Genomic DNA, 115,343 nt, shown 5'->3' with positions numbered 1-115,343 from the left:
TAATATTCACAACCGTTCTAATGGTTGCACCGGCTCCTGGAATTCCACCAAACACAGCGGCAATACTATTGCCAATACCTTGACCAACCAATTCTTTATTGGGTTTATGTTTGGTTTTGGTCATGTTATCTGCCACTACACTAGTCAGTAAAGAATCTATCGCTCCCAAAAGTGCCAAGGTAAGCGCTGTAAACACATAAGGCGTTACACTACTTAGTTTAAAACTTGTGAAGATTTCTAAATTCGGAACTGGCAATCCGCTAGGGATTTCTTCGATTGGTCGGTATTCCAAACCAAACCCCACAGCTATTCCAGACATCACCACCAGTGCCACCAAAGTGCTGGGTACGGCCTTGGTTATTCGTTTAAACCCATAAATAATAAAGATAGTACCAAGTGCCAAAATAAGTTCTAGCCAATTAACATTTTGTAATGCTCTTGGCAATGCTTTTATAGCTCCCAACGCCCCTGAAGCCTCTTTTGCTGCTAATGTTTGCGATTCTTTTAAAACATCGGTCTGTGTGATTTCATCTGCCCGCCGAATAGTTTCTTTAAAATCCTCTAAAACCAAAATACCTTCTTCGGCTTCTTCTTTTAAAATATTCTCTAAAATAACCTCCTCGGCTTGTGGCTTAAAAGTATTTACAAATTCCTTATCTTCTTTAGGATAATAACCTAATGAAGGCAATATTTGAGTAAGCAAAATAATAACGCCAATGGCCGTCATAAAACCAGAAACAACAGGATAAGGAATGTACCTGATGTACTTTCCCAGACCTAAAACCCCTAACCCAACTTGCATCAATCCAGCCAATAAAAATACGGTTAAGATAACTGGTAAAGCTTTCGAAATATCGCCATCGTTTGTAGCAATAATTCCAGCAATAACCACCATACTCACGGCCGTCATGGGTGCTGTTGGACCAGAAATTTGCGTATTTGTTCCACCAAAAAGTGCAGCAAAGAAACTTATAAAAATCGCCCCATATAGACCAGCTGTCGGGCCTAAACCCGAAGACACACCAAACGCCAAGGCCAATGGCAGTGCAACAATACCTGCGGTTATACCTCCAAAGGCATCGCCTTTTATATTTGAGAATAGATTTTTCATGATTTGAATATATAAATAATTCTTAAGTTAAAGCAAAATTATACTCAAAAAAAATGAACGAAAAGAGACCGTTAAAGGGCTTCTTATTCCTTAGAAATTCACAAAAGCTATCAGGTTGAGTTGGTCTCTACCTGACATTTCAAAAAATTGATTCATGTAGCCGGCTTCAAACCTTATATTTTCATTTACCCTAAAACCAATACCACTGTAAACCCTATTTCTATCAAAAATTGAAGACTCGGTATTTAGGAATATTTCGTTATAGGCAGATAGGTAAAATTTACCGGGTTCATCAGGTTTATTACAAAACGGAACATTTATACCCAAAAAGTACCTAAAACGCATTTTAAAATCGGTTTCAACAAATCGTTGTTCAAACCGATATCTATGACTTAATTTTACAGAGCCAATATTTTGCTTTGAAATAAACTGCTGAAAAATTCTGTGTTCATTTACTGAAAACTTGTCTTCAGTATTCCCTATATAATTTTCAGATAGAATATAACCATAACCTAAAAGCACATTGCTCTTTCCTTCGTTAAAGGTGTATCCAAGGCCAGTCCTTAAAAGTAATTGTTCTAAATCCCCAATGGCATTGTAATTTCGATATTGAACTTCGTGGTGTATGTTCCATTTTTGATTTAGTTTTTTGTTTCCAAAATAAATCATCCAATTTCCTAAATCACCATCTTGACCTTGACCAAAAAAAGGCAGCATCAACCCAAAGACCAATGCTGCCAACCTTATTTTCTTTTTCATATAATTTCTCCCCCTAAAAATTCTTATTCATAAAAGGTTACTGCTCCCGTATTGATATCGTACATAGCCCCTACGATAGCAATCTCTTTATTGTCTTCCATTTCTTTTAAAACAGGACTGTGCTTTCTTATGTTGTCTATGGTTTGATACACATTCTTTTCGGCAACATTGTTAACAAAATCAAGGTTTGATGAGTTTCTTTGGCTTGCATCTGCAGGTTCTTTAACGGCTTCAACAGCTGGTTTTATTTTGCCCAACATGGCGGTTAAGTTTCCTAGTTTGGCATCATCGCAAGCGCCTTTAATGGCACCGCAACTTGTGTGGCCCAATACCACAATAACTTTGGTTCCTGCTAGTTTGCATCCAAATTCCATACTTCCTAAAATATCTTCGTTCACAAAGTTTCCTGCTATTCTTACGCTAAAAATATCGCCTAAACCTTGATCGAAAACCAATTCTGCCGATACTCGGGAATCAATACAACTTAAAATAGTAGCAAACGGAAATTGCCCTTCGCTAGTATCGTTAACCTGCTCCAAAAGGTTTCTATTGGCCTTTAAGTTTTGCTGAAATCTTTGGTTTCCTTCTTTTAAAAACTGCACCGATTTCTCGGGTGTCATCGTTGCTTGTGTTTCTTTCGTGTGTGCTTTCATAATCTTATACTTTATTTTTTTGTTTAGAGGGTTTGTTCACTAGATAGGAGCATCGATACATCTACCTTTGCTAAGATATCTTTAATATCTGATTTCCTAAGACCACCATTTTTATTTTTATTTTCCTTTCTATTTAAATACAGTAAATTAATATTACTCTTTAGTAAATAGTTTGACAGGTTCTTTATTGTATTATCGTTACGTTCAAAAACATATTCAATCGTTTTATTGTCTGAATTGGTTTTGGAACTTTCTTGCTTCTTTGATTTATCAATAAACCGGAATGCCTTCGATGGCTTTTGAGATTTTTTCAGCAAACTATTTGTAAGCGCATCGTCTTGGCTGGTGCTGTGGTTATTTAAAAACCCTATTGACAAATCCTCATCGGGCTCTAGGTTGTTCTGGTTCCCAACAACTAAAATGGTTCCTTTATGCGTTTTTAAAACAAAATTCACAATCTTATCACCAGTAAGTCCAATTTTAGATTTTCGCTTGCCCAAAACCACAATGTCTGGCTGATGTTTATCCAAATAATCCTGTATTTCGGTTTTTACATTACCAAAGGCGTAACCGTAATCTATAGGAACACCATAGGTTTTGGAAACAGATTTTACTAAATCATCAATACTGTTTTTGGTTAAACTGTGTTGCTCGTTAATAGTTCTGAAAGTTGATAATTGACTATCTCTATCAACAACATCGGTTGGTTTTTTTACATGAAAAAACTTAATGTCTGCTCCTATGGTTTTAGCCAAACTAATACTGCTTTTAAGTGTCTTTTCTGATGAATCCTTCAAATCTGAAAGCACCACAATTTTATATTTATTTTTCATAATTTCTAGCTTAAACTTAAATTAGACTTTGGTCTTTCGTTAAAAAACCTAATAAAACTTTCCGGGTTTTCTTCAATTCCTCTTTTAGACACCAATTTAATATCAATATTTCGCTCTTCGGCTTTGAATAAAAAGTCCTCAAGAATTTCAATAATATCGTTATCTAAATATCGGGTATTTAAAAGGTTTAGCTCTAAATAAGTATCTCTGGGAAGACTGTCTAATTCTTTTAAAATAGCGCCCTTATTAAAGAAGGTTACCTCTTCGGCAAGTGTCATTTTTATTTTATGTTTACCATTACTCTTGTCCTCAATATGAAGGAAGTGTGAGTTTTGGTAGCTTTTTAATAGGATAACTACAATACCAACTAATAGCCCAAGTCCAATACCATATAACAAATCTATGAACACGATTCCCAAAACAGTTGTCACAAACGGTACCCACTGTTTCCAACCCAATTTGTACATGGTTTTGAACAGTGAAGGTTTCGCCAATTTATAACCTACAACTAAAAGAATAGCAGCTAAAACCGACAACGGAATCATGTTTAACAACCTTGGAATCAGTATGACTGAAATCAATAAGAAGAAGCCGTGAATAATCGCCGACATTTTTGAAACGCCTCCAGACTGAATATTTGCAGAACTACGAACAATAACCTGAGTGATTGGCAAACCTCCAACCAATCCAGAAATAATGTTTCCTGTTCCTTGTGCCAGTAACTCTCTGTTTGTTGGTGTTACGTTCTTGTGTGGGTCTAATTTATCGGTTGCTTCAACACACAATAAAGTTTCCAAACTGGCTACTAAGGCAATAGTAAATGCAACAATCCAAATTTCTGGATTTGTAATAGCGTTAAAGTTAGGAAAACTAAACTGCGCTAAAAATGAAGATGCATCTTCTGGCACAGGTACACTAACCAAATGCGAGGATGCAATGCCCAAAGTATCGTGAGACTTTGTTAAAACATAAAATACGATCCCCAAAACCACAGCCACCAATGGACCTTGGATTAACTGGAAAATCTTAGCTTTTTTTGTTAACACCTTATCCCATAATATTAAGATTGCTAAACCTAAAGCTCCTATTAAAAATGAACCTAGTGTTATGTGGTTTATAGAATTTATAATTTCTGAAAAGGTATTTTGGCCATCAACCTGGAAGAAAGCAAAATCACCTTCAGGATCTGAATCATAACCAAAAAAATGGGGTATTTGCTTAAGTATAATAATAATTCCAATACCCGTTAACATACCTTTAATCACGGAAGAAGGAAAATAATATCCAATAATACCTGCTCTTAAAACTCCAAAGAGCAATTGAATGGCACCGCCAAGAACCACGGCTACAAGAAAGTTTTGGTACCCGCCTAAAGCACCAATGGCAGTTAACACAATAGCAGCCAATCCTGCCGCGGGACCACTAACCCCGACTTTGGAGCCACTTAAGGCCCCTACAATAACTCCACCAATAATACCTGCAATTAATCCTGAAAATAATGGCGCTCCACTGGCAAGAGCAATTCCTAAACATAATGGTAAGGCAACGAAAAATACGACTATACTCGCTGGCAAGTCCTTTTTAATAGTTTTAAACATATTATAATAAAATTTCTGTCTGATTTTAATAAAAACCAAACATGGTAAACAATAAAGATTGATAAAGACTTACTTAAAAGCCTTTAAACTAAAAAATTATAATATGTGAACTTTGGGAGGTGGAGATGTAAGTTTTAAGTGAGGATTAGGGTACTTTTTTTGGTAATATTCTACATTGTGTTCGTTATCACCAAAGGCAAAATCTAAATCTGTTGTATCCATCTCATAGCACAACAATTCCTTTTCGGTATTTTTTTTGCCGCCTTTTTCTTCCTCTTCAGAAGTTGTAAAAAAAACAGAAACATCAACAGAATCATCCAACATGGCAACGACTGTTGGTGCCATTAAAAATAGCACAAACACGCCCGTAAAAAACATTGAAAGTATCTGTCTCAGCATAGGTCTCATTTTACTGGAAGCACAAATATACAATTCTAAATGTTAACTTTTTATTAAAAATTGTTCAACATTTTTATGTCTTCAGCATTAACCCAACCTGTTTTACCATCAGAAAGTTTTATTTTTTGCCAATCGTTATAGGATTCTTCAACCTGAACTTTGGTTCCTTCATGTAACCTAAATGCCTCTTCCCCCGTATTGTTAGGTGTATTTCTAACTTTAGCTTCCTGAACAAATACAATAGCCGGGTTATCCTTCTTATCTAAATTATACTTATGAAACGCAAAAGCTAAGGTTACAAAAACAAGCGCCAAACAAACAAAACTTCCGATAAAGGATAGACGTTTTCTTCCAGTAGAATAGGCAAAATAGTATGTTAAAAACATTATGACAAAACAAAACACCAAACCTACTGCTGTTTTTGCCCAAGCATCAAAAGTCAACTTATTGGTTGTGTTTTTTAAAAGTTTGGAAACTCCCGTTTCGGGCACCACATCTATAGCGTCAATGGTCATGTTTTTGGCAAAAGCCATATTGTTTTTTATATCTTGATCGTTTGGTGCCAATTGCAAGGCTTTTTCGTAGTAGTATATGCTTGGTGCTATATGGCTTAGTTTATAATGGGCATTGGCTAGATTAAAGTATAAGTCAGCCGAATGCTGTCCGGTTTCCAAAATAGCCGTGTAATTATCAATAGCTTCAGCATACTTTCCATCGTTGTAAAAGGCATTAGCCTTTTCAAACAAGTCTTGATTCTGTGCAAAAGCAACAAAACCTGTCAACATCAAAATTGTATAAAATAAATGCTTCATTTTAACGTGCTTGTTTATCAATTAATGAAATGGTTTTGGCTGCCTTATCATAATCTTCTTGCATGGTTACATTATCAATTGGGGTGTAACGTGCCAAATCGCAATTTTCTATAATTCCAATAAAATCCTTAATTACGGGATCTTCAACTTGTTTCTGTTTCAGCAAGGTTTCTATTTTATCTTTACTGAAATCGCTAGTTTCAATGTGTAACTTCGCTTTTAAATAATTGTGTAAAGCTTTTTCCAAAGCAATATAGAATGCTTCTTTTTTTCCTAATGATTTTTTGGCACTGCTCAAATATTTTCGGGCTAGTTTGTCGGCCTTTCTAATTTTGTTTCCAAATACATCAGCATCCCTACTGGCCTTTTTGTTCCTAATTACAATAGCCAACGGAATAGCCAAAAATGGTAGCAGAAGCAAGCTCCAAAACAATCTCGTTTTGAAGAAATAATTGGGTTTAACGCTAGAAAAATCTGTTTGGGTTTTTATAAAAGCAAACTGGTCGTTATTTAACACCACAGCTTGCTTTGTATTCCCCACAATCGCAGAATTATTATTACTTGACTGATTATTTGATGGTCCGCCTAAAACATTAATAACAATTTCATCAGAAGACAAACGCTTATAGCTTTTAGTTTTTAAGTCAAAATACGAAAAAGACACACTTGGTATGGGGTACTTACCTTTGAATTGTGGTACCACGGTATAACTATCTGAAATATTTCCTTGCATTCCAGATAAATTTGTCCTAACGTTTTCTTTATGCTCGGGCTCGTAAACCTCAAGCGAACTTGGCAATGATATTTTAGGCAGCTTGAACAGCTTTAAATTACCATTTCCGCTTACATCAACTTTTACTTGAAGCGACTCAGATGCATCCAGTTCGGTTTTTGAAGTGGTTACGTTCAAATTAAAATCACCAACAGCACCCGTAAAATCTAAAGGTTTTCCGGCTTCCGGTAAAGGTTTTACATTTATGGTTTTGTTTCCAGCCGAAACCGTTCTACTGGTTCGCTGCATTAAAACACTTCCAAAAATATCGCGTCGGTTTGTAGGAACGCGCAATGCCATATCGAGCGTTAACGGTTCAATATTTAATTTTCCTGTTTTCTGCGGATACAATACCATTTTCCGAAGAATCAAAAATCTGTAATCTTCGCCATTATATTTTCCGTTTTGCACCTTTTGGCCTTGTGTGTCAATCGTCTGACTCCAAAAATCATTGTATCTCGGGGTGTCGATTTCATTATAATTATCAACAGCAATTTTAGGCGACACGTAAAGCTTGTAAACCACTGTAATGGCTTCGTTTATATACGGATTGGTTTTTGAAACTTCAGCCACCAAATGGACATTTTCTGAAGCTAAATATTGTGGGTTGTTGGGATCTTTAGGAATATCTACGGCAGCGGTAACTTCGACTTTTACTGGGGTGGTTTTATAAACAGTGCCTTCAATTACAATGGTAGCTTGCTTAATTGTGAAGTTTCCACGTTTTTTTGGTGCCAGAAAATAACTGTAGGTTTTTTTAAAAGTGCGCTTACCGTTAATCCATGAATTACTTACCGATTGATTGGGACCGCCAACCACCGTGAAATTAACGAAATCTGGCGGATTGAAATTATCGCCGTCTTGGTTCATTTCAAAATCGACGCGTAAACGCTCATTAATACCCAACTTTTGCTTGCTTACCTTAGCATCAAATTGTACCTGAGCAGAAGCAACACTTGTTGTTAATACTAATAATATGAATATATGTTTTAAGAATTTCATGAATTAACGAAAAGCGATTAACGATTAACGATTTTTGAATTGTTGTTCTTAGATGTTTTTATGCTGGCAACAAAAATTGAAATGAATTGGTTATTTTCATCTAGAATTTTATCCAAATCCAATAAGTTTCCCGTATATAAATGAGCGCTTTTAATAATTTTTAAACAATTATAACTTTCTCTAAGCTCCTTTAAGCAAATTCCCATCTTATGAACAAAATCTTTGTGAGATTCGGCACTTCTTGCTTCACCATAGTTTAGCGCGGGCGAACCAGATGAACGTATTAATTGGCTGCCATAATAAATACCTGCGTAGTTCTTATTAACGCCATTAATTATACTTATTATAGAAACGGCAAAATTAATAACTCTATCTTCTAAATCATTTGTTTTCATCATATTCAGATTTCAACAATCGTTAATCAGCAATCAAAAAATCATTTCTACCAATCTTTATCCGTTTGGATAATAACACCTTTTTGTTTTTCGGCATTCATCTTTTCTTGAACCTCTTGTTCTTGATTATTCATTGCTTCTAGCAAGTTTTTAACTTGCTGTGGTGATAATTGACCTTGTTGAGGCCGTGGTTTAGGCTGTTCCTTTTTTTCATCACCTTCATTCCCCTTGTCTTTTTTGTCATCTTTAGGCTTGCCTTCATCATCTTTTTCATCCTCACCTTCCTTTTTATCTTGGTCGCCTTCGTCTTTTTTATCCTCGTTATCCTCGCCTTCTTGGTCTTTGTTATCTTTATTTTCCTGGTTGTCTTTGCTTTGGTCGTCTTCCTTTTGATCCTTGTTATCTTTATTCTCGTCTTGACCGTCCTGATCCTTATCTTGATTTTGGTCTTTTTGCTGCTCGGCGCAGACTTTTGCCAAACCTAAATTGTATCTGGTTTCGTCGTCTGTTGGATCATTCCTTAACGCATTTTTGTAAGCTTCGACCGCGTCTTTGCATTTTTTGCCCTGCATTAAAACGTTGCCGATGTTATGATAAGCTTTATGCTTTTCTGTTTTTGAAGAAGCTGCTTTTGCCGCTGCCTGAAGTCTGTAAATGGCCTCGTCAAGATTACCATTTTTTACGTAAGATGTTCCTAAATTATAACTGCCAACAACCGAATTTGGTTGTTCTGAAATGGCTTTTCTATATTCCATTTCGGCTGAAACCGCATCATCGTCTTCAAGCAAGCTATTACCTTCATAAACAAAATTATTAGCTTTTTTTAATGCCAATAACTGGGCTTTATCTTCTTCTTCTTGAGAAAAAGACAGAAACGCTGTAAACATTAATAAAATTGTAAGTACTCTTTTCATCTTTATAAATTCACAAATCATTTGATTGCTTTCTATTATTCATTTCTAAAATAGAAAATATCGTACATTTTGTTCGTTAAAGATTTTATAAAATATCCAACTTCAAATGGTTTATAAATTTTCGTTGAACAGATTCAATTTCTTTAACCATTCGGTTTTTCGTTCCAAAAGGAAAATATCTAGAAGTAAAAAGAAAATTCCAAAACCTAAAAACCATTGAAACTGATCTTTAAAATCGGCAAACTGTTTCGCTTCAAACTCAGTTTTATCCATCGCATTTAAAATCTCCCTAATATTTTCAACCACTTCATTAGTATTTCTTCCATTGATGTAAGCACCATTAGCCTCATCGGCAATATTTTTTAAGGTTTCCTCATTCAGTTTGGTAATAACCGTTTCGCCTTGACTATCCTTTTTGTAATTTAAAACCACGCCATTTTTCTTGATTGGAATGGGACCTCCTTTTACATCGCCAACGCCAACGGTAAAAATCCTGATGCCTTCCTCACTAGCTTCTTCGGCCACTGCTGCGGCTTGTTCGCTGTGGTCTTCCCCATCTGAAATGATAATAAGCACCCTATTGGTTTGTTCTTCATCATCGAAATAGGTTTTTGCTAGATTAATGGCTTCGTTGATCGCCGTACCTTGTGATGACAGCATATCGGTATTCATGCTTTGCAGAAACATTTTAGCTGAGGCATAATCGGTTGTGATGGGCAACTGTGGAAATGCCTTTCCCGCATACGCAATAATACCAATACGATCGCTTGCCAAATTATTAATAATCTGCGTTACCAGTTGTTTGGATTTTTCCAAACGATTGGGGGCAATGTCTTCGGCCAACATACTTTTCGAAACGTCGATAGCGAAAACAATATCAACACCTTCACGTTTAACTGTTTCTAATTTCGTGCCAATTTTTGGATTGACCATTGCCAAAGCCAAACAAGCAAATGCCAAACAAAGCACTACAATTTTTAAAACACTTTTGAAAAGCGAGGTGTTCGGGCTTAGTTTTTTCAGCAATGCTTTATCAGCAAAATTACGCTGTGCCCTATATTTCCATAATTGAAGCACCAAAAAGAGTAGCACAATTACTGGAATAATTGCTAATGCCCAAAACCATATTTTCTCGTCTAATTGATACATTTTTTAGTTTTTAAACAAAGCTTCTAAAAATTGTGAACCTCAACAAAAGTTCTATTAACAATAACAAACCAGCTAAAATCACTAACAGACGGTACTTTTCGTCGTAATTATAAAACTTAAATTCTTCAATTTCTGTTTTTTCCAGCTTGTTTATTTCATCATAAATTTCTGCTAACTTTTTATTGTTGGTAGCTCTAAAATATCTACCACCGGTCACTTCTGCAATCTCTTTTAACAACGTTTCGTCAATTTCCACTTGAATACGCCCGTATTGAAAGCTGCCGTTAGGTCGAATTGCAACAGGCGACAAAGCCATTCCATTGGTCCCCAAGCCTATGGTATATACTTTAATACCAAATTCCACAGCCAATTCGCTCGCTATTTTTGGGTCGATAAAACCCGAATTATTAACACCGTCGGTCAATAAAATAATGACTTTGCTTTTTGCCTTACTGTCCTTTAGTCGGTTTACCGATGTGGCCAAGCCCATACCAATAGCTGTCCCACCTTCAATTATAGTGTTGTATTTTATACTTTTAAGCGAACGTAACACAATGGCTTTATCGCTAGTTATAGGTGTTTTGGTGTAGCTTTCTCCAGCATATTCTACCAAACCAATACGGTCGTTGGGGCGACCTTGAATAAATTCTCCAGCTACCTTCTTTAAGGCTTCCAAGCGGTTAGGCGATAAATCTTTGGCCAACATACTCGCCGAAACATCAATGGACATAACAATATCAATACCGCGTGTTGTTTTTGTTTTTGTGGAAACATCGACCGATTGTGGTCGTGCCAATGCCGTAATTAGGAAAGCCAAAGCCAATAAACGTAAAGCAAACAACAAATGCCTTAGTTTTGGCAACCACGAATTGGTGACCTTAAAACCTTTTAAACTTGAAATTTTGAGTTCGGCCGTTTGCCTTTTATTCTTAAAAATATACCAAAGCACAGCCAACGGAAGCGCTAACAGCAACCAGAAAAACTCTTTATTTGCAAATTCTATGCCTTCAAACATTAATTTTCTGCTTTTTTAAGTTCTACTGAATTTAAAATGCGTTCTACCATTTTCTCGGCGTAAACGTCCTGTTCTTTATAGAATAACATGACTTGTTGAATCACATTTTCGGCGGAAAACCCAAGGATAACGTATTTCCCTTTTTCAAGTTTATCTGTACCCATAACAGGAGCATCCATAGTGCCATATACCTTTAAACCTTCAGCACCGTTTGGCGTTACAAATTTTTCATTTTTAGTTATAATGTTTTGGGCTCCTGCATTTTCGAACAACTTCAAACCGCCATCTATGGCTTTTTGAAGGTCAATTTTATTTTCACCTAAATTCTTGATTTTTGTTGTAGCTACCTGTATTTGAAACCTATCAATTAAGCTACCATAGCTAAATTGAGTCAATTCCATTTGTTGGGCCATCTGTTCTGGCAACTCAGGCGTAGTACGCTTCAAAACCTTAGGCGTGCTCATGGTTATTGGCGGAAAACCGTACTCGCTAGTTATCCAATCGCCTTCTAAAAGTTCTTTACTGTCGTGACCAATTATGGTGTCTTTTACATAATCAAAACCAAATTTTACAGAAAGTCCTGTTAATGTTACTAAAAGCAAAAACACACTAATACCAACGGTTAACCACACTTTTTTGCGTTTCTTTCTAAGCTCTTGTTCTTCGCGGTATTTTTGGTCTAATAGTTTTTCCTCTTCAGTGGGCTCGGGCAGGGCTTCTTTTACGTGGTCTATCTCCAAATCGATAGTATCGCGGTCTATTTTTGCCAATTCAATATCTGGAGCAGACTTGGCAAATTTCACTAAATCTGCACGTTTTAAAATGCTTTCCAGTTTTTTTATGTCTTCTTTGCTTAAATCTACTTGGCTACCTTCTCTTAAAAGGGTAAGCCTGTTTATCAGTTCATCGGTTGTGCTTTCTAGAGCATGGTCGTACACTTTTTCATCTAAATATTTACGGATGATAAAAGTTAACTCCGAATAATAATCTTTTAAGTTTTCTTCCTGTAAATAAGGGCTTTCATCCAAATTTTTCAAAGCTAATTTTGCCCGGTCGTATGGCGGTAGCAAAGCTATTTGCTCTTCTTCCGTTAACGGTTTCTTTCGCCAAATAAACCAAAACAGCAAAAAGGCTACAGCGCCAATTATCAAAAAAGTTAACAGCAAATATTTCCACCAATTGCTGCCTTCTTTTTCTACTCCGATAATGGGTTTTATATCGTAAAGTCCTTTGGTTGTATCAATTACTATATTTCTGACCTCAACTTGAAGCGAGTCAGTAAAAAAGGTTTTATCGCCAACAATTATTTTTTGTCTTGGAATCGTGTATTTACCAGAATCGAACTGGGTGAGCCCATATTTTTTTATGAGGTTAAATTTATAGTTGTTTTTTAGAGTATCAACATCATAAGATTCAATCATTTCCATGGGTGAAAAAGTTTGCCCTTCAGGAAATACCACCAATTTGGTTGAATCGGTTTCTACTTGAATGTGATAGGTAATTTGCTCACCGATTTTTATGGAAGTAGAATCGATGGTTGATTTAACCTGGGCGTTGGAAAACAACGACAATATAATGAAACCAAACACCAAGAAATAGTGTCTTGCATGTTTCGTTTCAAAATTCCAAAGTCGAATATTGTTAATCATAAATCGCTTATCCTCTTCTTTTAAAATACCCTAATAACTTTTTTACATAACTTTCATCAACACGGCAATCAATGGCTCCAGCCCCAGATTTTGTAAAGCTTTCTTTATAGTAACTAACCTTTTCGTTATAAAACTTACCGTAGTTGATACGTACTTTCTTTGATGATGTATTTACCAACATCAGTTCGCCAGTTTCCTCATCCTGCATTTGCACCATACCCAAATTTGGAATTTCCTCCTCGCGTTTATCGTAAACTCGAATACCCGTAACATCATGTTTACCTGAAACGATTTTCATGGTTTGATGGTAATCGTCTGCAATAAAATCAGACAATACAAACACAATAGCTTTTTTCTTCATTACGTTTTGCATGAATTTTAAAGCTTCGGCAATGTTCGTCTGTTTACTTTCGGGTTTAAACTCTATTAATTCTCTAATAATACGAAGTACATGCGAACGTCCTTTTTTTGGCGGAATGTACAATTCTACTTGGTCTGAAAATAGAATCAAGCCAATTTTGTCGTTGTTTTGCGTTGCCGAAAACGCCAAAGTAGCTGCTATTTCAGTAACTACTTCATTTTTAAACTGCTGTTCTGTACCGAACAATTCAGACCCCGAAACATCAACCATGAGCATCATGGTCAGCTCACGCTCTTCCTCAAAAACTTTTACAAACGGCTCGTTGTAGCGTGCGGTAACGTTCCAATCGATATTACGAACATCATCACCAAATTGATAGCTCCGTACTTCACTAAAAGTCATACCACGGCCTTTGAAGGTAGAATGATATTCGCCTCCAAAAATATGATCAGACAACCGGCGTGTCTTAATCTCTATTTTCCGTACTTTTTTTAGTAATTCTTTAGTATCCATCTATTCAGTAAACAGTTTTCAGTCGCAGTATTCAGTTATCAATAAACCGTTAAATTTTCCAGTATTCAGAATTCGTGTAAGCTACTGCTAACTGGTACTGAATACTGAGAACTTTCTTAAGGTACTTCTATTTCGTTTACTATTTTATTAATGATGTCTTCTGAAGTCACATTTTCTGCCTCTGCCTCATAAGTGATGCCTATTCTGTGTCTTAGCACATCGTAAACTACAGCACGTACATCTTCTGGAATCACATAACCACGACGTTTGATAAACGCGTAACATTTTGCTGCTGTGGCCAAATTGATACTACCGCGTGGCGATGCTCCAAAGGATATTAATGGCTTCAAACTGGTAAGTCTGTATTTTTCTGGATAACGTGTTGCGAAAATAATATCCAGTATATACTTTTCAATTTTTTCATCCATGTAAACCGCTCTAACCGCTTTTTGAGCATTTAAAATTTGCTCTAAAGACACCACTGGATTTACTTTATCCCAAGCCCCTTTTAAGTTGGCACGCATGATGAGCTGTTCTTCGTCAATCTTTGGATAATCAATGACCGTTTTAAGCATAAAACGGTCCACCTGTGCTTCTGGCAACGGGTAAGTTCCCTCTTGCTCTACCGGGTTTTGGGTGGCCATAACCAAAAACGGTTTATCTAATTTAAAAGTATCGTCGCCAATGGTGACTTGTTTTTCCTGCATAGCCTCTAGTAAAGCCGACTGTACTTTGGCCGGTGCCCTGTTTATCTCATCAGCCAAAACAAAGTTGGCAAAGATAGGCCCTTTTTTGATGGAAAAATCATTGACCTTCATGTTGTAAATCAAAGTACCGGTAACATCGGCAGGCAACAAATCTGGGGTAAACTGAATTCTGCTAAAACTACCATGAACCGCTTGTGAAAGCGTGTTAATCGCTAAGGTTTTTGCCAATCCGGGAACACCTTCTAAGAGTATATGTCCCTGACCCAACAAACCAATTAGCAATCGTTCGACCATATGCTTTTGACCTACGATGACTTTATTCATCTCTAACATCAGTAAATCAACAAAAGCACTTTCTTTTTCAATTTTCTCATTAATCGACTTAATATCAATTGTACCTGTTTCTTCCATCATTTTTTATTTATTAAAAGCTCGAATATACTGCCCTTATTTGAGCACTGCAAATTGTTAAAATTTTTATTGTATCGATGTTAAAAATTGGTTAAAAAAAAAGCAATGCGAATTGCATTGCTTTTTTAAGTCTATGTGTTTTAAAGGTTATGCCTCTACTAGAACCAATGTTACGTCTGCTATTGGAGTATCATCACCTGGTGTAACGGTCACATCAACTGTTTGAGACACGTAACCTTCAGCATCAATTGACAATGAATAATCTCCTGCCGGAACAGCTTCTAGCATAAAAGCACCTGTTTCATTAGTAGTTGTAGAAATTACAACGTCGTCTTCTGTTTCTGGTGTTCCCATATCATCAACTACTATTGAAATTGTAGCCACAATTCCTTCTGCTAAACCTAGCACATTACCAGAAACAGAGCCAGGCTTTATTTCCAATATAATAGGCTCTGCAATAGTAGTTATTGCTCCGTTTGTAACTAAAACATCCGAAGCACTGGCACTACCATAATCTGACTCTTCATCTAATGGCATTACCATAACTTCATAAGTACCGGCAGGCACGCCCCAAAGAGCAAAATTCCCAGATTCATCAGTATTTGCTGAAATAACAAAATCATCTTCTGTTTCTGGTGTTCCCATATCATTAACCAATACAGATGCTACTGCTGGAAGTGCTTCTGCTGGTCCTACTACACCTTCAATAATACCAGAAGATACTTCGGCACTTGCATGAAGCACAGGTTTTAAAATAGTATTTTCTGAATTACCCGCCATTACAATAGATTTGTCAACATCAAAATCTAATACATAATCGTAAGTAAAGCCTTCTTCAACAACGGCATCAATTTTAACTTTCAATCCAGATTGTTGTGCACTTGGTGTTTTTAAATCGTAAAGCACCTCATCGCCTTCAAATTTAATAGTATTTCCATCTCCTAAAACTAAGCGCATTTGGCTTAAAGTACCAGCCGGAATTGGAAAACGGTCTACAAGCACTTTACTGAAACCTCCGGTAAAATCTAATAGGTTTACCTCTCCGCCTTCGGCTTCAAGGGACATCCAACCTTCATCACTATCACTGTCGTCGTCCATTTTAATCATAACGTCAACAATCTCAACATTAACGGCCTCAAAATCTCCAGGAGCATCAACCAATTTAACAGAAATTCTTGGCGCTTCTGCACTCATAGGGATAGATTCAGAATCTTTACACCCAAAAACAAAAGTTAGTAATAACAGTGGTAAAATAAATTTTAGCTTCTTCATTGCTTTCATAGTTATTTATATTTTTATGATTTGTATAAGTATTTACGGTTCTTTTAGCACTTTGGATTATATAAAAAACAACCAATTCTATAATCAACTGTCTGCCAAACAGTAACAATTTTATTATTTTAAATCTGTTTTAAGTACTTTTAGGGTTGAACAACATACCTATTCGATGGATTACATGCCACTGCCCAGATAATTATGATTAATAAACGCCTACTTATAAAGCACCTTTTGGCCCACAACGACGAAAATAGCTTTTACGACAAAAAGCGTAAAGTTGATATTAGCTATAAAGAAGGAAAAGGCAAATTTTTAAAACATATTTGCGCGCTTTCCAATAGCAACCCAAAAAACAACTCGTACATTGTTATTGGCGTTGAAGATGAGGACAATAAAATAGTGGGTGTCGATTTTTTTGATGATAGCAAAATACAGAACCTAATTAACGCCTACCTAACCAACCCGCCGATTGTCCAATATGAAAACATCCCATTTCCACATTTACCGGAAGATAAGGTTGTTGGTTTGGTGACCATTCGACCTACTGGGCAAATCACTTCACTACGAAAAAACATTTGGAAGTACTACGGTGGCTCAGTATTTTTTAGGGATGGTAGCATGAGCATGCCCAAGGTATTCGATATTGAAATTAAAGATGTAAACTCAAAAATTGTTGAAGCCATAGAAATAAATGCGCAAAATAATATTGAGCACACACTTAATGGCGTATTTCATTTTATGGATGCCCGAAAAGACTATGACCCGCAATACAAAGTTTTTAAGGAATATTTTGTGGTATGTTGGGCCGGCCAAAAAAAAATGGTTAAGGACGAGGTGTTTTTTTCCAGAGTTGATATTGAACTTGTTAACGAACAAGTACGTTTGTTCTTCTCTGCTCTTGATGAAGTGGCCATCAATTTCAACGAGAAGCGTTTTAAAATTATTGAGTACGTTAATTTAGGGCTTCAAGACGCTAAAAAATATTATCCTTTGGAAGAAACACTCATTAAATTTGGAGACAACGCCCAATACCATATTGAAACCAAACTACTATTTGAGCCTCCTCAATTTGATAAAAAAGTACTTCATCATATTTATAACACAAACAATGCTATTTTAGAAAAGCTCAAAAAAGGGCTTGTACTTAATGAAAGAGAAGTTTCAGATTTAAAAAATTTGCCATCAACCTATTTAATCTGTTATTTGAACTTATTTCATGAAGCTTTAAACAAACTTAACGAGGCCAAACCTTACCTAAAATCCTTTAGTGATGAGGTGTACCAACTTTACAAAGAAGCTTTACGCATATTAAGAAAGGTAAAATACAATTAACAATTGTTAATAAATTTAACTTTCTCTTAACCTAACTAGTTGTACTTTTTCGGACAAAAGTTGTAAATTTGCCTTGCTATTAATCTTTTTAACTAAACCTTGTGCTCCAAATCAAAACAGAGTCAAGGTTTTTTTATTTAGAGGAAATTTAGCTGATTGAAAGATTTATTGAGTACCTTCTCATCGTTAACTTGAAGCCACTTTCCTAAAACTGTAGCGTAAATGGTTCTAAAATCAATTTCAAACTTTAAATCGCCATTATCATCCAAATTATCCAAACTAGCTACGTTATTGTAAAGGCCTTGTTTTTTTAAGCTTTTTCCAATAATAAATACATTATTTGCCGTACCATGATCGGTACCGACACTCGCGTTTTGTTTTACCCGACGGCCAAATTCCGAAAAAGTCAAAATAAGCGTATCTTTAAATGTATTGTTTGCTTTTAAATCTTCTACAAACACCTCAATACCATTGGCATAAATACTCAATAATCGCTTTTGAGTGTTTAGTTGATTAACATGGGTATCGAAACCGCCCAAAGAGGTATAATATACCTTCGTATCCAAATGCGAATTGATAAATTGCGCAGTAGTTTTAAGCTGTTTTCCGAAGCTATTTTTTGGGTATTCTCTATTTGAACTTACCGTTTTACTAGTTTCGAAAATATATTTAGCTGAAGATTCGGCAGCAATCATCGATTTGTACAAATAGCCCAAATTATGTTCACTTAAATGCACATCGTTTTTATGAATGTTATCGAAAAATGGATCTTTAGACATATTGTATAAAGCCTTCGCATCTTGTGTGGCAATGGCATTTAAACGATTGCCTTTCATGGCTAGAGACAAACTTTCGTCAATTTCTATGGCCAAATGGGGTTGTTTTCCGTATTCATCCAAAAATCTTCCAATCCAACCACTTTGCAGGTACTCGTTAGAATCACTGGCTGTTTGCCAAATATCCATAGATCTAAAATGCGACCGATTGGGATTAGGGTAACCTACATTATTTATTATAGACAAATAGCCTTTATCGTATAAACGCTTCAATGGTGTTAAACTGCTATGCAAACCTACATCATCATTTAGTTTTATAATATCTTTTTGAGAAATACCCAAAGTTGGGCGCTCCTTGTAATATAAATCGTTTCTAAAGGGCACCACTGTATTTAAACCATCGTTACCACCTGAAAGTTGCACAATAACCAAACGTTTATAACCCAACTTACTACTGGCCAATTCTTCAAAGGCCCGAACAAAACTCGGTACAAAAAATAAGCTACTACCTAGCGAGGAGTGTTTTAAAAATTTTCTTCTGTCCATAGTTAACACATTTGATATTCGGGTAAAGACATAAGCTGTATACAGTATTCTTGTTTCGATACTTTTTCCAAACTACCTAAATACTTTTTAGCCACAGGGCTTATTTGGCACGCCAAAATATGATATTCTAAATCCTGAATGTTAACATTTTTGAAATGCCTATTGAAATACGCCCAATCACTATCGGCTTTAATTCGCCTAAATGCTTTTTTAAAGGACTCTTTTTTCATAGCCATTCTTGCATCTTCACGGCCTTCTTTGGTCTTGGAAATATAAGCACTATTCAGTAATAAGGAAGGTAGTTTTAAGCGAAGTGCGATGGTGTTACTATCTATCCAATTTTTACCACCTTTCCAACCTGCTACATTGGGCGGTCTCAGCAAAATTTGTCCTAATACTTTTTGAAGATACAACAGCTGCTTGGGATTATTAAATTCAATAGGAACGAGTTTTTTTAACCCCACTAAAAACTCAATGGGTGATTTAATTTTTGTACCGATATTGGCTTTGTTATAAAACCAGTCGGACATAAAAACGTGGCGCATCAAATTTTCAATATTATAGTCTTTATATAAGACCTCAGCCATTTCGGTAACATAATATTCGTTCAATTCATCATTAACAAAGTAGGAGTATATTTTTTTGCAGACATACTTGGCACATTGTTTTTGCTTTAAAATAATATCGACAATATCATCACCTGAAAAATGTCCTGTTTCACCCAAAAACGTTTTTGCACCGTCATCGTGCTGGCGTTTTCTGAAAGCAAAGTCGCCGACAAAATTATGACCGTAACCTGTGAATGCTCTAGCACTTTCCTTGATATCTACCTCTGTATAATTCCCAACTCCTATGGTAAAGAGTTCCATAAGTTCTCGAGCAAAATTTTCATTAGGTTTTTGCTTTTTATTTTGTTTGGTGTTAAGGTATTTGGTCATGGCTGCTTCCTTAGAAATGGCCTTTACAAAGTCGCCAAAATGACCAAGTGCATGTTTCCGTAAGGTATTATTGAAGTTTTGAATGAAAACAATACTATTATCTTCGCAAACAAAATGATTGGCCCAGAACAGTGTCATTTTTTCACGTAAAAGCTCGGTAGGATTTGTAAGTCTATCAACCCACACCATATTTAAGTCTACTTGTTTTTGTCTACTTAATTTTTGAAGTTTCTGACGGGTTTCCTTATCTGGTCTTCCCTCCATCATCATGCCGCCGAAAACATCCTTAAGTATAGAAATATCAACTTCTAACGGTGTTGTTTTATTAGAACTTCTCAAAAGATTGTCTACAACTTTTTTTCTAGATTTCTTGGACAATTCTTTAAGTGTTATAGGTAAAATTCCGAAACCAGCCCGACGATATAAATGTTGAATATGAGAAGTTTCCATAGGCTAAAGTTTCAAAAAACCGACAACCGATTTTATAACTATTTAGACTACAATATATTAAAATGGTTTAAAAAAATAGACCTTTTGTTTGTTACAAATCAAACTTTATTCCCTGTGCCAAAGGCAATTCGGTAGTATAATTAATAGTATTGGTCTGTCTGCGCATATAAATTTTCCATGCATCACTTCCACTTTCGCGTCCACCGCCAGTTTCCTTTTCGCCGCCAAAGGCCCCACCAATTTCAGCACCAGACGTACCGATATTGACGTTAGCAATGCCGCAGTCGGAACCAGCAACTGACAAAAACTGTTCTGCTTCACGAAGATTATTGGTCATAATTGCTGAAGATAATCCTTGAGCCACATTATTTTGAATAGCGATAGCGTTTTCAACATCACCAGAGTATTTCAACAAATACAAAATAGGCGCAAACGTTTCATGTTGAACAATCTTAAAATCAGGTTTTGCCTCAGCAATAGCTGGTTTTACATAGCAGCCACTTTCATAACCTTCTCCAGAAAGTACTCCGCCTTCAACCACAATATTTCCACCCTCGTCAACCACTTTTTCTAATGCATTTTGATACATTTTTACGGCATCGGCATCAATTAAAGGCCCCACATGATTGTGTTCATCTAACGGATTTCCAATTTTCAATTGTTTATATGCATCCGCAACGGCATTTTTTACTTTATCATAAATACTTTCATGGATAATCAATCGTCGGGTTGAAGTGCAACGTTGCCCACAAGTGCCAACTGCACCAAAAACAGCACCAATAACGGTCATTTTTATATCGGCATCTGGTGTTACAATGATGGCGTTGTTTCCACCTAATTCCAAAAGGCTCCTACCCAATCGTGCAGCCACTTCTTGTGCTACAATCTTTCCCATTCTAGTCGAACCTGTTGCTGAAATTAACGGTATTCGCGCATCCTTGGTCATAAATTCACCTACTTTATAATCGCCATTAATTAAACACGAAATGCCTTCGGGTAAATTATTAGCTGCAAAAACTTCGGCTGCCATATTTTGACAAGCGATACCACAAAGCGGTACTTTATCACTGGGTTTCCAAACGGTAACATCACCACAAACCCAAGCTAAAGCCGTATTCCACGACCAAACAGCCACTGGAAAATTAAATGCCGAAATAATGCCCACCACACCAAGCGGATGATATTGCTCATACATTCGATGCCCCGGACGTTCACTATGCATCGTTAACCCATGAAGTTGCCGCGACAACCCAACAGCAAAATCACAGATATCAATCATTTCCTGTACTTCACCCAAACCTTCTTGGTAACTTTTTCCCATTTCGTAAGACACCAACTTCCCTAAAGCTTCCTTATTTTCTCGAAGTTTATCACCAAACTGACGCACTATTTCGCCTCGTTGTGGTGATGGCATTTTTCTCCAGATTTTAAAAGCTTTTGTTGCAGTCTGTATTGCGGTTTCAAAATCTTCTTTTGTTGTCGTTTTTACCTTAGCAATTAAGTTTCCATCAACAGGAGAGATGGAATCAATAATTTCACCATTCGAAAAATGATTCGATCCCGTTGATGTGCCTTCATTCATTGCCTTTATGCCTAAAGTTTGTAATGCTTTATCCATACCAAAATCAGTTGCTACTGCCTTCATTAATTATTGATTTATCATTAATTTCTAAATTCGTTACGAATATAACAATAAAAAGTTGATTTTTCTGAAATTCATAAATAAATCAATTAACTTTAGAGGCGTTAAATTGTAATTCATTTATGAAAACAATCTTTAGACTCTTACTTGTTGTCTTAATTCTAACATCATGCAAAAAGAAGGCTGAACAAATTCCTGAAAACCCGGTACAAAAAGCTGGATTTTCGATTGTAATTCACGGTGGTGCCGGAACCATTTTAAGAGAAAACATGTCGCCCGAAAACAAGGCTCTTTATAAATCAAAACTGGAAGAAGCTATTCGCGTTGGCTATCATATATTGAAGAACGGCGGAACGAGTTTGGATGCCGTTGAAAAAACCATCAATATCTTAGAAGATTCTCCCCTATTTAATGCTGGCAAAGGCGCTGTTTTTACCAATGAAGGCACTAACGAACACGACGCCTCCATCATGGATGGCAAAACTTTAAACGCTGGTGCTTCGGCTGGCACAAAAACGGTAAAAAACCCCATCAGTTTAGCGCGAGCTATTATGGAACATTCGCCACACGTTATGCTTTCCAGAAGTGGTGCCGAACAATTTGCTGAAGAACAAGGTTTAGAGATTGTCGACCCCAAATACTTTTACACTGAAAAAAGTTTCAATGCCCTCCAACGTGTAAAAAATGCTCAAAAAACGGCTTTTTACAATCAAAATATAAACGATAATAAATTCGGAACCGTTGGCTGTGCAGCTTTAGATAAACAAGGTAATTTGGCTGCTGGAACTTCCACTGGCGGCATGACCAATAAACGCTGGGGACGCATAGGCGACTCGCCAATTATTGGCGCAGGAACGTATGCCAATAACAAAACCTGTGCTGTTTCTTCAACAGGATGGGGTGAATATTTTATTCGTGGTATGGTGGCTCACGATATTTCGTCCTTAATGGAATATAAAAATATGTCTTTGGAAGAAGCTGCAAAAGAAGTCATTCATAAAAAATTACCAAGTATAGGAGATGGTCGTGGAGATGGCGGCATAATTGCCATCGATAAGAACGGAAACATGGTTATGGAATTCAACACATCTGGAATGTTTCGGGCAACTATGAATGCGCATGGTGAGCTTTTTATCGGAATGTTTAAAGACTAAACGATTTTTAAGAACAAATTAACAAAACGCTAGCGTCTAAACTTAAAAAATTCAACGTACATTTATTAACGAGAAACTACCTACGCCCTCATTTTAGTTCATTTTCAATTTAATTCATAAATCTATGTCATGTAAAAAGCTATTAACTCTCGTATTACTCATTACGTTAGTAGCATCCTGTAAAAAGAAAGAAGTAGAAACCGACAACATTTTTAAGTTTAAAGAATACATTAGTTACACCACGGCCGGTATGGTTTCGGTTGCAGAACCTATTCGAATTAATTTAGCAAAGGATGTAGATGGATGGAAAACGGGTGATGTTATTACAGACAACATCGTAAAAATCACACCTCATGCTCAAGGAAAACTATCGGTTGCCAATTCGCATACCTTAATTTTTACTCCTAATGAAGATTTAGAACCCGCCACCGAATATACCGTTGATGTAAAACTGGATGATATTTACAAAACCATTGAAAAAGGTTATGAAACCTATACTTTTCAGTTTAAAACCATAACACCAAGCTTTACCATTGTTACGAATAACTTACAATCTTACAGTAAAAATTGGCAGTACTTAACTGCTGTTATGCGCTCTGCCGACATAATGTCTTTAGAACATGCCAAACAATTGGTTGAAGCGTCTCAAGAAAGAAAAAAACTATCGATTATTTTTAATGAATACAACGAAAAAGCGAAGGTTTTTGAGTTTAAAATTGACAGTATCAATCGTAAAATTGAAGATAGTAAAATCACTGTAAAATGGAATGGAAAACCCATTAAAGCAGAAAACGAAGGCGAAAATGAAATTGAAATTCCAGGTATAAATAACTTCACTATTGTTGATGTAGATGTGATTCAAGCACCAGAACAATACTTATCCATCAACTTTTCCGATGCCCTTAAAAAACAGCAGAATTTCGATGGTTTGGTAACGCTTCAAAAAGTGAAAAACCCAAAATATATTGTGGATGGTAATGTTCTAAAAGTGTATCCAGACACCAAATTGGTTGGCAATATTCAGGTGGATGTGTTTCAAGGCATTACCAATTCCGAAGGCTATAAACTTAAAAAACCGTTTTCTGAAACTATTGCTTTTGAATCCATAAAACCGCAGGTTCGCTTGATTAGCAATGGCACGATTTTACCAAATTCGCAAGATTTAAAATTCAATTTTGAAGCCGTAAACCTGAAGGCTGTTGATGTTAGAATCATTAAAATTTTTGAAGACAATATTCTTCAATTTTTACAGGACGGAAACCTAAATAGCAATAACGCCTATAACATCCGAAAAGTTGGCCGACGCATTGCAAAACAGACCATTCAACTACAAACCGAAGCCGAAAACACTGGAAAATGGAAGGCTTATAGCATCGATTTATCCAAGTTTTTTCAGGCGGATTCCGGTGCTATTTATCGTGTAGAGGTGAGTTTCAATAAGAATTATTCACTTTATGATTGTTCTTCAAGTGCATCTAATAACACTTCCGAAGAAGATGAATACTACGAAGCCGATTATGCAGAAACCTCAACAGATGATGAAGACTTAAGAGAAGAAGAATATTGGGATAATTTAACCTATCGCTACAAAAATTACAGTTATAATTGGCGCGAACAGGATAACCCGTGCCACGATGCTTTCTACAACGAACGCAAAATAGTATCTCAAAATTTAATCGCTTCAAACCTAGGGGTTATTGCCAAACAAGGCGCTAACAATTCCTATTATTTTGCAGTCACCGATATTTTAACCACCAACCCAGAATCCAATGCCACGGTTAAACTTTACAATTATCAACAGCAAGAATTGGCAAGCCGAAATACCGATAATGATGGCTTAACCCTTTTCGATTTGGGCAAAAACGCTGCTTTTGCCATCGTTAGAAAAGGCAATAATACAACCTACGTGAAACTCGCCGATGGCAACTCGCTTTCGCTTAGTAAATTTGATGTTTCGGGAAACAAAACGCAACGCGGACTTAAAGGTTACATTTATGGCGAACGCGGTGTTTGGCGCCCTGGAGACACACTTCATTTAACGTTTATGTTGAATGACAAGTCGAACCCGCTTCCAAAAGGCCATCCGGTCAAAATGGAAATTACGGACCCTAATGGCAAGTTGGTTTATAAAAACATCACAGCCAATACCCTTAATAACTTCTATAAATTTACGGTTCCAACGTCGACCGAAGATAAAACTGGAAATTACAACGCCAAAGTATCGGTTGGTGGTGCTACATTTTACAAAGGTTTAAAAATTGAAACGGTTAAACCCAACCGACTAAAAATTAAAGTAAATTTTGAAAATGAAATCCTAACCAACAAAAATCCTTTACAAGGCACTTTAGATATTGCATGGCTTCATGGTGCTCCTGGAAAAAATTTAAAGGCTGAAGTCAAAGCGAAGTTTAGCACATCGTATTCCAGTTTTAAAAACTATAAAGATTACACCTTTATCGACCCAACCCGACAATACAGAGCGGAAGAAATCAATGTTTTTGAAGGCAAAGTCGATGAAAAGGGAACTGTCAACATCAATAGTAAATTATCCGTTGGAAAAAATGCTCCGGGCATGTTGAATGTGCAATTTTTGGTTCGTGCTTTTGAAAATGGTGGTGATTTTTCCATGGATGCCTTCACTAAAACTTATGCCCCTTACGACGCATTTGTCGGGCTGAAATCTCCAAAAGGAAACAACTATGGCTCATTGTACACAGATGAAAACCAAACCTTTGATGTTGTAACCGTTGATGCCTTTGGAATGCCTGTAAAACGAAATAACCTTCAAGTTAAAGTCTATAAAATTGAATGGCGCTGGTGGTGGAATTCATCCTACGACAACCTATCCAGTTACATGTCTAGCACTTATCACCGCCCATATTTAGACACCAAAGTGATTACCGATGCCAACGGAAAAGGAAGCTTTAATTTAAAAATTCCAGAGCATGAACGCGGTAGATATTTAATCAGAATTGTTGACCCAAAAAGTGGTCATGCCACAGGAAAAACGGCCTATTTCTACAAAAATTGGTACACGCCGCCAGATGATAAAGAAGCTGCTAAAATGTTGGTGTTTTCAGCAGACAAAGAACATTATAATGTGGGTGAGACGGCAAAAATAAAATTTCAATCTGGTAGTGAAGGTCGTGCTTTGGTAAGTATTGAAAACGGTTCTGAAGTGTTAGATTACAAATGGATTAAAACCACAAAGGGTGAAACCAAAGTGGATATCCCCATAACCTCTTTAATGGCGCCCAATGTGTTTGTAAATATTTCGCTATTGCAACCCCATGCGGTAACAGAAAACGATTTACCTATCCGGTTATATGGCGTTATTCCCATTATGGTTGAAGACCCCAGCACCAAACTGGAACCCCTTTTAAAAATGCCCGATGTTTTAAAACCAGAACAAACTTTCAAAGTTTCGGTTTCAGAAAAAAATAACAAACCCATGACCTATACCATCGCCATGGTTGAAGAAGGTCTGCTGGATTTAACCCGATTTAAAACTCCAAATGCTTGGAATGAATTTTACAAACGAGAAGCTTTGGGCGTAAAAACATGGGATGTTTTTGATGATGTTATTGGCGCGTATTCGGGAAGTATTGACCAAGTGTTTGCCATTGGTGGCGATGGTAGTGCCCTCGCAGGAAAAAACAAAAAAGCCAACCGGTTTAAACCTGTGGCCACCTATTTAGGGCCTTTCAATTTGGAGGCTGGAAAAAGCGCAACGCATCAACTTAAAATGCCCAATTATATTGGCGCGGTGCGAACCATGGTGGTGGCTGGAAATGCCAAAACCGAAGCTTATGGCAGCACCGATAAGTCGGTTCAAGTTAAAAAACCGCTGATGGTTTTAGCGTCGCTTCCACGGAAATTAAGTCCCGGTGAAAAAGTAACACTACCTGTCACTGTTTTTGCCATGGAACCAAAAGTCAAAAATGTAAATATCAGTTTAAAATTGAGCAGTGGTATTTCGGTTGTAGGTGACGCAAATAAAACCTTAAGTTTTGCAAAACCTGATGAGCAAATGACATATTTTGAACTCGATGTAAGCAAAGCTAAAGGCATCAATACCGTAGAAGTGGTTGCCACCGGAAATGGTGAAAAATCGACTTATAAGGTGGAATTGGATGTTGTTAACCCCAATCCGATAACCTCAAAATCAATAGATAGAGTCCTTACTGAAAATGCATCAGAAACCATTGCGTTTTCAACCTTTGGTGTTTCGGGAACCAATTCGGCTACCATTGAATTCTCTACATTACCTCCAATGGATTTTTCTCGAAGGTTACAATATTTAATTCGGTATCCACATGGCTGTGCAGAACAGACCACATCTGGGGTATTTCCCCAGTTATTCTTAGGTGATATCTTCGATTTAAACTTAGACAAAAAACAGGATATCCAATCCAATATTGAAAACGGTATCAAACGATTAGCACATTTTCAGCAACCTAATGGCGGTATGAGTTATTGGATGGGTGAAAGTTCAACCAATGATTGGGGCACCAGTTATGCCGGTCATTTTATGATTGAAGCCGAAAAGAAAGGTTTCGTTTTACCGCTTACGTTTAAAAACAATTGGTTGCAATACCAAAAGCAAGCTGCTAGAGATTGGCGCCCAAGCTACCGAACGTATAATTCCGATTTAGCCCAGGCTTACAGATTGTACACCTTGGCTTTAGCTGGAAGTCCGGATTTGGCAGCTATGAACCGCTTACGGGAATTTTCAGAAATTTCCAACGAAGCTAAATGGCGTTTGGCAGCTGCCTATGCACTAGCGGGACAAAACGAAGCGAGTGAAACCATTTCAAAATCGGCAAACATTAATTTTCAGCCGTCAAGATATAACTATTACACCTATGGTTCGGTAGACAGAAATCGTGCAATGGCCTTAGAAACTATGGTTTTAACCAAAAATTCTAAAATGCGAGACCTTGCCGAATATATCGCCAAAAATTTATCGAGCAATCGTTGGATGAGCACCCAAACCACGGCTTATAGCTTATTGGCTATGGCAAAAATGGTAAAAGCCAATGGAGGAAAAGCACTCAAAGTAAATTATTCCATCAATGGTAAACAGGAAACTATCGAAACCAACAATGCGATTGCACAACGCTCTTTAAGTGTTGTTGATGGGCAAAATTCCATTTCAATAAAAAATGAAATTAATAATGTGGTCTATGTTCGTGTTTTAAATTCAGGAAAACTGCCTTTAGGCAAGGAAATTTCAGAGCAACGCGGTTTAAGTGTTTCCGTTAATTACACCGATTTAAAAGGCAATAAAATAGATGTTTCCAAATTACAACAAGGACAAGATTTTGTTGCTAAAGTGAGTGTAAGCAATCTGAAAAGCGAGAAAGTAAACGATGTGGCTTTAACGCAAATATTTCCATCGGGTTGGGAAATTGTGAACACCCGTTTTACCGCTTTTGGCGACACTACTTCAAGTCAAGCACGTTATACTGATATTAGGGACGACCGTGTAAATTTTTATTTCGATTTACCACAGAAAAGCAAAAATGGCACCAAAAATTTTAGTGTGATGCTAAATGCATCGTATTTAGGAACCTACTATCTATATGGCATTCAAGCAGAAGCCATGTATGATAATGATTATTTAGTAAGAACAAAAGGACAATGGGTGACTGTTGAGAAATAAAATGAAAAACTTCAAACCATACTACGCCGTTATTTTCACTTCAACCCAAAAAGAAAACATTGAAGGCTATACTGAAATGGCCAACAAAATAGAAGCCTTAGCAAAAGAGCAAACTGGTTTTTTAGGTATGGATACTGCCCGAAATGAAATTGGCATTACGGTAAGCTACTGGAAAACTTTAGAAGCCATAAAAAACTGGAAAGCACAAACAGACCACCAATTGGCCCAACAAAAAGGCCAACAAGATTGGTACAGTTGGTACAACGTGCGAATATGTAAGGTGGAACATGAGTATGAGTTCAGAATTTAACGTCATTAGGAGTTATAATTGATAATAATAGCCTACATAAAGCGCAACAAAATCAAATCAGCAGTAATTGTTGTCTTGCTTTTTGCCTATTATTTTTGTTTACCAAAACAGTTATTCAAAGCCCCAACAGCTACTGTAATTACAAGCACCAATGACGAACTATTAGGAGCCCAAATAGCAAACGACGGCCAATGGCGCTTCCCGAAAAACGATAGTGTCCCTGCTAAATTTAAAACCTGTATCGTCCAATTTGAGGATGCCTATTTTTATAAACATCCTGGTTTTAATCCAGTTTCCATTTTTAAAGCATTACGTGATAATTTAAAATCAGGAACCGTAAAACGTGGTGGCAGCACTTTAACCCAACAGGTCATTCGCTTGTCCAGACAAAATCAAAAACGTACCTATTTTGAAAAACTTATTGAGCTGATTCTAGCCACGCGTTTGGAATTCCGCGAAAGTAAAGAGCAAATTTTAGCCTACTATTCCAGTAATGCGCCTTTCGGTGGAAACGTAGTTGGATTGGATGCCGCATCGTGGCGTTATTTTAATAGAAGTGCCAACCAACTCTCATGGGCAGAAAGCGCCACCTTGGCCGTTTTGCCAAACGCTCCAAGCCTTATCTATCCTGGTAAAAATCAAGAAAAATTACAAAAAAAACGTAATACACTGCTTCAAAAACTACTTGAAAACCACATAATAGACACATTAACTTACAAACTTTCCATTGCAGAAGGTTTACCTCAAAAGCCATATCCTTTACCACAAATTGCTCCGCATTTACTCCAAAAAGTTTCAAAAAAATACAACGGAACATACATCCAAACTACAATTAAAAAACCATTACAACAGCGTGTTAACCATATTGTAAAAACACATTATAATCAATTAAGTCAGAATGAAATTTACAACGCTGCCGTTTTAATATTAGATGTAAAAACCCGTAACGTTTTGGCTTATGTTGGTAATACGCCAACCGATAAATCGCACCAAAAAGACGTAGATATTATTGATAAACCCAGAAGCACCGGTAGTATTTTAAAGCCTTTTTTATACGCCTCGATGTTAGATGCTGGTGATATTTTACCCAATACCTTGGTTGCTGATGTTCCTACTCAATATGGAAGCTATAACCCAGAAAACTTCAACAAAACCTATGATGGTGCCGTGTCCGTAAGTCGGGCGCTGTCTCGGTCTTTGAATGTTCCAGCCGTGCGAATGCTTCAAGATTTTGGCTTGGATCGGTTTTACCATTATTTAAAAACCCTTCAGCTTAAAGATTTAAAATACAACGCCAATCATTATGGTTTGTCGCTTATTTTGGGTGGTGCCGAAAGTAATTTGTGGGATTTGTGCAAAAGTTACGCCGCACTTTCTTCAACTTTAAATCATTTTACCGAAACCTCGAGTGAATATTTTACTAATGAATTTTGTGAGCCTACCTTTTTAGCTTTGGAAAACATTGACTTTGGAAAAAAGACTTCGGATAAAACCCTTTTTGATGCGGCTTCCATTTATTTAACTTATGAAAGTTTAAAGGAAGTCAACAGACCCGAAGGTGATGAAAGTTGGGAGTTTTTCGATGGCTCGAAACAAATCGCATGGAAAACAGGAACTAGTTTCGGTTTTCGTGATGCTTGGGCCATTGGTACCACAAAAGATTACGTAGTTGGTGTTTGGGTAGGCAATGCCGATGGCGAAGGTAGACCCGGCTTGGTTGGTGTACAATCTGCCGCACCGATTTTATTTGATGTTTTCGATATTTTACCCAACAGCGACTGGTTTGACAAACCTTTTGATGAAATGCAGGAAGTCTCAATTTGTAAAAAAAGTGGTCACAGGGCTTCGCCAAATTGTGATGAGGTGGAAGAAAAATTCATCCAGTTAAGTGGTCTGAAAACAAAACCTTGTCCGTATCATGTTTTGGTGCATTTGGATAAAACTGAAAGCTATCAAGTCAACTCTTCTTGTGAAGATATTTCTAACATTACAAATAAATCGTGGTTTGTTCTGCCTCCTGTAACGGCCCATTACTATAAAACTAAAAATCCGTTTTACATACCTTTGCCGAAATTTAGGGATGACTGTTTGGGTGATAATGCCATATCTATGCAGTTTATTTACCCAAACGAAAACAATACTGTTTTTCTACCTAAAGGTTTTGATGGAAACACGAACGATTTAGTTTTAAAAATAGCCCATTCTAAGCCCAAATGTACTCTGTTTTGGTATGTTGATGATACTTACGTTGGAAACACTAAAGACATCCATGAATTGGCTATTGTTCCGGAAATAGGAAAACATTTAATTACCGCAGTTGATGAATTTGGAAATGAAGCGAAAAGATGGATTACAATTTCGGAATAAGCTAATTTTAATAACCTTTTTAATCATACTGTAATCTGATTTAAAAGCCCCTGTTTTTTCAGTTTTTAGAATTTGAAGGTCGTTAGACACCTAAATATGATCTAACGAAATAAAAGAAAATACCCAAAATATTGAAGAGCAGATAAATGCCCTTTGTTATTTATCGTAATGAAAAGCCTTTGGCCGCCCACCATGGGTGCATTTCAATTTCTAAACGACCGGCTTTTACCATGGGATCGGCATTGGCTAAACTATCAGCCATTTTTAAAGTAGGTACATTATAAATAGTAACACCCCGAATATCGCCGTTATCTCCAAAAGGTCCAGATATATCGGCATAACCAAGCTCATACATTTTGCTCAAGTGTGCTAAATGTTCTTTTTGCAGATCGGCTGCTTCTTCTTCGTTCTGCCCCCTAATAGGCCCTGTTTTTAAAAATGCCATAAAATATTGCTGCATCAAAATAGTATCGTTGGTTTTTTCATCAACATAATCAAAGGTTTTAAAGCCCTTTTCCGTCAGTTCTTTTTTGATTTGACTGGTTGATTTTTTAACTACTTTGTTAGTAGGTGCCTCAACCACAGAGCTTATAGAATCGATTGATTTTTCAACAGTTTCTAAACTTTCGTTTTCAGAAGTTTTAGTTTCTGATTGATCTTTGCAACTAAATATTAATACAATAATCAATAAAACAATTAGGTTTCTAATCATAGCTTCCAAGTTTTAAATGGTTTTTTACTTAATTGGGCGTTATAATATTTCGGGTTTCCCGTTACCTCAGCACCAAGCCAATTTGGCCTTTCAAAGATTTCATTTTCGTGGTTTAGCTCCACCTCGGCAACTACCAGCCCTTCATTTTCACCAAAAAACTCGTCTATCTCAAAAGTATGGTTTTTTAGTTTTACTTCATAGCGTATTTTATCTATGATGCCCGATTCACAAAGATTTAACAACTCCTTAGCATCTTTAGCTGTAATTTCCTTTTCCCACTCAAAACGTGACAACCCATCCTTTGATGACAACCCTTTTACCGTTAAGAATCCCAAATCGCCCATTAATCGTACCCTAACCGTTCTTTCTTTATGTGTATTTAAAAACCCTTGAATAAGGGGTACTTTGTTATGGGCTTCTTCCTTAAATGCATCCGAAGACACTAAAAATTTACGTTCTATTTCTATCATAATCATTTCCGAGAAAGCGGTACTTGTCTATTTTTTAACTTCAATTTAAAAAATGAAGATAACCTATTTTTCTTTTAACTAAATATAGATTCCCGCCTCATTAGGAATTTATAAATTTACAGCATGTCTGCCGATTTACCAATTAGAAAAATTATTCATGTGGATATGGATGCCTTTTACGCATCGGTAGAACAAATGGACCAACCCAACCTCCAAGGCAAACCTATAGCCGTTGGTGGTGGAGGGAAGCGCGGGGTGGTTAGCGCTGCCAGTTATGAGGCCAGAAAATTTGGTGTTAAAAGTGCCATGGCTGGTAGTTTAGCCGTTAAATTATGTCCTAATTTGATTTTTGTGAGGCCTCGTTTTGACCGATATACTGAAATTTCAAAAAAGATAAGAGCTATTTTTTACGATTACACCGACTTGGTGGAACCGCTTTCTCTAGATGAAGCTTATTTAGACGTAACGGAAAACAAAAAAGGCAACCCCAGTGCTTCGCTCTTAGCAAAAGAAATCCGAGAACGCATTTTTAATGAGATTGGTTTGACCGCTTCGGCCGGTATTTCTATCAATAAATTTATTGCTAAAGTGGCTAGCGATTACAACAAACCTAACGGACAAAAAACCGTAAACCCAGAGGAGGTTATTCCATTTTTGGAGGAATTGGATATTAGAAAATTTTATGGTGTTGGCAAAGTAACCGCTGAAAAAATGTATCAAAAAGGCATTTTTACTGGATTGGATTTAAAACAGAAATCCATAGACTTTTTAAATGAACATTTTGGTAAATCTGGACAATATTATTTCCACGTTGTTAGAGGTATTCACACAAGTAAAGTAAAACCAAATCGAATTCGAAAAAGTTTGGCTGCCGAACGTACTTTTTCTGAAAATCTATCGAGTGAAGTGTTTATGGTTGAAAAACTGGAGCACATTGCCAAAGAGGTTTCAAGACGACTAGCCAAAGGCCAAGTCTCTGGAAAAACGGTAACATTAAAAATAAAATACAGCGATTTTAGCCAACAAACCAGAAGCAAGACGCTTCCCTATTTTATCAGAGATAACAGTATGATACTGGAAACCGCAAAAGAACTTTTATACCAAGAGCATCTAAAAAACTCTGTGCGTCTGTTGGGTATTAGTTTATCTAACCTTGACACTGAAAAGTCTAATAAGCCCCAACCATCTAAAAGTGTTAGTGTGCAACTCAAGTTTGAGTTTTAACATTTGGAAACTGGTTCGCCTTGTTGAGCAAATTAGGCAAAACCATTTATTAAATATCCTGACGTTTAAAAATACAGCATAAGAAAACAAGCCTAATGGTGCAGCCAAAAAAATAAAATTTTCAATTTATATCTTAAAAAAAATATGTACGTTTGCACCACTAATAAAACAAAGAAAGATGTCGTTTTCAGATTTATTTGACAGTGGGTTTAAAAAGCGTAACGAAAGTCATTTTGCAGCGATTGTTCGTGTGGCTATGGATGATGGAATTATTACTCCTGACGAACAAGCGTTTTTAGATAGACTGGCCCGTAATTTGGATATTAGCCAAGAGGATTATAAATCAATTTTAAAGAATTATAAATCCCACCCTATTAACCCACCAGTATCTTACGACAGGCGTTTAGAACGTTTATATGATTTAGTGCGCATGGTACATGTTGACCAAATTAAAGGTGACCCAGAGCATAAACTTTTAAATAAAATAGGTGTTGGCTTAGGGTTTCATGCCGTAAACGTAAAATACATTGTGGACAAAGCATTAACTTTGGTAAATAACGGTACAGACTTGGATACTTTTGTAGACCAAATAAAAAACATGAACAAATAATATATCCAATAAAACTATATAAATTTAAGCGTCCAAAATTTTGGGCGCTTTTTTTATATAACACCTATTTATGCAACTTTAATTGGATGCGCTTTCGTGAAATGTCGACGTCCAATACCTTTACAATAATCTGTTGGTGTAAATATACATGCTCGTTAACATCTTTCACAAAACCATCGGATAGATTAGATACGTGAATCAATCCACTTTCTTTTATGCCTACATCTACAAAGCATCCAAAATTAGTGATGTTATTTACAATACCAGGCAGAAGTTGGCCTTCATGTAAATCATCAATCGCTTTTATGTTTTGGTTAAATGTAAAAACCTTGGCTTGCTCACGAATATCCAAACCGGGTTTTTCCAGTTCTTTTATAATATCCTGAAGCGTTGGTAACCCGACCAATTCACTACAATACCTTTTTAAATCGATACTTTGAAGGAGTGATTTATTACCAATTAAATCTTGAACAGACTTACCCAAATCTTTAGCCATTTTTTCTACAACTGGATAACTTTCAGGGTGTACGGCTGAATCGTCCAATGGATTTTCAGCATCCTTAATTCTTAAAAAGGCAGCCGCCTGCTCAAACGCTTTATCGCCCAATCGAGGTACTTTTTTAATAGCATTTCTGGTTGAAAATGGCCCGTTTTCATTTCTGTATTTAAACACGTTTTCTGCCAATTTTGTCCCAATTCCCGAAACGTAACTCAACAAACTTTTGCTAGCGGTGTTAATGTTTACACCCACGGCGTTGACGCAATTTTCAACTACCATTCCCAGCGATTTTTGCAACTTGGTTTGGTCAACATCGTGCTGGTATTGCCCCACTCCAATAGATTTAGCATCTATTTTTACCAGTTCGGCCAAGGGGTCTTGAAGTCTTCTGCCAATAGAAACTGCACCGCGCACCGTAACATCGTAATTAGGAAATTCTTCACGGGCAATTTTTGAAGCCGAATATATACTGGCACCGGCCTCGCTAACTACAAACACCTGAATATCGTTTTTAAAACGAATTTTTCTGATTAAAGCTTCCGTCTCTCTTGATGCCGTTCCATTACCAATCGCAATAGCTTCAATTTTATAGGCATCGCAAAGGGAGCTTATCTTTTTTATGGCACCTGTGGAATCGTTTTTTGGTGGATGCGGGTAAATGGTTTCGTTATATTTTAATTGGCCTTGGGCATCGAGACACACTACTTTACAACCCGTTCGGAATCCGGGGTCGATAGCCAAAACCCGTTTTTCTCCCAAGGGCGAACCCAGTAGTAATTGCTTTAAATTTTTTGCAAATACGGAAATGGCCGATTCATCGGCTTTTTCTTTGGCTACTTGTAAGGCCTCATTACTTAACGAAGGCAGTAAAAGACGTTTATAAGCATCTTTTATAGCGGTTTCAATTTGGTCTGAACACGCATTGTTACTTTTTATAATTATGTTTTCTATTTTGTTTAAGACGCGTTCGTTATCTATTTCAATTTTCAAACGAATGAAGCCCTCGTTTTCAGCTCTTAAAATGGCCAGTAACCGATGGGATGGGATTCTGCTTAAATTCTCTTCCCAATCAAAATAATCCTTAAATTTTTGCGCCTTTTCTTCTCCCCTTTTTGTTTTTATCACTTTCGTGGAAATCATAGCGAAACGTTCCAACTGATAGCGGATATTGTTTCTAATATCGGTACGTTCGTTAATCCATTCAGCAATAATATGGCGTGCACCTTCTAAAGCATCTTCTGTTGATTGCACATCACCTTTTATATATTTATATGCAATGGATTCTACATCGTTGGCATTTTGTGCCATGATGATTTTAGCCAATGGCTCCAATCCGTTTTGTCGTGCTTTTTCAGCCTTGGTTTTTCTACTTTTCTTGTATGGTAAGTATAAATCTTCGAGCGTGGTTAAATCTTTGACCGATTCTATATTAAATTTTAAATCAGGCGATAAAACATCTTGTTCTTCTAAAGCCTTTAAAATGGCTTTCTTTCGCTTTTTTAGGGCTTCAAACTGCTCTTTAAATTTTACTATTTCACCTATTTGAACCTCATCTAAATTTCCCGTGGCCTCTTTTCTATAACGGGAAATAAACGGAATGGTGCAATCTTCACTTAATAATTGCAAAGTATTTTTAACCGATTGTAATGGCAGTTGGGTTTGTGTGGTAACGAAATCTATCATGGTTATTTTAAAAAAAACTGTCTAATTTTATAGGCTGACAATACCATCAGCGTATAAAACCAGACAGGTTTACTTTTGCTCTATTACTTAAAATATTAAGCCACTTTTTTAATCAAATCGAAACAAGGGCATTTTTTACAACGCTTGCTCTCATTTTTTTTAAACTTTTTACAGCAACTACTTTTAACTTTTTCAGGAAGTTCTATTCCTAGTTTGCGTAGTTTTTTTATGGCCTTTTTTTTCTTCTTTTTGCCCAAAACAGAATAATCTATTCAAAAATATAGGCGCAAAAATAAACTATTTTTATTCAATCTAAATAAGATTAAATGTTAAAAATTACGCAGGAGTATCTTGAACTGCTGTGGTAACGGTTAAATTTTGAATATCTCTATCGAATAAATACAATCCACCTTTATCATCACCAATCATATTTATTTTATCAAGTATAGTTCTTGCTACGGCTTCTTCTTCTATTTGTTCTGCTACATACCACTGTAAAAAGTTATGGGTTGCATAATCCTTTTCTTGAAGCGAAATATGAACTAATTCATTAATGCTTTGAGATACAAGAACTTCATGATCAAATAATTTTTCAAACATTTCTTTAAACGATTCAAAGGTAACATTTGGCGCTTTTAGTTCAGATATTTTAGCATGTCCACCACGTTCATTTACAAACTTTACTAATTTTAGCATATGTTCGCGTTCTTCATCACTTTGCGCATACATAAAATTAGCCACACCTTCTAGCCCTTTAACCTCAGCCCAACAAGCCATCGCTAAATATATTTGAGATGATTCTGCCTCTACTCTTATTTGACTGTTTAAAGCCTCTTCTATTTTTTTTGATAACATAATTGTCGTTTTTACGTAAAGTTACAGATTTCTTAATTTGTTTTAGAATCTACACGTTGATTTTTTATTGGTTCTCAACCAAATTTACGTCACAAAAAAGCCATTTTTATTCAAAAAAACGGCTTTCTCATAAAAATAAAATGTTTCTTCTTTTTAGTTTCCTGCTTGTGCCTTGGCTTCTTCAATCATTTTTTCATTCGGAAGAATCGCCACATTTACACGACGGTTTTTCGCTCGGCCTTCAGCAGTCGAATTATCATGTAAAGGTTGTGTCTCACCAAACCAATTGGTAGTTAACCTTCCACTACTTATACCATTGTTAGAAAGATAACTGGTTACGGCATAGGCTCTATTTTTTGATAAGGTCATATTGTATTCTTCTGAGCCCTGGCTATCGGTATGGCCAACCACAAGAATATTGGTATCTGGATATTCTTTAAATACACCTATGAGTTTATTTAACGTAGCTTGCGATGCTGAATTAATATTATATTTATCCGTTGCGAAATACACGCCACTACTCTCGTCAAAAGTAACAACAATACCATTATCAACACGTTCTACTTCGGCTCCAGGGATTTCCTCTTCAATTTTTTGGGCTTGCTTATCCATTTTGTTTCCTATCAGGACACCAGCACCGCCACCAACTACACCGCCAATTACGGCTCCTAGTTCACCATTGCCACCTTTGCCTACGTTGTTACCAATAATGGCTCCTAAAATGGCTCCACCAGTGGCTCCAATAACCGCTCCTTTTTGTTTGTTGTTTGCGTTTTGTACGGCTTTGCAATTAGTGAAACTAATGGCCAGCACAGTTGCTAATACTACAATTGATGTTTTCTTTATATATGTTTTCATATGTTTAAATTTTATTTTTTTATTGCTTGATGAAATTCATTGTAATAGTAAACGGTTGCCCTTGAACAGAAAGGGTTTGTTGCCACTGCATCATAGAATCGGATAAGGCTGTTAAACTCAATCTAAACCCTTGGTTGGTTTCTGATTTGTATTTTTCGTTAGTAGGTTTCAGCAAGAAATCGTAAAGTCCAGTTTCCGCATTAACCTCATCAATGGTGAAAACAAAGTAACGTTCACCATCAGAACAACTATTGTCGTTTATACTGTAAATCCCAGTATTATTGTTAGGCACGAATTGCCATGTGCTGCCTTCAAAACAAGCTTTTGAAGCATCGTTTAAAAGGGTAACGTTGTAAGTACCCGCCTCACTGTAATTAATATTGTTTAATACCCAATTACCCTTAATGACCTTTTTGGATGCGCGAACCGTTTTTGAAGTTCCGCAAGACAAGACACTAATTGAAATAAATAATAAAAGTAACTTTTTCATGTGTTAGTTTTTAATTAATATGCTTACCCTAATATACGAATTGGACTGCATTAAAAGATGTGGCGACAAACAAAACATTAACTCAAAAGCCATAAAATCTTATAGACAAAACCATTTTAACACACTCAATAACAAGATATTACACATGATTATATTTGCATGTTTGTAAAAATGGATTTAACAAGGAATTAACAAAGAACCTTGTTTTTTTACCCGGAAAAAAAGGAAAAATAATGTTTAACTCACCTGCAATCCATTAGATACATTTGTATCATCAGGATTAACAAAAACCAATTTACCATCGGCGCTTTCGGTCATTAAAATCATACCTTCACTTTCAACACCACGCAGTTTTCTTGGCGCCAAATTCACTAAAACGGTGACTTTTTTACCCACCACCTCTTCGACCGTAAAACTTTCTGCAATGCCAGAAACGATAGTTCTAACATCAATACCGGTGTCCACTTTTAACACCAATAGCTTTTTTGTTTTCGGCATTTTTTCGGCTTCTAGAATTGTGCCTACACGAATATCTAGTTTAGTGAAATCTTCAAATGTAATCCTTTCCTTTTGTGGCTCAACCACTTTGTTGGCTGCTTCGTTAGCTTTTTTACTAGCTTCTAATTTATCCAATTGTTTTTGAATGGTTTCGTCTTCAATTTTAGAGAATAGCAATTCTGCTTTTCCTATTTGGTGTCCTGCAAGAAGTAAGACTTCTTGGGTGCTTACGTCGTTCCAGGACATCTCAACCCCACTCGATGTGACATTCAAGATTGACTTTAGCTTTTTAGATGTAAAAGGCAAAAACGGTTCGCTTAAAGTGGCCAATGCACTGGATATTTGAAGTGCTATGTACATGATAGTTTGTGTGCGAACCTCATCAGTTTTTATCACTTTCCAAGGTTCGGCATCTGCCAGGTATTTGTTTCCCAAACGGGCTAAATTCATCAATTCTTGTCCGGCTTCCCTAAAACGGTAGCGTTCAATAGAACTGGCAATAACATCAGGATAGGCTTTAACCGCAGCTAAAGTTTCTTCATCAACTTGGGATAATTCCGAAGGTTCTGGCACAATACCGTTGTAATATTTGTTGGTTAAAACCAACACCCGATTTATAAAGTTACCGAAAATGGCCACCAACTCATTGTTATTTCTGGCTTGAAAATCTTTCCAAGTAAAATCGTTATCCTTTGTTTCTGGTGCATTAGCGGTTAACACATAACGCAACACATCTTGCTGGCCAGGAAATTCCTTTAAATATTCGGGCAACCAAACCGCCCAATTTTTTGAGGTTGAAAGTTTATTGCCTTCCAAGTTTAAAAACTCATTAGCTGGCACGTTATCGGGTAAAATGTAACTACCTTCAGCCTTTAGCATCGTTGGGAAAATAATACAGTGAAACACGATATTGTCTTTTCCGATAAAATGCACCAACTTGGTGTCTTTATCTTTCCAATAAGGTTCCCAATCTTTGCCTTCGCGCTCCGCCCATTCTTTGGTTGATGAGATGTAACCAATTGGAGCATCAAACCAAACGTACAACACTTTGCCCTCGCCACCTTCAACAGGCACGGGAATGCCCCAATCTAAATCGCGGGTTACGGCTCGTGGACGCAATCCGTCGTCAATCCATGATTTTACCTGGCCGTAAACATTAGGCTTCCAATCTTTTTTATGGCCTTCTAAAATCCATTCTTTTAAGAAATCTTCGTATTTATCCAAAGGCAAAAACCAGTGTTTTGTTTCTTTTAAAGTCGGTACGTTTCCAGTTAAGGCTGATTTTGGATTGATTAAATCGGTAGCGTTTAAACTAGTTCCGCAGTTTTCACATTGGTCACCATAAGCTTCTTCGTTACCACATTTTGGGCACGTTCCTGTCACAAAACGATCGGCCAAAAACTGGTTGGCCTTTTCGTCGTACAACTGCTCGGTGGTTTCTTCAATAAATTCACCTTTATCGTAAAGGGTTTTAAAAAACTCTGAAGCCGTTTCATGATGAACTTTCGCCGTAGTTCTCGAATAATTATCGTATGTAATACCAAAATCCTCAAACGATTTTTTAATAATAGCATGATATTTATCGACAACATTCTGAGGCGATACACCTTCGGTTTTTGCCTTTATGGTAATAGGCACGCCATGTTCGTCACTTCCACCAATAAATGCTACATCATTACCTGTTAACCGTAAGTAACGCACATAAATATCGGCAGGTACGTAAACTCCCGCCAAATGCCCAATATGAATGGGGCCATTAGTATAGGGTAATGCGGTTGTTACGGTATATCGTTTTGGTTTGTTCATCAATCTAAAAATTTATTAAATCATAATTCCGAAGGAAGTGCTAATTTGACAACCACATGAATTGAAGTTCTAGTTTAAGAGATACTTACGCTTCATTCGGAATGACAGTTTATTTTGAAGGCGTAAAAGTACACATTTTGTAAGCGATTTAGAAAAAAAATGTACATTTACATTATGAGTAAAAACCTAGTAACAACAAGCCTATTTTGTGTTATTTTATTCTTCGGAACAAAACTTGGTTTAGCACAGAATACTACTTTTGAAAAACAAAACAACACCTTGAAACAACCACCATACTTAAAAGCAGGCGATACCGTTGCCATTGTTGCTCCGTCGGGCATCTTAAAAAACAGAATAGGTGAAGTACAGCAAGCCCAAGTACTTTTAAAAAGTTGGGGGCTTAACTCTGTATTGGGCAAGCATGTTTTTAACCGAGACAATCACTTCGCTGGCACAGACGATGAGCGTTGTGAAGATTTCCAACAAGCGCTGGACGACCCTAAAATTAGTGCTATATGGTGTGCACGGGGGGGCTATGGCTCCGTTAGAATAATAGATAAATTGAATTGGACAAAATTTAAAGAAAACCCCAAATGGGTTATTGGGTATTCTGACATTACAGCCATTCACAACCAAATTCATAACGAAGGCGTTCAGAGTATTCACGCCATGATGTGTACTAGTTTACAAGACGATTTAAGCACTATTGAAGAAACCGTTTCGACATTTAAAGATGCTGTTTTCGGAAAACCGCTAGATTATATTTTAAAAGGGTCTAAATACAACAAAACAGGAACTTCTTCAGGCCAATTAGTTGGTGGCAACTTAACCATGTTGCATACCATGTTGGGCTCAAAAACCAGTATTGATATCTCTGGAAAAATATTGTTTATTGAAGAAATTGGAGAATATAAATACCATATCGACCGGATGTTACAAAGCTTAAAACGTGCCGGATATTTTGACAATTGCAAAGGTGTTGTTGTGGGCGATATGACCAAACTGAGAAAAAACACTACGCTTTGGGGAACTTCCATTGAGCAATTGGTTTTGGATGCGTTATCTGAATACAATTTTCCTATTGCATTCAATATGCCTGCTGGTCATGAAAAAGATAATCGAGCCATGATATTGGGAAGAACTATCGATTTGTATGTTGATAAAAACCAATCAACCATCCATTTTAAAGAATAGTCTCATCTAAAAACGACCTTGAATAGGGTTTTAACCCTATATATCTCTTAGTTTTTTATCGTATAAACTACTCACTTCGTAGAACAGGCTGTTTGTTAAACGGTCATAAGGTATCAATCAACTAATATTTTTAAAGTATATAAGAATATGTGATAATCTTGTACTGTTATAACCATTTAAACCCAAATATTATGATGAAAAAATTACAATGCCTAATAGCAGCAGCTGTTATTTTATTTTCTGCTAGTATGAGTGCTGACACAATAAAAAATTCGAACTTAAATTTAAACAATCCTGATATTCGTAAATGTCTATTAGATGCTACAAAATCTGAAGGATGGGAATTATCTTCCGTTTATCTAGATGCTAATGATAAATTAGTTATGATTTTTGATAAAGGTGATGACACAAAAATTTACACAAGTAAAGAAGTGTTTTCTAACTAAGGAATATTTTTAGTAAATACAAAGCCAACTAAACATTGCGTTAGTTGGCTTTTTTTATATCAATTCTTTTTGTAAAATGGTTTTAAACTCCAAACTGACTTAAATGATGGTCTAGATGTTTATAAAACATGTTGTTCCATTCTCGTTTGGTTAATTTTCCAAAAGAATGCGATTCCTTACCGTCAAAATAGTCTGGTCCTAGCTTTTGGGTTTGGATTAAAAAATTAATCAATCTCGTCTTTTCTTCAACAAAATTTTTAGTATCGGTTATCAAAAATTGGGGTGCAGTCCTGCTGTTTCTTTTGTATGGATTATCGCCTACAACTACATTCTTTACAAGTACTTTTAGCATAAATTTTGTAAATGCGTTGGGTTTTGGGTGTTTATCTTCATAAACCATTTCATAGGTCACATTGCAATGCGCCAACATTTGGTCTGCACTCATTTTACCCCATAACGGTTTAGCATCAGGCTTTAGCTGATTTATTCGGTCAATCACTGCATTCATCTGATTAATACTGAAGATATCTCCCATTGTTTGTTTGTTTTAATGGTTGTACTGCAATTTACCATTTTATATACCAAAATCAATGGTTTAAATATGACATCCCAAACGAATATTGTTAATTTAAAACATGATAAAGCTTAGGTTTCATTTGAGTTAAAATCAATTCTTTTTAAATTAATAAAACGAAAGCACGCTTCGTAATTTTATATAAAACAGTAGAAAAATGGATAAAAAAGAAAAGGGAAACTTTGAATTTGTAAAGGAAAGTAAAGATGATAAGCGAAATTATATTTTTCAAAAAGACGGAATCACTAAAAAAACAACCATACTGGTTATTACCTTTTTGGTTATTTTAATTTTAGCCGTGGTCTTCTCTGGTATTTTCTTCGAGTTCAACTAAAACCCACGTTCCTTTTGCAATTGCTCGTAGGCTGTTTGTACTTGTCTAAATTTTTCTTCAGCACCTTCTTGGTGTTCTTCTCCTAAATGCCGTACTTTATCAGGGTGGTATTTCTTGGCCATTTTACGGTATGCTTTTTTAACATCATCATCAGTAGCACTTTTATCAATTTCTAAAACTTTATACGCATTATCACTACTGTTGTAAAACATAGCTTTAATACTCGCGTAATCCCTTGAATTAATCCCCAAATAGCCCGAAATCGTATAAATTTGACGTTCTTCAGATTCGGTTACCATACCATCGGCTCTTGCAATGCCAAATAGAAAATGCATCAATTGTAAACGTGAAGGGTGGTCCATCATTTGTTTTATTTGCAAACACACAGGCCTTACCGAAACGTTTTGCTTGCTGATATTTTTAAAAAGTTTAAAGGCATGGTTGGCGCGCTCTTTTCCATACATGTTTAAAAACTGCTGCCTAACAAAATCCAATTCACGTTGGTCTTGTTTACCGTCAGCTTTTATGATAACTGAAGCTAAAATGAGCAAGCTTACCTCAAAATCGCCCGATTGCGTTTGCGGACGCTGTCGTGGTTGGGTGCGGTAAGTAGTTCTTCCTTCGTGAGGCCTTCCTTGCCCAATTAGCGGCTCGCTGCTTCCATTTGCTACCGAATCAATTAAACTGCCAATAGCCAAACCAATAATGGCACCAATGGGACCTCCAAAAGACCACCCCAGGGCGCCTCCTATCCATTTTGAAAAACTCATGTAAGTAATAGATTTTAATTATGACCAAATATAATATTTGTTAGTTGATTGCCTTAGCAATTTGTTACACAATTGGTATCTTTGCAATCCGAAAAAGTGTTAATTATAAAAATTTAAAAATATGTATCCAGCAGAATTAGTAAAACCTATGCGCGAGGACCTAACGAGCGTTGGTTTTGAAGAATTACATACCGCTGAGGCCGTTGATGCGGCTTTAGCAAAAGAAGGCACTACCCTTGTAGTTGTAAACTCAGTTTGTGGCTGTGCAGCAGCAAATGCACGCCCAGGCGCTAAAATAAGCTTACAGAATGCCAAAAAACCAGATCACATTGTAACGGTTTTTGCTGGTGTTGACAGAGAAGCCGTAGATACGGCACGTGGACATATGGTACCATTTCCACCAAGCTCACCCAGTATGGCTTTGTTTAAAGATGGAGAATTGGTGCACATGCTAGAGCGTCATCATATTGAAGGTCGCCCTGCAGAATTGATAGCAGAAAACCTAGTTGACGCTTACAACGAGCATTGCTAAACAGCAATTTAGTTTAAAAACACAAACCATGATTATTTATCATGGTTTTTTTTATGCCATTTATTGGTATTCCTTTAATTTTACGACATGCAAAAACTATTGTCATATCCGTTATCCGTTTTGTACTCCCTTTGCTTCGGACTAACATTGGTTATTTTTCACCCTATTCAATGGGTATGTTTCAATCTATTTGGTTATCAGGTGCACAAAAAAAGTGTAGACGCTTTGCAGTGGTCTTTAATGCGATGTGGCAATATTTTAGGCACACGATATTCTTTCATTAACAAATTTGAAATACCCACAAACAAACCCTTAATCATTGTAGCCAACCACCAAAGTTTTCATGATATCTATCCCATAACTTGGTTTATGCGGAAACACCACCCTAAGTTTATCAGTAAAATTGAATTAGGAAAAGGCATCCCGAGTGTTTCATACAATTTGCGCCATGGCGGTGCTGCGTTAATAGACAGAAAAAACCCAAGACAATCGTTACCTGCTCTCATGAAATTTGGGGAATATATTGAAAACAACAAGCATGCTGCCGTTATTTTTCCTGAAGGCACAAGAAGCAAAACGGGAAAACCAAAGCCTTTTCAAACAAGAGGTTTAGAAATCTTATTCAAAAAAATACCTTCGGCCACCGTGGTTCCCATAACCATCAATAATTCCTGGAAAATGTTCCGTTATGGGAATTTCCCACTAGGGCTGGGCAATCATTTAACATTTACTGTGCATAAACCCTTAGAATTAGCTACCTTTGTTAACAAGGGCGATTTACTTGAAAGTATTGAAACCACGATAACTGAACACGTAAAACATTAAACAAAAAAAATTAGGATGTCTTTAAAGAATAAGAGGTTAGAAGTCATGCAGTTTTTGGAAAAAGACGTTGATGCTTTAATGGAAAAGTATTTAATTCCCATTGATACTATTTGGCAACCTTCAGATTTTTTGCCAGATTCTGAAGTTACAGACGAGAACTTTTTTGAGGAAATAAAAGAAATAAGAGAACTAGCCAAAGAATTACCCTATGATTTTTGGGTGGTTTTGGTTGGCGATATGATTACAGAAGAAGCTTTACCAACATACGAGTCTTGGCTGATGGATGTTGAAGGAGTTAACCAAGTTGATGGTGGCGGAAACGGATGGTCTAAATGGGTAAAACAATGGACGGCCGAAGAAAACCGCCATGGCGATGTGCTTAACAAATACCTATATCTGTCCGGAAGGGTAAATATGAAAGAAATTGAAAGAACCACGCAACACCTTATTGCCGATGGTTTTGATATTGGTACAGACCGCGATCCATACAAAAACTTTGTTTATACCAGTTTTCAAGAATTAGCTACCTACGTGTCGCACAACCGTGTGGCAAAAATTGCTCGTAAAAAAGGCAATAAGCGTTTGGCTAAAATGTGCCAGATTATTTCGGGCGATGAAATGCGCCACCACCACGCTTACTCCGATTTTGTGGATCGTATTTTTAAAGTAGACCCAAGCCAAATGATGATGGCCTTTCATTACATGATGAAGCAAAAAATAACCATGCCAGCTCATTTCTTAAGAGAATCGGGCGACCAAATAGGTACAGCTTTCGAAGAGTTTTCCAATACAGCCCAGCGTATTGGGGTTTATACCTCAACCGACTATGTTGACATTCTGCAAAAATTAATAGAACGTTGGGAAATTGATAAAATAACAGGATTGGATGACGAAGCTGAAAAAGCCAGAGATTACCTGATGAAACTACCATCTAGAATGTACCGCTTGGCCGACCGTATGAAGATTCCTGAAAATTCATTCCAATTTAAATGGGTAGAACCAGCGGTTAACAAGTAAATATACATTTGAATATGAATCAATTCCTTTCTTAACCGAAAGGAATTTTTATTTTTATACCGTGGATACTCAAGAAAATATTATAAATAAAACCAAAACATTTGTAAAAGAAACACTTTCTAACGCCGAGAGCGGACACGATTGGTTTCATACGCAACGTGTTTTTAACAACGCGCTTCTAATCGCAAAAAACGAAGATGTCAATCAGTTTATTGTATCACTTGGGGCTTTACTTCATGATATTGCAGATAGCAAATTCCACAATGGTGATGAAACGATTGGTCCGAAAGTGGCTCGCGAATTTTTATCTGATTTAAATGTAAATTCAGACGTAGTTGACCACGTTATAAAAATTATCGAAAATATTTCTTTTAAGGGCGGCAATGAAGCCCAAACCTTCCAATCACCAGAATTGGACGTTATTCAAGATGCCGACCGCCTCGATGCCATTGGTGCCATTGGCATTGCTCGATGCTTCAATTACGGCGGATTTAAAAACAGGGCGCTTTACGACCCTGCCATTAAGCCCATTCTTAACATGAGCAAGGTTGAGTATAAAAACTCAACGGCACCAAGCATCAATCATTTTTATGAAAAGTTATTGCTTTTAAAAGATAGGATGAATACCAGAACAGGTAAAACCATTGCTTTTGAAAGACATAACTACATGCTTCAATTTTTAGATCAGTTTTACAAAGAATGGAATGGCGTCTCTTATCTCCAACAAAGTTTTAAATCACCTTCATAGCAACCACCAAACCTTATTTGGTTTGTATCATCAGCTTAATTTCCTTTCTGTAGTTTGAAGCGCTTTTACCTGTAATTTCGTTAAACTGCTTATTGAAATGCGAAAAATTATTGAATCCGCATTCGTAACAAATATCGGCAATACTCATTTGGCTTTCGTTTAAAAGCTTGGTTGCATGCACAACGCGATATTCGTTAACCAACTGTGTAAAGGTCTTTCCAGTCGATTTTTTAAAATAGCGGCAAAATGCGGGTACGGTCATACTTACTTCGGCTGCAATTTCATCTAGCGAAATGTGGTTTTGAAAGTTCTTATTAACGTATTTAAATATCACGTCGATTTTAGAACTATCTTGAGCCTCAGTCTCAAATGCAAAACCATCAGCATTTAATAAACTATAATCGTCTGTCTTAGCCAAATAATTCAGGATCTCTAAAAATTTCAAAACGCGTTTTAATCCATCATACTGTTTCAGTTTCTCAATTTTAGGACCTATCTTCCTTTTAGTTTCTAATTTAAAACGAATTCCTTTTTTGGCACGTTCAAATAGCGATACAATACCAGTCATTTCGGGTACGGTAAGGAAATCGTCGCCTAAAAAGTTAGATTTAAACTGTATGGTTGTTTCTGTTCCGTTAGCGGTTAATCTATCTGTAAAACCATTATGTGGCAAGTTGGAACCTATTAATATCAGTTGACTGTTGTTAAAATAAGACAAATGGTTGCCTATATGGGTCTTTCCTTGACCTTTATTTACATAGATTAACTCTAACTCTGGGTGAAAATGCCAATATGCACTATTTCTGTCTACAGACTCCACGTGCTGCTTTACGAACAACGAACTCCCAAAGCTTGGACTTATTTTTTTTAATGTGGGTTTCTTATTAATCATAACAAGGGGGCTTTTATGCAAATTTAATACTTATTATGCATACACTATATATGTAATTACCCTAATTATATGTTATTTTAACATTAAGGAGTATTAACATTCATTTAACAGTTAATATAGCATATAAATAAGTCAAAATTGATGTTTTTAAGGCTCTATATCCATCATATCTTTGTAACGTTGAACGACATGAAAACCCCAAGTCATAAAAACGTATTACAAAATACAATTCCCGGTTTAAATTTCTTCAGCATAAATAAATAAAAATCACTCTTTTAAAAGAGTTCATGATATTCATTAATAATTAGTTTAATGTCTTATTTAGTTTAGTTTAGTTGGTAAAGCGGGCTGTGGTGGCCCGCTTTTTTTTTCTTCAATTTTAAATAACTAAAACCAAAAATATAACTAAGTACATTTTTTGAAAATAAAATTGTATTGTTTCCTGTATATTAATATATCGATACATACAACAGATTGACAAAACTACTAATGCTAAATCCTTGCATTCATATTTAGTAAAATTTCAGGTCTAAGCTCAGCCAAATAAGCACTAGATATATTCTTTTAACCAAAACATATACCATATTGACCTTACATTTTCTTAACAATAAAATAACAGATAATTTAGCATACAAATACATCAATTTTAGTGTTTTACAAAATCCATTACCACTATAACTTTGCAGTGTTGAACGTTATTAAAAACACAAATTATGAAAAACGTAATCAGAAATACAAAAAAAGGAATCTTGATGGTAACCATGATGGCTGCCATGGCAAGTTTCGCTAGTGAAGGATTTAATTTAGAATTAAAAGGCAACGTAAACAAAACAGCGCTTGTATTAAATAATGTAAAAGTTGGAGACCTATTAACTATTAAGGATTATAACGGACTTATACTTTATAAAGAGTCAATAGCGTCTGCTGGAGTTTACAAAAAAGGATTTGACCTTTCTGCACTTCCGGATGGCAACTATTTCTTTGAAGTAGATAAATTCATAGAAATTAAAATTATACCATTTACGGTAAAGTCGAAAAAAGTTCTTTTCCATAAAGAAAATGAAGCTTCGGTTTTTAAACCCTACATCAGGCACAAAGATGGATCCATCCTGATCACCAAGCTTGCTCCGAAATTAGAGCCTTTAAAAGTTAAAATTTATGCCGACCATAATAGTGAGTACACTTTGTTATATTCTGATGTTGTTGAAAACACCAAAACTATTGAAAAAGCATACAAACTTGAAAAGGGCGGCGATTATAAAATAGAATTAAGTTCTGATAACAGAACCTACACGAAATTCATTAATAATTAGTTTAATGTCTTATTTAGTTTAGTTTAGTTGGTAAAGCGGGCTGTGGTGGCCCGCTTTTTTTTTACAACTTTTAATTTTATTAGCCTTAATTATAACCATTAACTAACTGTCTCTTCATCATTTTAATTTGCTCCCAATAAGTGCCCTATATTCTTTTCATCTCATACCAAACTTGTCTCGGCTCCTTAATAGGAATTAAAAAACAAAATTTTAAGACGAGTCCCTGAAATAAAATCAAAATAACATTCATGCTTTATTGCAAATAAAAAAACAATCCAATTTTAATTTTTAGAAAAACAGATAGTAATTTTAATCACTAAAAAACTTTTCTGCCTTAGTACAACCTATTAATAAATATTAGGTAACCTACACCCTAAATTACACACAATTATCACTTAAATATTCAATATTGATTTAACCTAAACTTGATGTAAAAATAACAGGTAATATAACACATAAATATATCAATATCAATGTTTTACAAACATCATTTATAGCTTACCTTTGAAGTGTTGAACGTTAAAAACCTCAAATTATGAAAAACGTAATCAGAAACACCAAAAAAGGAATCTTAATGGCAATCATGATGACTGCCTTGTTAAGTTTCGGCAAAGAAAAAGCATCATTTTTTAGTATCGTAAATGGCGCTGAACGAACATCGGTAACCTTAATCAATGTTGATCAAGGCGACCTTCTATCTATCAAAGATGAAAATGGTATGGTATTATATAAAGAGTCTATCCAAACGAAAGGCGTATTTACTAAAGGATTTGATTTAACATCGCTTCCTAATGGAGAATATCTTTTCGAATTGAACAAAGACGTAGAAATTTCTACCATTCCATTCAAGGTTGAAGCAAGTAAAGTATCTTTTAAAAAAGAACTTGAAAAAACATTCTTTAAGCCAATGACCAGAATTAAGGGAAATTTGGTATTCATTAACAAGTTATCGCTTGAGAAAGCGCCAATGGCTATTGAAGTTTACTCAGGAATTCATGGAGACTACGAACTTATGTACTCAGAAACCATTAAAAACACTGAGAAGATAGAACGCTTATTCCGATTAACCGGAATGAACATTGTAGACTACAAAATAATTTACAGAACAGAAGGTAGAGTATTTACCGAAATGATTAAAAGTTAAACCTTAACTAACTTGAATTTAACTTTAGGAGCGGGCCATTTGGCCCGCTCCTTTTTTCTTAAGCCTGGCCTAATGATGATATGGCAAACTACCGATCAAAATATGTCTTTTTAAAACAATTTAAGTTGCCCATCTTTATACTGTTCATGCAAACCGGTGTTAAGCTTTGGAAACACCTTATCCTTAAAATATTTTTGTTTAGCCAATTTTACCAAGTTACTTATTTGTTCGGCTATTTTGCCCTCGCCCCGCATTCGGGCACCGTAACGCGAATCGTTTAAACTGCCGCCGTGGCAACTTTCAATTTGGTGTAATACCTTATCGGCACGATCAGGCATTGTTTTATTAATCCAATCGGTAAAAATTTCGCCAATCGCACCGTTTAACCTTACGATAGTATGCCCAATGGAAAGCGCCCCATGTTCATCAGCGGCCTTTGCCAATGGTAAAATCTCGTGACTATTTATGGATGGAATAATAGGCGCCAGCATGACATTAACTGGAATACCGTTTTCGCTTAATATTTTTACAGTTTCCAATCGCTTTTTTATAGTGGCGGTGCGGGGTTCTAAAATACGACGGGTATCTTCACTTAAAGAGGTAATCGAAATATTCACTCCAACCAAATTATCTTTTGCCAATGTTTTAAGCAAGTCTAAATCACGCAAAATCAAAGCATTTTTGGTAATGATGCCCACAGGGTGTTTGTATTTTAAAAACATCTCCAAACATTTTCGGGTTATTTCAAATTGCTTCTCGGCAGGCTGGTAGCAATCGGTGTTGCCGGACATAACTATGGGCTGTGCTTTCCAACTTTTCTTTTTTAGTTGCGCTTCCAACAGTGTAGGTGCATTTTTCTTTACTAAAATGCGGCGTTCAAAATCTAAACCGGCGCCGTAACCCCAATATTCGTGAGTGTTTCTTGCATAACAATAAATGCAACCGTGCTCACAACCTTGATAAGCGTTCATGGAATACATCATACCCACGTCTGGGCTTTCAACTTTGTTGACTATGGTTTTTGGAAAGGTTTCTAAATACAGTGTCTTGTTGTTATCGGCTATTTCGCCTTCTTTTTGGCAGTATTCCAAAAAATCATCGCGGGTTTCGTGGCTATGCTCAAAAAATCGGTTATGCACATTTCTTTGCGCACCTCGGCCTTTTATAACAGATTTATAACTCATTTTCAGTAAATTAAAGGTTTTTGCTCTTAGTGAAGCCCTTTAAAATTACATATTATTTAAACCGAAAACTGTTTAAGCCAAGAGGGGTTATTAACAACTTGATTTTGTAAAAAATTTCAACTACCTTCGTTTAACGACGGATATAAAACATAAAAACGTTTTCATATCCCTAAGTTGGCAATAATTATAATAGAATTCTGCATGGAATTAATAATTATGTTAAATTTTTAATACGTTAATAATCAGATTTTTAACTCTGATTAAGCTTAGAATATATTTATACTATGAAAACAAGACACATTTTTCGATTATTAATTCTAATTCTTCTTCTTTCAAACTGTTCAAAGAATGATGATACAAGAATAACTAATGATGATACAAGAATAACTACTATGCAGGCAAAAGTTGATGGCGAATTAATAGTTTGTGATTCCAGAGTAGATATTATAAGAGGTGGATTAGGAAGTGGAGGAGGTTTCTTTGGGATTGAAGGATACACTGACGATAATATCGGTTTCTACTTGATATTTCCAATTGCTCAAGGAGTTGGAAATTATCAGTTCTTAAGTTTTTCAGGATCAATTCAAAATGAAGGATGGTATAAAACTGGTGATGTCAACATTCAATATAAATCGACCGATGGTTCTGTCATTGTAACAGAAGACACAGGGAGCAGATTTAAAGGTACGTTTGCATTCACAGCTGAACATGACGGAGATTTAAAAATAGTTTCAGAGGGTGTTTTTGAGATAGATTATTAAAAAACTATTGCCAACAATGTAAACCGCAATTACGGCGGTTTAGGCTAAAACTTAGGATGCCAGAACTAAATAGCAATTGGTAACGGCTGAAAAACAGTAATTTTAAAAATTCATAACTGACGGTTATACAAGGCCGTTAAACGAACCACTTTTCCAACCACTCTACTCCCCAGGAAAATCAGCCTTTCGTTTTTCTAAAAACGCGGTGGTGCCTTCGGTAAAATCTTCGGTATCAAAGCAGTTTCCAAAATCGTTAATTTCTACATCAAAACCGTTTACGCCATCTTTATAATTGGCATTTATAGCTTTAATGGCAGCACTAATAGCCACAGAAGAATTATTTAAAATTTTACCTGCTATTTTTTCGCAAAGCGGCAGTAACTCCTCTTGGGTAGCCACATGGTTTACTAAACCAAAAGTCAAGGCTTGTTTGGCGTCTATCATACCGGCAGTCATAATCATTTCCATAGCGCGCCCTTTCCCAATAAGTTGTGGTAACCTTTGCGTACCACCATACCCCGGAATAACACCTAACGATACTTCAGGCAAGCCCAATTTGGCATTATCGCTGGCTACCCTAAAATGGCAAGCCATGGCGAGCTCCAATCCGCCACCCAGAGCAAAACCATTTACGGCCGCTATAACGGGGGTAGACAGGTTTTCTACAAAATCGAATAATATCTTTTGCCCATTGGCAGCCAATTGTTTGCCTTCGCTAACATCGTAATCGGCAAACTCACTGATATCGGCGCCCGCTACAAAAGCTTTTTCTCCACTTCCAGTAACCAATATCACTTTTGTGCCTTTGTCTTCGTTAGCGGTCTTAAACGCCTCGTGGAGCTCCTTTATGGTCTCTTGGTTGAGCGCATTCAATTTTTTAGGTCGGTTTATGGTAATGGTGGCTATCCCATTGTTTTCTTCTAATAAAATGTTATTGTAACTCATAATTTTATTTTTTTATAATGGATTACTGCGCTCGCAGGAATTTATGCTTTGGGAAAACTTACCTTAAAAATAGTGCCTTCTCCTTTTTCTGTTTCAAACGAAATGGTGCCGTTGTAGGTTTCCACAATATTTTTCACCATGGCCAAACCTAAGCCCATACCACTACTTTTTGTAGTAAATTTGGGTTCGAAAACCTTGTCTTTGTTTTCCTCTGCCACCCCCATACCATTGTCGCTTACCGTAATAACGGCATCCGTATCGGTAGCCCCCACATGCACTTCAATTTTTGGGTTTTCTGTATTCGGTAGGGCCTGAATGGCATTTTTAACCAGATTGGTCACCACACGAATAAGTTGCGACCTATCAAACTTGGCAATTACTTCTTCAGCATCGGCCGTAAAAACAATATAGTCCTCGTTAAAAATATCCAATGCCAATTTAACAATTTTCACCACGTTGAGGGTTTCGTTTTGCTGCGCTGGCATTTTAGCAAAGTTTGAAAATGCTGATGCAATGGCGCTCATCGTATCGATTTGCTGAATGAGCGTTTTACTGTACTCGTCTATTTTGGTATGGATATTTTCGTCGTCTGGGTTAAACTTGCGTTGAAAGTTTTGAACGGTGAGGCGCATGGGCGTTAGCGGGTTTTTAATTTCGTGTGCCACTTGTTTGGCCATTTCTCGCCAGGCTTGTTCGCGCTCGCTTCGTGCCAATTGTATAGCACTCTCTTCAAGCTCATCAATCATGCTGTTATACGAGTTTACCAAAGTGGTGATTTCCTCACTAGTATCGTCTACTTCAATTTTTTGGTTGCGCTTTTCAAGTCTGGTAGTATTGATTTTATCGCTTATCGTTTTTAACGATTTGGTAATGTATTTTGACAGTAAAAACGCAATAACTATGGCCATAAGCAATACCAGCGCAAAAGCATAAGCTATTCGGATTAAAAACTCGTAGAGTTCTTTGTCGAGGAAATCATCTTTTTCTAAATACGGGATATTTAAAATGGCCAAAGGTTTTGATTTTTGGTCGGAAATAAACGTATACGAAGATTGAAAAATTTCGCCATTTTCCTTGCGTTTATCAACATAGCGGTGCCTCGCTACCTCGTTTTCGCTATTAAATTCTACATTATTATTTATAGCGTTTAAAATATCGGCATTTATACATTTATCGGCCGCACTGGTTTGCAAGCCAGCTTTTGATGAAATCAACAAACTGCCCTCCAAATCATAAATGTTAATTTGAAGTTTGTGGATATCGGCAATGTTATACACTGCTTCCTTAAAAATAAACGGGATGTTTTCGGTCTTGACTTCCCATGTATTTTGCCTGCCATTCAATACGCGTTTTATGTGGGCTTGAATGCTTCCCTCTTTACGCTCTAATCGTCCAGTGTGGTAATCCTTACTTTGCTCCTTGTACTGGTATATGGCTACTGCCGAAATAAGCACTGACGCCAATAACACCAACAATATCATGGCCAAAAAGATACGGGTACGTAAGGACAGTTTTTTTAGTTTCATAGAGAAATTATGATTCAATAAATATAGCAATAATCAAACCAAAAAGCCTAAGGCTTATTTAAAAGCTTGAAGTTGGCCGATAAGCGCGTTAGGGATTGGAATGGCATCCTTTTTTGAGGCCCGAAAAAAAGATATAATGCAAAGCCCGGCCACTTGCACGGCCTGAAGCGGATGGTGTGGCAACGCCCAAACGATTTTAAGCATCTGGGTTTTTGTCTCGAATATTTTTATAAATTTTAAATCCAAGCATGATAAGAATGCCCAAAACCACAATACCAATAACACCCCAAATCCAGTTTATAGCACTTTTTAATACCACCAAAAATACCACGGCAAAGAGAATAAATGTAGCGCCCTCGTTCCAGATACGCATAAAACTGGACGATTTTTTTACTACATCGTTTTGCAGTTGTTTAAAATATTGATGCGTTTTTAAATGGTAGATAATGAGCAGAACGACAAAGGCTAATTTAACATGCATCCAGGATTGTTCTAACCAGTAGGGTTGCAAAACCAAAAGCCAAACAGCAAAAATAGTAGCCAATATAGCCGATGGCCAGGTAATGATATACCACAAACGCTTGGCCATGAGTTTAAGCTGTTTGCCTAAAATTTCCTTTTCTGGCGATGGTTTATGAAAGGCTTCGATTTGGTAAACAAACAATCGCGGAATATAAAATAAACCTGCAAACCAAGTGATGACAAATATGAGGTGAAATGACTTTATATAGGCGTAATATTCCATACTTAGTTATTTACGGATAACGGATTGTTTTCTGTTTTCAAGTTCTTAATAATTTCCCGATTTAAAAAATAGCCCGTTACTAAAGTGGCCAAAACATCAGAAATGGGAAAGGATATCCAAACACCAAGTTCACCGCAAAACAGCGGTAAAATTAAAATAAGTGGTATAAAGAAAAACCCTTGTCGGCATAGTGTAAGCAATAAAGCGTGTTTAGCCTTACCAATGGCCTGAAAATAGGCCGCTCCAATAAGCTGAAGGGCAATTATAGGCGTGGCCGCAAATACCCAGCGCATGGCAGGTGGCGTTTCTTTTAAAACCTCAACATCGTCCGTAAAAAGTTTGGTAATGGCCTCTGGAAACACCATGAGCAAAATAAATACCACTGTAGCCAAACCTGCGGCATATTTTATGGCCGTATTTATGGTTTCTTTCACTCTGTTGTATTTCAGTGCTCCATAGTTAAAGCCTGCAATGGGCAAAAACCCTTGGGTGATACCATAAACAGGAAAGAGGGCAAACATAAGCATGCGCCCTACAATAGCATAGGCGGTAACCGAAGTTTCACCACCCAATTCGAACAGGATATTGTTCATAAACAAATAAGTAATACTCACAACGGCTTGTCTGGAAAGCGTCACAAAACCCAATGAACTTATTTCGGAAACGATGGGTTTATCTAATCCAAAATGTGAAAAATTGATTTTTAACTCAGAATTTTGAGATAAAAAGAACCACAAAATAAAGGCAAAACACAATAGATATGACCCCGTAGTGGCCCAAGCTGCCCCTTCCATTCCCAAATTCATGACATTGATTAAAAGGTAATCTAGCACCAAATTTGAAACCGATGGAATCATCATGGCATACATAGCGAATTTTGGTTTGCCCTCTGCTCTAATTACGGTGTTTCCCATCATACAAAGCGCTAAAAAAGGCACACCATAAAGTACAATGGTATAGTATATTTTGGCAGGCTCTAAAATAGCGCCCTTGCCTCCAAAAGCCGGCACTATATCGTCAACAAACCACAACCCTACAATAACCATAACTACAGTTAACAGCAGGGTTAATGTAATTTGGTTGCCGAAAGTTTTAAGCGCTTTATTTTGATTATTGGCACCTAGTGCCCGTGAAATTATAGACGCCCCCCCTACACCAATAGACATACCTAAAGCCGCAATAAAAAACGACACTGGCAAAACTACATTAATGGCGGCAATAGCAGTAGAGCCAATCCAGTTACCCACAAAAATAGTATCGACCAATATGTTGAGCGACATGACCAAAATACCAATGGATGCCGGCACTGCCTGTTTTATTAGCAGTTTACCAATGGGTTCGGTTCCTAATTCTTGCGACGATATTTTTTCCATTAAGCTACTTCGATATCAGAAGTTGTCCATTGGGTTATCCAATTCGACAATAAATCTACAAACTCCTTATCGTCGTTTAAACATGGTACGGTGGTAAACCCATTTCCACCTATTTCGTGGAAAATCTCTTGACCTTCCATGGCTATTTCTTCTAAGGTTTCCAGACAGTCACTAACAAAAGCCGGTGTTACTATGGCCATGTTTTTTACGCCTTGTTTTCCTAAACGCTCAATGGTTCTGTCGGTATAAGGTTGCAACCACGGGTCGAAACCTAAACGCGATTGAAACGATGTAGAATATGTACCTTCCTTAAGCTGAAGCGTTTCGGCCACTAATCGAGTGACTTCCAAACATTGGTGGCGGTAGCAAAACTCATGTGCTTTTGATGGTGTCACACAACAGCTCCCGTCTATCTTACAATGTGATTTGGTAACATCACTTTTACGTATATGCCGCTCAGGAACCCCGTGATACGAAAACAATAAATGCTCGTACTTTTTATCTTTTAAATGGGTTTTTATAGAGTTTGAAAGTACTTCAATATAGTCGGGTTTGTTGTAAAATGCAGGAACCGATTCTATTTTCAACTGCGGAAAATGTTCTTGGCGAAGCTCTTCTGCCAAAACCGTAATGGTTTCGGTAGTTGCCATAGCAAACTGAGGATACAAAGGAAATAATAAAACTTCTTCAACTCCTTTGTCAACCAATTCCTGAAGTCCTTTTTTTATGGTCATACTTCCATAGCGCATCGCTAGGGCCACCGGTACATCAACCTGCTTTTGAATTTTCTTTTGAAGTCGTTGTGAAATCACAATTAAAGGCGAACCTTCGTCCCACCATATTTTTTTGTAAGCTGCCGCCGATTGTTTTGGGCGTGTTTTTAAAATAATGCCTTTCACTAGTGCCGTTCTGGCCAGCTGTGGAATATCTATAACACGCTCATCCATTAAAAACTCGCCCAAATACTTTTTCACGTCTTTAGGCGTCGGGCTATCGGGCGAACCCAAATTAACTAATAAAATTCCTTTTTTCATAGCACAAAAATACAATACAAATCGATAAGACTCACCAAAATGGGGCATTCTCTTAACCAAACCTACATTTTACTCATTTGTATTCCTAGTCGTACGTTTAAAATAAATATATTTATACATTCGTTCTAGACAATACAATCACCTTTTCCAATTTTAGGAATTCCGCTTTTATGAAAAAATTACTGTTCTTATTTATCTGTTTTAGCTCGCTTCATTTTTATTCCCAACAGAAATATCAAAGTTTACTTTGGGAAGTTTCCGGAAATGGATTGGAAGAACCTTCATACCTCTATGGCACCATGCACGTTAGTAAGAAGGTTGCTTTTAGATTAGATGACGTTTTTTTTAAAGCGTTGAACAATAGTGAGAGCGTTGCTTTAGAATCGGATCCTTCAACATGGTTGGCCTATAATTATGAAAATAGGCCGCATTATGAAGACTACAATTTTTACCGAAAGGGGTTTTACACCAAACTATTTGAACTTAATCCCCCCGAACAACTCATGATAAGAAACAGCATAAGACTTGACAACAGCCTTATAAGCAACTATTTATACAGAAAAAATTATGGTTCCGACAATTTTGAAGAGGAAACCTATCTAGATATGTTTATATATCAAGCTGGCAAAAAGAAACACAAACCCATTATTGGCTTGGAAGATTTAGCTGAATCCAGATACTTAACTACCAAAGCATTATACAACAGCAATAAGAAAAAACCAGACCCTTGGGTGATTAAACTTTATGAAAAAGAAGGTGGCTTTTTTATTCAGGAAAACACATACAGAGAGCGAAATTTAGACTTACTGGACTCCATCGGTTCTGCCACGAACACCAATTACTTTAGAGAAAACATGCTTTTTAAAAGAAATGAAAACATGGTAAATGTTCTCGATTCCTTAATGAAAAAACAATCGGTATTTTCGGGAGTTGGTGCGGCGCATTTACCGGGTGAACGCGGCATGATTAATATGTTGGTTGAAAAAGGATACAAATTAAAGCCATTGTCTTCAAAACAAACTTCATACGCGAAATCTGAAAAAGAGAAACTTGAAAATTTGTTTTTAAAGCCCAAACTTTCTTTACAAACTACACCCGATAAATTTTTGTCCATTAAAAGTTTTGATACTCTAAGAGAGTTTTCTGGTAACGGTCATAAATATTATATAGCTCCCGATATGACCAACGGAGCGTTTTTGGCCATCAGTAGAATTAGCACCTTCGAATATTTACCTCATAAAGAATCTATTTCTTTAGAAAAAATAGACCATTTGCTATACGAAGATATTCCGGGAACCATTCTCAAAAAAGAACATATAGAATATCCTTTTCCTGGTATTAGTGTTTTGAATCAAACCAAAAAAGGCGATTACCAAAAATATCATATTTACCAAACGCCATTGGAGATTATCATTGTTAAATTCGGCGGAAAAAAGGACTTTGTTAAACAGTATGAAGAAGCTATTTTCAACTCCATAACATTTAAAGTGCCCACCGATAAATTCGTCACCTATACCGATCCGTTTAAAAAGTATAGCGTTTCACTGCCAGAAAACCACATTACCCAAAATATTGAACGCGCAGGTAAAAAATTAATTCAGGCCAAACAAGGTGACGATTATTATTTCGTTCAGGAATCGCCCTATAACGATATTGAATACATAGAGGAAGATGCTTTTGAAGCCCAATACATTCACACTAGTTTTTACAAAAATCTAGACATGAAAGAATTGTCGGGGCACTTTAAAAATTCTGATTACAAAAGCTATGTGTCTCAAGCAACAGATTCTTTACATAATAAAAATCTTTATTTAAAATCTTTGGTTAAGGATGGCAGCTATTATCTTTTGGGGTATTCTGGCAAAAGTGAACAAAAAGCCAAGCAATTTTTTAATTCATTAAAACTTAAAACTCCTGTTTACGAACAGTTCAAAAAAGAAATAGATACGTGTTTACATTTTACAGTAAAATCGCCCGTAAAACCTCCTTTGTCCATAAATAATTTTGGTTTTCACAATAGAAAAAAAGATTATGAGGAACATAGTAAAACCACAACTTACACATCAGACTCAAATGAGGAAATAACGGTTGCAAGAACCAAGTTTCACGATTTAAAGATGTATACCAACACAGACAGTTTATGGAACAGCGTGAGCAAAATTAAAAAACCCCCAGGCCCTATTTCTGAAAATCAAGAAAAGCTGAATATTTTTAATGAAAAACGGTTTAGCGAAAACGGAATTAACTATTATACGCACAAACTAAAAGATTCAACCAGTAATAAAATAATATTGGTCAAGTATGTTCAAAAGGCAGGCGTACTTTACAAATTAGCCGCTCTGCAAGATTCCATAAGCCAGCCATCGACCTTTATTACTAATTTTTATGAATCGTTCAGTCCTATGGACACCCTTTTGGGCGTTGATATTTTTGAAGATAAAACTACACACTTTTTCGATGCCCTAAAACAAAACGACAGCATTGTCTTAACAGGTTACAATGAGATTGAATTCTCAAAAAAGCATTCGCCAATAATTATTGATGCTCTCGAAAACCATAAGTTTCCGGAAGACAAGGACAAGATAAAATATCACTTACTTAAAGAGCTTATTAAAAACGATAAAAGCCAGAGGGTCACCAATTACGTTGAAAACCTCTATGTTAATTCGTATGCAGACCCTAGCATACAGAGCATCATTATTGAAGGTTTATTTCGAAGAAACGACAAATCATCACATAAACTAGTGCTGAATTTAATGAGCCGCGACCTGCCATTAGGGTTTAAAACACCTAGTTTAAATGTTTCGCACTTAAAGGCCGATTCATTGCAGCAAGTAAAAGTTTTGTTCCCAGGTTTACTGAAATTCACATCAGTTGAAGAATATAAATCACCGGTTTACCAATTGTTGTCTAAGTTAGTGGACAGCAATGTTGTTAAGTCCAAGCTTTATAAACCCTACAAAGACCAAATTATTAATGATGCTAAGGTGGAAATAAAGCGCAGTTTGGGCAACAATCGTCAATTTCATTATAAGTCCATGGGTAATTTTACTTTAAACTGTTACACCAAACTTCTATTCCCTTACAGAAATGAAAAATCGGTAAGAGCGTTTTATTCGAGAATGCTTAAAAGTGAGGATTGGGAAGCCCTAAGTACCTATTATGTACTATTGAAAAAGAACGACGAACAAATTCCTGCAGAGCTTAGAAGCAAAACCCTCCTCAAAAGGCCTGCGCAACATCTACTTTACACCAAATTGAAAAAGTTAAATCTTTTGACCGATGAAGAAACGCGTGTTATTGATTTAAAAACATTGGCAAAATCAAAATTAATGGATGGCATGGCTATAAGAATAGCGAAAGATTCCATTAACTTATTAGCAGAAAAAAATATAACAACCGATAATGGTAATTATATAAAGGTGTTCATCTTTAAACGCTTAAACAAGGAAAGCAATACAGAAAACAATTATTTGCATTTTATAGCTTTTGATGGCGACAAAACCGAAAAACCATATTACACGAGTAAAAGAAACGGTATCTCTATAAATGGTTTAAAAACTGAAGAAGAGGTTATTGAAGAAACCATGCTCTTAATAAAATACAAAGACCGTAAGCGCATAAAGATAAACCAACACTATTATTGAAACATGTGGTAAGTTTGAATAATCAATTTGAAGTTACCGCTTTAAACAATACAAAATTCCACCCAGTAAATGTTGCCTAAACTCTGGCTCTGAATACGACGCCTCAGTATGCCCCATGGCCGTGTAGAACGAGCGTCCACCATCATATTCGTGAAACCATGCTATGGGGTGATATTCACCGTTTGTTCCACCTTCATAGGTCGTTTCGTCTATATTCAGCAAGACATGGGTATCTTCATTGGTCCATTTAAAATTATACCATTCATCATAACGAGTCCATTGTTTTTGAAGGTGTTTGGTTGACGGATGGTTGCCATCTACCACGTCAATAGTCGCATCACTTTTTTTAGGATGGTTTACAAAATAAGCTCCAACCAATTCTCCAAACCAAGACCATTCAAACTCAGTGTCGGAAGCTGCGTGAATTCCCATAAAACTACCACCATTGTTGATATAAGCCTTAAACGCCTGCTCTTGGTCTTTATTTAAAACATCTCCCGAGGTGTTAAGAAAAACAACCAGATTGAATTTGTCTAAGTTTTGATTTGAAAACAGATTGGCATCTTCGGTATGCACAACCTTAAAACGGTTGGCACCTCCTAGTTCCTTAAGTGTTTCAACACCTTTTTCAATAGATTTATGCCTAAACCCTTCGGTTTTGGTGAACACCAACACCTGATTAGGAGCTTTGCAGGCACTTAACGATAAGGCAAGAAATATTCCCAAAAAAACTTTCATATACCTATGGCTTTTCTATCTTCCGAAATTTGTTGGTGATACAATTTTGGGCGTTCTTCACTATAATCGCAATCTTGAAAAATACCACAAGACACGTTAGAACGCACTAAAGATTTACCAGTTTCAAAGGTTTTTGACAAGGCTTCTATTTCTGTTGTTAAGTATTTCATGGGGGTTAATTTAAATCAATTCAACGACATAATATATTTTTTAGGTGTAGTGCCATACTTCTTTTTAAAAGCTGAAATAAAGTGGCTTGATGCACTGTAGCCTACTTTGTGGCCTACTTCATTAACGTTGTTTTCACCAGACTCTAAAAGTTTGCGCGCCACTTCCATTTTATAATCAAACAAAAAACTAAATACCGAATCGCCATAAATTTGCTTAAAGCCTTCTTTTAGTTTTTTCAGGCTAAGCCCAATTTCATCTGCCAGTTCCTGTAAAGTGGGTGGTTCGGCCATTCTCGAAACAATAATATCTTTAGCTTTTCTAATTTTAATAACGTTGGTTTCATCTACCAAAAATGGGCACTGCTCTATATCTGCATCTTCACTTTTGTTAAAATATAGACTTAATAATTCATACGCCTTCCCTTTAAAATACAAGGGTTTTATAGAGGCATTCAAGTTATAGTTTATCAATTGATTGAGCACAATAGCCATAGATGGCGAAATGACTCCGTCTTTATAATATTTTTTATCACGGTTATCTTCACTTAAAAAAGTAATGTAATCGGCCTCTTGCGAAAATAAACCATGAAACTTTTTAATGGAAATCAATATGGAAACCATCCAAGAATGCGGATTAATTTCTAAATTAATAGGAAGTTCTCGCTGCGGGTTGTAAAGCAATAATGAATTTTCTTCAAGAATATTAAGTCGATAGCGTCCTTCATTAAATACAAAGTGGCTAGACCCTTTTACACAAAAATGAAATTGGATATAATCACTATCTATTTCTTTTGCAACAGATTGCACATGGGTTTCTTCGTTTTTAAAGGTTAAAATTAATAGACCGTCCTCTACTTTAGTTTCTTCAAACGGACTTTTAGCGACACTTTTTTCTTTGTGAAATTCTGTATTCATACCTATTTATTTAGATTGATTCTAGTTAATCGAGTTAAAACCATCCTAATACCATACAAAAATATGATATTTATCATGTTTTACGAAAAATCAAGGCTAAAAAACCACAAACGATATTAAAAGTTCTTTCAGCGTTATTTTTTTCAACCACATCCCTATATTTTTGCTTCACAATTTCAGGTATACGCATGCAGAAGTACAACATTTCACGTAGTAACTACTTTTACGCCATTGGCTTAAGTTACAAAAAAGCCGATGCCGATACACGTGGGCGCTTTAGTTTGGATGACGAATCCAAATTGGCATTACTTACCCAAGCCAAAGAAAACGACATTGAAAGTTTGGTAGTAACCTCAACCTGCAATCGTACTGAAATTTATGGTTTTGCCCAGCACCCTTTCCAACTTATACAATTGCTTTGTGAAAACACTAGAGGTACCGTTGAAGAGTTTCAAAAAGTAGCCTACGTTTATAAAAACAAAGAGGCCATAGCACACATGTTTCGTGTGGGTTCTGGATTAGACAGCCAAATTTTAGGAGATTTCGAAATCATTAGCCAGTTAAAAACCAGCGCTAAACTATCTCGTAAGCATGGGTTGTTAAACCATTTTACAGAACGTTTGGTAAATGCAGTAATTCAGGCCAGTAAACGTATAAAAACCGAAACCGATATTTCGTCTGGTGCCACCTCGGTATCTTTTGCTTCAGTGCAATATATTTTGAATTCAGTTGAAGATGTGGCCAACAAAAACATTTTGCTTTTCGGAACAGGAAAAATTGGTCGCAATACCTGTGAAAATTTGGTTAAACATACCAAAAATGAGCATATTACTTTAATTAATAGAACCAAAGACAAAGCCGAAAGAATTGGTGGCAAGTTTAATTTGGTGGTTAAAGATTATGCCAATTTACAGGAGGAAATTAACCAATCGGATATTTTGATTGTAGCCACAGGAGCGCAACGCCCAACCATCGACAAGCAAATCATTCAATCTAAAAAACCATTATTGATTTTAGATTTATCCATTCCTAAAAACGTGGATGCCAATGTTGAAGAATTGAACCTTGTTCAATTGATTCATTTAGACCATCTTTCAAAGATTACGGATGAAACCTTAGAAGCCAGAAAACAGCATATCCCCTCGGCAGAAGCAATAATTGAAGAAGTAAAAACCGAATTTAACAGTTGGTTGGAAACCAGGAAATTTGCACCGACCATAAAGGCTCTAAAACAAAAGCTTGCGGATTTTGCTGCGTCAGAATTGGATTCCCAACGGCGAAAAAATGCGGAATTTAATGAAGCGCAAGCCGAATTAATCAGTAACAACATCATTCAAAAAATAACCAATCACTTTGCGCATCATTTAAAAGAAGATGACGTTTCTACAGACGAAAGTTTGGAACTTATTAAAAAAGTGTTTCAATTAGAAGAACCTCAAAAAACGAATGTCTAAAACCATTAGAATTGGCACGCGCGATAGTGAACTCGCACTATGGCAAGCCAACATAGTTCAACAACAACTTGAAAATTTAGGCCACAAAACAGAACTTGTTCCAGTAAAATCTACTGGTGATTTAGTTCTGGACAAACCACTTTACGAATTGGGTATTACCGGCATTTTTACACGAACGCTGGATATTGCCATGTTAAACCACGATATTGATATTGCCGTACACTCCTTAAAAGATGTGCCCACCATACTTCCAAAAGGAATTGTACAGGCCGCAGTTTTAAAACGAGGTAATGTTAACGACACCCTAGTTTATAAAAACAATGAGGAATTTTTGGGTGCTCGAGAAGGTATTGTCGCCACCGGAAGTTTGCGGAGACGTGCTCAATGGTTAAACCGATTTCCAACACATACTATTGTAGATTTACGCGGAAATGTAAACTCGCGACTTCAAAAATTACATGATAATGAAGACTGGAACGGTGCTATTTTTGCTGCCGCCGGTATTGGACGCATTGGCATTAGGCCAGAAGAATCCATTAATTTAGATTGGATGATTCCTGCACCAGCCCAAGGTGCTATTATGATAACCGCTTTGGATGAAGATGAGTTTGTCAAGAGTACTTGCGCAGAACTAAACCATGAAGAAACAGAAATTTGTACAACCATTGAACGCCAATTTTTAAATAAACTAGAAGGTGGATGTACGGCTCCCATTGGAGCATTGGCTTATATTAAAGACGAAGAAATTCACTTTAAAGGTGTATTGCTTAGCGAAGATGGCACGAAAAGAATTGATGTTACCCGAGTTAAAAAATTGGGTGAACACAACGATATGGCCCAATTTTGCGCAGACTTTGTGATAGAACGTGGTGGCAAACGATTAATGGACACCATTAAAAATTCGTCTAAAAAAACGAATATCTATTCCACCAAATCGCTAACTGAAGATCAACGTTTACTATTTAATGAAAAAGTGGTTGCAGAAAGCACGGATTTTATAAAAATCAGTTTAAATCGTATACCTCAGCGTATTTTAAATAACGAAATTAAAAACGTTATTATCACCAGTAAAAATGCAGTTGAATCGTTAACCACCAACTATTCGGCAAACGAACTGCAGTTTAAAAATATTTACTGCGTAGGCCGACGAACAAAACGCTTAATAGAGCGAAAAATAGGTGAAGTAAAACATAGTGAAAAGAACGCAGAGCACTTAGCCAAATACTTGGTTGAATTTATGGAAGGCACTGATGTGACCTACTTTTGTAGCGACTTAAGGCTGGATACGTTGCCAAACGTTTTGGAAGAAAACCACTTAAAAGTCAATGAAGTTGAAGCCTATCAAACTAAGTATGATGGAATAAAATTAAATGATTCCGTTGAAGGAGTAATGTTTTACAGTCCATCAACCGTTGAGAGTTTCACTAGAAAAAACAATATAGAAGTTATTGCTTTTTGTATTGGCGAAACCACAGCTAAAGAAGCGCGGAAACATTTTAGCGATGTAAGAGTAGCAAAAGTACCAACTGTTGAAAGTGTGATTGAGTTGGTGAATGCACATTATGTATAATTAGTTAATGGTTTTTGGTTGGCAGTTATTGGACTAACAACTAAAGACTAACAACTAACAACTAACAACAATGATTAAGAACGATTTATTTTTAAGAGCATTAAAAGGAGAAACCGTAAACCGTCCACCTGTCTGGATGATGCGTCAAGCAGGACGTTATCTTCCGGAATTCATGGAAATAAAGTCAAAATACGACTTCTTTACACGTTGCCAAACACCAGAATTAGCTAGTGAAATTACCGTACAACCTATTCGTAGATATGGCATGGACGCCGCTATTCTATTTAGCGATATTTTGGTAATCCCACAGGCCATGAATATCGAAGTGCAGATGAAACCCAATTTTGGTCCCTATTTACCAAATCCGGTGCGCTCTCAAAAAGATGTAGATAATGTAATTGTTCCAGATGTTACAACAGAACTCGATTACGTTTACCAAGCCATAAAAGCAACCAAAGAAAAGCTTAACGACGAAATTCCTTTGATTGGTTTTGCAGGTTCACCATGGACCATTTTATGCTACTGTGTACAAGGTCAAGGCAGTAAAAACTTTGATAAAGCCAAAGAATTCTGTTTTACCAATCCCGTGGCAGCACATGAGTTATTGCAGAAAATTACCGACACGACTATCGCTTATTTAAAAGAAAAAGTAAAAGCAGGCTGTAACGCGGTACAGGTATTCGATTCATGGGGCGGCATGCTATCACCAATGGACTATCAAGAGTTTTCTTGGCAATATATCCATCAAATTATTGAAGCCTTAAAGGATGACGCTCCAGTAATCGCCTTTGGAAAAGGCTGCTGGTTTGCCTTAGATGTTATGGCAAAATCTGGTGCTTCTGCTTTAGGTGTAGATTGGACCTGTTCGCCTAGAAACGCACGCTATTTAACAGGCGGAAATATAACGCTTCAGGGTAATTTCGACCCAACGCGCTTATTTTCTCCACCTTCAGAAATCAAAAAAATGGTGCATCAAATGATTAACGAATTCGGCAAGGATAAATACATTGTGAATTTGGGTCACGGTATTTTACCCAACATTCCACTTGATCATGCCAAGGCCTTCATCGATGCCGTTAAAGAATACAAAAGCCCCTCTTAATCTCCCCAAAACGGGAGAAACTGTAACTCATACTTTTATGAATTATAGAGATATTAATAATTTAAACGCCTTTAATTCCCTCTCCTTCGGAGAGGGTTAGGGAGAGGCCTATGATAAAAAACATCGTTTCAGGTATAAAAGCTTATTTCGGAGCCTTTAGTTTAATATCTAAACTTAAACTCTGGAAATATTTCGCTATCCCTATGCTTATTAGTTTTGTAACCGCCATTGTTATTTTTGGTTCTGCTTATGGCTTATCTGATAATGTTGGCCGCTTCATTTCTAAAATTTGGATTTGGGACTGGGGTAAAGAAACTTTTTCAACCATCAGTAATTTCATTGGCGGACTTATCATTATCGTTATTGGCCTTATCCTTTTCAAACATATTATTATGGCCCTTTCTGCACCGTTTATGAGCCCGGTTTCCGAAAAAATTGAAGCTCATTTTTCCGGTAATGTTCCGCATTCACACAGAAACACAACATTTATGCAGCAGTTGTGGCGCGGTATAAAAATTAACGGCAGAAACTTAATAATGGAATTGCTTTTAACCATTCCTATTTTGTTCTTGAAATTCATTCCTGTAATCAATATATTTTCAACCATATTGTTGTTTTTGGTTCAGGCCTATTATGCTGGTTTCGGTAATATGGATTACACCTTAGAACGCCATTTTCAATACAAACAAAGTGTTCAGTTTGTTCGTAAACACCGTGGCTTAGCTATTGGTAATGGTATTATTTTTATGTTATGTCTTTTGGTTCCCATTATCGGGGTTATTTTAGTCTTGCCACTATCGGTGACTGCTGCATCTGTAAAAACAGTCGACGCTTTAAATCTAAAACCGACAACAGCAAATGCTTAGTTTTGGTGACTTCAATATTCAACCCATACAAATTGAAGACTATTGGAACATTTGCAATTTTGTTGTGGCCAATGAAAACCGATTAAAGCGGTATTTTCCAAAAACATTACAACAAAATTCAACACCAGATTTATCAAAAATATTTGTTGAAAAACAAGTGAAGCAATTTGAACTGAAAGAAGAATTTCTGTTCACATTAAAATATAATCACTCAAAAACAATATCAGGTTTAATCTACCTAAAAGCAATTGATTGGCATAAAAAACAAGCTGAATTCGCCTATTGCATCGATTATAATTTTGAAGGTCAAGGCATCACCACAAAATCCATTAAACTGTTGTCTGATTATGCTTTTAAAAAATTAAACTTAAGAACATTACAAATTATAGTCCATAAAACGAATTCAGCAAGCATAAAAGTGGCAGAAAATTGTAATTTTACTTGGATTAAAACCCTCGAAAAAGAACACGCGCCACCAGGCGGAAATGCTCTGGACATGGAGTTATATGAACTATATGATGAAATTGAATAACCAATGAAAGACAAATTCTATCAATACATACAAGATTTACAAGATACCATAACTTCAAAACTGGAAGCTGTTGATGGAAAGGCAAAATTCCAACAAGATGTTTGGGACCGGCCGGAAGGTGGCGGCGGCCGAACAAGGGTCATAGAAAATGGTAATGTTTTTGAAAAAGGCGGCGTTAATATTTCGGGCGTACATGGCAAGTTACCAAAATCGATGCAAGCCTATTTTAAGGTTGGTGATGTTGATTTTTTTGCTTGTGGATTGAGTTTAGTCCTCCATCCCAAAAGCCCTATGGTTCCAACGGTTCATGCCAATTGGCGCTATTTTGAAATGTACGACGAAAACGGCAAAATTGTAGACAGCTGGTTTGGTGGCGGACAGGATTTAACGCCTTATTATCTGTTTGAAAACGATGCCAAACATTTTCACCAAACCTGCAAAACCGCATGCGATAAGCATAACACAGGATTTTATCCAAAATATAAAGCACGCTGTGACGAGTACTTTTACAACACCCATAGAAATGAGGCCCGTGGCATAGGTGGTTTGTTTTTCGATTATTGCAAAACCTCAGAAGATATGACCATGGGAAATTGGTATGATTTCGTAACTGAGGTGGGCGATAGTTTTTTAGAAGCCTACGTGCCCATTGTTGAAAAAAGAAAAGATTTATCTTATTCTGAAGCACAGCGTAAATGGCAGGAAATCCGTCGTGGTCGCTATGTCGAGTTTAATTTGGTACATGATAAAGGCACGCTGTTCGGACTAAAAACCAACGGACGAATAGAAAGCATTTTAATGAGCCTTCCGCCACACGTGCAATGGGTTTATGACCATCATCCAGAAGCTGGTAGCGAAGAAGAAAAATTGATTGAAGTATTAAAAAAACCTGTCGATTGGGTGTAAAAGATTTTTTGCTATCGTTAATGTTTTTTTGCGGGATTAATTCCTTTTCGCAACAGGATAGTATTTTAAAAAATGAATACGTCACTACTTTCCCAGACAAAATCTCAACTCGGATATCTTTAATAAATACTTCAAATAGTTTTTTTATTAACGAGACAGATACAAATTTAAATTACAGACTAAAACCAAATATTAGAGAATACTTAGGCGCTTCGATTTTATTTAGGAGTTTAGAAATTGCTTATGGCTTTTCACCTACCTTTCTAAAGTCTAATAAAGACAATAAAAATTCAAAACTATTCAATCTAAACTTTAGAATGTTCCAAAAGCAATGGATGCAAACCATAGATTTGTATAATCAAAAAGGGTTTTACCTAATTATCAATAATCAAAAAGAGTTGGTTTCGGGGGTTAAAACCTTTAAAATTGGTGGTTCAACATCCTATATTTTTAACAACAATTTTTCTTTTAGAGCTATCGGTTTTCAAAATGAATGGCAAACCAAAAGCACAGGCAGTTTTGTTCCTAGGCTCTACTATTACTACACAAAATACTCACTGAATGAAGAAGGTTTTAATGAGAATGCCTATTCATATGATATTGCTGTTGCACCTGCCTATTACTACAATTTGATTATTGATAAAAACTTTTTGTTCTCATTGGGAGCTTCGGCAGGAATAGGCGTTAATCACAGTTCTAATCTTGGTGACGGTCATATTACTTCTTTGCTTTATGAGTTTTCCGGAAGAGCCGTTATAGGGTATAATTCAGAAACATTTTTTGGTGGAATCAATTCAAATTTATTGATACTAGAGCACGATGTGGATAGATATACCAGACAAGATGATACGATTCCCTATTTAGAGTTTTATATCGGTTATCGTTTTAAAGCCCCAAAAAAATTAATGAAATTAGCAGACGATTTTAATCGTAAATTTGGACTATAAAAAATATAGTATGTTCCCACTTAGAAGAAATAGAAGACTAAGAACAAACGAAGCCATCCGCTCACTAGTTCGCGAAACCATAATTACACCCAACGATTTTTTAGTCCCACTTTTTGTGGTTGAAGGCAAGGGTACTAAAGATGAAATCCCATCCATGCCCAATTACTTTCGTTACAGTTTAGATTTACTGGAAAATGAAGTAAAAGAACTATGGAAACTAGGCTTAAAATCGGTATTGCTGTTTGTAAAAGTTCCCGATAACCTAAAAGACAATAAAGGCACCGAGGCATTAAATCCAAACGGATTAATGCAACGCGCAATCAAAACGGTAAAAAATGTGTGTCCGGATATGCTAGTAATGACCGATGTAGCGTTAGACCCTTATTCGGCTTATGGGCATGATGGCATCATTGAAAACGGACAAATTCTAAACGATGAAACTACCCATGTTTTAGCAGAAATGAGCATATCGCACGCCCAAGCTGGAGCTGATTTTGTTGCACCTAGCGATATGATGGATGGCCGCATTTTAACCATCCGTGAAGCTTTGGAAGATGAAGGGTTTACCAATACGGGCATAATGAGTTATTCGGCAAAATATGCTTCAGCATTTTATGGGCCTTTTCGTGATGCTTTGGATTCTGCTCCGGTAGATTCCATGGATATCCCAAAAGACAAAAAAACCTATCAAATGGATTATGCCAACCGTTTTGAAGCCATCCGTGAAACTGAAATGGATATTGATGAAGGTGCAGACATTGTCATGGTAAAACCTGGGTTATGCTATTTGGATATTGTTCGCGAAATTAAAAACGAAGTCGAGCTACCTGTGGCTGTGTATCAAGTTTCGGGTGAATATGCCATGCTTAAGGCCGCCGCCGAAAAGGGTTGGTTAGATCATGATGCCGTTATGATGGAACAAGTTACCGCTATTAAAAGAGCAGGAGCCGATATTATAGCTTCTTATTTTGCTAAGGATGTGGTGAAACTACTTTAGTTTTATTTCGCAATTATTGAATCTCTATGGTTTTTCCTGTAAGTTGCTTTTTAAAGCTACGACTACCAAGAAAACCTTAGAGTTATGAAAAAATCTTATATCGCTTTTTTATTATTATTTCCACTAATTTTTAGCAATTGTAAGGGCGAAGATATTTTAGATGATGAAGTACCTCGTGAAGTTCGAATTTTAAATCCAATACAAAACCTTTCTATATCTGCTACACACCAATATAATGCTTCTTATTTTAATAATGTTGGTCAGCAAGAAAGCATAGACATAGATTGGTCGAGTTCTAACGAAAATGTAGCCACAATAAATTCACAAGGTTTAGTTAATGCTCTCGCTGAAGGCCAAACTACCGTAAAGGCTATGGTAATGGTAAATAGCTCTATTGTTGAAAACAGTACTGTTTTAAATGTAATAATGAATGATGACGCGCCAACATCAAATAGTAAGTCTGGAGATATTGCCACTACAAGCAGTTATGAACTTTCGGGTAGTTTTATGCTCACCGAAATAGAGAATACAAATAATCTTTTGTTATCAATTTCTGAAGATTATACGGCTTCAACCAGTTTACCTGGTTTGTATTTATATTTAACCAATAACCCTAGCTCAGTTGCCAATGCGCTCTCTTTAGGACCAGTAGAGGTTTTTAGCGGAGCACATAATTACACCATTGAAAATGTGGGCATAAACGACTATTCATACTTACTCTATTGGTGCGAACCTTTCAGTGTTAAAGTTGGCGGTGGAGATATTGAATAAATAAAAAACTTCTTCTTTTTTATGAAAAAATATTTAAAAAATGCTTTTGTTATTGGATTTTTTTGTCTCCTTTCAATAAATAGTCATTCACAATGGACAAAAGGTAAAGGCAAGGGGTACTATAAATTATCCTTTTGGTATCTAGAGTCTGATGAGCACTACACAGATACAGGAGAAACAGACCCCAATGTTACCAGAGGGCAATACAACTTCAACTTTTACGGAGCCTACGGAATAAGCGATAAGATAGACGCCATTGTTTACTTCCCTTTTTTTTCTGGAACTTATGAAAATGATGTTATTTCAGGTACAACAGGAGAAACCATTTCTTCAGGAGAACGTTTTAATTCCATCGGGGATTTAGAATTAACTATGCAATTAAAGTTGTTAAAAACAAAAAGTCTTGCATTATCGGGCTCATTGGTTTTAGGTGTTCCCACAGGAAATAGCAGTGGTGGTAGCGATGGTAGCTTTCAAACTGGTGACGGTGAATTTAATCAGCTTTTAAGGGTTAATTTAGGCGTTCCTTTTAAACTTTTTAATACAAACTTCTACTCTAAAACCTATGTTGGCTTTAACAACAGAACAGAAGGTTTTTCAGATGAATTTAGAACAGGTTTAGAACTTGGAGGCAATATTTTTAACAAAAAAGTTTGGCTTATCGCACGTTCTAACATCGTTCAATCTATGCAAAATGGGAGTTTAAATGCACAAAACAGTCAAGGTAGTATTTTCGCAAACAACATAGAATATACTAGTATTGGTGGAGAAATAGCATACTATATTACTAAAAAACTAGGTGTTTCCTTTAATTTTACCGGTCTTATTAGCGGAAAGATTATTTATACAGAACCATCAATTTCTGGTGGGATTTTTCTGGATATAAAATAAATTCAATAAGCACATATTAATGTTTAAACGATATTATTTGATTTTGTAACTTCGTAAAAACAAATAATATTTAATGAGCGCACTAATTTTATGGGCAACCATTTCTATTTTCTTTTCTTTTATATGTTCCATCCTCGAGGCTGTTCTATTAAGTGTTACTCCCACTTTTATAAACGTGAAAAAACGCGAAAACAAAGATTACGCACTAACCCTTGAGCATTTAAAAAAAGACGTTGATAAGCCCTTAATTGCCATTTTAACACTAAACACCATTGCACACACCTTAGGTGCCATGATGGTGGGTATAGAGGCCGAAAAACTACCTTATAAACTAGAGTTATTTGGCATTAATACGGTTGGAATTGTATCAGCCATCATGACTTTTTTAATATTGGTAGCTTCAGAAATTATTCCTAAAACTATTGGTGCTACCTATTGGAAACAACTAGCTAATTTCGCGGCAAAAACATTAACTATTATGATTTTTCCACTGAAGTGGACAGGTATTTTATGGCTACTTCAATTAACTACAAAACTTATTGGAGGAACTGGACACGGCAGTGTTTTAACACGTGAAAGTTTTATGATGATGACCGATATGGCCCATGAAGAAGGCGTTTTTCAAGAAAATGAAAGCAAGGTTATTAAAAACCTCTTGACTTTTAAAGAGGTGTTTGCAAAAGACATCATGACCCCAAGAACGGTAATGAAAATTGAAGACGAAAGCGCTACAGTTGAAGAGTTTTTTAAAAAGAACCTTAACCTGAGGTTTTCAAGAATTCCTGTATATGTTGATGACCCTGATAATATAAAAGGTCTTGTTTTAAAAGATGAGATTTTTAAAGAAATGGCGCTGGACAATGGCTCTAAAAAATTAGAGGAATTAAAAAGAAACATTATTGTTGTTGGGCGAAACATACCTATTCCTAAACTTTTTGAAAAACTTATTGAAAGTAGAAATCATATGGCGCTAGTAGTTGATGAATATGGCTCTGTTAGTGGATTGGTAACTATGGAAGATGTTATAGAAACTTTGCTCGGTCTAGAAATTATGGATGAAAGCGATAACGTTTCAGATTTACAGCTGCTGGCCAGAAAAAGCTGGGAAAGCCGTGCGAAAAAATTAGGTATTTTTGATGATACTGACACCCCAGATTAATTATGCCGAGCTGCATCATAAAATCCCCTCTGGGCTTCACTAAAATTACAGGTGATTCATATGGAATTGCTTCTGTAACCGTGTTGAATTCTGAAGAAAAAGTAACGGACATTGTTCCTATTGAACTTGAAGATTGTGTGATTCAACTTAAAGAATATTTTGAAGGTATTCGTAAACAATTTAGCTTAAAACTAACTCCCGAAGGCACCGATTTTCAAAAGAAGGTTTGGAAACAATTAGAACAAGTTCCATACGGAAAAACAGTCTCCTATCTAGAACTATCAAAACAATTAGGTGATGTTAAGGCCATTCGTGCCGTGGCTAATGCCAATGGTAAAAACCCGCTATGGATTGTAATTCCATGCCATCGCATTATTGGAAGCGACGGTAGTTTAACAGGATATGCCGGTGGCTTGTACCGTAAAAAATGGCTTTTGGAGCACGAAAGCCCATCTAAACAACAGTCACTATTTTAAAGCTTTATTAGCATATCGTAATCGGAAGCTGTTGCCATCACGTTATTGATAATGCTCTTGTCAATAGATTTTTGCTGTGAGTCTTCCTCGCCTTCTGGCACTCCCATAGTTTCGAAAAAACTTCTAAAGCCTTTAGGGCTGTGAATATTGACCCATTTACAAGTCGAATTGCTCTTATTACTAAATGTATGCAATGTATTTTGGGGCAGATTGACACTTTCGCCTGCTTTAACAATCTTAATTTCTCCGTTGATGAAAAATTCCATTTCCCCTTCGGTAATTAAAAAACTTTCGGTAAAATGTTCGTGCAAATGTGGTGGTGGGCCAGGTACCCCAGCTGGAGTTTCTCCAAAGGCTAAATCGTAGTCGCCTGCTGTATCATGAAGCGTAACCTTGTGTCCTAAAACCCATTTAGAATCTAATGTTTTCATGTTTATAAGATTTTTGTCTCACAAATATATGACAAATTTTTGTATCTTCAAATATTTATAAGATATTTGTCTCATGAGTAATATTTCAATAAATACAGGCCGCACTAAACAGAAACAGAGAACGAGACGTAAAATACTTGATATTACAAAGGAACTTCTACAACAAGGTAAAAAATTAAGTTTAGAAGTCGTTGCTGAGGCATCTGGGATTTCAAGAGCCACAATTTATCGCTACTTTTCCAATATAGATATCCTATGTTCTGAGGCAGGTTTGGATATTTTTACCAACTCGACAACAACTATTTTTCAAGAAACAAAGGATCTTCCCATCATTGAGCGAATCCTATACATCCAAAATTATTTTAACGATTTAGCATTGGATAACGAACCTGGGTTCCGTAAATATTTAAGTATTTATCTCAAAGAAGATGTTTCTAATAAAAAAGAATCTCCGAGAGGCTCGCGTAGAACCGCTGCACTAAAACTTGCACTAGTTCCCTATCGAAATAAACTAGATAGCCATACTTACAACAATCTCATTTCAACCGCTACATCATTAATGGGTATAGAATCTATCATTTGCACAAAAGATGTATGTAATCTAACCAATCGAGAATCCAAAGAGGCCTTGGCTTGGGGATTAAAAATTATATTGAAATCGGTCTTTTAAAAATCTTTCATGTGGTTTAATCGGTTCGCTTATAATTGTTATATTTATTTGCACTAAACAACCTTATAATGAAATATATAAAAAAAACCGTCAAATGGATATTTATAACCATTTTACTCCTTGTAATTTTACTGTATATATTTGATTATGGATACATTATCCGTGGTGTACAAGTAGTTTACTTAACAGGGCACAAAACCGTATTCATTGATGACTACCCTTATTTTGAAAACGATACTATAAATAAAGGAGATGTTACAGATAAATGGGCACTACATAAAAAATACAATACAATAGAAGCTACCCAAACTTTAAACAAAATTAATGAAGAGCTAGAAACAGTTGCTTTTTTAATTATTAAAAACGATAGCATTTACTACGAATGGTACGCTCCAAACTATAGTAAGGAATCAAAAACAAACTCTTTTTCTGTTACCAAAAGCATCACCTCTGCTTTACTTGGCAAATCCATTATGGATGGTTACATTAAGGGTTTAGACCAACCAATTACTGACTTTTATCCAGAATATGGCGATGTAAAAACAACAGTTGGTGACCTGGCATCAATGGCGTCTGGCTTAGATTGGGTAGAACATTACACCAGCCCTTTTTCACTTACTGCTAGGGCTAACTATGACGATGATTTAGCTGAAACCATTTTGAGCCTAAAAGTTGTTGAAACTCCTGGTGAAAAATTCGAATACCTTAGTGGCAATACCCAATTATTAGGGATGATTATTCAAAAGGCAACAGGTATGCCATTAGCAAAGTACCTTTCTGAGAGTTTTTGGAAACCTATGGGGGCATCTCAAAATGCCTTATGGCAAGTTGATGATGCTGAAAACCGATTAGCTAAAACGTTCTGTTGTATTTCTAGTAACGCCAGAGACTTTGCCCGTTTTGGTAAACTTTATAAAGACCATGGAAAATGGAATGGAAAGCAAATTTTAGATTCGACGTTTGTTGCAAAATCAACAACACCACGTTTTAAAGAAAGTCCAGAATACGGGTACGGCTGGTGGCTAAAAAAAGATAAAGACAAAAGTTTTTTCATTATGCGCGGTCATCATAGCCAATATGTAATTGTTGAACCCGAGGACAACGTTATTATAGTTAGGTTAGGCCACCACACCTCGTCAGACGAAGGAAATAGGCCTTTTACTATAGACATGAGTGTTTATATTGAAGAAGCTTATAAAATGATTGAAAAATGATTTCAAAACTCAATTTAGAAAACATACTATTTCTGGACATTGAAACGGTCCCTGAAGTCCAAAATTTTTCAGAACTAGATAAAACGGCTCAAGATCTATGGGAACAAAAATCGAAATACCAACGTAAAGACGATTTTACAGCGGAAGAATTTTATGAACGAGCAGGGATTTGGGCCGAATTTGGCAAAATAGTTTGTATTTCGGTGGGTTACTTCAATATATTAAACGATTTAAGAAGCTTCCGAGTAACTTCTTTCTATGGCGATGAAGTGAAAGTTTTAAAAGACTTTAAAAATTTACTTATTTCACATTTCAGCCAAACCAAACACTTACTTTGTGCGCACAATGGAAAAGAATTCGACTTTCCGTACATTGCACGCCGCATGATTATTCACAATATTGAACTGCCGTATAAACTAAATTTATTTGGTAAAAAACCATGGGAAGTACCGCATTTAGACACTTTAGAATTGTGGAAATTTGGGGATTATAAAACCTATACCTCTTTAAAATTATTAACTCATGTTTTGGGCATACCATCCCCAAAAGATGATATTGACGGTAGCGAAGTTTACCGTGTATATTACGAAGAAAATGAAATTGATAGAATAATTACCTATTGCGAAAAGGATACTATTGCAGTGGCACAAATATTTTTACGCTTGCGCGGTGATGAGTTACTGCATAACGATGAAATTATTCATATTTAAATGGCTAAAATGATAGTTAAGTAGAACGGTTATCAGTTCGAGCGGAGTCGAGACCTTACAAACAAAATCAATAATTAAAAAGTTTATTTTATCTGAATTCAAAACTTAAAATGGAAAACAAACCAATTTTAAACATAAACAACCTTTCCATTTCATTCGGAAAAAATGAAGTAATTCACAACATATCTTACTACTTAAACCAAAATAAAATATTAGGCATTGTTGGTGAATCGGGTTCAGGTAAATCGGTGTCTTCTTTAGCTATTCTTGGCCTTCTCCCAAAGAAAATTTCCAGTATATCAAATGGTGAAATCATTTACCATGACCAAAATTTAATCGGTCTGTCCGACAAAGCCTTTCAAAACATACGAGGCAATAAAATATCCATGATTTTTCAGGAACCCATGAGTTCTTTAAACCCTTCTATGACTTGTGGAAAACAAGTTGAGGAGATATTATTTCAGCACATCCAATTATCTCTAAAAGAAGCTAAAACTGAAACCATTCATCTTTTTGAAAAAGTAAAATTACCCAACCCAGAACGTGTTTACAAAGCCTATCCACATGAAATTTCTGGTGGACAAAAACAACGTGTTATGATTGCCATGGCTATTGCCTGCAAACCGGATATTTTAATCGCCGATGAACCAACCACAGCTCTGGATGTTACTGTTCAAAAGGATATTATCGCCCTTTTAAAGGATTTGCAGGTTGAAACTAAAATGAGTATTATTTTCATAACTCATGATTTAGCCTTGATTTCTGAAATTGCCGACAGAGTTTTAGTAATGTACAAAGGTGAAATCGTAGAACAGGGTTCTGTAGCAGCAATATTTCAAAACCCACAACACAATTACACCAAAGCATTGATTAACTCACGCCCTTCATTGGACACTCGATTAAAAACGCTGCCTACCATTAAAGACTATTTAAAGGGCTCTATTTCTAACGAAATTGTCACGAAAGAACAACGCCAAAAGAATCACAAGGCGATATATAGCAAACCCCCACTTTTAGAGGTCATTAATATTGAGAAAGAATACATTTCGAAATCTGGATTATTTTCTAAACACAGCACATTTAAAGCCGTAAACGACGTTAGTTTTAAGTTATATGAAGGCGAAACTTTAGGCTTGGTAGGTGAATCGGGTTGTGGAAAATCAACCCTTGGAAACGCCATACTTCAACTCGATAAAGCAACAGCTGGAAAAATACTTTATAAGGGCACAGATATTACCCATTTATCTAAATCCGAAACCAGAGCACTTAGAAAAGACATTCAAATTATATTTCAAGACCCCTATTCCTCTTTAAATCCAAGAATCCCTGTAGGACAAGCCATTATGGAACCTATGAAGGTTCATGGCCTGTATCATTCGGAAGCTGAACGAAAGGAAAAATCCATCGATATTCTAAATCGTGTAGGATTGTCTCAAGACTATTTTAATCGCTACCCACATGAGTTTTCCGGAGGGCAAAGGCAACGCATAGGTATAGCCAGAACTATTGCTTTGCAGCCCAAACTTATTGTTTGTGACGAGTCGGTTTCAGCGTTAGATATATCAGTTCAAGCACAGGTTTTAAATTTGCTTAACGAACTTAAAGAATCTTTTGGGTTTACCTATATTTTCATATCGCACGATTTGGCCGTTGTAAAATATATGAGCGACCAATTGCTAGTAATGAATCAAGGTAAAATTGAAGAATTGGACGACGCCGATGTTATTTACAGCTCGCCTAAAAAAGAATACACCAAAAAATTAATTCATGCTATACCCAAAGGATTATAGCATGAATACTTTCTTGGTTAAGTAAATTAAACTTTTAAAAAACTGCAAATTCTCATTAAGAGTTTCTTTGAATTTGCTCTCATCATTAGTAGGTTGTTCAGGTAGATTTGTTGCAATATTCATAAGTTTAAATTTATGGTAGATTTGGGGAAATCTATTTATTAAATTTGGTGTTTTTGGGGACTGCTAATATCAAACTTTTTTTCAATAAATCAGTTTAAAAACATAAAATTTCGATGAAATGCATTTTTATTTAACATTTTGTCGGATTTTCTCCATATTTTCAAGCCTTACTTTCAAATAAAAACGGTTTTGATCACATGGACAAACCTTTTGATCTTCATAGATTACTTATCTTTATAGAACTATATATTTTATAAGATGTCTGAAAAAAAACTATGGGAAGGCTCAACTGCTTTTAAAGAAAACAGTCATTTATTTGATTACAAAATTTGGCTTGAACAAAAGCATAACTTATACTTTGATTCTTATGATGATTTATGGCAATGGTCTGTCAGCCATATAAAAGATTTCTGGGAAAGTATTTGGCATTATTTTAATGTGTTATCATACGGCGAATATAAATCGGTTTTAAGTATGACCTCTATGCCGGATTTCAACTGGTTTGATGGCGTGAAGCTTAATTACGCCGAACATATTTTCAGACACAATTTAACCAACGAAACCGCCATCATTTTCAGTAACGAACATGGCGATTATTCAGAATTATCATGGAACGATTTAAAAGACAAGGTAGCTGCTATGGCGTCCTATTTAAAATCAATAGGCGTATCTAAAGGAAACTGCGTTGTAGCTTTTTTGCCCAATGTACCAGAAGCCACCATTTCATTTCTGGCGGTTAATTCCATAGGGGCAATATGGTCGAGCACCTCACCCGATTTTGGCACTGAAAGCGTAATTGACCGTTTTGAGCAAATTAAACCTAAAGTTTTTATAACCACCGATGGCTATTATTATAATGGAAAATCTTATGATAAAACCACCATAGCAATTGATATAGCCAAAGCACTACCAACTGTACAAAAAGTGCTTGTTTTGCCATATTTAACCAAAGAAGACATTTCTGGTTTCCCTAAAGATTTTGTCAATATAAATACGGTGCTGAACACAAAAGCAAAAGAATTGAATTTTGAACCCGTTGAATTCAGTCACCCCATTTGGGTTTTATACTCATCGGGTACCACTGGACTGCCCAAAGCCATTGTGCATTCTAATGGCGGTATTTTGTTGGAACATTTAAAATACATGGCCTTCCATAACGATGTACACCAAGGCGAACGCTATTTTTGGTACACCACAACCGGTTGGATGATGTGGAATTTTTTACAGTCGGCCTTATTGATGGGATCGACCATTATTCTGTATGATGGTAGCCCAACCTATCCTGATTTCAATAAACTTTGGACGTTTTCAGACGAAATAAAAATTAATCATTTTGGAACCAGTGCCCCGTTTTTGGTGGCCAGTATGAAAAAGAAAATAGAACCGAAAAACCAAAGTAATCTTAGTACCGTTCGCTCCATAAGTTCCACTGGCGCACCATTGCCTTTTGAAGCTTTCGATTACGTTTACGAAAGTATTAAAGAAGATGTTTGGCTATGCTCTATGGCGGGTGGCACTGATGTTTGCACGGCATTTGTGGGTGGCACACCGTTTTATGCAGTTCATTCCGGTGAAATACAATGTAGGGCTTTAGGCGTATCGCTATATGCCTATGATGACAACGGTAAACCTATTGAAGACGATTTAGGTGAAATGGTTATCGATAAGCCCATGCCCTCCATGCCTATTTATTTCTGGAATGATGACAATAAAAATCGTTATAGAGCAAGTTATTTTGAACATTTTCCCGGCAAATGGCGTCACGGCGATTTTATAAAAATCAATTCTAAAACAAAAGGTATTGTTATTTATGGCCGTTCCGATGCCACTTTAAATAGACACGGTATTCGCATTGGCACCAGCGAAATTTATAGAACAATCAATAAGATAAAAACAATTGAAGATTCACTAATTGTGAATTTAGAGCTTGACGGTGGAAAGCATTACATGCCATTATTTGTTAAAATGAAGCCCGGTATTGAATTAACTGAAGATATTAAAACCCAAATAAGGGAGTATTTAAAAAAAGAGTATTCACCGCGACACGTGCCTGATGAGATTGTTGAAGTATCAGATATTCCATACACCATTAGCGGAAAAAAAATGGAAGCCCCCATAAAAAAGATTTTATTGAAAATGCCTTTGGAAAAATCGATTAATGTAGATTCGATGAAAAACCCAGAATCTGTCAAGTTTTTTGTGGAGTTGGCAAAGAAGATTTAAAAGAATTAAATTAAAAACTTATTTTCATGTTTTTAGAACCTCTTCCCTTCTAAACTTAACCATACGGACAATGAGTTCTTTCGGTAAAGGTTTATTCAATGGAAACTGAACCGAACCCTTTCCTTGTTTATAGTTCTTTAATTCGTCGGAAAACTTAGCCATTGTAGTTGGAAACGGGTAAAATCCGATAAACTTTGAATAACTGGCCATCATAATCTGCTGATCTCGCTTGCCTCCAGGAACTAATTCAAAACACGGTATTTTATAATTCAGGGCCTCAACAGCATTTGGAGCAGCACCTTTTATTATGCCCCTCAATTCATTCAAAACAGTTTGTGCCTCTTTCGGTTGATTGGCGATGTAATCGTCAATTGTTTCAAAATTTGGCATTGGACCCTTTTTTCCCATTCGATTTTAAATCATGAAAAAATTAAAAATCTTACCCAAAATCCAAATCATCAGCAGTGTCTTCAACTGGATTCGGGTTGTCGCTACCATCTTTATCTGGTGCTGTGGAGCAATCCACTCGTATAGAAAGATTTTCAGGTTCAATAAACTCTTCTTTTGAAATATTCAATTCAGGGTCCGCATAACAACTCTTCATGTACGACCCCCAGATCGGCAAGGCCATGGTTGCACCTTGACCATAAGTAATGCTAGCAAAGTGAGCGGCTCTATCTTCCGCACCTACCCAAACCCCTGTAACTAAATTGGGCACCATGCCCATAAACCAACCATCACTTTGGTTTTGTGTGGTTCCTGTTTTTCCAGCTATGGGATTAGTAAATTCATATGGATAACCTGTAATTACTTCTTTATAAACTTGATTATTTACAGCCCAATTACCACGTAGTCTTGTCCCAGATCCACCTTGAGTAACACCCTCTAAAAGCTTAACAGTCACATAAGCCGATTCAGCACTAAGTACATCTCTTGTTTCGGGTTTAAACTGATATAAAATGGTCCCGTTTTTATCTTCAATATTGGTTACCATTACCGGCTTTGTATAAACCCCTTGATTGGCAAATGCAGAGTAAGCCCCAACCATTTCATAAACACTTATGTCTGGAGTACCTAATGCTATCGATGGAACAACGGGTACATTAGAGTCAACACCTAACTTTTTCACTAGGTCTACCACCGTTTGTGGACCTACTTTATCCATTAATTGGGCCGTTATGGTATTTACAGAATTTGCCAAAGCATTTTTTAATGTCCGTGTTCCTCCGTAATCATTATCGCCATTAGAATTACTTGGACACCACTCCTTAGGATTTCCATATTTGTTGGCTTCAATGCAAAAAGGCACGTCTGGAAACTCATCACAGGGCGAATAATGTAATTGATCTATAGCTGTAGCATAAACAAAAGGTTTAAAGGTTGAACCCACTTGGCGCTTACCTTGTTTTACCATATCGTACTGAAAATGTCTGTAATTTACCCCTCCAACCCATGCTTTTACATGACCTGTCTGGGGGTTCATAGACATCATACCGGTTCGTAAAAATGACTTGTAATACCTCATGGAATCGATTGGTTTCATAATGGTATCAAACTCTGAAGGTTGCCCATCTTTCCATTGAAAAACCGTCATTTGGGTTGGTTTTTGAAAAGATTTTTTAATTTCTTCATCAGATTTTTTTAAATCATATTTCATATGCCTCCAACGTTCTGATTGCCTTATAGAACGGTTCATCAAATCGTCAATTTCAGTTTGATCCAGATCTAAAAAAGGTGCTGTTGGATTTCTATCTGGTGTATTTTGGTGAAAAAATTCGGCTTGTAACTTAGCCATATGCTGCTGCACGGCATCTTCGGCATGTTGTTGCATACGAGAATCGATAGTGGTGTATATTTTCAATCCGTCGTTGTACAAATTCCATTTGGATCCATCAGGTTTGGGATTATTTGCAATCCATTCTTTCATAAAACCATCCAAATAGCCTCTAAAATAGGTCGCAATTCCTTCTCGATGTGATTCCGGTGTATAGTTCAAATCGAGTTCTGTTTGCTGAAGTGAGTCCTTTAACTTTTCATTGATATAGTCATTTTCCGCCATTTGAGCTAAAACCACATTACGTCTATTTTTCACACCAACTGGGTTTCTTCTGGGGTTATACAACGCCGAATTTTTAAACATCCCCACCAACATAGCTGATTCTTTAAGGTTTAGGTCCTTTGGTTCCTTTCCAAAATAAATTCGCGATGCACTACGAATACCATCGGCATTATTTAAAAAGTCGTAAATATTGAAATACTGTGCTATAATTTCTTCTTTGGTATATTGGCGCTCTAAACGTATAGCGATAACCCATTCTTTTATTTTTTGAAGTATACGCTCTACAATATTTCTTGAACCTTCACCATGGAACAACTGTTTTGCCAACTGTTGTGAAATAGTACTGGCTCCTCCACTGCTTCCTAATTTCACCACAGCCCGTAACGTGCCTCGGGCATCAATACCCGAATGCTCATGAAAACGTTCATCTTCAGTGGCTATTAAGGCATTCACTAAATGCTCTGGTAAATCGTTATAACTTACGGGTGTTCGATTATCGTTAAAATAGAATTTACCTAAGGTTTGTCCATCTGAAGAAATAATTTCGGTCGCTAAATTGGTTCGTGGGTTTTCCAATTGCGTGTGGTCTGGCATTTTTCCCAACCAGCCCCAAGAGGCCATTAAAAATATTAATACTACGACTATTATGCCTCCTAGAAACAGCATCCAGAACCAGCGGATGTACTTTGAAAAATCTGGGGTTGCTTTTTTAGGTTCTTTTTTTGCTTTTGCCATGTACTACTTATTAAAAAAAACTTCGACTTTAGACTTTCTTGAATAAAGCCAAAAGACTAAGTATAAATATTTTATTTTGTATTCAGGGTTTCTACTCTAAAACCAACATCGGTAATACCTTCCAGTTCCTTTACTCCATTTACCTTTCCAGTTTCTCTCATGGCATGTTGAATGCTAACCGTATAATCCCCCGATTCGTTAAACACTACGTCTTCTTTGTACCATAATTTGTTTTCTTTTACATCGGTATGGCCTGTTCCTAATAGTTTTCCATCGGGTGCGGCCATTCTATATTCCAAAGTGTCTTTTACGGTTTTGCCATGCGGAAATACCATTTCAACAATCAAAAATAAATTGTTGTATTTATAGGCATTGGTATTGCGTAAATTAACAAACAAATTATAGGCATTGGTTGAATCTGGCGGGTTAAACTTAAAACTAACTATAGAATCTTTATGCCATTTATTAGGTACCGATTTGTATGTATCGAAAACACGGTTGGAGTCGCACGAAACAAAAAACAAGGCCCCTATTGCAAAAGATAACCAGACTCTATTTTTCAGCATTTTTACTGTTTTGAGGTTTTCGTTTATTGTTTTTTCTTCTCCTTTTATTTTTTTGTCCCTGCTGTTGCGTTTGGGCTTGGTTTTGCTTTTGACCATCGTTATTGGCTGGAGCATTTCTGTTATTTCTTCGATTGCCCTTTCTTCTATTACTTTTACGTTTTTTATTTCGTTTTGGACTATCGAACCTTGTTAAGCTATCTTGACCTACAACGTTCTCAAACTCATTTTTAGTATCTTCAACTACATCTGAAGCATATTCTTCAAGGCTAGCAATTTTTTTATTTTGCTTATTCAATTCGATAATTTCATTGGCTTGATCGGTAGTTATTTTGTGCCAGTTCATCCATTCGCCTTCATAGGCATACCACATGTGACCTTTGAAAATATCTGTTTTTTGGCATACTGCCGTTCCTTTTTCGGTATAAAGCTTTGTATCGGTTTTTGGAAAGTCTTTTAACGCATCTAGGTACGTATCAAGCTCGTAATTTAAACAGCATTTTAGCTTACCACATTGCCCTGCTAACTTTTGCGGATTTAAGGACAGCTGCTGATAGCGCGCTGCCGATGTGCTTACCGAGCGAAAATCGGTTAACCAAGTAGAACAGCACAATTCGCGCCCACATGACCCAATACCCCCAAGTCTTGCCGCCTCTTGACGGAAACCCACTTGCTTCATTTCAATTCGGGTTCTGAACTCTCGTGCAAAAACTTTGATTAGTTCTCTGAAATCTACGCGCTCTTCTGCTGTATAATAAAAAGTAGCTTTACTGGCATCCCCCTGAAATTCGATGTCGGAAATTTTCATTTGCAACCTTAAATCGATAGCAAACTGGCGGGCTTTCACTTTCATAGCTTCTTCCCTATCTCTGGCTTTTTGCCAAATATCGATGTCTTTCTGGCTGGCCTTTCGGTATATTTTTAAACCTTCTTCAACCTTATCGGGAATGTTTTTGCGCTTCATTTGAACGCGCACCAATTCCCCCGTAAGGGTAACCATGCCAATATCGTGACCAGATTTTGCTTGGGTAGCCACAATATCGCCAATACTTAAAGTGAGATTATCTAAATTGTGGTAGTACTCTTTTCGTCCATTTTTAAAACGAACCTCAAACCAATTGTATGGCTTTTCTCCGCTGGGAAGCGACATGTTTGCCAACCAATCAAAAACGGTTAATTTATTACAACTATCTGTACCACAGGTACCGTTGTTTTTGCAGCCCTTTGGGGAACCGTCTTTAGTTGTGCAACTAGCGCAGGCCATATGTTTTTATATATTGAATTCGTTAATAATTAGATTATTACGAATGATGGTTAAAATTGTGTTTTCGATTTGTAAATATATGATTATTTGCAGTACTTAAAAAAAGAAGCTGGTAATAATCTGTGTGCGATGAACTATTAAAATAATATTTTACGGGTTTAAACCTGCTTAACAGATATAATCTTAACGGGGCATGCTTTTGCGGCATTGTCACAATCATCTAAAATTAACTCGTCGTTTGATTTTAAAGTGAAAAAACCTTTTTTTTCATTGGAATGCAACAATACCGATTTACCGTCTTTTTTTGACATTTGAAACTGATTTGGCGCCAACTCAACGCAGTAATTACAGCCAATGCATTTTTTTCTTTGTAATGTGATGACGACCATTAGGCTTCTACTTTATTTACTACAATTTTATAAAGTTTGTCAGATTGCCTAATCCTGAATGGCAGTTTTAAAGTTACCGAATCGCCTTTGATACCTTGGGAGTTGTTTTCGTCGTTAACCATCATATCTGTCACAACCAACTCTTGTGCTCCAGTGGTGGGCCCAGTAACTAACACGGTATCTCCAACGTTTATATTATAGGCCTCAATTTTAAATTCACCCACTTTTGCCTTAGGAAAGAAGTGCACACCCTTACCGATATAAACTTTTTTTTGGGTGGCATGAGACCCCGAGCCTTTACTCCATTCACCCAGTTTTTGACCTAAATAATAGCCACTCCAGAACCCACGGTTGTAAACGGTCTCTAAGGTTTGCATCCAAGAAATCACTTCATTTTTGCTGTAGGTGCCATTTTCAAGACTGTCGATAGCTTCCCGATAACATTTAATAACCTTGGCCACGTATTCTGGTGCTCGCCCCCGTCCTTCAATCTTCAACACTTTTATTCCAGCATCGACTACCTCATCTAAAAAGTCGATGGTACACAAATCTTTTGGAGACATGATATAATCGTTATCCAGCTCCATTTCAAAACCAGTTTCCTGATCTACAACAGTATATTTTTTTCGGCAATTTTGCTTGCACGCCCCTCTATTGGCAGATGAATTTTGAGAATGCAAACTTAGATAGCACTTCCCAGAAACAGCCATGCATAGTGCCCCATGTCCAAAAATTTCGATTTCTACCAGTTTACCCGAAGGGCCTGTTACCTGCTCCTTTTCTATTTGCTCGGTAATCTTTTTTACTTGCCTTAAGCTCAATTCACGACTAAGCACCATAGTATCGGCGAACATGGCGTAAAACTTTACCGTTTCAATATTTGTGATGTTGATTTGAGTAGAAATATGCACTTCCATACCAGCTTCGCGTGCTGCCATAATCACGGCCTGGTCCATAGCAATAACTGCTGTTATATCAGCTTCTTTAGCTTTTTTAATCAAGGTTTTTACAATCGATAGGTCATGGTCGTAAATAATGGTGTTTAATGTTAAATACGTTCTTACACTTTTGGCTTTGCAACGTTTTGCGATTTCGGGCAAATCTTCTAAGGTAAAATTCATCGATGCCCTTGCGCGCATATTCAATTGCTCAACTCCAAAGTAAATGGAATCTGCACCATTATCTAAAGCAGCCTGCAACGATTCAAAATTACCAGCAGGTGCCATTAACTCTATATTCTGCATGGCTTAAGATTTAATTTTATCTGCTTTTAGGGTTTCGAAGATGTTCCTTAAATCCTTTTTGTAAGGCAAATGGTCTGCCCGGCCTTTTTTAAAGATGTCGTTACTATTTCCCTGGCCTTTTCTGAGAGTTTTTTGCTCTTCGTATGGTAAAGCGTGTATTTCTTTGCAATTGTTTGAACAACAATTATTCATTTCTTCCTTACACTTATCGCATTGAATAAAAAGTAAATGGCAAGCATCATTGGCACAGTTGGTATGCACATCGAAAGGTGCGCCGCATTGGTGACATTGTGCAATAACGTCTTCGCTAATTTTTTCTGCTCGGCGCTCATCAAAAACAAAGTTCTTTCCCAAAAACTTATTCTCCAATTTGTTTTCGTTTACCTGTCGGGTGTATTCAATAATACCGCCTTCTAACTGAAAAACATTTTTAAAACCTTTATGCTTAAAATAGGCGCTCGCCTTTTCGCAACGAATACCACCAGTGCAATACATCACGAGATTCTTGTCTTCTTTATGCTCTTTTAAATCTTCTTCAATAATATCTAAAGACTCACGAAACGTATCAACATCTGGCGTTACGGCATTTTTAAAGTGTCCTATCTCGCTTTCATAGTGGTTGCGCATATCGACCAAAACCGTTTTTTCATCTTCAATCAGTTGGTTGAATTTTTCAGCACCAACATGAACACCTTTATTGGTAACATCAAACGTGTCGTCGTTTAAGCCATCGGCCACAATTTTGTTACGCACCTTAACCTTCAGTTTTAAAAACGACATGTTATCCTGTTCTACCGCAACATTAAGCCTAATATCCTTTAAAAAAGATATGGAATCTAAATGCGTTTTGAATTCGTTAAACCTATCGGCAGGAAGCGATAATTGTCCATTAACACCTTCGGCAGCTACATAAATGCGACCTAGGACATCCAATTGGTCCCAAACCAGGAATAGCTGATCTCTAAATTCTTGTGTATTTTCAATTTTAGCGTACTTATAGAAAGAAAGCGTTAATCGGTCTTTTCCGGCTTTTTCGATTAATTCTGCCCTTTCTTTTGCGCTTAATTTATTGTACAGTTGCATGCTATACTAATTTTAAGGTTAAAGCCGCATAATGCGGAACAAAGAAATATTTTAGGCTGCAAAAGTACAATTTTAAGAAGAAATACCCTTTTAATCAATAAAAAAAGCACCTAAACATAGTGCCTAAGTGCCTTTTACTGAGTTTGAGTTAGTCTGTTTTCAAAACTCGTTTGGTAAATTTGATAGCAAAATTTTTCCTCTTTAGGCATAAGATGCAAATCTTACTAAAAGGTTGCGTAATAAAATTCCTTTTTTTAAAATTTATGTTGAAAACTATTATTGTGATATGCCAAAAAGTTGTAGTACTTTAGCAAGCATAATTTTAGAAAAAAATTGAAAATGAGCAGTGAAAAAGACGCTAAATTAAAAGCATTAAAACTTACCCTAGATAAATTAGACAAGGCTTACGGCAAAGGTACCGTAATGAAAATGAGCGATGCCGCCGTACAAGATGTAGATGCCATTTCTTCGGGGTCATTAGGATTGGATATAGCCCTAGGTGTTGGCGGTTACCCACGTGGCCGTGTGATAGAAATTTACGGGCCAGAATCATCAGGTAAAACCACCTTAACGTTACATGCTATTGCCGAAGCCCAAAAAGCTGGTGGAATTGCTGCTTTTATTGATGCTGAACATGCTTTCGATCGTTTTTATGCTGAAAAATTAGGTGTGGATATTGAAAATTTAATAATCTCGCAACCCGATAATGGAGAGCAAGCTTTAGAAATTACCGATAATCTTATTCGTTCTGGGGCTATTGATATTGTTGTAATCGATTCGGTAGCAGCCTTAACACCAAAGAGTGAAATTGAAGGCGAAATGGGCGACTCTAAAATGGGACTACATGCTAGATTAATGTCGCAAGCCTTAAGAAAATTAACTGCTTCCATTAGCAAGACCCACTGTACAGTAATATTCATCAACCAATTACGTGAAAAAATTGGTGTCATGTTTGGTAACCCAGAAACCACAACAGGAGGTAATGCTTTAAAATTCTATGCTTCCGTACGTTTGGATATTCGCCGATCTACTCAAATTAAAGAAACCAATGGTGATGTAGCCGGAAACAAAACCCGTGTAAAAGTGGTTAAAAATAAAGTAGCCCCACCTTTTAAAATGGCTGAGTTCGATATTATGTACGGCGAAGGCGTTAGCAAAGTAGGTGAAATTTTGGATTTGGCCGTAGAATACGAAATTGTAAAGAAAAGCGGTTCGTGGTTTAGTTACGACGAAACCAAATTAGGCCAAGGTCGCGATGCCGTAAAAGCTTTGATAAAAGATAATCCAGAACTTATGGATGAACTGGAAGAAAAGGTTAGAAAAGCCGTTTCCGAAAAATAACACAAAAAACCCCGCAAAAGCGGGGTTTTTGTTTAAAACACTCTTTTTTAAATAATTACAATAAAAAAGCATCATTTTCACGCAACCTTTTTATAAATTAGGTATCTACATAGTGCAAACATGTATTTAACCCTAAATTTATTTGCTATGAAAAAATTTGCTTTACTTTGTTTAGCACTCGGGTTTGTCGTTTCATGTAGCGTTAACGACGACGGCACGAGCTATAGTTTTGAGGTATTACCAGTTGAAAGTGTAGACATTCCTGATGAGTTTGTAATGGGGGAAACCTACCCAATTACAGTATCGTATTTCAGGCCATCTACATGCCATGGTTTTAAGGAGTTCTACTATCAGAAAGAAAACAATCAACGCACCGTAGCTCCAATAAACTATGTGTTTGAAAGTAGTGACTGCGAAACTCTCGAAGATGTTCTAACCGAAGCCACGCTTAACTTTATAGTAACCAGTAACGGTTCTTATATTTTTAAATTCTGGCAAGGTAAAGATGAAAATGATGAATCTCAGTATTTAACTATTGAAGTTCCGGTTGTTGAGTAAAAAACGGGTTTTAATTAATACATGTTTAATTTGAGTTTAGACCAACTCATAGAAAATTGTAAAGTTGAAAATACTCAAGCACAAAGCGAATTATATAAGTTGTATTCCAACAAGTTGTTCGCGGTATGCTTAAAGTATTCGAGAAACTATGCCGAAGCAGAAGACAATCTGCAAGACGCATTTTTAACCATTTTCGAAAAAATTGAACAGTATAAGCATAAAGGTTCTTTTGAAGGCTGGATTAAGCGTATTACAGTAAACACCGTATTGCAGCGTTACAGAAACGAAAAGGTTTTTGACATTATTAATGAAGACAACATTGAAGATGTTGAAGTTGAAGTTGAAGAAGATACCGTTTCTATTGATTTTTTGTTAAAAATCATTCAGGAATTACCAGACAGGTACCGATTGGTTTTCAACCTTTATGTATTGGATGGCTATTCGCATAAAGACATTGCAAAGATGCTAGAAATAACGGTGGGTACCTCAAAATCAAATTTGGCACGTGCCCGACAGATTTTAAAACAAACCATTGAAAGCAATAAAATAACACATCGTTCACAACTATTATAATGAGTGACAAAAAGCACATAGACCGATTATTTCAAGAAGGTTTCAAAGATTTTGAAGCCCAGCCCAGTGATGCTGTTTGGAAAAATATCGAATCAAAGCTTAACCAAAAAAAGAACAAGCGTCGTGTTATTCCGATTTGGTGGCGTTACGCTGGTGTTGCAGCCTTGCTTTTGATTTTTTTATCCGTTGGCGGACTCTTTTTCAACAACGAAAACAACAACCCGAACCCCGTTGTTGACACTAAAAAAGTACCCAATGAAGAGGTTAAAACGGATGGCAACTCCCCGTTAAACAACTTGAATCAAATTGACCATACAGAAAGTATTGCGACTGAGAACCTCAGTCCAGAGGAAGATTTTGTTGAAGACAACCAGACGGCACCAGAAGATGTTGTTCCAACTAACGGAACATCGGTTGCTAAAACAGAACCTTCAACAGTTAAAATAAAAAACAACTCGAAGTTAGCACCAACCAAAAAAGAAAACATTAAATCTCATTTAACTAATTCAAATGAAAATGAAGCAGTGGCTAATTTATCTGAAGATAAAATTGATACCAAATCACTTTTAAATGAAATGTCAGATAAAAATGCTATAGTATCTTCAAATGATGAACAAAGTGACGACAAAAATCAACTAGTTGATAAAGAAAACGCCAAAGAACTAATTAACAATGCTTCAGACGATAACAATTCAGGACTTGCAAAGACTAAAACCAATGTACCCCCCGAGCAAGTTTCAGAAGCTAACAGTGATGAAAGCCCGTTGACCATTGAAGAGGCTCTTGAAAACAATAAAGACATTTTAAAAGAAAAGACCACTAATCAACGAAATAAATGGAGCATAGCGCCAAATGCAGCGCCAGTTTACTTTAACACTCTAGGTGAAGGTTCTTCAATTGACCCCCAGTTCAACAGCAACTCAAAAAGCGGGGATCTCAACATGAGTTATGGTATTACGGCCAGCTATGCCGTTACCAATAAAGTGAAGATTCGTTCAGGTATCAATAAAGTTAATTTGGGGTATAATACCAACGACATCATTTTATACCAGTCTGTTGGATTAAGTTCGAGTAGTAGTGCCTTACAAAATGTAAATTCTGGAAATGCATCTGGCTACTCTGTGGTAAGTTCGGAATCTGTGGCTGCTGGAGATTTGCCACAAGCATTATTATCTTCAAATACAACAATTAATCAAGCTTTTGGGTACATAGAAGTTCCTTTAGAGATTCAATACACCTTATTAGGTAAAAAATTTGGCGTAAATGTTATAGGTGGTTTTAGTTCTTTCTTTTTAGATAACAACGAAATATATTCCAAAGCCGAAAATGGCCCGCGTGTATTTTTAGGCGAAGCCAATAACATCAATAAAGTAAGCTACAGTGCTAATTTTGGTCTGGGTTTAAATTATAAAGTCTCTAAAAAATTCGATTTGAATTTAGAGCCCATGTTTAAATACCAGTTCAATACGTTTAACAATACATCAGGTAATTTCACACCATTCTTTATTGGTGTTTATACTGGATTTGCAATAAAATTTTAGATTTTTTTTAGTTAGATCTTGATATTGGTTCTATGACAATTTCGTAAAACGAATATCGAAAAAACTGCTCCTGATAGGAGCAGTTTTTTTCATGTCTTTTGATTAAATCTTCTTAATTGGTCAAAAATAATATTTCTAGCCTTATTATTTAACGACTTGGTGTTTGCAATCGTTAAACCTTCAGTAGGTAAAAATTGGTGGGTTTTCACGCGCATCCTTCCAGGGCTACCACTCAGAAAAGTATAAGAAAAACGTTTTTTATTATCAGCAAAAGTAATAGGCACAACAGGTATTTGATGGTTAATGGCTAACCTAAAAGCGCCATCTTTAAATTCATCAAGTATAATGTGTTCTTCTGGCACGCCACCTTCAGGAAAGATACAAATACTCAAACCCGACTGTAATCTACGTTGCGCTCTTAGAAAAACCGCTTGCCTGCTTTTTACCGACGACCGGTCTACCATAATGCAAGTTCGTTTGTAAAAGAAACCAAATAATGGAATTTTAGCCAATTCCTTTTTACCCACAAAAACAAAGGGGTTTTTAACTGAAACGAGCATAAGCATAATATCTGCCATCGAAGTGTGGTTAGCAACAAACATGTAACTTTTTTCCATTTCCGGAGTTTCATTACGTTCAATTTTATAAACAAAACCCATACCCAGCAATATGAATTTAGCCCAAAACCGCGCCAGTTTAAAAAAGAAAGGATACCAAGATTCCTTTGAAATAGAGATTAACAGCACCGGAAACAAAGCAACAATTGGTAAGGCGACCAATACATAAAACCAAATGCGGTATAGCGTATAAAAAATGTTTTTAAAAATTTTCATCGAATCCAAAAATACATAATTGTATTGAGCAATTCTATTAAAAAAATTACCTTTGCCCGAACATCAAGCTAAAGATTAACTTTAATGAGATTCCCACTTCCGTGGAAATAACACTATGTCAAGAATACTCACAGGAATACAAAGTACAGGAACACCACATTTAGGGAATATTTTAGGTGCCATTATCCCCGCGATTGATATGGCCAATAACCCTGAAAATGATTCGTTTTTATTTATTGCAAATTTGCACACCTTAACACAAATTAAAGATGCCGAAACGCTTCGTGAAAACACCTATTCAACGGCTGCAACATGGTTAGCTTTTGGGCTGGACATTGACAAAACAGTGTTTTACAGGCAAAGCGATATTCCGCAAGTTACTGAACTCTCTTGGTATTTAAGCTGTTTTTTTCCATACCAACGACTAACCTTGGCCCACAGTTTTAAAGACAAAGCCGACAGACTTGAAGATGTCAATTCTGGACTTTTTTCTTACCCCATGCTAATGGCTGCCGATATTTTGTTATATGATGCTGAAATCATTCCAGTAGGGAAAGATCAACTACAACATATTGAAATGACCCGTGATGTGGCCTCTAGATTCCATACAAAAATGGGCGAAACATTTGTTTTACCTAAAGGAAAAATACAGGAAAACACCATGCTTATTCCAGGAACAGATGGTGAAAAAATGAGCAAAAGCCGAAACAACACCATAAATATTTTCTTGGCTGATAAAAAGCTTAGAAAACAAATTATGGGTATTCAAACTGATAGTACGCCACTTGAAAAACCCAAAGATTGGAAAACCTGTAATTGTTTTGCACTTTATAGTTTATTGGCCGATGAAGCACAAATCGAAACTATGAAAGCCAATTACGAAAATGGCGGGTATGGTTACGGCCATGCTAAACAAGCATTATTCCAATTGATTATTGAAAAATTCGCAACTGAACGCGAACGCTACAACCACTATATGAACAACCTCAGCGAGATTGATGACGCATTAGCGTTAGGTGCAAAAAAGGCAAAATTAGTGGCCGATGATGTTTTAAAGCGCGTTAGGGGTAAGGTTGGGTATTAACAAATTCCTGTGGAAGCAGGAATCTCTGATTCATTTGATGAGCATATAAAGGATTAAATCAAAATTGTAACAATTTTTATAAGGTTTCTGCCTCCGCAGGAATGACAAGTCAAACCAGTTCAAACATTTTTCCTGGTAACGGGCGCACAACCCCTTTTAGTTCCATATTTAACAAAACACTGGCCACCTTAAAAATAGGGATTTGGCAATTTAGGGCAATCATATCCAACTGTTCTTTTTCGTTTTCCTTTAAGAAATTGTAAATGGCTTTTTCTGTATCGTCCAGTTCAACAAATAATTGTTTTTGTACTGTTGGTTTTACTTTGCCCTCAAGTTCCCAATTTAAAATATACGGTATGTCTGCAGGTACTGTAAGCATATGCGCTCTTTGATGTTTAATTAAATTATTACAACCTGTGCTTTGGCTATCGGTGGTTCTCCCCGGCACGGCAAACACCTCTCGGTTATACGAATTGGCAATATCGGCAGTTACTAAACTTCCGCCCTTTTCGGCCGATTCAATAACAATGGTCGCTTCGCTTAAACCGGCAATAATACGGTTACGTTTTAAAAAATTGTTCCTCTCAAATGTAGCACTGCTCCAAAAATCGGTAAAAAACCCACCGTTCTTTTCCACATCAACCATATGCTTTTTATGCACTTTGGGATAAATTTGATTGAGCCCATGTGCCAAACAGCCAATAGTCTGCAAATTGTTTTTTATTGCAGCTTTATGTGCGGTAATATCTGTACCATAAGCAAATCCCGAAACAATTATTGGATTGTATGGCGCTAATTGCTCTACTAAATTTTCACAAAAAGCCACTCCACTTGTGGTGATTTTTCGTGTGCCCACAATACTAACAATAGGCTGGTTTTGTAAATTGAAGTTTCCAACTTGAAAAAGCAAAATAGGGCCATCAATGCAGTGTTTTAAACTTTCGGGATAATCATTTTCCTGAAAATAAGACACTTTAATGTCATTCTGTTTTATAAAATCGATTTCCTTTTCAGCTTCCTTTAAATGATGGGGTTTAAACAAATCGCTTATTGTAACATTTCCGATGCCATCAATTTTAAGGAGATTTTGCTTCTTTTCCTTTAAAACGGCTTCAGGAGAACCACATTTCGCAATCAATCGTTTGGCCGTAATATCGCCTATATTGGGCACATTTTGCAGCGCTAAAGTATAAAGCAATTCGTTTTCGGTCATTCTATGGTGTTGATTTTGAAACTACAATAAAAGAATTTTTGGGCTGTTAATAAATACTTCAAAGTAAATTTTATCCAAAAGCTTATTTTTTTAACTTTGTTTACATGCAACTAGAAACCTATATTAGCGACTTACTCTATAGATATGAGTGCGTCACCATTCCTGAGTTTGGCGCATTTTTAACACAACGTGTATCGGCCACCATTGATGATGCTTCAAGTACATTTTATGCGCCCAAAAAAGTACTTTCGTTTAACGAACAAATTCAGAAAAACGATGGTCTTTTGGCCAATTATATTGCCGATGTAGAAAAAATACCTTTTGAGGTTGCCACTAAAAAAATAGAGAAGCGGGTAAAACTGTTAAAATCATATTTAACACAAGGCGAAACCTTGACCTTCAAAAACATTGGAGACCTTGTTTTTAATAATGAAGGCAAAATTCTGTTTGAGCCGACTTACGAATTAAACTATCTTACCGATGCTTTTGGTCTCTCTCAATTTGAGTTGCCTTCAATAGCAAGGGAAGAACATAAAGAAACGGTTGAAGAACTTGAAAAGGTTGTACCTATTTCCATAACTCCCGAAAAACGCAAGTCTAAGCCTTACCTAAAATACGCAGCAATAGCCTTAATAGCCTTAACTTTGGGCGGCGTAGCGGCTTCAAATTTTTATGTAAATAAAATTGAAGAACACAACCAATTGGCGCAGGAAGAAGCTGCAAAACAATTGGAAAACAAAATACAACAAGCAACATTTAGCCTAAACCCCTTACCTGCTGTTACTCTAAACGTAACCAAACAAACAGGGAACTACCACATTATTGCCGGTGCTTTTAGGGTTGAAGAAAACTGTGACAAAAAAGTAAAGCAGCTTAAAGCAGATGGTTTTAGTGCCAGAAAAATTGGAGCCAATAAATATGGTTTACACCAAGTGGTTTATGCCAGTTACGAAGACCGTTTAGAAGCTCTGAAAGCACTTAGAAACATTAAAAAAACGCACAATAGAGATGCTTGGTTGTGGGTTAAAAAATTAGACTAAGGGCTGACCTATTTATCTTTTGAATTTATCAGCTAAATCCTAAATTCCTTTTACCTTTGCGCCATCATTAAAATTTATAAATGATGAAAGCAAAAACACCCAAAGAATCACTTACTATTTTAACCGATATGGTTTTGCCTGGTGAAACCAACCCTTTAAATAACTTATTTGGTGGGGAGTTGTTGGCCCGAATGGACCGCGCCGCTAGTATTGCTGCCCGTCGCCATAGTAGACGCATTGTGGTAACCGCCTCTGTAAACCATGTAGCCTTTAACAGAGCTGTGCCATTGGGAAGCGTAGTTACTGTTGAAGCTAAGGTGTCAAGAGCCTTTAAAACTTCTGTGGAGGTGTTTATTGATGTTTGGATTGAAGACCGCGAATCTGGCAACAGAACCAAGGCTAACGAAGGTATTTACACTTTTGTTGCAGTCGATGAAACCGGAAGGCCCATCGTTGTACCAGAATTGATTCCCGAAACAGATTTGGAAAAAGAACGCTTTAATGCCGCTTTACGCCGTAAACAATTGAGTTTATTACTTGCCGGAAAAATAAAGCCTAATGAAGCAAGTGAGTTAAAAGCTTTGTTTGATTAATATAATTATTTGGGCGCTACTTTTTACTCATACCTGTCAGGTTTTAAAAACCTTTCAGGATTGCAAAAAGTCGGGCTTTCCGCTACAATTCCTCGCACCTCCTTCGTCGATTTGTGGGCTTTCAACTGCAATCCCTAACTCGTATATCTGCCAACTTTATTTTAAACAAAAACTTTTAGATAACCCGAAAACTAAGTTAAAAGCAAAGTCCCAAATCAATTCACAGAATTGACCTTTGAAATGCAGAATATAAAAATCCAATCGTTAATAATTTTCGAAGCCTTGGAGAAAATTTAGATTTTATTTTTGGTTTTTGTGTTAAAAACAGAAAAAATCCCTCATTTCAAACGTGATTTTTTGGTTCGTTTTGCATCAAGGCAAAATGAACATAAAAACATCAGTGGTACAAAGTTGTCTTTTAAATTAATGAGATACTGAAACAAGTTCAGGATGACACTTCGTGTCACATCTTATAAATCCAACTGCTTGGATTTTCAGTATTAAACCCTTTTGAAATGGTAAAACCTAATATAGTTTCTCCGTTGCTAGGATTGGTAAACACCTTGCCTATTTCTTGTTTGGTTGTAACCTTATCGCCTTTTTTAACGTAAACTTCCGACAGGTTTTTGTAAATCGTCAAGTAATTTCCATGGCGAATCATTACAAAGGGGTTTATGTTTTTTGCTATAAATATTTCACTCACTTCACCATCAAAAACCGCTCGGGCCTTTGCTCCTTTTTCAGTAGCAATACGTACACCATTACTTTTAATAGTTAAGGATTTATTGATGGGATGTGGCTGTGTTCCATAACCCAAGCGCACAATCCCTTTTTCAACAGGCCAAGGCAATTTTCCCCTATTTGAAACGAAATTGGATGCCAACACTTTTTCTTCGGCCGTTAAGGCAAAACTTGTTGATGAGGTAGATTTTCCTGCTTTTTTATTCGAATTGGCTATGGCCGCTTTAATTAAACGGTCAATCTCACGATCAATCCTATCGGCTTCCTTTTGTTTTTGCCGAATTTGAGCAGTATACCGGCTTAAATCCTTTTTAATAGACGCCATTAGGGATTGGTGTTGCGCGCGCTCTTTTTCCAACGATTTTTGCACCGTCCTGTTTTCGGCGATTAGCTTTCCTTTTTCTTCCTGCTGCTTCAATAATTTATCATTAGTTGCTTGAAGTTCAATCGTTTTTTTCTTTATGGTTTCACCTTGTTGCTTCTGGTGGTCTGTATACTGCTTCATGTACTGCAAACGCTTATAAGCTTGCTTAAAATCGTTTGAAGACAGCAAAAACATAATCCTGCTCTGTTGGTTTTTACTTTTATAAGACTTCACTATCATCCCGGCATAGTCTTGTTTTAGCTGTTTCAACTCCTCTCTTAAATCGGTTATTTTGTCTTGATTTGAATTGATTTCGCGTGTTAGTAAATTAGCCTGCTGATTGGTTACTTTTATTAAGTTGGAAAGCACATTGATTTTATAGTTAAAATCTTCAATTAAAGACAGTTCAGATTTTGCTTTAGATTGATTTTGGTCGCGAAGCTCATTGATTTTTTGGATTTCCCTACGCAACTCCTGCCTGCGGCTCTCCAACTGTTTTTGCTTATTATTCTGCGAAAACATAGCGCCACTAAAAAGCAGAAAAACTAAAAGAACCCCTATTTTATTTCTAAATAATTGATTTACCATTAAAGTTGTATTGCCTTAAAACCCAAAGGTATTTTAAACGGAAACCTTAAATCTTCGTTTAGAGTAATGCTTTTAAATTCCAAATTAATCGACATTTCTTCATTGGCCTCAACCGCCATAACCTTTATCCGCTCCGGGAGAATTTGCTTTTCAACATCTTGATAAGAAAGATAATCGATTTGTAGGTGTCGCATTTCCTTAGGCTGCGTTATTTGTTGCGATGCTACTTTAAAGTTTGACGGACTGAGCAAAAAGAATATCTCGAATAAATCACGCTGAGTTTTAGGCTGAACCACATAAGCCCCTTCGCTAACCGAAGCATTATAATTACCTTCCTTTAAATTATAAATGGTTTCACCCAAAAGTAGATTTTGAACTTTGTGAAAATCTAATTCAGTGCCCAATAAATCACTTAAATACTTGTAATCACCATCAAAATAGGTTTTATCTAATTTGTTATAAAAACTTACTTTTTCTGGCGTAACCAATGCGCGCAATAATGAAAACGATGCATTTATCCATAACGCTTCATCCTTTTTGGCCCTAAAATTTACTGAGTGCGTTTGAGATTTTCCACCTTCTGAATAGGTTATTTTTAACCGAGACTGAAGCGTTTTAAATTCGGCCGCTTGTTTGGCATTATTTTTTACCAACTGCTTGGTAGATAGGTTATAATTAGCCTCGCCTGAGCCCACCGTTTTTGCTGATTTACAATTAAAAATAAACAGCATTATAAAACTTATAAATAAATAGCGGTATTGATGCATTAGTTTTGGGGTTGTAATTGTTTTGCCTTATCACTAAACGTTTGCGCTTTACCTGTATTGCCCATAAGCGAATACGATTTGCTGAGTTGTTTGTGAAAATCGGCTTCCATTTTAGTATCGTCAATAATATAATCTAACCCCATTTCTAGGGTTTCAATGGCTTTTTTAGGTTGGCTTAATTCATTTTTCGCAACACCATTTATTAAATAAAAAAGTGGCTGAGATGGAAACTTTTCAAGTGATTCGCTGCTTTTTTCAAGCGCTAAATTGTATTGTTTTAAATCTAAATATAACAACATCGTATTTCTCAGAACACCAAAATTATTAGGTTCCAATTTTAATGCCGCCTCAAAATATTCTAAAGCCTTAGCTTTATTATTTTTTGCCAAATAGTACTGCCCCAATTCAATAACCGTTTTGCTATTGTTATCATCACTTACCATGGCTGTCGCTTCAACCAAATCAGCTTCATATTCGGGATTATCGCCAACAAACTTTACGAAATCGGTTAAAACCTTAACCTTAGCATCAGGTTTTACCTCACCGCTTTTCATAACTATTTTCATAGATTCTATTGCCTTTTCAGCATTATCATCATTTAAATAAAACTTATAAAGTGCCAAATGAACCAACTGAGAATTTGGGTTAATTTTTAGAAGTTCTTTGGCTGTTTCAAAGGCTTTTTCCTTTTCGTTGTTTTCGCTGTAGCGGAAAATTAATGCTAAGTAATTTGATTCCTTTTCAGGATTATTTTCAACGCGTTCCTCTAAATTCTTTATTTGGTCTTTTTTACGGCCTGTGGCCTCATAAATCCTGTTTCGTAGGATGTCCCTGCTCACCGAAATACCAAACTGGGCATCCAATTCATCCAAAATTTCAAGGGCATCATCATATTCTTCACTTCGAAAGTAAAGCGCTGCCAAATCCTCCTTGTAGTCTGGGTGATATTTAACAAGCTGCTTAACCGTTTTTATAGCTCGCTTATGGTCGTTTTGTGACACATAATACCCGTATAATTCATCTAAAAACCACTCGTTATCAGGATCTAAATCAACCGCTTCTTTTAAGGCGTTTTCAGCCTCACCAAAATTTTTAAGCTTCATATAGCTCTTTCCCAATTCAAAATGTACTACAGGTACCGATTTATCGATTTCTATACATTTTAAGAAGGCTTTGGCCGCCCGATCGTAATTTTCGATACCCTTTTGCTTTAAGCCTTCATAAAACTGCTCTTGAAATTCGTCTTCATTGTTTCCTAAATCGTCATCGGGTGTTTTATTGAAGTCGACTTGGGCATAGAACCCCTGAGGAACCAATAGTATTCCTATGATAAAAAATAATATGTACAAACTTTTTTTAATCATATGGCTTTTCTGCAAATAGATTTTTTACAACTTCGAGCTTGCTCAATATTTCGATACTTATACAAGACGCCTTCATTAAGGATCTAGATTCTTCAGCCTTTTTTGGCAAATTTCCACCTGCCGATTCAAACTTTTCCTTACTTGGCCATTGTGCATAAGCCACGTATTCGGATTCTGATTTTTTATGCAATCGGGAGCCTAGACTTCCTTCGTATTTATAAATCAAATTGGTCAAATCTTCCCAGCTTTTTACAAAGCTTTCGAATTGATTGGGTTTTATCTTAAATGCGTAAAGAACGATGTACATAATTATAGCAATTCTTATTCCAAAACCGAATAATCGCCAATGCTAATGCTTGTAAACTTGCCGTTATAAATTACATTATTTCCAATCATAGCATCGTCCATATTGGCATTTTTTATAGTTGTGTTCGTTTGTATCAAGCTGTTTTTAATGGTAGAATTCTCAACGGTACAATCGTTACCTATTGAGACAAATGGACCAACTATTGTGTTTTTAAGCACCACGTTTTCACCAATAAAACAAGGCTCAATGATGTTTGAATTTTCAAGTTTGACAGAATCTGAGACCAATTGCTCATCACCATCAGATTTTAAGAACCCTAGCATACGTTGGTTCGTTTCGATAGTTATTTTTTTGTTTCCACAATCCATCCATTCATCAACTGTACCAGTTTTAAAAATCTTTCCATCCCCCATCATGCGTTTTATACCGTCGTTAATTTGGTATTCGCCACCATTCATAACGTTTTCATCCAAGATTTCTTGTAATTTCGTTTTTAAAACACCGACATCTTTAAAATAATAGATACCTATTACAGCTTGGTCGCTAACAAAATTTTCTGGTTTTTCAACCAGTTCTACAATCTCATCGCTGTCGTTTAATTTAACCACGCCGTAAGCCTCTGGGTTTTTTACCTGCTTGGTCCAGATAACACTATCCGCTTCTGGGTCTAAATCGAACTCCGCACGAATTAAGGTATCTGCATAAGCTATTACAGCAGGGCCAGAAAGCGATGGCTCGGCACACATAATGGCATGGCCAGTACCCAAAGGTTTGTCTTGACGATAAATGGAGGCTTTTGCACCCAAACTTTTAGCCAAGTCTTGCAAACTTGAAACTACATCATCGCCAAACCATGCTGGATCGCCCAAAACGAATGCAATCTCCTCGATAGGTTGCTTTAAAACTTTGGTAATATCTTTTACCAAACGATGAACAATAGGTTGTCCAGCAACTGGAATTAGCGGTTTTGGAACAGTTAAACTATGTGGACGTAGTCGAGAGCCTCGACCTGCCATGGGTACTATTATTTTCATTGTACATGCCTGCGAAAGCAGGTATCTATTTTAAAGTTAAACTTATATTTATTCTCTTAATTTGTTAAAATTCAAATTCCAGTTTGTACTTAAATCCATCCAATTCGGATTCATGTCTTCAATCAACTGTATTTTCCAATCTCTTTTACGTTTTTTGAATTGTATTTCTCTCTTCTCGGCTTCACTGCCATTTTCAAACTCTTCAAAATAAATCAACCTATCACAATTATATCTCGCCATAAATGATTTTCGGTATATTTTTAATTTATGTTCTTTAACTCTTTCCTCAATATTCTCTGTTAATCAAATATATAAAACACCTTTAGGTTTATTTGTCATGATATAGACATACCAAAATTTCATTTTTATCAATTCAGAGATTCCTGCTTTCTCAGGAATTTATTTAACTCCTGTACTTCCAAAACCACCTTCGCCCCTATCAGTATCAGAAAGCACATCTACTTGACTCCATTCAGCACGTTCGTGCTTAGCAATTACCAACTGTGCAATACGCTCTCCATTTTGGATGGTAAAATCTTCATTGGAAAGATTTACTAAAATCACCCCAATTTCACCTCGGTAATCAGCATCAACGGTTCCTGGCGCGTTTAACACCGTTATTCCCTTTTTTGCGGCTAAACCACTTCTAGGGCGCACTTGTGCTTCATAACCTACTGGTAATTCAATAAACAGGCCTGTGCCCACAATGCTTCGCTCTAAAGGTTTTAAAACTCTTGATTCTGACAAATTTGCTCGTAAATCCATTCCTGCCGACGCCAAAGTTTCGTAATGAGGTAAATCGTGACTGGATTTGTTTATGATTTTTATTTGCATGGCTATAAAAATTAAAATATGCTTTGTCCGGACAATAAACGGGATTACTCGGCATATTATTATTGTTTTGCTATGAGTTGTTTTATTTCCTTTCTTTCTATAAAACCAACTAACCCCAAAAATACTAAAACTAAAGCTGTTGAAATATAATAGTTTCCTCTAAAAATATCAATAAACGATATTAAGCTTAAAACAGATGCTAATACCAAATAGAGCATTACTCTTTTTACATCATATGGTACTTTATAATATTTTTCACCTATAAAATACGAAATAACCATCATGCTTCCATAAGCAGCTAAGGTAGCCCAAGCTGAAGCCATAAAACCAATTATCGGTATCATTACCATGTTAAATACTATAGTTATAACTGCTCCAAAAATTGAAATATACATACCATACATTGTCTTATCGGTAAGTTTATACCAAATTGAAAGGTTATTATAAATTCCAAGACATAAATTAGCCAAAAGAATTATTGGCACAATTTTTAAAGCTTCAAAGTATTCATCTTTACCTAGTAATATATTAGCGAACAAATCAATATAACAAACAACAATTAGCATGAATATCGCTCCTAAGACAGTAAACCATTTTAGGATAGTAGCATAATTACTTTTTGCGTTTTTCTCCTTTGAATGGTTAAAGAAAAAAGGTTCTGCTCCAAGTCTAAAGGCCATAATGTAAAGTGTCATAAAAACGCCTAACTTATAACATGCAGCATAGATTCCCATTTCTTTATTACCGATTAAATCGCCTAAAAACAATTTATCTATGTTCTCATTTGTAACATAAGCTAAACTTCCTATCATAATAGGTAAACCATAAGCAAGTAACTTTCTTAATATATTTTTATTTATACACCATTGTATTTTTAAAATAATAGGTGAAAGAAGAATTAAAGTGGCTAAACTAGCAATAACGTTAGCTAAAAAAATATAAACAACTTGAGGTTCACCATTAATATAAAATCTAAAGGATTCTGGCAAGATAGAATCAGACAGATATCCTTTTGGAATAATCCACAAAAATAATATGTTGAGAATCGCAAAAACTAAAATATTTAAAACCTTAATCCCAGTAAACTTAATTGGCCTATTAGTTACCCGTAAATAAGCAAAGGGTATAACTACAATTGTATCCAAAAACACTGTCCAAATCAATATTTTAACATGAAGAATATCTTCAAACCCAAATAGCGAAGTAATATTTTGAGCATTGAGTACTGCAATAATCAAAAAAAGTGTTGTGGTAATTAATAATGAAATAAATGATGTTGATATAACCTTTCCTTTCTCCTGTTCTTTGCTAAAAAATCGAAAAAATGCAGTTTCTAATCCATAAGTTAATAAGGCATTTAGATATGCAGCATAAACATAATAATCAGTATTGACCGCATATCTTTCAGCGCCGAATACGCTAGTATGTAACTTTACCAAACCAATATTAATTGCTCTAGGTAAAATGGCGGCAATACCATAGATCATGGTATCTTTAAAGAACTTCTTTAGTGTGCTCAAAAACTAGTTATTTATTAGGCTAAAAATAGGGTTTTTATAACAAAAAAACCTAACTCGTTAAAGTTAGGTTTTTTTGTTATGGGAGATGCTGAAACAAGTTCAGCATAACAATATTATTTCGATTAGTTATTTAAAGCTTCTGCTCCTCCAACAATCTCTAAGATTTCGTTGGTAATCGCTGCTTGACGTGCTTTGTTGTAAGTTAACTTCAACTGATCTCTAAGCTCTGTCGCATTATCGGTTGCTTTGTGCATAGCTGTCATACGTGCACCGTGCTCTGAAGCAAAAGAATCTCTAATCGCCTTAAATAATTGAGTTTTTAAAGACTTTGGAATTAATTGCTCAACGATTTCAATTTTTGATGGCTCAAAAATATAATCGGCATTGGTGTTGGCTGTTCCTTCTACCGGTACAATTGGTAAAAACTGCTCTCTTGTTACAATTTGCGTAGCAGCATTTTTAAACCTGTTGTAAACTACTTCAATCTTATCATACTCACCAGCAACAAATTTATCCATTGCAAGTTGTGCAATTTCAGCAACGTTTTCAAATGTTAAATCATCAAAAACTTCACTTTTATTTGCAATAACCTTATTGGTTTTCTTGAAGGCATCATTAGCTTTCTTACCAATAGCCAAATAAGATACTTCTTGATTGTCATAAACTTCAGCAGTTAGCTTGTTAACTTCCTTTATAATATTTGAGTTAAACGCTCCCGCTAAACCTCTGTTGGATGTAATAGCCACGATTAACACTTTTTTTACTTCGCGTTGGTTAGAAAACTTGCTTCCAGAATCTGCATCTAAAGTAGCGCTTAAACTTTGCAAAAGCTCAGTCAACTTATCTGCATATGGGCGCATGGCAGTAATAGCATCTTGGGCCTTCTTTAACTTTGCAGCCGACACCATTTTCATGGCACTGGTTATCTGCATGGTTGAAGACACCGATGATATTCTGTTACGTATTTCTTTTAAGTTTGCCATAGTCTCTTTTTTGTCATTCTGAATTTATTTCAGAATCTTCTTTACCATAATTTGAGATCCTGAAACAAGTTCAGGATGACAATGGATATTAAGCTCTATACTTTCCTGATAAATCTTTAGCTACAGCTGTTAATGTATCTATAACCTCATCAGTTAATTTTCCTGATTTTAAAGTATCTAAGATATCTCTGTGCTTAGCGTTTAAGAATTCAATATAATTGCTTTCGAATTCTTTTACTTTTTCAACAGGAACGTCTCTTAATAAGTTTTTAGATCCAGCATAAATGATAGCCACTTGATCTTCAACCGTGTAAGGGTCGTTTTGTGCTTGCTTTAATATTTCTACGTTACGCTTACCTTTTTCGATTACGTTTAATGTAGATGCATCTAAATCTGAACCAAACTTAGCAAATGCTTCTAATTCACGATATTGGGCTTGGTCTAATTTTAATGTTCCTGCTACTTTCTTCATAGACTTAATCTGAGCATTACCACCAACACGAGATACAGAAATACCTACGTTAATCGCTGGACGTACACCAGAGTTAAATAAATCACCGTCCAAAAATATCTGTCCGTCTGTAATCGAAATTACGTTTGTTGGAATATATGCTGATACGTCACCTGCTTGTGTCTCGATAATCGGTAAAGCCGTTAAAGAACCGCCGCCTTTTACCATTGGCTTTAATGCTTCTGGTAAATCGTTCATATCTTTAGCAATAGCATCATCGTTAATTACTTTTGCAGAACGCTCTAATAAACGCGAGTGTAAGTAGAAAACATCTCCAGGGTACGCCTCACGTCCTGGTGGACGACGTAACAATAAAGACACCTCACGGTAAGCTACAGCCTGCTTAGATAAATCATCATAAATAATCAAGGCTGGACGACCAGTATCACGGAAATACTCACCAATGGCTGCACCCGTCATAGGAGCGTAAACCTGCATTGGTGCCGGGTCTGATGCATTTGCAGCAACAATAGTAGTATAGGCTAAAGCACCTTTATCTTCTAATGTTTTAGCAATGTTTGCTACTGTTGAGGCTTTTTGACCTACAGCAACATATATACAATAAACAGGCTCACCTGCATCGTAAAATTCTTTTTGATTTAAGATGGTATCAATACAAACTGTTGTTTTACCAGTTTGGCGGTCGCCAATAACTAGCTCACGTTGTCCACGACCTACAGGAATCATAGCATCGATAGATTTAATACCTGTCTGTAACGGCTCGGTTACTGGCTCACGGAAAATAACACCAGGCGCTTTACGCTCTAATGGCATTTCATAAGTTTCGCCTGCAATAGGACCTTTACCGTCAATTGGATTACCTAAAGTATCAACTACACGACCAACAATACCTTCACCAACATTGATAGATGCGATACGTCCAGTACGTTTTACCGTAGACCCCTCGCTAACACCAATCGAAGCCCCTAATAATACAATACCAACGTTATCTTCTTCAAGGTTAAGTACAATACCTTCTAATCCGCCTTCAAATTCTACTAACTCACCATATTGTGCGTTAGACAATCCGTAAGCACGAACAATACCATCACCTACGTTTAATACAGTTCCTACTTCATCTAATGAAGCACTAGCTTCAAAACCTGAAAGTTGTTTTTTTAAGATTGCTGATATTTCAGCCGGTTTTACTTCTGCCATCTTATTATTTATTTAGATATATAAATACCTTAGTTTAATGTAAATTCTCTTTTTAATTTATTAAATTGATTTGCAACACTAGCATTGTACTGCACATCTCCTATTCGTAAAATGAAGCCTCCTAAAATGCTCTCATCTATTACGTTTTCTATTTCAACATTTTGGTCGGTAAGTTCTTTGGCTTTAGCCAAAACTTTTTTCTTCAAATCTGCCGTTAACTCGATTGCTGTGGTTACTATAGCAACTTCTACACCTTTAGATTCATCAAACAATTGATTGAATTTTGAGGCTACAGCACCCAAAATATCAATTCTATTGTTGCTTATTAATGTGTCAATCAAACTAATTGTGCTCTTATCTGATTTTTTGAACACCTCCAACAATACTGATTTTTTTGTTGAAGAAGGCACTACAGGGCTTTGAAGCATCTCGCCTAAATCGTTGCTTTCTGCAATGGTATCGGCTATTAACTTCATATCAGCATTAACAGTTTTAGCCGTCTTTCGATCTAAGGCTAAACTTAATAATGCTTTCGCGTAACGTACTGCTGCTCTTGCTCCCGCCATTATTATCTAGTTTAAAGATTTTTCGGTTAACATGGTTTCTACCAAATTCAATTGTTCACCTTTATTAGAAAGTTCTTTACGCACTACTTTTTCGGCAATTTCTAAAGCTAAACCAGAAACTTGATTTTTAAGTTCTGCCATTGCCGCTTTCTTTTCGCCTTCAATAGCTGCTTGTGCTTGGGCAATCATTTTATTGGCTTGCTCTTGAGCCTCGCCTTTGGCGTCTTCAATCATCTTATTTTTCATGTCGCGAGCTTCTTTCAACATCGATTCGCGCTCTACTCTAGCTTCTAGCAACAATCGTTCATTATCAGCTTGAAGGTTTTGCATTTCCAATTTTGCTTTTTCAGCAGAATCTAATGCGTTTTTAATTCCTTCTTCTCTATCGTTAACCGAGTCTAAAATTGGTTTCCAAGCAAACTTTTTCAACAATAGCACTAATGCTATAAAAAGCACCGCCTGCCAAAAAAACAATCCTAATGAAAAGTCTTGAAATAATTTTTCCATGATAATCTATATTTTTAAAAACCTTATGTTTAATTTAAAAAGAACAGCTATAACCAACCGTTATAGCTGTTTCTTAGTTTGTTTTAAACTGCAAATAATGCAGCAAATCCAATACCTTCAATTAAGGCAGCTGCGATAAGCATTGCCGTTTGAATTTTTCCTGTAGCTTCAGGTTGACGAGCGATTGCCTCCATAGCAGAACCACCGATTCTACCAATACCAATACCTGCTCCAATTACTACTAAACCTGCACCTACGATAGCTGGAATTTCCATAAAATATATATAATTAAAAATTAAACATTCAATTTTAAAATCCTGTTTAAAACAGGGCTGAAAACATCAATTTAATGATGCTCGTCGTGCTCTTCAACCGCCATACCGAAATATAAAGCAGATAGCACCGTAAATATATATGCTTGTAAAGCTGCAACTAACAACTCTAGAATAGCTAAAACAAAAGCTAATAAAAATGATAATGAACCACCTAACCAATTTTGGAACAAAAATATCATCCCAATGATGCTCATTAATACCACGTGGCCTGCTGTAATGTTAGCGTACAAACGAATCATGAGTGCGAATGGCTTAATAAAGGTCCCCAACAATTCTATTGGAGCCAAAATAATTTTCATAGGCCATGGCACTCCTGGCATCCAGAAAATATGTTTCCAATAATTTTTGTTTCCAGAAAAGGTCGTGATAACATAAGTTATTAGTGCTAAGCACAAGGTTACCGCTATGTTATTGGTAACATTCATTCCAATTGGAGTTAAACCAAACAGGTTTACAATCCATACAAAGAAAAATACGGTTAGCAAATAGCTCATATATCTCTTATAGTGCTTTTCGCCGATATTTGGAATCGCAATTTCATCACGAACATACAACACAATTGGCTCTAATAAACGTCCTGTTCCTTTTGGCAAACCATTATTTTTCTTATATGATTTTGCCATACGGTTAAACATATAGAACATAATTACAAAAACCATTAAAATCATCATTACATTTTTTGTAATTGAAAAATCCAAAGGCTTTTCATTTGTGGCATGATGGTGGTCGTCCTCAATGATTTCACCATTTGGGCCATCAACTTTATATATTTTAGAATGGTGTACTTTGTAGTAGTCTCCACCAACCTCCGCAACTTCTTCTCCGTGGTGGAATTTAGAAGACAAAAATACTTTTAAACCATTATCCCAAAGTATTACTGGTAACGGAAAACCAAAATGTTTTTCTTCTCCTGAATCTGAAGTGTATGAAAACAGATTGAAATCGTAAGAATCTTTTAAGTGGTGTTGAATATACGCTTTTACTTCAGATGCTTTGTCGGCATTTTCGTCTCCATGTCCTCCTTCTTCTTTACCAAAAGAAAGAAAGGTTGTTAAAAGCAATAAAAGTGTAATTGGTTTTAAAGATATTTTTCTACGCATATCACTCTAAATAATAGTGGCTTAAAAATCGCTGCAAAGGTAGGTTTTTATCTCAAAAACCAAAATAATTTTGCTTTTTATTTCACCTAATATTTTAATGCCATTATTTAATATCCTTATTGTATTTTATTTAACCACTTGCTAAGACTTACAGATTCTAAAAATAAACCTATAGCGTAGGGGACAAAAAACGCAGCAAATTCTTGTTTAGTAATCTCATTATCAAACTTATAATAAGGATAAAAAGCAATAAAAAAAACAGCAAACTTTAACACACTTCCTGCCAAAAATAAAAATCCTAATTGACTTTTATACTTTTCTTTGAGCAAATAAAGGACTCCGAAAATAACAACAATTAATACAAGGTTAACAACATAAGACCAGATTATTCTATTTTCAAATAAGGGAAGTTTACAAAAATATAATAGCGTCAAATGAATTCCAAAAACTATGGCTAAGACGCATGAAGCTTTTAGGATAAAGCTCAAAAAAGGATTGCTCATTAATATTTAATTCTATTCACTTGTTTTATAACTACATAAAGCGAAATGCCAACTCCCAAAAGAGTCATAATGATTGTATAAAGTTTTTCACCGCCATTATAACTGGTATCGAGCCACTTTCCGAAGATTACAAAAAGGTATATAGTAACCCCCATTTGAATTCCTATTCCTGAAAGTACCGCTATGTTTTTAAGCGGTCCTTTCTGCTCCTTGTTGTTGTTTTTGTTTGAGTTGTCCGCCATTATTAGTTTCTTTTACGGCGCCTTTCATAGCACAAGTTACGTTAAAGGTAGCGCCTGGTTCTACGGCTAATTTTCCGGCTATTACCTCGCCTTCAATATGTGCCGAAGATTTTAGTGTTAGTGTTCCGGATAAAGATAGTTTTCCGGAAAACTTTCCTTCAAAATGCGCATCCGTCCCAGTTAAAGTGCCTTTTATAAAACCGGATCTGCCTACAGCAACTTTACCTGCAGTCTTAATATTACCTTCTACAATTCCGTCTATTCTTAAATCGCCTTCGCTATTAATGTCTCCATTAATTTTTGTGCCTTGAGCTATACTGTTTTGGCCTGAACTATTTTCTGTCATTTGCTTGCCTTTTTTGTTTTCAGAGAACATAATTCGTTAAGTTTAATTATTATCGATATTCAAATAAGCATCCAAATTTTTATGAATTTGAATAATTTGATAGTTTGTGGATGACACCACAAAATAGGGGACTTTTATTTTTTTTCTGTCATCATCAGTCAATAACTGATCAAAAGTTTTGGCAACTTGCTCTGTTGTTAAGCCGTGTACCAACACTAATTTTGTATCGGGACCATAAACATCCATCGACGATTTTAAATCGTAATATTTAACATTTTCCAAGACCTCATTTAAAGTTTCTTTAAAAGATCCAACTTGGTCTGCCTCGGTATTTTTAAACTTAAATACTACTTTAAAATTTCCTATAATACTGTCGGTAGCTACAAACTCACTAGAAGCTAAGGTAGGCAAAATTTTAGACTCTATCTTCTGCGCTTCTTTGCCTTCTGGTGTATTGGCATAAGTTACGGCTACGCTATTAATGGCTTTTTTGTAGGCTTCATAGCCATGTAAACGACCCATTGCTGTAGCTTTTAGCAATTCAAACTTTGGAACCACGGGGTCGCCATCAAACTTATTTATGTATTCTTCACTTTTCGAAATCACTTCAGCATATTCCTGATTTAGGTGCTGTGCGTAAAGCAACTCGTATAAACTTCGCGGACTGTTTTCATCATTTTCAGAAACCAAATCTGGGTTGGTTAAAATTAAAGCATACCTTGAGTTGGGGTATTCTGATATTATTTTTTGCTTTGCAATAGCAGCTTCGTCATTTTCACCCAAAGCTTCATAAATTCTAAATAAATTGTATTTTGAAGGCAGCACCAATCGCTCTTCTGGATTACTATTTAACAAGACCTGAAACTTATCTTTTGCCAATTCATACTCTTTGAATTTCTCTTTGTAAATCAACCCAAGTTGATAATATGCATAATTACGCTCTCTTGAAATACTATCAATTTTCTTTTCTTCTGAAGGGATTTTTGAAATGTAAAATTGTGGATCAAAACGCTCATCTTCTGAAGCAGAGGCCAAAACATCATCAACAGAAACGGAAGTGTTACCTCCTCCAGAAATGGCTTTGCTCGACCACCTCCAATTGTCTTCCAGTTTTCTATCACCCCAAATTTTAACAAATTCGTTCTTACCGTATGCCACCGTCGTGGGGTTATAAAAGTAAAAAGTGCTTGCTTGTTGATTGTTCGCCGGGCCAATACGCTGTGTCCCGAGCTGATTGTTTACGGTAATTAATCCGCTGTTACGCTCAGCAGCTTCCTGTGCCTTTTTTTCTTCTTCAGCTTTGGCTTTTAAGTCTTCAACTACAGATTCAAAATACGCCAACTTTTCGGCATCTGAAAAATTTACCAATCTTAAAATACTATCGTTAACCTTTGCCACGGCCTCATAATAAATAACGTCCTCTAAATTGTCGCGTTTACGCTTGATAACTCGGTATGGTTTTGAATTTTCAACCAAACTCCCCATGGTACTATCGTAGTATTTTCCAGCTGTGGCATAAATAGAGGCATCAAAATTCATATCGCCAAGGGTTTCGTAATTCTTGGCGTTTAAAATGTCGTCTTGAGAATCGGTTTGCAATGATTTATTGTAATAAGCCACCGCCAAAGAGTCTGAACCATTTTTCAAATGGTATTCTGCAATTTGATGATAAATACGATCTAAAAATGGACGGTTTTCTCTATTTTCCTCGAGTTCCGTTAATAATTCCGTTAGCTCTAGTTTGTTGCCGTTTTCAAAATCGAAATTTTTAACCTTTTCCAAATAGGCACTTATCATGTAAATTCTTGGCGTTTTTCGATTGAGTTCAATAACCCTATCGAAAGCTATGTTGGCGCTATCTTTCTTTCCCAATTCGTTGTATAGCTGCCCTTGTATAAAACGATATCGACCTCGCTCGTCGTTGCTTTTTGTGGTCTGCGAAGCAGTTTCTAAAAGTGTAATGGCCGTATCGACAACTTTAACATTTAAATAAGCTTGTGCCAAAATGGAAGTGGCATCGGCCAAGTCTTGGCCTTCTATATCTTCCTGTCTTAAAAGGCGCTTTAGGTTTTTAATAGCCAATTCGTTTTTGTCCAGCCTAATATTTGCCTTTTCACGCCAGACTTTGGCTTGGTTAATTTTATCGCTAGCCGGATATTTGTAAAGAATATAATTGAAAGCTTCGAGTGCAGGCACAAAGCGCTGATCGAAATATCTGGCCTTACCCAAGAGCAAATAAGCTTCATCCATTTGTGGGTTTCTCTCTTTGCTATCAATATTCATACTGTGTTTTTGAATAGCTTTCGCGGCCTTTTCTTCTGCTCTATTAAAATTTTCGTTTTTTGATTGCCCAGGCAACACAACATCCTCGAAAATCTGCATGCGCTCTATAGGTAAAACATCCCAGTAGTTATCAAAATAAGCGGCGTTTAGTGTTTGCCTTCCTTCCTCCAAGGCATTGTAACCGTTAAAAAGCGCGTTAAACTCGGCTGTTACGGCATGGTAATTACGGCTTATAAATTTGTCTTTTTTTCTGGAGCAACTTAATGTCAAACCTGTAAAAAGTACAACGACAAATATAGATT

General features: G+C 36.3%; 109 protein-coding genes (2 of these 109 running past the window's edge). 42 read left to right on the top strand and 67 right to left on the bottom strand.

Annotated features, from left to right (window positions below; all coding sequences use genetic code 11):
- The 16 genes from ACIEHO_RS01290 to ACIEHO_RS01215 all read right to left on the bottom strand — a co-directional run.
- A protein-coding gene (locus ACIEHO_RS01290; protein WP_406967839.1) for a SulP family inorganic anion transporter crosses the window boundary here: on the bottom strand, positions 1 to 1,111 show its 5' portion. It extends 752 nt beyond the left edge of the window; the window shows 1,111 of its 1,863 coding nt (coding positions 1-1,111); the start codon lies at positions 1,109 to 1,111; the stop codon falls past the left edge of the window.
- 90 nt (positions 1,112 to 1,201) lie between these two features.
- Positions 1,202 to 1,870 carry a DUF2490 domain-containing protein gene (locus ACIEHO_RS01285; RefSeq protein WP_406967837.1) on the bottom strand — a complete coding sequence of 223 codons (669 nt, stop codon included), beginning with the start codon at positions 1,868 to 1,870 and terminating at the stop codon, positions 1,202 to 1,204.
- Between the two features lie 23 nt (positions 1,871 to 1,893).
- Positions 1,894 to 2,523 carry a carbonic anhydrase family protein gene (locus ACIEHO_RS01280; protein ID WP_406967835.1) on the bottom strand — a complete coding sequence of 210 codons (630 nt, stop codon included), beginning with the start codon at positions 2,521 to 2,523 and terminating at the stop codon, positions 1,894 to 1,896.
- A 23-nt stretch (positions 2,524 to 2,546) separates the two neighbouring features.
- Positions 2,547 to 3,356: a universal stress protein gene (locus ACIEHO_RS01275; RefSeq protein ID WP_406967833.1), complete on the bottom strand. Its 810-nt coding sequence runs from the start codon at positions 3,354 to 3,356 to the stop codon at positions 2,547 to 2,549.
- Positions 3,357 to 3,361: 5 nt separating this feature from the next.
- Positions 3,362 to 4,954, bottom strand: a complete 1,593-nt coding sequence (locus ACIEHO_RS01270) for a SulP family inorganic anion transporter (RefSeq protein ID WP_406967831.1) — start codon at positions 4,952 to 4,954, stop codon at positions 3,362 to 3,364.
- 96 nt (positions 4,955 to 5,050) lie between these two features.
- Positions 5,051 to 5,353, bottom strand: a complete 303-nt coding sequence (locus tag ACIEHO_RS01265; RefSeq protein WP_406967829.1) for a hypothetical protein — start codon at positions 5,351 to 5,353, stop codon at positions 5,051 to 5,053.
- A gap of 53 nt (positions 5,354 to 5,406) precedes the next feature.
- Positions 5,407 to 6,165 (bottom strand): tetratricopeptide repeat protein, encoded by a 759-nt coding sequence (locus ACIEHO_RS01260; protein WP_406967827.1) that lies wholly within the window; start codon positions 6,163 to 6,165, stop codon positions 5,407 to 5,409.
- A 1-nt stretch (position 6,166) separates the two neighbouring features.
- The gene (locus ACIEHO_RS01255) at positions 6,167 to 7,939 is read right to left on the bottom strand and encodes a BatD family protein (protein WP_406967825.1); all 1,773 of its coding nucleotides are present in this window, start codon (positions 7,937 to 7,939) and stop codon (positions 6,167 to 6,169) included.
- Between the two features lie 17 nt (positions 7,940 to 7,956).
- A complete protein-coding gene (locus tag ACIEHO_RS01250) occupies positions 7,957 to 8,337 on the bottom strand; it encodes a four helix bundle protein (RefSeq protein ID WP_406967823.1) in 381 nt (126 codons plus the stop codon).
- 44 nt (positions 8,338 to 8,381) lie between these two features.
- Complete coding sequence (locus tag ACIEHO_RS01245; protein ID WP_406967821.1) at positions 8,382 to 9,248, bottom strand: tetratricopeptide repeat protein; 867 nt, start codon at positions 9,246 to 9,248, stop codon at positions 8,382 to 8,384.
- Between the two features lie 111 nt (positions 9,249 to 9,359).
- The gene (locus ACIEHO_RS01240) at positions 9,360 to 10,397 is read right to left on the bottom strand and encodes a vWA domain-containing protein (RefSeq protein WP_406967819.1); all 1,038 of its coding nucleotides are present in this window, start codon (positions 10,395 to 10,397) and stop codon (positions 9,360 to 9,362) included.
- 10 nt (positions 10,398 to 10,407) lie between these two features.
- The gene (locus ACIEHO_RS01235; RefSeq protein WP_406967817.1) at positions 10,408 to 11,412 is read right to left on the bottom strand and encodes a vWA domain-containing protein; all 1,005 of its coding nucleotides are present in this window, start codon (positions 11,410 to 11,412) and stop codon (positions 10,408 to 10,410) included.
- Positions 11,412 to 13,061, bottom strand: a complete 1,650-nt coding sequence (locus tag ACIEHO_RS01230) for a hypothetical protein (protein ID WP_406967815.1) — start codon at positions 13,059 to 13,061, stop codon at positions 11,412 to 11,414. Before ACIEHO_RS01230 ends, ACIEHO_RS01235 begins: the two co-directional genes overlap by 1 nt.
- 7 nt (positions 13,062 to 13,068) lie before the next feature.
- A complete protein-coding gene (locus ACIEHO_RS01225) occupies positions 13,069 to 13,935 on the bottom strand; it encodes a DUF58 domain-containing protein (protein ID WP_406967813.1) in 867 nt (288 codons plus the stop codon).
- A 116-nt stretch (positions 13,936 to 14,051) separates the two neighbouring features.
- Entirely contained in the window at positions 14,052 to 15,053 is a 1,002-nt protein-coding gene (locus ACIEHO_RS01220; protein WP_406968690.1) for an AAA family ATPase, read from the bottom strand.
- A 147-nt stretch (positions 15,054 to 15,200) separates the two neighbouring features.
- On the bottom strand, positions 15,201 to 16,325 hold the full coding sequence (locus tag ACIEHO_RS01215) for a DUF4382 domain-containing protein (protein WP_406967811.1): 1,125 nt from the start codon (positions 16,323 to 16,325) through the stop codon (positions 15,201 to 15,203).
- A gap of 204 nt (positions 16,326 to 16,529) precedes the next feature.
- On the opposite strand from ACIEHO_RS01215, the gene ACIEHO_RS01210 reads away from it, so the two are divergent.
- Positions 16,530 to 17,663: an ATP-binding protein gene (locus ACIEHO_RS01210; protein ID WP_406967809.1), complete on the top strand. Its 1,134-nt coding sequence runs from the start codon at positions 16,530 to 16,532 to the stop codon at positions 17,661 to 17,663.
- 137 nt (positions 17,664 to 17,800) lie between these two features.
- On the opposite strand, the gene ACIEHO_RS01205 is transcribed toward ACIEHO_RS01210, so the two are convergent.
- The 3 genes from ACIEHO_RS01205 to amaB form a co-directional block, all read right to left on the bottom strand.
- Entirely contained in the window at positions 17,801 to 18,985 is a 1,185-nt protein-coding gene (locus ACIEHO_RS01205; RefSeq protein ID WP_406967807.1) for a DUF1501 domain-containing protein, read from the bottom strand.
- Positions 18,986 to 18,987: 2 nt separating this feature from the next.
- Positions 18,988 to 20,373, bottom strand: coding sequence for a DUF1800 domain-containing protein (locus tag ACIEHO_RS01200; RefSeq protein WP_406967805.1), 1,386 nt, complete (start codon positions 20,371 to 20,373; stop codon positions 18,988 to 18,990).
- A gap of 91 nt (positions 20,374 to 20,464) precedes the next feature.
- The gene (gene amaB / locus ACIEHO_RS01195; RefSeq protein WP_406967803.1) at positions 20,465 to 22,018 is read right to left on the bottom strand and encodes an L-piperidine-6-carboxylate dehydrogenase; all 1,554 of its coding nucleotides are present in this window, start codon (positions 22,016 to 22,018) and stop codon (positions 20,465 to 20,467) included.
- Positions 22,019 to 22,137: 119 nt separating this feature from the next.
- Between amaB and ACIEHO_RS01190 the strand changes: the two genes are divergently transcribed.
- The 4 genes from ACIEHO_RS01190 to pbpC all read left to right on the top strand — a co-directional run bounded on the left by ACIEHO_RS01190 (position 22,138) and on the right by pbpC (position 31,511).
- A complete protein-coding gene (locus tag ACIEHO_RS01190) occupies positions 22,138 to 23,169 on the top strand; it encodes an isoaspartyl peptidase/L-asparaginase family protein (RefSeq protein WP_406967801.1) in 1,032 nt (343 codons plus the stop codon).
- A gap of 124 nt (positions 23,170 to 23,293) precedes the next feature.
- A complete protein-coding gene (locus ACIEHO_RS01185; RefSeq protein ID WP_406967799.1) occupies positions 23,294 to 28,834 on the top strand; it encodes an MG2 domain-containing protein in 5,541 nt (1,846 codons plus the stop codon).
- A gap of 1 nt (position 28,835) precedes the next feature.
- Positions 28,836 to 29,144, top strand: coding sequence for an antibiotic biosynthesis monooxygenase family protein (locus ACIEHO_RS01180; protein WP_406967797.1), 309 nt, complete (start codon positions 28,836 to 28,838; stop codon positions 29,142 to 29,144).
- 18 nt (positions 29,145 to 29,162) lie between these two features.
- Positions 29,163 to 31,511, top strand: coding sequence for a penicillin-binding protein 1C (pbpC, locus tag ACIEHO_RS01175; RefSeq protein ID WP_406967795.1), 2,349 nt, complete (start codon positions 29,163 to 29,165; stop codon positions 31,509 to 31,511).
- A gap of 160 nt (positions 31,512 to 31,671) precedes the next feature.
- On the opposite strand, the gene ACIEHO_RS01170 is transcribed toward pbpC, so the two are convergent.
- Positions 31,672 to 32,223 (bottom strand): YciI family protein, encoded by a 552-nt coding sequence (locus tag ACIEHO_RS01170; protein WP_406967793.1) that lies wholly within the window; start codon positions 32,221 to 32,223, stop codon positions 31,672 to 31,674.
- The gene (locus ACIEHO_RS01165) at positions 32,220 to 32,693 is read right to left on the bottom strand and encodes a CYTH domain-containing protein (protein ID WP_406967791.1); all 474 of its coding nucleotides are present in this window, start codon (positions 32,691 to 32,693) and stop codon (positions 32,220 to 32,222) included. Before ACIEHO_RS01165 ends, ACIEHO_RS01170 begins: the two co-directional genes overlap by 4 nt.
- 123 nt (positions 32,694 to 32,816) lie before the next feature.
- On the opposite strand from ACIEHO_RS01165, the gene dinB reads away from it, so the two are divergent.
- Both dinB and ACIEHO_RS01155 read left to right on the top strand, forming a co-directional pair.
- Positions 32,817 to 33,917, top strand: coding sequence for a DNA polymerase IV (gene dinB / locus ACIEHO_RS01160; RefSeq protein ID WP_406967789.1), 1,101 nt, complete (start codon positions 32,817 to 32,819; stop codon positions 33,915 to 33,917).
- A gap of 178 nt (positions 33,918 to 34,095) precedes the next feature.
- Complete coding sequence (locus ACIEHO_RS01155; protein WP_406967787.1) at positions 34,096 to 34,527, top strand: tellurite resistance TerB family protein; 432 nt, start codon at positions 34,096 to 34,098, stop codon at positions 34,525 to 34,527.
- A gap of 64 nt (positions 34,528 to 34,591) precedes the next feature.
- Here ACIEHO_RS01155 and ACIEHO_RS01150 read toward each other — a convergent pair whose 3' ends face one another.
- The 5 genes from ACIEHO_RS01150 to metG all read right to left on the bottom strand — a co-directional run bounded on the left by ACIEHO_RS01150 (position 34,592) and on the right by metG (position 41,216).
- Positions 34,592 to 36,709 carry a Tex family protein gene (locus tag ACIEHO_RS01150; RefSeq protein ID WP_406967785.1) on the bottom strand — a complete coding sequence of 706 codons (2,118 nt, stop codon included), beginning with the start codon at positions 36,707 to 36,709 and terminating at the stop codon, positions 34,592 to 34,594.
- A gap of 336 nt (positions 36,710 to 37,045) precedes the next feature.
- Positions 37,046 to 37,564, bottom strand: coding sequence for a ferritin (locus ACIEHO_RS01145; protein ID WP_406967783.1), 519 nt, complete (start codon positions 37,562 to 37,564; stop codon positions 37,046 to 37,048).
- Positions 37,565 to 37,717: 153 nt separating this feature from the next.
- Positions 37,718 to 38,422: an OmpA family protein gene (locus ACIEHO_RS01140; protein WP_406967781.1), complete on the bottom strand. Its 705-nt coding sequence runs from the start codon at positions 38,420 to 38,422 to the stop codon at positions 37,718 to 37,720.
- Positions 38,423 to 38,441: 19 nt separating this feature from the next.
- Positions 38,442 to 38,912, bottom strand: coding sequence for a lipocalin family protein (locus tag ACIEHO_RS01135; protein WP_406967779.1), 471 nt, complete (start codon positions 38,910 to 38,912; stop codon positions 38,442 to 38,444).
- Positions 38,913 to 39,149: 237 nt separating this feature from the next.
- Positions 39,150 to 41,216, bottom strand: coding sequence for a methionine--tRNA ligase (gene metG / locus ACIEHO_RS01130; protein ID WP_406967777.1), 2,067 nt, complete (start codon positions 41,214 to 41,216; stop codon positions 39,150 to 39,152).
- Between the two features lie 174 nt (positions 41,217 to 41,390).
- Here metG and ACIEHO_RS01125 point away from each other — a divergent pair, with 174 nt between their 5' ends.
- Together ACIEHO_RS01125 and ACIEHO_RS01120 are read left to right on the top strand one after the other, a co-directional pair.
- The gene (locus tag ACIEHO_RS01125) at positions 41,391 to 42,410 is read left to right on the top strand and encodes a S66 peptidase family protein (protein ID WP_406967775.1); all 1,020 of its coding nucleotides are present in this window, start codon (positions 41,391 to 41,393) and stop codon (positions 42,408 to 42,410) included.
- A 191-nt stretch (positions 42,411 to 42,601) separates the two neighbouring features.
- Positions 42,602 to 42,856, top strand: a complete 255-nt coding sequence (locus ACIEHO_RS01120) for a hypothetical protein (RefSeq protein ID WP_406967773.1) — start codon at positions 42,602 to 42,604, stop codon at positions 42,854 to 42,856.
- 82 nt (positions 42,857 to 42,938) lie between these two features.
- On the opposite strand, the gene ACIEHO_RS01115 is transcribed toward ACIEHO_RS01120, so the two are convergent.
- Positions 42,939 to 43,391, bottom strand: a complete 453-nt coding sequence (locus ACIEHO_RS01115) for a DUF1569 domain-containing protein (protein WP_406967771.1) — start codon at positions 43,389 to 43,391, stop codon at positions 42,939 to 42,941.
- Between the two features lie 196 nt (positions 43,392 to 43,587).
- On the opposite strand from ACIEHO_RS01115, the gene ACIEHO_RS01110 reads away from it, so the two are divergent.
- Positions 43,588 to 43,764, top strand: a complete 177-nt coding sequence (locus tag ACIEHO_RS01110) for a hypothetical protein (protein WP_406967769.1) — start codon at positions 43,588 to 43,590, stop codon at positions 43,762 to 43,764.
- Here ACIEHO_RS01110 and ACIEHO_RS01105 read toward each other — a convergent pair.
- Positions 43,761 to 44,534 (bottom strand): TerB family tellurite resistance protein, encoded by a 774-nt coding sequence (locus ACIEHO_RS01105; RefSeq protein ID WP_406967767.1) that lies wholly within the window; start codon positions 44,532 to 44,534, stop codon positions 43,761 to 43,763. The genes ACIEHO_RS01110 and ACIEHO_RS01105 overlap by 4 nt on opposite strands.
- 121 nt (positions 44,535 to 44,655) lie before the next feature.
- On the opposite strand from ACIEHO_RS01105, the gene ACIEHO_RS01100 reads away from it, so the two are divergent.
- From ACIEHO_RS01100 to ACIEHO_RS01085, 4 genes are all read left to right on the top strand, one after another.
- A complete protein-coding gene (locus ACIEHO_RS01100) occupies positions 44,656 to 45,066 on the top strand; it encodes a BrxA/BrxB family bacilliredoxin (protein ID WP_406967765.1) in 411 nt (136 codons plus the stop codon).
- A gap of 87 nt (positions 45,067 to 45,153) precedes the next feature.
- Positions 45,154 to 45,891, top strand: a complete 738-nt coding sequence (locus ACIEHO_RS01095; RefSeq protein WP_406967763.1) for a lysophospholipid acyltransferase family protein — start codon at positions 45,154 to 45,156, stop codon at positions 45,889 to 45,891.
- Positions 45,892 to 45,906: 15 nt separating this feature from the next.
- Positions 45,907 to 46,908, top strand: coding sequence for an acyl-ACP desaturase (locus tag ACIEHO_RS01090; RefSeq protein WP_406967761.1), 1,002 nt, complete (start codon positions 45,907 to 45,909; stop codon positions 46,906 to 46,908).
- 61 nt (positions 46,909 to 46,969) lie between these two features.
- The gene (locus tag ACIEHO_RS01085) at positions 46,970 to 47,656 is read left to right on the top strand and encodes an HD domain-containing protein (RefSeq protein WP_406967759.1); all 687 of its coding nucleotides are present in this window, start codon (positions 46,970 to 46,972) and stop codon (positions 47,654 to 47,656) included.
- Positions 47,657 to 47,669: 13 nt separating this feature from the next.
- On the opposite strand, the gene ACIEHO_RS01080 is transcribed toward ACIEHO_RS01085, so the two are convergent.
- Positions 47,670 to 48,548 (bottom strand): AraC family transcriptional regulator, encoded by an 879-nt coding sequence (locus tag ACIEHO_RS01080; RefSeq protein ID WP_406967757.1) that lies wholly within the window; start codon positions 48,546 to 48,548, stop codon positions 47,670 to 47,672.
- A 713-nt stretch (positions 48,549 to 49,261) separates the two neighbouring features.
- Between ACIEHO_RS01080 and ACIEHO_RS01075 the strand changes: the two genes are divergently transcribed.
- Entirely contained in the window at positions 49,262 to 49,861 is a 600-nt protein-coding gene (locus tag ACIEHO_RS01075) for a hypothetical protein (RefSeq protein WP_406967755.1), read from the top strand.
- A gap of 535 nt (positions 49,862 to 50,396) precedes the next feature.
- A complete protein-coding gene (locus ACIEHO_RS01070) occupies positions 50,397 to 51,005 on the top strand; it encodes a hypothetical protein (RefSeq protein WP_406967753.1) in 609 nt (202 codons plus the stop codon).
- A gap of 110 nt (positions 51,006 to 51,115) precedes the next feature.
- Here ACIEHO_RS01070 and ACIEHO_RS01065 read toward each other — a convergent pair whose 3' ends face one another.
- Positions 51,116 to 52,189, bottom strand: coding sequence for a PA0069 family radical SAM protein (locus tag ACIEHO_RS01065; RefSeq protein WP_406967751.1), 1,074 nt, complete (start codon positions 52,187 to 52,189; stop codon positions 51,116 to 51,118).
- A gap of 392 nt (positions 52,190 to 52,581) precedes the next feature.
- Here ACIEHO_RS01065 and ACIEHO_RS01060 point away from each other — a divergent pair, with 392 nt between their 5' ends.
- On the top strand, positions 52,582 to 52,950 hold the full coding sequence (locus ACIEHO_RS01060) for a hypothetical protein (protein ID WP_406967749.1): 369 nt from the start codon (positions 52,582 to 52,584) through the stop codon (positions 52,948 to 52,950).
- Positions 52,951 to 53,112: 162 nt separating this feature from the next.
- Here ACIEHO_RS01060 and ACIEHO_RS01055 read toward each other — a convergent pair whose 3' ends face one another.
- Genes ACIEHO_RS01055 through hemH form a run of 6 tightly spaced genes read right to left on the bottom strand, consistent with a single transcriptional unit; the run spans position 53,113 to position 58,573 of the window.
- Positions 53,113 to 53,895, bottom strand: coding sequence for an enoyl-CoA hydratase/isomerase family protein (locus ACIEHO_RS01055; protein WP_406967747.1), 783 nt, complete (start codon positions 53,893 to 53,895; stop codon positions 53,113 to 53,115).
- A gap of 41 nt (positions 53,896 to 53,936) precedes the next feature.
- Positions 53,937 to 55,421: a sensor histidine kinase gene (locus ACIEHO_RS01050; RefSeq protein WP_406967745.1), complete on the bottom strand. Its 1,485-nt coding sequence runs from the start codon at positions 55,419 to 55,421 to the stop codon at positions 53,937 to 53,939.
- Between the two features lie 54 nt (positions 55,422 to 55,475).
- Positions 55,476 to 55,625, bottom strand: coding sequence for a hypothetical protein (locus ACIEHO_RS01045; protein WP_406967743.1), 150 nt, complete (start codon positions 55,623 to 55,625; stop codon positions 55,476 to 55,478).
- The gene (locus ACIEHO_RS01040) at positions 55,618 to 56,166 is read right to left on the bottom strand and encodes a CopD family protein (protein ID WP_406967741.1); all 549 of its coding nucleotides are present in this window, start codon (positions 56,164 to 56,166) and stop codon (positions 55,618 to 55,620) included. Before ACIEHO_RS01040 ends, ACIEHO_RS01045 begins: the two co-directional genes overlap by 8 nt.
- Before the next feature lie 2 nt (positions 56,167 to 56,168).
- Positions 56,169 to 57,539, bottom strand: coding sequence for an MATE family efflux transporter (locus ACIEHO_RS01035; protein ID WP_406967739.1), 1,371 nt, complete (start codon positions 57,537 to 57,539; stop codon positions 56,169 to 56,171).
- Positions 57,539 to 58,573, bottom strand: a complete 1,035-nt coding sequence (gene hemH, locus ACIEHO_RS01030) for a ferrochelatase (RefSeq protein WP_406967737.1) — start codon at positions 58,571 to 58,573, stop codon at positions 57,539 to 57,541. Before hemH ends, ACIEHO_RS01035 begins: the two co-directional genes overlap by 1 nt.
- A gap of 170 nt (positions 58,574 to 58,743) precedes the next feature.
- Between hemH and ACIEHO_RS01025 the strand changes: the two genes are divergently transcribed.
- Positions 58,744 to 62,220, top strand: a complete 3,477-nt coding sequence (locus ACIEHO_RS01025) for a TraB/GumN family protein (RefSeq protein WP_406967735.1) — start codon at positions 58,744 to 58,746, stop codon at positions 62,218 to 62,220.
- Between the two features lie 33 nt (positions 62,221 to 62,253).
- On the opposite strand, the gene ACIEHO_RS01020 is transcribed toward ACIEHO_RS01025, so the two are convergent.
- The 3 genes from ACIEHO_RS01020 to ACIEHO_RS01010 are packed head-to-tail and all read right to left on the bottom strand — an operon-like array spanning position 62,254 to position 64,043.
- A complete protein-coding gene (locus ACIEHO_RS01020) occupies positions 62,254 to 62,958 on the bottom strand; it encodes a ThuA domain-containing protein (protein ID WP_406967733.1) in 705 nt (234 codons plus the stop codon).
- Positions 62,955 to 63,128 carry a hypothetical protein gene (locus ACIEHO_RS01015; RefSeq protein ID WP_406967731.1) on the bottom strand — a complete coding sequence of 58 codons (174 nt, stop codon included), beginning with the start codon at positions 63,126 to 63,128 and terminating at the stop codon, positions 62,955 to 62,957. The genes ACIEHO_RS01020 and ACIEHO_RS01015 overlap by 4 nt, the downstream gene beginning before the upstream one ends.
- A 15-nt stretch (positions 63,129 to 63,143) precedes the next feature.
- On the bottom strand, positions 63,144 to 64,043 hold the full coding sequence (locus ACIEHO_RS01010) for an AraC family transcriptional regulator (protein ID WP_406967729.1): 900 nt from the start codon (positions 64,041 to 64,043) through the stop codon (positions 63,144 to 63,146).
- Between the two features lie 188 nt (positions 64,044 to 64,231).
- Between ACIEHO_RS01010 and hemA the strand changes: the two genes are divergently transcribed.
- The 12 genes from hemA (at position 64,232) to ACIEHO_RS00950 (ending at position 75,714) form a co-directional block, all read left to right on the top strand.
- Positions 64,232 to 65,497, top strand: coding sequence for a glutamyl-tRNA reductase (gene hemA, locus ACIEHO_RS01005; protein ID WP_406967727.1), 1,266 nt, complete (start codon positions 64,232 to 64,234; stop codon positions 65,495 to 65,497).
- Entirely contained in the window at positions 65,490 to 67,067 is a 1,578-nt protein-coding gene (hemC, locus tag ACIEHO_RS01000) for a hydroxymethylbilane synthase (RefSeq protein WP_406967725.1), read from the top strand. Before hemA ends, hemC begins: the two co-directional genes overlap by 8 nt.
- Positions 67,068 to 67,137: 70 nt before the next feature.
- Positions 67,138 to 68,169, top strand: coding sequence for a uroporphyrinogen decarboxylase (hemE, locus tag ACIEHO_RS00995; RefSeq protein WP_406967723.1), 1,032 nt, complete (start codon positions 67,138 to 67,140; stop codon positions 68,167 to 68,169).
- A 110-nt stretch (positions 68,170 to 68,279) separates the two neighbouring features.
- Positions 68,280 to 69,035, top strand: coding sequence for an EI24 domain-containing protein (locus tag ACIEHO_RS00990; protein WP_406967721.1), 756 nt, complete (start codon positions 68,280 to 68,282; stop codon positions 69,033 to 69,035).
- Positions 69,028 to 69,567: a GNAT family N-acetyltransferase gene (locus ACIEHO_RS00985; protein ID WP_406967719.1), complete on the top strand. Its 540-nt coding sequence runs from the start codon at positions 69,028 to 69,030 to the stop codon at positions 69,565 to 69,567. Before ACIEHO_RS00990 ends, ACIEHO_RS00985 begins: the two co-directional genes overlap by 8 nt.
- A 3-nt stretch (positions 69,568 to 69,570) precedes the next feature.
- On the top strand, positions 69,571 to 70,473 hold the full coding sequence (gene hemF / locus ACIEHO_RS00980) for an oxygen-dependent coproporphyrinogen oxidase (RefSeq protein WP_406967717.1): 903 nt from the start codon (positions 69,571 to 69,573) through the stop codon (positions 70,471 to 70,473).
- On the top strand, positions 70,464 to 71,420 hold the full coding sequence (locus ACIEHO_RS00975) for a DUF4421 family protein (RefSeq protein WP_406967715.1): 957 nt from the start codon (positions 70,464 to 70,466) through the stop codon (positions 71,418 to 71,420). Before hemF ends, ACIEHO_RS00975 begins: the two co-directional genes overlap by 10 nt.
- A gap of 10 nt (positions 71,421 to 71,430) precedes the next feature.
- Complete coding sequence (gene hemB, locus ACIEHO_RS00970; protein ID WP_406967713.1) at positions 71,431 to 72,417, top strand: porphobilinogen synthase; 987 nt, start codon at positions 71,431 to 71,433, stop codon at positions 72,415 to 72,417.
- A gap of 84 nt (positions 72,418 to 72,501) precedes the next feature.
- The gene (locus tag ACIEHO_RS00965; RefSeq protein ID WP_406967711.1) at positions 72,502 to 73,188 is read left to right on the top strand and encodes an Ig-like domain-containing protein; all 687 of its coding nucleotides are present in this window, start codon (positions 72,502 to 72,504) and stop codon (positions 73,186 to 73,188) included.
- A 21-nt stretch (positions 73,189 to 73,209) separates the two neighbouring features.
- Positions 73,210 to 74,079, top strand: a complete 870-nt coding sequence (locus ACIEHO_RS00960) for a hypothetical protein (RefSeq protein WP_406967709.1) — start codon at positions 73,210 to 73,212, stop codon at positions 74,077 to 74,079.
- 73 nt (positions 74,080 to 74,152) lie between these two features.
- Positions 74,153 to 75,238, top strand: coding sequence for a CNNM domain-containing protein (locus tag ACIEHO_RS00955; protein ID WP_406967707.1), 1,086 nt, complete (start codon positions 74,153 to 74,155; stop codon positions 75,236 to 75,238).
- A gap of 2 nt (positions 75,239 to 75,240) precedes the next feature.
- Complete coding sequence (locus ACIEHO_RS00950) at positions 75,241 to 75,714, top strand: methylated-DNA--[protein]-cysteine S-methyltransferase (RefSeq protein WP_406967705.1); 474 nt, start codon at positions 75,241 to 75,243, stop codon at positions 75,712 to 75,714.
- Here ACIEHO_RS00950 and ACIEHO_RS00945 read toward each other — a convergent pair.
- Entirely contained in the window at positions 75,711 to 76,145 is a 435-nt protein-coding gene (locus ACIEHO_RS00945; RefSeq protein WP_406967703.1) for a cupin domain-containing protein, read from the bottom strand. The genes ACIEHO_RS00950 and ACIEHO_RS00945 overlap by 4 nt on opposite strands.
- Before the next feature lie 73 nt (positions 76,146 to 76,218).
- Between ACIEHO_RS00945 and ACIEHO_RS00940 the strand changes: the two genes are divergently transcribed.
- The 5 genes from ACIEHO_RS00940 to ACIEHO_RS00920 all read left to right on the top strand — a co-directional run bounded on the left by ACIEHO_RS00940 (position 76,219) and on the right by ACIEHO_RS00920 (position 82,875).
- Entirely contained in the window at positions 76,219 to 76,815 is a 597-nt protein-coding gene (locus tag ACIEHO_RS00940; RefSeq protein ID WP_406967701.1) for a TetR/AcrR family transcriptional regulator, read from the top strand.
- 68 nt (positions 76,816 to 76,883) lie between these two features.
- On the top strand, positions 76,884 to 78,029 hold the full coding sequence (locus ACIEHO_RS00935) for a serine hydrolase domain-containing protein (RefSeq protein WP_406967699.1): 1,146 nt from the start codon (positions 76,884 to 76,886) through the stop codon (positions 78,027 to 78,029).
- The gene (locus ACIEHO_RS00930) at positions 78,026 to 78,739 is read left to right on the top strand and encodes a 3'-5' exonuclease (protein WP_406967698.1); all 714 of its coding nucleotides are present in this window, start codon (positions 78,026 to 78,028) and stop codon (positions 78,737 to 78,739) included. Before ACIEHO_RS00935 ends, ACIEHO_RS00930 begins: the two co-directional genes overlap by 4 nt.
- Positions 78,740 to 78,849: 110 nt before the next feature.
- Positions 78,850 to 80,529 (top strand): ABC transporter ATP-binding protein, encoded by a 1,680-nt coding sequence (locus ACIEHO_RS00925; protein WP_406967696.1) that lies wholly within the window; start codon positions 78,850 to 78,852, stop codon positions 80,527 to 80,529.
- 381 nt (positions 80,530 to 80,910) lie between these two features.
- Positions 80,911 to 82,875 (top strand): acetoacetate--CoA ligase, encoded by a 1,965-nt coding sequence (locus ACIEHO_RS00920; protein ID WP_406967694.1) that lies wholly within the window; start codon positions 80,911 to 80,913, stop codon positions 82,873 to 82,875.
- A 24-nt stretch (positions 82,876 to 82,899) separates the two neighbouring features.
- On the opposite strand, the gene ACIEHO_RS00915 is transcribed toward ACIEHO_RS00920, so the two are convergent.
- From ACIEHO_RS00915 to trhO, 7 genes are all read right to left on the bottom strand, one after another.
- Positions 82,900 to 83,265, bottom strand: coding sequence for an iron chaperone (locus ACIEHO_RS00915; protein ID WP_406967692.1), 366 nt, complete (start codon positions 83,263 to 83,265; stop codon positions 82,900 to 82,902).
- Between the two features lie 49 nt (positions 83,266 to 83,314).
- Entirely contained in the window at positions 83,315 to 85,669 is a 2,355-nt protein-coding gene (locus ACIEHO_RS00910; RefSeq protein ID WP_406967690.1) for a penicillin-binding protein 1A, read from the bottom strand.
- 71 nt (positions 85,670 to 85,740) lie between these two features.
- Entirely contained in the window at positions 85,741 to 86,235 is a 495-nt protein-coding gene (locus ACIEHO_RS00905; RefSeq protein WP_406967688.1) for a gliding motility lipoprotein GldH, read from the bottom strand.
- The gene (locus tag ACIEHO_RS00900; RefSeq protein ID WP_406967686.1) at positions 86,222 to 87,496 is read right to left on the bottom strand and encodes a PSP1 domain-containing protein; all 1,275 of its coding nucleotides are present in this window, start codon (positions 87,494 to 87,496) and stop codon (positions 86,222 to 86,224) included. The genes ACIEHO_RS00905 and ACIEHO_RS00900 overlap by 14 nt, the downstream gene beginning before the upstream one ends.
- A 158-nt stretch (positions 87,497 to 87,654) precedes the next feature.
- Complete coding sequence (locus ACIEHO_RS00895) at positions 87,655 to 87,885, bottom strand: ferredoxin (protein WP_406967684.1); 231 nt, start codon at positions 87,883 to 87,885, stop codon at positions 87,655 to 87,657.
- Entirely contained in the window at positions 87,885 to 89,129 is a 1,245-nt protein-coding gene (locus ACIEHO_RS00890; RefSeq protein WP_406967682.1) for a U32 family peptidase, read from the bottom strand. The genes ACIEHO_RS00895 and ACIEHO_RS00890 overlap by 1 nt, the downstream gene beginning before the upstream one ends.
- A gap of 3 nt (positions 89,130 to 89,132) precedes the next feature.
- On the bottom strand, positions 89,133 to 90,212 hold the full coding sequence (trhO, locus tag ACIEHO_RS00885) for an oxygen-dependent tRNA uridine(34) hydroxylase TrhO (RefSeq protein WP_406967680.1): 1,080 nt from the start codon (positions 90,210 to 90,212) through the stop codon (positions 89,133 to 89,135).
- A 339-nt stretch (positions 90,213 to 90,551) separates the two neighbouring features.
- On the opposite strand from trhO, the gene recA reads away from it, so the two are divergent.
- The 4 genes from recA to ACIEHO_RS00865 all read left to right on the top strand — a co-directional run bounded on the left by recA (position 90,552) and on the right by ACIEHO_RS00865 (position 94,225).
- A complete protein-coding gene (gene recA, locus ACIEHO_RS00880; RefSeq protein WP_406967678.1) occupies positions 90,552 to 91,553 on the top strand; it encodes a recombinase RecA in 1,002 nt (333 codons plus the stop codon).
- Positions 91,554 to 91,700: 147 nt separating this feature from the next.
- The gene (locus ACIEHO_RS00875) at positions 91,701 to 92,111 is read left to right on the top strand and encodes a hypothetical protein (RefSeq protein WP_406967676.1); all 411 of its coding nucleotides are present in this window, start codon (positions 91,701 to 91,703) and stop codon (positions 92,109 to 92,111) included.
- Between the two features lie 30 nt (positions 92,112 to 92,141).
- Positions 92,142 to 92,684, top strand: coding sequence for an RNA polymerase sigma factor (locus tag ACIEHO_RS00870; protein ID WP_406968688.1), 543 nt, complete (start codon positions 92,142 to 92,144; stop codon positions 92,682 to 92,684).
- Positions 92,684 to 94,225 (top strand): PorP/SprF family type IX secretion system membrane protein, encoded by a 1,542-nt coding sequence (locus tag ACIEHO_RS00865; protein WP_406967674.1) that lies wholly within the window; start codon positions 92,684 to 92,686, stop codon positions 94,223 to 94,225. Before ACIEHO_RS00870 ends, ACIEHO_RS00865 begins: the two co-directional genes overlap by 1 nt.
- A gap of 89 nt (positions 94,226 to 94,314) precedes the next feature.
- Here ACIEHO_RS00865 and ACIEHO_RS00860 read toward each other — a convergent pair whose 3' ends face one another.
- Positions 94,315 to 95,058: a lysophospholipid acyltransferase family protein gene (locus tag ACIEHO_RS00860; RefSeq protein ID WP_406967672.1), complete on the bottom strand. Its 744-nt coding sequence runs from the start codon at positions 95,056 to 95,058 to the stop codon at positions 94,315 to 94,317.
- Between the two features lie 115 nt (positions 95,059 to 95,173).
- Here ACIEHO_RS00860 and trpS point away from each other — a divergent pair, with 115 nt between their 5' ends.
- A complete protein-coding gene (trpS, locus tag ACIEHO_RS00855) occupies positions 95,174 to 96,142 on the top strand; it encodes a tryptophan--tRNA ligase (RefSeq protein WP_406967670.1) in 969 nt (322 codons plus the stop codon).
- 109 nt (positions 96,143 to 96,251) lie between these two features.
- On the opposite strand, the gene dprA is transcribed toward trpS, so the two are convergent.
- On the bottom strand, positions 96,252 to 97,355 hold the full coding sequence (dprA, locus tag ACIEHO_RS00850) for a DNA-processing protein DprA (protein ID WP_406967668.1): 1,104 nt from the start codon (positions 97,353 to 97,355) through the stop codon (positions 96,252 to 96,254).
- 104 nt (positions 97,356 to 97,459) lie between these two features.
- Between dprA and ACIEHO_RS00845 the strand changes: the two genes are divergently transcribed.
- Complete coding sequence (locus ACIEHO_RS00845; RefSeq protein WP_406967666.1) at positions 97,460 to 98,395, top strand: HU domain-containing protein; 936 nt, start codon at positions 97,460 to 97,462, stop codon at positions 98,393 to 98,395.
- Positions 98,396 to 98,478: 83 nt separating this feature from the next.
- Positions 98,479 to 98,988: an acyl-CoA thioesterase gene (locus ACIEHO_RS00840; protein ID WP_406968686.1), complete on the top strand. Its 510-nt coding sequence runs from the start codon at positions 98,479 to 98,481 to the stop codon at positions 98,986 to 98,988.
- A gap of 463 nt (positions 98,989 to 99,451) precedes the next feature.
- Here ACIEHO_RS00840 and ACIEHO_RS00835 read toward each other — a convergent pair whose 3' ends face one another.
- From ACIEHO_RS00835 to porW, 18 genes are all read right to left on the bottom strand, one after another.
- Complete coding sequence (locus tag ACIEHO_RS00835; RefSeq protein WP_406967664.1) at positions 99,452 to 100,681, bottom strand: murein hydrolase activator EnvC family protein; 1,230 nt, start codon at positions 100,679 to 100,681, stop codon at positions 99,452 to 99,454.
- Positions 100,681 to 101,412: a DUF4292 domain-containing protein gene (locus ACIEHO_RS00830; protein WP_406967662.1), complete on the bottom strand. Its 732-nt coding sequence runs from the start codon at positions 101,410 to 101,412 to the stop codon at positions 100,681 to 100,683. The genes ACIEHO_RS00835 and ACIEHO_RS00830 overlap by 1 nt, the downstream gene beginning before the upstream one ends.
- Before the next feature lie 35 nt (positions 101,413 to 101,447).
- Positions 101,448 to 102,812 carry a tetratricopeptide repeat protein gene (locus tag ACIEHO_RS00825; RefSeq protein WP_406967660.1) on the bottom strand — a complete coding sequence of 455 codons (1,365 nt, stop codon included), beginning with the start codon at positions 102,810 to 102,812 and terminating at the stop codon, positions 101,448 to 101,450.
- Positions 102,805 to 103,119 carry an antibiotic biosynthesis monooxygenase family protein gene (locus tag ACIEHO_RS00820; protein WP_406967658.1) on the bottom strand — a complete coding sequence of 105 codons (315 nt, stop codon included), beginning with the start codon at positions 103,117 to 103,119 and terminating at the stop codon, positions 102,805 to 102,807. Before ACIEHO_RS00820 ends, ACIEHO_RS00825 begins: the two co-directional genes overlap by 8 nt.
- Before the next feature lie 14 nt (positions 103,120 to 103,133).
- Complete coding sequence (locus ACIEHO_RS00815; protein WP_406967656.1) at positions 103,134 to 104,153, bottom strand: sugar nucleotidyltransferase; 1,020 nt, start codon at positions 104,151 to 104,153, stop codon at positions 103,134 to 103,136.
- A gap of 48 nt (positions 104,154 to 104,201) precedes the next feature.
- Positions 104,202 to 104,444, bottom strand: a complete 243-nt coding sequence (locus ACIEHO_RS00810; RefSeq protein WP_406968684.1) for a GIY-YIG nuclease family protein — start codon at positions 104,442 to 104,444, stop codon at positions 104,202 to 104,204.
- Between the two features lie 108 nt (positions 104,445 to 104,552).
- Positions 104,553 to 104,987: a dUTP diphosphatase gene (gene dut, locus ACIEHO_RS00805; RefSeq protein ID WP_406967654.1), complete on the bottom strand. Its 435-nt coding sequence runs from the start codon at positions 104,985 to 104,987 to the stop codon at positions 104,553 to 104,555.
- A gap of 59 nt (positions 104,988 to 105,046) precedes the next feature.
- Positions 105,047 to 106,507: an MATE family efflux transporter gene (locus tag ACIEHO_RS00800; protein ID WP_406967652.1), complete on the bottom strand. Its 1,461-nt coding sequence runs from the start codon at positions 106,505 to 106,507 to the stop codon at positions 105,047 to 105,049.
- Positions 106,508 to 106,629: 122 nt separating this feature from the next.
- On the bottom strand, positions 106,630 to 107,490 hold the full coding sequence (atpG, locus tag ACIEHO_RS00795; RefSeq protein WP_406967650.1) for an ATP synthase F1 subunit gamma: 861 nt from the start codon (positions 107,488 to 107,490) through the stop codon (positions 106,630 to 106,632).
- An 88-nt stretch (positions 107,491 to 107,578) separates the two neighbouring features.
- Positions 107,579 to 109,159 (bottom strand): F0F1 ATP synthase subunit alpha, encoded by a 1,581-nt coding sequence (gene atpA, locus ACIEHO_RS00790; RefSeq protein ID WP_406967648.1) that lies wholly within the window; start codon positions 109,157 to 109,159, stop codon positions 107,579 to 107,581.
- A gap of 29 nt (positions 109,160 to 109,188) precedes the next feature.
- Complete coding sequence (gene atpH, locus ACIEHO_RS00785) at positions 109,189 to 109,725, bottom strand: ATP synthase F1 subunit delta (protein WP_406967646.1); 537 nt, start codon at positions 109,723 to 109,725, stop codon at positions 109,189 to 109,191.
- Positions 109,726 to 109,731: 6 nt separating this feature from the next.
- A complete protein-coding gene (locus ACIEHO_RS00780; protein ID WP_406967644.1) occupies positions 109,732 to 110,232 on the bottom strand; it encodes a F0F1 ATP synthase subunit B in 501 nt (166 codons plus the stop codon).
- Between the two features lie 83 nt (positions 110,233 to 110,315).
- A complete protein-coding gene (gene atpE / locus ACIEHO_RS00775; RefSeq protein ID WP_102756010.1) occupies positions 110,316 to 110,507 on the bottom strand; it encodes an ATP synthase F0 subunit C in 192 nt (63 codons plus the stop codon).
- Between the two features lie 71 nt (positions 110,508 to 110,578).
- A complete protein-coding gene (atpB, locus tag ACIEHO_RS00770; RefSeq protein ID WP_406967641.1) occupies positions 110,579 to 111,667 on the bottom strand; it encodes a F0F1 ATP synthase subunit A in 1,089 nt (362 codons plus the stop codon).
- 116 nt (positions 111,668 to 111,783) lie between these two features.
- On the bottom strand, positions 111,784 to 112,170 hold the full coding sequence (locus ACIEHO_RS00765) for a hypothetical protein (RefSeq protein WP_406967639.1): 387 nt from the start codon (positions 112,168 to 112,170) through the stop codon (positions 111,784 to 111,786).
- The gene (locus ACIEHO_RS00760) at positions 112,170 to 112,412 is read right to left on the bottom strand and encodes an AtpZ/AtpI family protein (protein WP_406967637.1); all 243 of its coding nucleotides are present in this window, start codon (positions 112,410 to 112,412) and stop codon (positions 112,170 to 112,172) included. The genes ACIEHO_RS00765 and ACIEHO_RS00760 overlap by 1 nt, the downstream gene beginning before the upstream one ends.
- A complete protein-coding gene (locus ACIEHO_RS00755) occupies positions 112,360 to 112,788 on the bottom strand; it encodes a bactofilin family protein (protein ID WP_406967635.1) in 429 nt (142 codons plus the stop codon). Before ACIEHO_RS00755 ends, ACIEHO_RS00760 begins: the two co-directional genes overlap by 53 nt.
- A 12-nt stretch (positions 112,789 to 112,800) precedes the next feature.
- Positions 112,801 to 115,343, bottom strand: partial view of a type IX secretion system periplasmic lipoprotein PorW/SprE gene (porW, locus tag ACIEHO_RS00750; RefSeq protein ID WP_406967633.1) — the 3' portion only. The gene runs 16 nt beyond the window's last position; 2,543 of the gene's 2,559 nt are visible here — the last part of the coding sequence; the start codon falls outside the window, past its right edge — the gene reads right to left on this strand; it ends in the stop codon at positions 112,801 to 112,803.

The sequence above is a fragment of the Flavisericum labens genome (assembly GCF_045446075.1).
In the GTDB taxonomy this organism is placed as follows: domain Bacteria; phylum Bacteroidota; class Bacteroidia; order Flavobacteriales; family Flavobacteriaceae; genus Flavisericum; species Flavisericum labens.
The sequence above is the reverse complement of the archived record's forward strand: the minus strand, read 5'-3'. Positions and strand labels throughout refer to the sequence as shown.

Coding starts and splice junctions, on each gene's coding strand:
- hemA (WP_406967727.1), top strand. CDS start 64,232: ATGCAGAAGTACAACATTTCACGTAGTAACTACTTTTACGCCATTGGC.
- ACIEHO_RS00860 (WP_406967672.1), bottom strand. CDS start 95,058: ATGAAAATTTTTAAAAACATTTTTTATACGCTATACCGCATTTGGTTT.
- ACIEHO_RS01090 (WP_406967761.1), top strand. CDS start 45,907: ATGTCTTTAAAGAATAAGAGGTTAGAAGTCATGCAGTTTTTGGAAAAA.
- hemF (WP_406967717.1), top strand. CDS start 69,571: ATGAAAGACAAATTCTATCAATACATACAAGATTTACAAGATACCATA.
- ACIEHO_RS01285 (WP_406967837.1), bottom strand. CDS start 1,870: ATGAAAAAGAAAATAAGGTTGGCAGCATTGGTCTTTGGGTTGATGCTG.
- ACIEHO_RS00760 (WP_406967637.1), bottom strand. CDS start 112,412: ATGGCGGACAACTCAAACAAAAACAACAACAAGGAGCAGAAAGGACCG.
- ACIEHO_RS01105 (WP_406967767.1), bottom strand. CDS start 44,534: ATGAGTTTTTCAAAATGGATAGGAGGCGCCCTGGGGTGGTCTTTTGGA.
- ACIEHO_RS01065 (WP_406967751.1), bottom strand. CDS start 52,189: ATGAGTTATAAATCTGTTATAAAAGGCCGAGGTGCGCAAAGAAATGTG.
- dprA (WP_406967668.1), bottom strand. CDS start 97,355: ATGACCGAAAACGAATTGCTTTATACTTTAGCGCTGCAAAATGTGCCC.
- ACIEHO_RS00825 (WP_406967660.1), bottom strand. CDS start 102,812: ATGATTAAAAAAAGTTTGTACATATTATTTTTTATCATAGGAATACTA.
- ACIEHO_RS00950 (WP_406967705.1), top strand. CDS start 75,241: ATGCCGAGCTGCATCATAAAATCCCCTCTGGGCTTCACTAAAATTACA.
- ACIEHO_RS01120 (WP_406967773.1), top strand. CDS start 42,602: ATGATGAAAAAATTACAATGCCTAATAGCAGCAGCTGTTATTTTATTT.
- ACIEHO_RS01025 (WP_406967735.1), top strand. CDS start 58,744: ATGAAAAAATTACTGTTCTTATTTATCTGTTTTAGCTCGCTTCATTTT.
- atpH (WP_406967646.1), bottom strand. CDS start 109,725: ATGGCGGGAGCAAGAGCAGCAGTACGTTACGCGAAAGCATTATTAAGT.
- ACIEHO_RS01115 (WP_406967771.1), bottom strand. CDS start 43,391: ATGGGAGATATCTTCAGTATTAATCAGATGAATGCAGTGATTGACCGA.
- ACIEHO_RS00875 (WP_406967676.1), top strand. CDS start 91,701: ATGAAAAAATTTGCTTTACTTTGTTTAGCACTCGGGTTTGTCGTTTCA.
- ACIEHO_RS01170 (WP_406967793.1), bottom strand. CDS start 32,223: ATGATTAGAAACCTAATTGTTTTATTGATTATTGTATTAATATTTAGT.
- ACIEHO_RS01255 (WP_406967825.1), bottom strand. CDS start 7,939: ATGAAATTCTTAAAACATATATTCATATTATTAGTATTAACAACAAGT.
- ACIEHO_RS00815 (WP_406967656.1), bottom strand. CDS start 104,153: ATGAAAATAATAGTACCCATGGCAGGTCGAGGCTCTCGACTACGTCCA.
- ACIEHO_RS00780 (WP_406967644.1), bottom strand. CDS start 110,232: ATGGAAAAATTATTTCAAGACTTTTCATTAGGATTGTTTTTTTGGCAG.
- ACIEHO_RS00930 (WP_406967698.1), top strand. CDS start 78,026: ATGATTTCAAAACTCAATTTAGAAAACATACTATTTCTGGACATTGAA.
- atpA (WP_406967648.1), bottom strand. CDS start 109,159: ATGGCAGAAGTAAAACCGGCTGAAATATCAGCAATCTTAAAAAAACAA.
- ACIEHO_RS00960 (WP_406967709.1), top strand. CDS start 73,210: ATGAAAAAATATTTAAAAAATGCTTTTGTTATTGGATTTTTTTGTCTC.
- ACIEHO_RS01265 (WP_406967829.1), bottom strand. CDS start 5,353: ATGCTGAGACAGATACTTTCAATGTTTTTTACGGGCGTGTTTGTGCTA.
- ACIEHO_RS01180 (WP_406967797.1), top strand. CDS start 28,836: ATGAAAAACTTCAAACCATACTACGCCGTTATTTTCACTTCAACCCAA.
- dinB (WP_406967789.1), top strand. CDS start 32,817: ATGTCTGCCGATTTACCAATTAGAAAAATTATTCATGTGGATATGGAT.
- ACIEHO_RS01095 (WP_406967763.1), top strand. CDS start 45,154: ATGCAAAAACTATTGTCATATCCGTTATCCGTTTTGTACTCCCTTTGC.
- atpE (WP_102756010.1), bottom strand. CDS start 110,507: ATGGAAATTCCAGCTATCGTAGGTGCAGGTTTAGTAGTAATTGGAGCA.
- ACIEHO_RS00935 (WP_406967699.1), top strand. CDS start 76,884: ATGAAATATATAAAAAAAACCGTCAAATGGATATTTATAACCATTTTA.
- ACIEHO_RS01125 (WP_406967775.1), top strand. CDS start 41,391: ATGAGTAAAAACCTAGTAACAACAAGCCTATTTTGTGTTATTTTATTC.
- hemH (WP_406967737.1), bottom strand. CDS start 58,573: ATGAAAAAAGGAATTTTATTAGTTAATTTGGGTTCGCCCGATAGCCCG.
- ACIEHO_RS01060 (WP_406967749.1), top strand. CDS start 52,582: ATGCAGGCAAAAGTTGATGGCGAATTAATAGTTTGTGATTCCAGAGTA.
- ACIEHO_RS00940 (WP_406967701.1), top strand. CDS start 76,219: ATGAGTAATATTTCAATAAATACAGGCCGCACTAAACAGAAACAGAGA.
- ACIEHO_RS01055 (WP_406967747.1), bottom strand. CDS start 53,895: ATGAGTTACAATAACATTTTATTAGAAGAAAACAATGGGATAGCCACC.
- ACIEHO_RS01070 (WP_406967753.1), top strand. CDS start 50,397: ATGAAAAACGTAATCAGAAACACCAAAAAAGGAATCTTAATGGCAATC.
- trpS (WP_406967670.1), top strand. CDS start 95,174: ATGTCAAGAATACTCACAGGAATACAAAGTACAGGAACACCACATTTA.
- ACIEHO_RS01110 (WP_406967769.1), top strand. CDS start 43,588: ATGGATAAAAAAGAAAAGGGAAACTTTGAATTTGTAAAGGAAAGTAAA.
- ACIEHO_RS01135 (WP_406967779.1), bottom strand. CDS start 38,912: ATGAAAAAGTTACTTTTATTATTTATTTCAATTAGTGTCTTGTCTTGC.
- ACIEHO_RS01020 (WP_406967733.1), bottom strand. CDS start 62,958: ATGAAAGTTTTTTTGGGAATATTTCTTGCCTTATCGTTAAGTGCCTGC.
- ACIEHO_RS00890 (WP_406967682.1), bottom strand. CDS start 89,129: ATGCAGAATATAGAGTTAATGGCACCTGCTGGTAATTTTGAATCGTTG.
- ACIEHO_RS00830 (WP_406967662.1), bottom strand. CDS start 101,412: ATGCTGTTTATTTTTAATTGTAAATCAGCAAAAACGGTGGGCTCAGGC.
- ACIEHO_RS01220 (WP_406968690.1), bottom strand. CDS start 15,053: ATGGAAGAAACAGGTACAATTGATATTAAGTCGATTAATGAGAAAATT.
- ACIEHO_RS01215 (WP_406967811.1), bottom strand. CDS start 16,325: ATGAAGAAGCTAAAATTTATTTTACCACTGTTATTACTAACTTTTGTT.
- ACIEHO_RS01080 (WP_406967757.1), bottom strand. CDS start 48,548: ATGATTAATAAGAAACCCACATTAAAAAAAATAAGTCCAAGCTTTGGG.
- ACIEHO_RS01260 (WP_406967827.1), bottom strand. CDS start 6,165: ATGAAGCATTTATTTTATACAATTTTGATGTTGACAGGTTTTGTTGCT.
- ACIEHO_RS00965 (WP_406967711.1), top strand. CDS start 72,502: ATGAAAAAATCTTATATCGCTTTTTTATTATTATTTCCACTAATTTTT.
- ACIEHO_RS00905 (WP_406967688.1), bottom strand. CDS start 86,235: ATGCTGAAAAATAGAGTCTGGTTATCTTTTGCAATAGGGGCCTTGTTT.
- dut (WP_406967654.1), bottom strand. CDS start 104,987: ATGCAAATAAAAATCATAAACAAATCCAGTCACGATTTACCTCATTAC.
- ACIEHO_RS00900 (WP_406967686.1), bottom strand. CDS start 87,496: ATGGCCTGCGCTAGTTGCACAACTAAAGACGGTTCCCCAAAGGGCTGC.
- ACIEHO_RS01210 (WP_406967809.1), top strand. CDS start 16,530: ATGATTAATAAACGCCTACTTATAAAGCACCTTTTGGCCCACAACGAC.
- metG (WP_406967777.1), bottom strand. CDS start 41,216: ATGAACAAACCAAAACGATATACCGTAACAACCGCATTACCCTATACT.
- ACIEHO_RS00865 (WP_406967674.1), top strand. CDS start 92,684: ATGAGTGACAAAAAGCACATAGACCGATTATTTCAAGAAGGTTTCAAA.
- ACIEHO_RS01245 (WP_406967821.1), bottom strand. CDS start 9,248: ATGAAAAGAGTACTTACAATTTTATTAATGTTTACAGCGTTTCTGTCT.
- ACIEHO_RS01140 (WP_406967781.1), bottom strand. CDS start 38,422: ATGAAAACATATATAAAGAAAACATCAATTGTAGTATTAGCAACTGTG.
- ACIEHO_RS01250 (WP_406967823.1), bottom strand. CDS start 8,337: ATGATGAAAACAAATGATTTAGAAGATAGAGTTATTAATTTTGCCGTT.
- ACIEHO_RS00910 (WP_406967690.1), bottom strand. CDS start 85,669: ATGGCAAAAGCAAAAAAAGAACCTAAAAAAGCAACCCCAGATTTTTCA.
- ACIEHO_RS01225 (WP_406967813.1), bottom strand. CDS start 13,935: ATGGATACTAAAGAATTACTAAAAAAAGTACGGAAAATAGAGATTAAG.
- ACIEHO_RS00955 (WP_406967707.1), top strand. CDS start 74,153: ATGAGCGCACTAATTTTATGGGCAACCATTTCTATTTTCTTTTCTTTT.
- ACIEHO_RS01145 (WP_406967783.1), bottom strand. CDS start 37,564: ATGTTATCAAAAAAAATAGAAGAGGCTTTAAACAGTCAAATAAGAGTA.
- ACIEHO_RS00765 (WP_406967639.1), bottom strand. CDS start 112,170: ATGAGCAATCCTTTTTTGAGCTTTATCCTAAAAGCTTCATGCGTCTTA.
- trhO (WP_406967680.1), bottom strand. CDS start 90,212: ATGCAACTGTACAATAAATTAAGCGCAAAAGAAAGGGCAGAATTAATC.
- hemB (WP_406967713.1), top strand. CDS start 71,431: ATGTTCCCACTTAGAAGAAATAGAAGACTAAGAACAAACGAAGCCATC.
- ACIEHO_RS01100 (WP_406967765.1), top strand. CDS start 44,656: ATGTATCCAGCAGAATTAGTAAAACCTATGCGCGAGGACCTAACGAGC.
- ACIEHO_RS01040 (WP_406967741.1), bottom strand. CDS start 56,166: ATGGAATATTACGCCTATATAAAGTCATTTCACCTCATATTTGTCATC.
- ACIEHO_RS00920 (WP_406967694.1), top strand. CDS start 80,911: ATGTCTGAAAAAAAACTATGGGAAGGCTCAACTGCTTTTAAAGAAAAC.
- recA (WP_406967678.1), top strand. CDS start 90,552: ATGAGCAGTGAAAAAGACGCTAAATTAAAAGCATTAAAACTTACCCTA.
- ACIEHO_RS01230 (WP_406967815.1), bottom strand. CDS start 13,061: ATGATTAACAATATTCGACTTTGGAATTTTGAAACGAAACATGCAAGA.
- ACIEHO_RS00845 (WP_406967666.1), top strand. CDS start 97,460: ATGCAACTAGAAACCTATATTAGCGACTTACTCTATAGATATGAGTGC.
- ACIEHO_RS01270 (WP_406967831.1), bottom strand. CDS start 4,954: ATGTTTAAAACTATTAAAAAGGACTTGCCAGCGAGTATAGTCGTATTT.
- ACIEHO_RS00835 (WP_406967664.1), bottom strand. CDS start 100,681: ATGGTAAATCAATTATTTAGAAATAAAATAGGGGTTCTTTTAGTTTTT.
- ACIEHO_RS01190 (WP_406967801.1), top strand. CDS start 22,138: ATGAAAACAATCTTTAGACTCTTACTTGTTGTCTTAATTCTAACATCA.
- ACIEHO_RS01015 (WP_406967731.1), bottom strand. CDS start 63,128: ATGAAATACTTAACAACAGAAATAGAAGCCTTGTCAAAAACCTTTGAA.
- ACIEHO_RS01185 (WP_406967799.1), top strand. CDS start 23,294: ATGTCATGTAAAAAGCTATTAACTCTCGTATTACTCATTACGTTAGTA.
- ACIEHO_RS00755 (WP_406967635.1), bottom strand. CDS start 112,788: ATGTTCTCTGAAAACAAAAAAGGCAAGCAAATGACAGAAAATAGTTCA.
- ACIEHO_RS01155 (WP_406967787.1), top strand. CDS start 34,096: ATGTCGTTTTCAGATTTATTTGACAGTGGGTTTAAAAAGCGTAACGAA.
- ACIEHO_RS01240 (WP_406967819.1), bottom strand. CDS start 10,397: ATGTATCAATTAGACGAGAAAATATGGTTTTGGGCATTAGCAATTATT.
- ACIEHO_RS01075 (WP_406967755.1), top strand. CDS start 49,262: ATGAAAAACGTAATCAGAAATACAAAAAAAGGAATCTTGATGGTAACC.
- ACIEHO_RS01045 (WP_406967743.1), bottom strand. CDS start 55,625: ATGCTTAAAATCGTTTGGGCGTTGCCACACCATCCGCTTCAGGCCGTG.
- ACIEHO_RS01235 (WP_406967817.1), bottom strand. CDS start 11,412: ATGTTTGAAGGCATAGAATTTGCAAATAAAGAGTTTTTCTGGTTGCTG.
- ACIEHO_RS00925 (WP_406967696.1), top strand. CDS start 78,850: ATGGAAAACAAACCAATTTTAAACATAAACAACCTTTCCATTTCATTC.
- ACIEHO_RS01275 (WP_406967833.1), bottom strand. CDS start 3,356: ATGAAAAATAAATATAAAATTGTGGTGCTTTCAGATTTGAAGGATTCA.
- hemC (WP_406967725.1), top strand. CDS start 65,490: ATGTCTAAAACCATTAGAATTGGCACGCGCGATAGTGAACTCGCACTA.
- ACIEHO_RS01165 (WP_406967791.1), bottom strand. CDS start 32,693: ATGATAGAAATAGAACGTAAATTTTTAGTGTCTTCGGATGCATTTAAG.
- ACIEHO_RS01035 (WP_406967739.1), bottom strand. CDS start 57,539: ATGGAAAAAATATCGTCGCAAGAATTAGGAACCGAACCCATTGGTAAA.
- ACIEHO_RS00990 (WP_406967721.1), top strand. CDS start 68,280: ATGATAAAAAACATCGTTTCAGGTATAAAAGCTTATTTCGGAGCCTTT.
- ACIEHO_RS00915 (WP_406967692.1), bottom strand. CDS start 83,265: ATGCCAAATTTTGAAACAATTGACGATTACATCGCCAATCAACCGAAA.
- ACIEHO_RS01200 (WP_406967805.1), bottom strand. CDS start 20,373: ATGGAAACTTCTCATATTCAACATTTATATCGTCGGGCTGGTTTCGGA.
- ACIEHO_RS00820 (WP_406967658.1), bottom strand. CDS start 103,119: ATGTACATCGTTCTTTACGCATTTAAGATAAAACCCAATCAATTCGAA.
- hemE (WP_406967723.1), top strand. CDS start 67,138: ATGATTAAGAACGATTTATTTTTAAGAGCATTAAAAGGAGAAACCGTA.
- ACIEHO_RS00840 (WP_406968686.1), top strand. CDS start 98,479: ATGAAAGCAAAAACACCCAAAGAATCACTTACTATTTTAACCGATATG.
- amaB (WP_406967803.1), bottom strand. CDS start 22,018: ATGAAGGCAGTAGCAACTGATTTTGGTATGGATAAAGCATTACAAACT.
- atpB (WP_406967641.1), bottom strand. CDS start 111,667: ATGCGTAGAAAAATATCTTTAAAACCAATTACACTTTTATTGCTTTTA.
- ACIEHO_RS00895 (WP_406967684.1), bottom strand. CDS start 87,885: ATGGTCGTCATCACATTACAAAGAAAAAAATGCATTGGCTGTAATTAC.
- ACIEHO_RS01280 (WP_406967835.1), bottom strand. CDS start 2,523: ATGAAAGCACACACGAAAGAAACACAAGCAACGATGACACCCGAGAAA.
- ACIEHO_RS01150 (WP_406967785.1), bottom strand. CDS start 36,709: ATGATAGATTTCGTTACCACACAAACCCAACTGCCATTACAATCGGTT.
- ACIEHO_RS01050 (WP_406967745.1), bottom strand. CDS start 55,421: ATGAAACTAAAAAAACTGTCCTTACGTACCCGTATCTTTTTGGCCATG.
- atpG (WP_406967650.1), bottom strand. CDS start 107,490: ATGGCAAACTTAAAAGAAATACGTAACAGAATATCATCGGTGTCTTCA.
- ACIEHO_RS01205 (WP_406967807.1), bottom strand. CDS start 18,985: ATGGACAGAAGAAAATTTTTAAAACACTCCTCGCTAGGTAGTAGCTTA.
- ACIEHO_RS01010 (WP_406967729.1), bottom strand. CDS start 64,043: ATGAATACAGAATTTCACAAAGAAAAAAGTGTCGCTAAAAGTCCGTTT.
- ACIEHO_RS00945 (WP_406967703.1), bottom strand. CDS start 76,145: ATGAAAACATTAGATTCTAAATGGGTTTTAGGACACAAGGTTACGCTT.
- ACIEHO_RS00985 (WP_406967719.1), top strand. CDS start 69,028: ATGCTTAGTTTTGGTGACTTCAATATTCAACCCATACAAATTGAAGAC.